The sequence below is a fragment of the Burkholderia sp. 9777_1386 genome (assembly GCF_015712265.1).
GTDB lineage: Bacteria > Pseudomonadota > Gammaproteobacteria > Burkholderiales > Burkholderiaceae > Burkholderia > Burkholderia cenocepacia.
Genome location: NZ_JACCQB010000008.1, coordinates 56917 through 171495 on the forward strand (window position 1 = coordinate 56917; position 114579 = coordinate 171495).

Consider the following 114579-nt stretch of genomic DNA (forward strand, 5'->3'; position numbering starts at 1 on the left):
TGGTCGACCTGCGCCCGAAGGGCCTGAAAGGTGCGCCGGTCGAGCAGGCGCTGGAACGCGCGGGCATCACCTGCAACAAGAACGGCATCCCGTTCGACACCGAGAAGCCGACCGTCACGTCGGGCATTCGCCTCGGCACGCCGGCGGGGACGACGCGCGGTTTCGGCGTCGCGGAGTTCCGCGAGATCGGCCGCCTGATCCTCGAAGTGTTCGACGCGCTGCGCGCGAACCCGGAAGGGGACCACGCAACCGAACAGCGCGTGCGCCGCGAGATCTTCGCGCTGTGCGAGCGCTTCCCGATCTACTGATCGACCCCCACAAGAACAGTCACACGAGCGAGAGCAGATATGAGCACGCTGCATCAGGACAGCATCATCATCGACGGACTGAACATCTCGAAGTTCGAGAAGCCGGTGTTCGAGGACATGCGCCGTGGCGGCATCACGGCCGCGAACTGCACGGTGTCGGTGTGGGAGAACTTCACCAAGACCGTCGACAACATCGGCGTGATGAAGAAGAAGATCCGCGACAACGGCGAGCTGCTGACGCTCGTGCGCACGACGGACGACATCTTCCGCGCGAAGAAGGAAGGCAAGACCGGGATCATCCTGGGCTTCCAGAACGCGCATGCGTTCGAGGACAACCTCGGCTACATCGAAGCGTTCGCCGACATGGGCGTGCGCGTCGTGCAGCTTTGCTACAACACGCAGAACCTGGTCGGCACCGGTTGCTACGAGCGCGACGGCGGCCTGTCGGACTTCGGGCGCGAAGTGATCACCGAGATGAACCGCGTCGGCATCATGGTCGACCTGTCGCACGTGGGCGGCAACACGTCGTCGGAAGCGATCGCGTTCTCGAAGAAGCCGGTGTGCTATTCGCACTGCCTGCCGTCGGGCCTGAAGGAGCATCCGCGCAACAAGAGCGACGCGCAGCTGAAGGAGATCGCCGATGCGGGCGGCTTCGTCGGCGTGACGATGTTCGCGCCGTTCCTGAAGCGCGGGATCGAAGCGAACATCGACGACTACATCGAGGCGATCGACTACGTCGTGAACCTGATCGGCGAGGACGCGGTCGGCATCGGCACGGACTTCACGCAGGATTTCGCGAAGGAATTCTTCGACATGCTGACGCATGACAAGGGCCGCTATCGCCAGCTGACGAACTTCGGCAAGGTGATCAACCCGGACGGCATCCGCACGATCGGCGAATTCCCGAACCTGACCGCGGCGATGGAACGCCACGGCTGGAAGGAGTCGCGTATCCGCAAGATCATGGGCGAGAACTGGGTGCGCGTGTTCAAGGACGTGTGGGGCGCGTAAGCGCCACCCCCGCCGAACCCGCTACTCGCGTTTCAACATAAAAAAATCGGGACGTGCCAACGCTTGCCGCGTTGGCGCGCGGACGATGTCGCGCCTGCGCACTGAACCGCGCGGCCACTTTCCTCACGGAGTCACCACGATGCAACCGCAACTGCCGATCAACGTCGATCCCGATACCGGCGTCTGGACCACCGACGCGCTGCCGATGCTGTACGTGCCGCGCCACTTCTTCACGAACAACCACGTCGCCGTCGAGGAAGCGCTCGGCGTCGAAGCGTATGCCGAAATCCTCTACAAGGCCGGCTACAAGTCCGCGTACCACTGGTGCGACAAGGAAGCGAAGCTGCACGGCCTGACCGGCATGGCCGTGTTCGAGCACTACCTGAAGCGCCTGTCGCAACGCGGCTGGGGCCTGTTCTCGATCATCGAGGCCGATCCGGCGAGCGCCCGCGCGAAGATCGAACTGCGCCACTCGTCGTTCGTGCTCCAGCAGCCGGGCAAGGAAGGCAAGCTCTGCTACATGTTCGCGGGCTGGTTCGCCGGTGCGATGGACTGGGTCAACGACACGACGCCGGAAGGCAAGGGCGCGCCGCGCGCGCAATCGAAGGAAGTGCAGTGTGCGGCCGAGCATCACGACCACTGCGTCTTCGAAGTGTCGCCGATCGCGCACTGACGCATTGATTCACTGAAACAGAACAACACCCGCAACACGAGACATTCGAACGCCAGAGGTCGCCAGCGATGCGTTATCCCCACCTGTTCAAACCCATGCAGCTGAACCAGCTGACGCTGCGCAACCGGATCGTCAGCACCGCGCACGCGGAGGTGTACGCCGAGCCGGGCGGCCTGCCGGGCGACCGCTATATCCGCTACTACGAAGAAAAGGCGAAGGGCGGCGTCGGCCTGGCCATCTGCGGCGGTTCGAGCCCGGTGTCGATCGACAGCCCGCAGGGCTGGTGGAAATCGGTGAACCTGTCGACCGACAAGATCATCGACCCGCTCACGCGCCTGGCCGACACGATGCACAAGCACGGCGCGAAGATCATGATCCAGGCGACGCACATGGGCCGCCGCTCGTCGTTCCACGGCGAGCACTGGCCGCACCTGATGTCGCCGTCGGGCGTGCGCGAACCCGTGCACCGCGGCAATGCGAAGATCATCGAGATCGAGGAAATCCGCCGCATCATCGGCGATTTCGCGGCGGCCGCGAAGCGCGTGAAGGCGGCCGGCATGGACGGCATCGAAATCTCCGCCGCGCACCAGCACCTGATCGACCAGTTCTGGAGCAAGCGTTCGAACCATCGCACCGACGAATGGGGCGGCAGCCTCGAAAACCGCCTGCGCTTCGGCATCGAAGTGCTGACGGCCGTGCGCGAGGCGGTCGGCAAGGATTTCTGCGTCGGCCTGCGCATGTGCGGCGACGAATTCCACGAGGACGGCCTCGATCACGAGGCGCTGAAGGAAATCGCGCAGGCGATGTCGGAGACGGGCCTGATCGACTACCTGAGCGTGGTCGGCTCGGGCGGCGATACGCACAACACGATCGCCAACTGCATGCCGCCGATGGCGCTGCCGCCGGAGCCGTTCGTGCACCTCGCGGCCGGCATCAAGTCGGTCGTGAAGATTCCGGTGATGCACGCGCAGAGCATCCGCGATGCGGGCCAGGCCGAGCGCCTGCTCGCAAACGGGATGATCGACCTGGTCGGCATGACGCGCGCGCAGATCGCCGATCCGCACATGGTGATCAAGATCCGCGATGGCCGAGAAGACGAAATCAAGCAGTGCGTCGGCGCGAACTACTGTATCGACCGTCAGTACAACGGCCTCGACGTGCTGTGCATCCAGAACGCGGCGACGTCGCGCGAAGCGACGATGCCGCACATCATCGAGAAGTCGCGTGGCCCGAAGCGCAAGGTCGTGGTGGTCGGCGCGGGTCCCGCGGGCCTGGAGGCGGCGCGTGTCGCGAAGCTGCGCGGCCACGACGTCGTGCTGTTCGAGAAGAACGCGGAAGTGGGCGGCCAGGTGATGATCGCCGCGAAGGCGCCGCAGCGCGAGCAGATGTCGGGGATCATCCGCTGGTTCGACATGGAAACGAAGCGTCTGGGCGTCGACCGGCGCCTCGGCGTGGCCGCCGACGAGAAGATGATCATGGCCGAGAAGCCGGACATCGTCGTGCTCGCGACGGGCGGATCGAGCTTCACGTGGCAGGTGCCGGCGTGGGGCGTGGCCGAAGGCCTCGCGGTCAGCTCATGGGACATCCTGACCGGCAAGGTCGAGCCGAAGCAGAACGTGCTGCTGTTCGACGGCGTGAGCACGCATGCCGGCGCGGGCGTGGCCGACTTCATGGCGAGCCGTGGCTCGAAGGTCGAGGTGGTGACGCCCGACGTGAAGGTGGCCGACGACTGCGGCGGCACGACGTTCCCGATTTTCTACCGTCGCCTGTACGCGTTCGGCGTGATTCCGACGCCGAACACGATGCTCGATCGCGTCTATGAAGAGAACGGCAAGATGATCGCCGTGCTGCGCAACGAATACACGGAAGAACTGGAAGAGCGCGCCGTTGACCAGGTGGTGATCGAGAACGGTTCGTCGCCGAACGACGAGCTGTACTGGAAGCTCAAGCCGGAATCGGTGAACCGCGGCCAGATCGATCCGCACACGCTGTTCGCGGCCGAGCCGCAACCGTGCCTGTCGGAAGAGCTCGGCAACGGCCGTTTCCTGCTGTTCCGTGTCGGCGACTGCATCTCGATGCACAACGTCCACGGTGCGATCTACGACTCGCTGCGTCTCGTGAAGGATTTCTAAAAGATGAACCCGTCCTTCCTCATTACCGCCCTGTTGTGGCTGTCGGTGGCGGGGCTCGCGTTCGCGGTCGCGAAGCGCTCGTCCTACTGGCGTCTGGGCCGCGCGACGGCGCCCGGCTCGTTCGGCGTCGCGAACCTGTTCGCGATTCCGAAGCGTTATTTCGTCGACCTGCACCACGTGGTCGCCCGCGATCCGTACATCGCGAAGACTCACGTCGCGACCGCCGGCGGCGCGATCGGCGCGCTCGCGCTGGTGTTCGTCAACTACGGCCTCGCGATCTACTCGCCGTGGCTCGACAAGCTGATCTTCGTCGCGGCGCTCGCGATGCTGGTCGGCGCGGTGTTCGTGTGGCGCCGCCGCGCGGCGAAGGACGTGCCGGCGCGCCTGTCGCGCGGCCCGTGGAACACGCTGCCCTGGCTGCTCGGTTCGTTCGCGCTCGGCCTCGTGCTGTTCATGCTGGTACCGACCGGCGCGATGTCGGGCGCGTTCGCGGTGCTCTGCGCGCTGCTGATCGGCATCGGCGCGTTCACGATGACGGTCGGCGCCGCGAAGGGCGGCCCGATGAAGCACGCGATCGCCGGCCTGCTGCATCTCGCGTTCCACCCGCGCCAGGAGCGTTTCGCGGCCACCCGTGAATCGTTCACCGGCAACGGCACGGCCACGCCGCCGACCGCACTGAAGCTGCCGGACATCGAGCATCAGGAGTACGGCGTCGCGAAGCCGGTCGAATTCCGCTGGAACCAGTTGCTGAGCTTCGACGCATGCGTGCAGTGCGGCAAGTGCGAAGCCGCGTGCCCCGCGTTCGCGTCGGGCCAGCCGCTGAATCCGAAGAAGCTGATCCAGGATCTCGTGGTCGGGATGGCCGGCGGCACCGATGCGGCGTACGCGGGCAGCCCGTCGCCGGGCCTCCCGGTCGGCCAGCATCGCGGCGAGCCGAACGGCCCGATCGTGTCGGGCCTGATCGAGGAACAGACGCTGTGGTCGTGCACGACCTGTCGCGCATGCGTGCAGGAATGCCCGATGCTGATCGAGCACGTCGACGCGATCGTCGACATGCGCCGCAACCGCACGCTCGTGCACGGCACGGTGCCGGGCAAGGGCCAGGAAGTGCTCGCGAACCTGCGCGAGACGGGCACGATGGGCGGCTACGACACGGCCGCGCGCTACGACTGGTCGGTCGACCTGAGCGCGCCGGTCGCGCAGCCGGGCAAGCCGGTCGACGTGCTGTTCGTCGCGGGCGAAGGCGCGTTCGACATGCGCTACCAGCGTACGCTGCGCGCGTTCGTCAAGGTGCTGAACAAGGCGGGCGTCGATTACGCGGTGCTTGGCCCGACCGAGACCGATACGGGCGACGTCGCCCGCCGGCTCGGCGACGAAGCGACGTTCCAGCAGATGGCGAAGCGCCTGATCGGCACGCTCGGCACGCTGTCGTACCAGCAGATCGTGACGGCCGACCCGCACGTGATGCACAGCCTGCGCAACGAATACCGTGCGCTCGGACTGCGCGTGACGGTCAAGCATCACACGACCTATCTGGCCGAACTCGCCGACAGCGGCAAGATCGCGCCGAAGGCGGTCGAGGCGCTGCAGGAGAAGCGCACCACGTATCACGATCCGTGCTACCTCGGCCGCTACAACGGCGAGATCGAAGCACCGCGCAAGCTGTTGAAGACGATCGGCATCCAGGTCGTCGAGATGGAGCGCAACGGCATGCGCGGCCGCTGCTGCGGCGGTGGCGGCGGTGCGCCGCTGACCGACATCCCCGGCAAGCAGCGCATTCCGGACATCCGCATCGCCGACGCGCGCACGATCGGCGCGGACGTGGTCGCGGTTGCGTGCCCGAACTGCACGGCCATGCTCGAAGGTGTCGTGGGCCCGCGCCCCGACGTGCTCGACGTCGCCGAACTCGTCGCTGCCTCGCTGGAGTGAATCGATGAATACGATCAAACGAATCGATCCGCGCCGGCCGTTCATCATCACGGCCGCCGGCCTGAAGCGCATCACGCTCGGCGAGGAAGGCAGCGCCGATGCGAACGCCGCGCAGTGGTCCGCGCACGGTCATGGCGGCGCGGCCGCGAAGCCGCGCCGCGCGCTGCAGGACCCGAAGCACGTGATGCTGGTGGTCGCGCACAGCGAACGCGGCGCGCTCGACGACCATTCGCGGCAGGCGATTGCCGCTGCCGCCGTGCTCGCCGATGCGCAGACGGAAGTCGCGCTGCTCGCGTTCGGCGAACTGAAGGATGACGTCGCCGAACTCGGCGTCGACAAGCTGATCGAGCTGGCCGGCTTCGAGCGCCGTGCGTTCGATCCCGAAAGCGAACTGAAAGCATTGCAGGCCTGCGTGGCCGCGCTCGCACCGAAGCACGTGTTCGTGCCCGACAACGCGACAGGCGATGGCGATCTCGGCCGGCGTTACGCGGCGGCCGCCGGCGCGAGCGTCGCGACCCACGTCGTCGAAATCGACGCGAAGCATGTGGGCGCGTATGCGCAGGCCGGGCGTGCGTTTGCCACCCGGGCGCTGCCCGACGTGATCCTGCTCGCGCAGAACGCGGTGGACGCGAAGCTGCCGTTCGTCGGTGCGGGTGAGCGCGTCGCCGCCGACTTCATCCGCCCGGCGCGGGATGCCGCGCAGCCGTACCGCGATCTCGGCCTCGACGAAATCGACGCAGCCCAGGTCGCGCTCGAGGAAGCCGATTTCATCGTGTCGGCCGGCAACGGCGTGTCCGACATCGGCGCGTTCGAGCGGCTGGCCGGTGTGTTCGGCGCGGCGATCGGCGCGAGCCGCGTCGCGGTCGACAACGGCCACTTCACGCGCGACAAGCAGGTCGGCGCGACCGGCAAGACGGTCGAGGCGAGCGTGTACATCGCGTTCGGCATCTCGGGCGCGGTGCAGCACCTGCAGGGGATCAAGGACTGCCGCCACGTGATCGCGGTCAACCTCGACGGCAGCGCGCCGATCGCGAAGCGCGCGAACCTGACGGTGGTCGGCGACGCGCAGGCGACGATCGCCGCGCTGATCGAACAGGTCCAGGCCGCGCGGGCCGCGCGCGGCGAATCGCCGGCCGCGGTCGGTACCCGTGAACCCGAAGGAGTCGCCGCATGAACGCCCCTCGTCCCTTGCAACGCATCGCGGTGCTCGTGTCCGTCGGCCGGCATCCGGTCAGCGGCGTCGCGCGCTACAGCCGCAACGATGCGGCCGCGCTCGAAACCGGCCGGCAGCTCGCCGACAAGCATCGCGCGACGCTCGATGTGATTCATGCCGGCGACCCCGCGAATGCGGCGCTCGCCGAGTATCTGGCGCTCGGTGCGCGAGAGGTCGAAGTGCTGGCCTGCCGCGACGGCGACGATGCCGTGCACGCACTCGCCGCGCGCCTCGACGGCTACGACCTCGTGCTGACCGGTACGCGCGCCGAGGGCGCGTACGACACCGGGATGCTGCCGTATCGCATCGCCGCGGCGCTCGGCTATCCGCTCGTGGGCTCGGCCGTCGACGTGACGGTCGACGGCGGCCGCGCGGCGGTTCGGCAATTTTTGCCGAAAGGGCTGCGGCGGCGTGTCGACGCGGCGCTGCCGGCCGTCGTCGCCGTGCATCCGCTTGCGAGCGTGGTGCCGCGCTATGCGTATGCACGGCTGCGCGCCGGCGCGATCCGGCCCGCGCTCGCGGCGCCCGGCGCGGACGCCGATGCGGCCGCGTGGACGGTCGGCCCGGTCGAGCGTAAACCCGTAAAGCTGGTCGCCGCCGAGAAGCGCTCCGGGCATGCGCGGATGCTGTCCGCGACGACGACCGAAAGCCGTGGCGGCAACGTCGTAAATGAAGGGAGTTCGGTCGAAAAAGCACAAGTGATCCTCGCGTATTTGCGCGAGCATCAGCTCATCGACTACTGATTTTGATGCCTGTCGGCAAGAACCCAGGGATGCAAGGAATCCGGAGCAAACGATGAAAGTATCGGCAGACATTCGTGCATTGATCGAGCGGCGCAAGGAAGGGCACAGCCTCGACGCACCGTTCTACACGAGCGAGGACATCTTCGCGCTCGACATGGAGGCGATTTTCCGCCAGCACTGGATCCAGGTGGCGATCGAACCGGACATTCCCGAGCCGGGCGACTACGTGACCGTGGAGCTGGGCAGCGATTCGATCCTGATCGTGCGCGACGACGACATGGCGATCCGCGCGTTCCACAACGTGTGCCGTCACCGCGGCGCGCGCCTGTGCAACGAAGATAAAGGCTCGGTCGGCAACATCGTGTGCCCGTACCACAGCTGGACCTACAACCTGACGGGCCAGCTGATGTTCGCCGAGCACATGGGCGAGAAGTTCGATCGCTGCAAGCACAGCCTGAAGTCGGTGCACGTCGAGAATCTCGCGGGCCTGATCTTCATCTGCCTCGCGGACGAGCCACCGGTCGATTTCGCGCAGATGCGCGCCGAGATGGAGCCGTACCTGCTGCCGCACGACCTGCCGAACACGAAGATCGCCGCGCAGATCGACATCATCGAGGAAGGCAACTGGAAGCTCACGATGGAGAACAACCGCGAGTGCTATCACTGCGTCGCGAACCATCCGGAGCTGACGATCTCGCTGTACGAATACGGCTTCGGCTACCAGCGTTCCGACGCGAACGCCGAAGGCATGGACGCATTCGCCGAAACGTGCGTGCGGCGCGGCAAGGAGTGGGCCGAGATGGGCCTGCCGTCCGCCGAAATCGAGAAGCTGCTCGACGTGACGGGTTTCCGCACGCAGCGCCTGCCGCTCGATCGTCATGGCGAATCGCAGACGCTCGATGCGAAGGTCGCGTCGAAGAAGCTGCTCGGCGGCTTCGACAAGGCCGATCTCGGCGGGCTGTCGTTCTGGACGCAGCCGAACTCGTGGCACCACTTCATGAGCGATCACATCGTGACGTTCTCGGTGATCCCGCTGTCGGCCGGCAAGACGCTCGTGCGCACGAAGTGGCTCGTGCACAAGGACGCGAAGGAAGGCATCGACTACGACGTGAAGAACCTCACGGCCGTGTGGAACGCGACCAACGACCAGGATCGCGCGCTCGTCGAATTCTCGCAGCGCGGCGCGACCAGCAGCGCGTACGAGCCGGGCCCGTATTCGCCGTACACGGAAGGTCTCGTCGAAAAATTCTCGGCCTGGTACATCGGCCGGCTCGCCGAAAAAACCGGCGCGTAGTACTTAGCAGCGTATATGCGGAGCAAGACATGATGCGAGATGCGGCCAATTTCGAGCCGGCGGACAGCCGGGTGACGCACCCGGCGTTCTGGAACGCGCTGCCCGAGCGCTGGACGAGCGACGTCGAGGAAACGCTGGTGTGCTGCCACGTGCGGCAGGAAACCCACGACGTGAAGAGCTTCTTCTTCCGTTCGCCGCAGGGCCGCACGTTTTCGTTCGAGCCCGGGCAGTTCATCACGCTCGAGCTCGACATCGACGGCGAGACGATCAATCGCTGCTACACGATCTCGTCGTCGCCGGCGCGGCCGCACACGATCTCGATCACGGTCAAGCGCGTGCCGGGCGGCAAGGTGTCGAACTGGCTGCACGACAACCTGCAGCCGGGCGCGGCGGTACGCGTGCTCGGCCCGGCCGGCGAATTCACGTGCGCACGGCATCCGGCGCGCAAGTACCTGTTCCTGTCGGCCGGCTCGGGCGTCACGCCGCTGATGTCGATGAGCCGCGCGCACCATGATCTCGCCGAGGATCGCGACATCCTGTTCGTGCACAGCGCACGTACGCCGGACGACATCATCTTCGCGCGCGAGCTCGACCTGATCGCGTCGAACCACACGAATTTCCGCACGTCGTTCGTCGTCGAGCGCGTCGGCGCACGTACCAACTGGCCGGGCGTCACGGGCTTCCTGACGCTGCCGCTGCTGAAGCTGATCGCACCGGATTTCATGGAGCGCGAGATCTTCACGTGCGGCCCCGCGCCGTACATGAAGGCGGTGCGCGACCTGCTCGACGAAGCCGGCTTCGATCGCAAGCAGTATCACGAGGAAAGCTTCTCGTTCGAGACGCTCGCGCAGACCGCGAGCGACGAAGTGCTCGCCGAACTCGTGCCGGCCGCCGACGGCGTCGACGCCGCGACGAAGCAGTACACGGTCAGCTTCGCGAAGAGCAACCGCGAGATCGCGTGCGGCTCGGAGCAGCACGTGCTCGACGCGGCGCGCCAGTCGGGCGTGCGGCTGCCGGCCTCGTGCACGCAGGGCATGTGCGGCACCTGCAAGGTGAAGCTGGTGTCGGGGCAGGTCGAGATGAAGCACAACGGCGGCATCCGCCAGCGCGAGATCGATCAGGGGATGGTGCTGCTGTGCTGCAGCAAGCCGCTGTCGGATCTCGTGATCGACAAGTAGTCGAAACAGGCCATCGGCTGTCCGGGCGCGTCGCGTCCGGACAAGCTTCCGTCGGAAAACAACGATACCGCGGATTTGTGGTTGAAGAACCTAGAGAGACAACGCGCACGGTGCGCAGACCAAGGAGATCGACCATGAAACTGTTCGGAAAGCTGTTGTGGACCGGCGCTCTGTCGGCGATGGTGGCATTGAGCGCATCGGCGCTCGCCGATACGAAGCCGACGCTGAAAATCGGCTACGTCGAAGGCTGGGACGACAGCGTCGCGACGTCGAACGTCGCGGCCCGCGTGATCGAGAAGAAGCTCGGCTACGAAGTGAAGCTCGTGCCGGTCGCGGCCGGCATCATGTGGCAGGGCGTTGCGCGCGGCGATCTCGATGCGACGCTGTCCGCGTGGCTGCCGGTCACGCACGGCTCGTACTGGGACGAGTACAAGGCCAAGGTCGTCGACCTCGGCGCGAATTTCCCCGATGCGAAGATCGGCCTGATCGTGCCCGCGTACGTGAAGGCGAAGAGCATCGACGACCTGAACGCCGAGAAGGGCAGCTTCGGCGGCCGGATCGTCGGCATCGATGCGGGCGCCGGCGTGATGCGCAAGACCGACGACGCGATCAAGAGCTACGGGCTGAACTACACGCTGATGCCGAGCTCGGGCAGCGCGATGACGGCCGAGTTGTCGCGTTCGGTGGGCGCGAACAAGCCGGTGATCGTGACGGGCTGGGCGCCGCACTGGATGTTCGCGAAATGGAAGCTGCGCTTCCTCGAGGATCCGAAGAAGGTGTTCGGCGGCGCCGAGCACGTCGACAGCGTCGTGAATCCGGGCCTCGAAACCAAGGCGAAGCCGGTCGTCGCATTCCTGAAGAAATTCCAGTGGAAGCCGGGTGAAATCGACAGCGTGATGCTGGCGATCCAGAACGGCTCGAAGCCGGAAGCAGCCGCCGACGCGTGGATCGCAGCCCATGCGGACCGCGTGAATTCGTGGACGGAAGGCGCGCAGTAAGCACCTCGACATACGTCGTACGAATCATCATAAAAACACGCCGGGAATGGCATGCAGGAATCCGAAACAATCAGGATGTAATGCGGCCATATCCCGGAATTCTTTTTCAGATTCTGCAAAAAAGCCCGTAAGTTGTTACACTACGGCGCTTGTGCAGAATCATCACAGGAGGAACTGGATGAGTCAGGCAGGACTGCGTGCGAACCGCACCAGTGATGTTGGAACACCCATCTCACATGATTCGACGGGCCACACGCTGCATCGTGGCCTGACCTGGAAAGACGCTTTTTGGGTGACGAGCGGCGTGCCGGCAGGCGTGCTGTTCACGATCGGCGGCGTATGCGCGACGATCGGCCAGCCCGCGTGGGCGATCTGGATCGCCGCGATCACGATGGGGCTGATTCAAAGCGCGACTTATGCGGAAATATCGGGGCTATTTCCCCATAAATCGGGCGGCGCGTCGGTGTACGGCGCGATTGGCTGGGTCCGTTACAGCAAGCTGATTGCCCCGGTGTCCGTGTGGTGCAACTGGCTCGCGTGGTCGCCGATGCTTGCGCTCGGTTGCGGCCTCGCGGCGAGCTATGCGCTCACGAGCCTCTTTCCCGCCGATGCGGCGGTGCTGCACTGGCAACTCAAGGTTGCGGATCTCGGTTTCATCAAGCCGGGTCTCTCTCTGCGAATCAACGCGACGTTCATCATCGCGACGATTCTGCTTCTCATCACGTTCAAGCTTCAGCATAGCGGCGCATCGAAGGCTGCGCGTACGCAGCGCATTCTCGGGATTGCATCGCTCACGCCGCTCCTGATCGTCGGCATCGTGCCGTTCGTCACCGGCGACGTGCCGATGTCGAACCTGCTCCCGTTGCTGCCGCTCGGTCACGACGCGCAGGGCAACCTCACGGCCGCGACCTTCGGCTCGTGGAACGGGCAGGGCGTGACGATGGCGCTCGGCGCGATGTTCATGGCCGGCTGGGCCTCGTACGGCTTCGAGACGGCCGTCTGCTATACGCGCGAATTCCGCGATCCGCGGCGCGATACCGCCAAGGCGATTTTCTGGTCGGGTGCGTTGTGTCTCGTCGTGATGACGCTCGTACCGATGGCGTTCCAGGGCGCGCTCGGCACGCAGGCGATGCTCGATCCGGCGATTGGCGACGGCACCGGCGTCGCGGCCGCGATGGCGAAGATCGTCGGCGGCGGCGCGTGGGTCGCGAACGCGGTCGTCGTGATGCTGATGCTGTCGATCCTGCTGATCGTGATGACGTCGATGATGGGCTCGTCGCGCACGCTGTACCAGGCATCGGTCGACGGCTGGCTGCCGAAGTACCTGTCGCACGTGAACGAGCACGGCTCACCCACGCGCGCGATGTGGACCGATCTCGGCTTCAACCTCGTGTTGCTGATGATGTCGGACTACATGACGGTGCTGTCGATCTCGAACGTCTGCTACATGCTGTTCGTATTCCTGAATCTCCAGTCCGGCTGGATCCACCGGATGGATCGCGGCAACTGGGACCGGCCGTTCCGCTGCCCGACCTGGCTGCTCGTCGCGGGCTCGATCTGCGGCTATGCGAACCTCGTCTACGTCGGCGCGGGCGCGAACCTGCAGGGTGAAGGCACGCTGCGCAACGGGCTGATCGCGATGCTGCTGATCGTGCCGGTGTTCCTGTTCCGCCACTACTGGCAGGATCGCGGCCGTTTCCCCGCGCAGATGCAGCGCGACATGGAGCTCGAAGTGCCGCAGCGCGCGATGTGGCTGAGCCTGATGCCGTATGCGGCGCTGATCGGTGCGGGGCTGACGATCTGGCTGTCGTATTACTTCGCGTGGGTGAAGTGACGCGGTAACGCATGCCGATGCGCGCGTGTGGCAGCACGCGATGGCCCCCGGAAACCGCACACGGGGCCATCGCGCGAAGCGCCGGCGCAACACGACGGCAAAAAAAGGCCCGAACGGAACACGCCGGTCGGGCCTTATTCGTTTCTGCCGCTTTCGAACGCGACGGCGGTCTGCTTACGGAAACACCACCGTCCGGTCGCCGTTCAAAAACACCCGCCGCTCGATGAACGCCTTCACCGCACGCGCGAGCGTGAGACTTTCGACGTCACGTCCCACCGCGAGCAGTTGCTCGGGACGCAATGCATGATCGACACGCTCGACGACCTGCTCGATGATCGGGCCTTCGTCGAGATCGTCGGTGACGAAGTGCGCGGTCGCGCCGATCAGCTTCACGCCGCGCGCATGCGCCTGGTGATACGGCTTCGCGCCCTTGAAGCCGGGCAGGAACGAGTGGTGGATGTTGATCGCGCGATTCGCGAGCTTCGCGCTCGTCTCCTGCGACAGCACCTGCATGTAGCGTGCGAGGATCACGAGCTCGGCGCCGCTCGATTCGAAGAAGTCGAGCCATTGCGCTTCCTGCTGCGCCTTGGTCTCGGCCGTGATCGGGAAGTGCCGGAACGGCAGTCCGTGCTGCGCGGCGAGCGGCTCGAAGTCGGGGTGGTTCGACACGATGCCGACGATGTCCATCTTCAGCTCGCCCATCCGCCAGCGGAACAGCAGGTCCGCGAGGCAGTGCTCGAGCTTCGACACCATGATCAGCACCTTCGGCCGCGCATTGACGTCATGGATCGCCCATTGCATGTCGCCCGCGTGGCCGCCGAGTCCGGCCGCGATCGGGGCGAATTCCTGGCGCAGCGCGTCGATCTGCAGCGTTTCATCCGTCGGATGAAAGACGCAGCGCACGAAGAAGCGGTTGCTGAGATCGTCGTCGAACACGTTCAGCGCATCGACATAGCAGCGATGGCGATCGAGAAAGCCGACGACGGCGGCGACCTGGCCGGCCGCGCTCGGGCACGACAGTGTCAGGACGAATTGATCGGGGCGGTGCTCGGCGGTCATGAGACTCCTCGGATGGCAGGGGCGCACGGCCGCGCGGCGGCGCACGACAGCGCCGCGCCGCGCGGGTAGCGGGAGACTCAAGTAAATCAGGACGATTTCGGGCGGGATAGAACCAACCCGCCGTGTGGCTGGTATCGGTGCGCCAGCGGGGCCAGCGGGGCCAGCGGGGCCAGCGGGGCCAGCGGGACGGGCGCTGCGTCAGGCCCCCGCGCACGCGTCGAGCAGCCAGCGCCGGAACACGTGCGTCGCGTCCGGCTCGGGCCGCTGCGGCGGCCGCACCAGGAAGTAGCCGCGCGACGTGACGACGGGCGCATCGACCAGTTTCACGAGCTGGCCGCACGCGACGAGTTCGTCGACGAGCGGCGACCAGCCGAGCGCCACGCCTTCGCCGAGCAGCGCCGCATGGATCACGAGCGCATAGCTGTTGAAGGTCACGCCGCGGGCGGCGGGTGGCGGTTCCAGGCCGTGCGCGTCGAACCAGCCCGACCACGACAGCCAGCGCTCGGGGCGCGTCGGCTGCACGTGCAGCAGCGGCAGCGCGAGCAGATGGTCGGGCCGCGTGACGCCCGGATGCGCGTCGCGGAACGCGGGCGCGCAGACGGGCGTCACGGATTCCGGAAACAGCCGCGCGGCCGTGCACGACGGCCAGTGGCCGTCGCCGAACAGGATCGCGATGTCGCCGTGGTCACGCTGCGCGTCGTAATCCTGTGACGTGACGACGCGCACGTCGACGTCCGGCATCACGCGCTTCAACCCGGCCAGACGCGGCATCAGCCAGTAGGTCGCGAAACCGAAGTCGGTGACGATCGTGAGCGCGCCGTGCTCGCGGCGCGCGCGCAGCGTCGCGGTCGCGCCGCGCAGCGTGTCGAGGCTCAGGCGCACGGCTTCGTACAGGCACTCGCCATCGGCGGTCAGCGTGACGCCGCGCGGGCTGCGTTCGAACAGCGGCACGCCGAGTTCGGCTTCGAGTTGATACACCTGCTGGCTCACGGCCGGTTGCGTCGAGCCGAGCTCGCGTGCGGCGGCCGTGAAGCTCGCGAGCCGGGCGGCCGATTCGAACGCGCGCAGCGCCTGCATCGACGGTAACGGTTCGGGTTTCGACATAAGTCCCTCTAATGGCCCCATAAGGGCCGGACGCCTACCCGCGCGAATTCGGGCGGGCGATAGTGCAGCGGACGGTGCGGCACATGCGCTCCGTGGCGGCCGACAGGCCTCCCGCGATTCTAGCCAGCGCGGCCCGCCCGTGCGGCAGTTTCTTCAGGCCGCCTCCGTCATGCCGGACGTCTCGCTGCCCGAACGGCGAGCCGTTCCATTCGAACACCGCTTTCCCCACGACCGCCGATGACGAACCCGACACCCAACATCCTGATCCTGATGGCCGACCAGCTCACGCCGTTCGCGCTGCCGGCCTACGGCAACCGCGTCGCCCGCACGCCGACGCTCGACCGGCTCGCCGCCGAAGGCGTGGTGTTCGACGCCGCTTACTGCGCGAGCCCGCTGTGCGCGCCGTCGCGCTTCTCGCTGCTGACCGGCAAGCTGCCGTCGGGGATCGGCGCCTACGATAACGCCGCCGAATTGCCGGCGCAAACGCTGACGTTCGCGCACTACCTGCGCGCGGGCGGCTACCGGACGATGCTGTCCGGCAAGATGCATTTCTGCGGACCCGACCAGTTGCACGGCTTCGAGGAACGCCTCACGACCGACATCTATCCGGCCGATTTCGGCTGGGTGCCCGACTGGGACAGCCCGACCGAGCGGCCGAGCTGGTATCACAACATGAGTTCGGTGCTCGACGCCGGCCCGTGCGTGCGCACGAACCAGCTCGACTTCGACGACGAGGTCACGTTCGCCGCGAAGCAGAAGCTGTACGACGTCGCGCGCGAGCGCGCGGCCGGGCACGATGCGCGGCCGTTCTGCATGGTCGTGTCGCTGACCCATCCGCACGACCCGTATGCGATCACGCGCGAATACTGGGATCGCTACGACGATGACGAGATCGACATGCCGGCCGTGCGGCTCGATGCGGCCGACAGCGATCCGCATTCGCAGCGGCTGCGCTTCGTCTGCGAGAACGACCGCACGCCGCCGACCGACGCGCAGATCCGCGCCGCACGCCGCGCGTATTACGGCGCGACGTCCTACGTCGATACGCAGTTCGGCAGCGTGCTGGCCGCGCTCGAGCAATGCGGGTTCGCCGACGACACGATCGTGATCGTCACGTCGGACCACGGCGACATGCTCGGCGAGCGCGGCCTCTGGTACAAGATGACGTTCTTCGAAGGCGGCTGCCGCGTGCCGCTGATCGTGCATGCGCCGGGCCGCTTCGACGCCGCGCGCGTGCGCGGCCCCGTGTCGCACGTCGACCTGCTGCCGACGCTCGTCGAGCTGGCCGGCGCCGCGCCCGCCGGCGGCTGGCCGGACCCGGTCGACGGCGCGAGCCTCGTGCCGCATCTGCACGGCACGCCCGCGCACGATGTCGCGCTCGGCGAATACCTCGCGGAAGGCGCGCTCGCGCCGGTCGTGATGATCCGCCGCGGCGACTGGAAATACGTGCATTGCCCGGCCGATCCCGATCAGCTCTACAACCTGTCCGACGACCCGCGCGAACTGACGAACCTGGCCGGCCGGCCGGAAGCCGCCGACGTGCTCGCCGCGTTCCGCGCGCACGCCGCGCAGCGCTGGAACCTGCCCGAGCTGGACCGGCAGGTGCGCGCGAGCCAGCGGCGCCGGCGTTTCCATTACGCGGCGACGACGCAGGGCCGCATCCAGGCGTGGGACTGGCAGCCGTTCACCGACGCGAGCCAGCGCTACATGCGCAATCACATCGAACTCGACACGCTCGAGGCGATGGCGCGTTTTCCGCGCGTCGGGCGCTGAGCGTACGGCATTGCGGTCATTGAAAAACGACGGAGGAAGCGAACCATGAAACGGCAAGGCAATGCAGCAATCCGAAGGCTCGGCGCGGCGTTCGCCGCCGCCGCGTGCGTGGTGGCGATGCAGCCTGCGTCTGCCGCCGATCCGCAGACGTGCAGCGACGTGAAGATGGCGGCGCCCGGCTGGACCGACATCGACGCGACGAACGCGATGGCGGGCGTCGTGCTGAAGGCGCTCGGCTATCGGCAGGACGTGGCGAACCTGTCGGTGCCGATCACGTACCAGGGGTTGAAGAAGGGGCAGGTGGACGTGTTCCTCGGCAACTGGATGCCCGCCCAGGCGCCGCTCGTGAAGCCGTTCGTCGACGAGAAATCGATCGACGTGCTGCATGCGAACCTGAGCGGCGCGAAGTTCACGCTCGCGGTGCCCGACTATGTGGCCGCCGCCGGCGTGCATACGTTCGCCGATCTCGCGCGCTACGCGGACCGCTTCGGCGGCAAGATCTACGGGATCGAGCCCGGCGCGCCCGCGAACCAGAACATCAAGCGGATGCTGTCCGACCACGCGCTCGGGTCCGCGAACTGGTCGCTCGTCGAATCGAGCGAGACCGGTATGCTCACGCAGGTCGAGCGCGCGGTGCGCGACAAGCGCTGGATCGTGTTTCTCGCGTGGGAGCCGCATCTGATGAACACGAAGTTCCATCTGACGTATCTGTCGGGCGGCGATGCGTATTTCGGCCCGAACTACGGCGGCGCGACGGTCAACACGGTCACGCGTTCCGGGTTCGCCGGCCAGTGCGCGAATCTCGCGCGGCTGTTCCGGCAGATGACGTTCTCGGTCGACGTCGAGAACCGCATGATCGCCGACATGCTCGACAACAAGACGTCGCCCGCGCTCGCGGCGCAGCATGCGCTGAAGGCCGAGCCCGCGCTGGTTGCCGCCTGGCTCGACGGCGTGACGACGGCGGCCGGCGCACCGGGCCTGCCGGCCGTGCGCGCGGCCCTCGACGCGCGCTGATTCCCTCCCATCGGGCGGCCGGTTTTCACCGTGCCGCCTGTCTACGTGTTTTCCCGATCCGTCGCATCGTGACCATTTAGTGTCGCCTTCAGACGGGTGACGCGAAATATGGGTTTGTATTTTTCGCCAATGGCTGCGTTATTGCGGAAAACGAAATGCCGAAGCCAGCGGGGCGGTCTGAATTCGAATCCACCGGCGCATCGCGGCACGCGTCGGGAAGCGATTCTATCCATCGAACGGTTCAGGGAGGGTGGTCGACAATGAAGCACACGAAAGTTGCCGTAGCCGCCGCGCTTGCATGCGCGGCCTGTATTCCCGCCATCGGGCATGCGCAAAGCAGCGTGACGCTGTACGGGATTCTCGACGCCGGGATCACCTACGTGAACAACACGGGCGGTTCGCACGTGGTCAAGTTCGACGACGGCGTCGCATACGGAAACCGCTTCGGCCTCAAGGGCACCGAAGACCTGGGCGGCGGCCTGAAGGCCGTGTTCGCGCTCGAGAGCGGCTTCCGTCTCGGCAACGGGCAACTCGGCTTCGGCGGCGCCGAATTCGGACGGCAGGCGTATGTCGGCCTGCAGAACGACTGGGGCACGCTGTCGTTCGGTAACCAGCTCGACATCACGAACGAACTGGTGTCGATCTACAACATCTCGGCGTGGGGCAGCGGCTATGCGATCCACCAGGGCGACTTCGACCGCTTCAACGGCGACCGCCTGCCGAACTCGGTGAAGTTCCTGTCGAACGACATGAGCGGCTTCAAGTTCGGTGCGATGTACTCGTTCGGCAACGTCGCGGGCAACTTCCATCGCAACAGCGCATGGAGCGCGGGCGCGAGCTTCACGAAGGGCGACTTCTCGATCGGCGCCGCGTACACGCGCCTGAACAACCCGAACGGCATCTACGCGTTCGATCCGTACGCGATGATCGGCACGCACACGTTCCTCGGCCAGCAGACCGTCACCGTCGATCCCGCGACCGGCGCGCGCACCGACCTGTTCGCGAACACGCCGATGGACGTCGACAGCCAGGGCACGTTCGGCATCGGCACGAGCTACACGATCGGCAAGCTGACGCTCGACGCCAACTACTCGTATACGACGATCAAGGGCTTCGGCCAGTCGTCGCACATGCAGGTGTACGAAGGCGGCGGCCTGTACCAGTTCACGCCGGCGCTGAGCTTCATCGCGGGCTACCAGCACACGCGCTTCGAAGGCCATCACTGGAACCAGGGCACGGCCGGCCTGCATTACCTGCTGTCGAAGCGCACCGACGTGTACATCTCCGGCGACTATCTGCGCGCGTCGCAGGGTGTCGATGCGGTGATCGGCTACAGCTTCACGCCGTCGACGACGCAAACGCAGGCCGACGTGCGGATCGGGATGCGGCATTCGTTCTAAGCGGGGTGGTGGGGTGGTGTGACGTCTTCAGCGAGGTCTCTCTTTGGCGCGAACCGCGGTTCGCGCTTTTTTTTTGTGCGGTGTGCCGGCTCGACGGCGCGCGTGCCGGCGGCCGGCCGGTTTTCAGCCGTTGGCATATCATCGCGATTTGGCCGCGTCCGCACCGTTACCGCACGCCCACTCGCGTGCGGCGTCGCTTTTCCCGAACGGTTGCAGTGCGCACCGCCAACCGCCGAGACCCCGATGACTACCCCCGTGCCCGATTCCAGTTCGTTGTCCCTGTTACCCGCCAACCTGTTCCGCCACGCGCCGTTCCAGCGTTTCTGGGGCACGCGCGTGATGTCGTCGCTGGCCTTCCAGATCCTGTCGGTGGCCATCGGCTGGTACGTGTATGCGCTCACGCACAGCGCATTCGCGCTCGGTCTCGTCGGCCTCGCACAGTTCGTGCCGATGTTCGCGCTGACGCTCGTCGTCGGGCAGGTGGCCGACCGCTACGACCGTCGGCGCATCGCGACGATCTGCCAGAGCGTCGAGGCGCTGGCCGCCGGCGTGTTCCTGCTCGGCGCGATGCAAGGGTGGCTCGCCGCGCCGGCCGTGTATGCGCTCGCGGCGATCGTCGGCACGGCCCGCGCGTTCGAGTCGCCGTCGGTGTCGTCGCTGTTGCCGGCCGTCGTGCCGCGCAGCGACCTGCCGCGCGCGACCGCATTGTCGACGTCCGCGAACCAGGCCGCGCAGATTCTCGGGCCCGCGTTCGGCGGGCTGCTCTACGGTGTCGGCGCGCCCGTCGCGTTCGGCACGAGCGTCGCGGCATTCGCGATCGCGGCGATGCTGAGCGGCACGATTCCGCTGCGCGGCGCGCCGCCCGCCCGCGAGCCGGTCACGCTGCGCTCGGTGTTTTCCGGCATCGCGTTCATCCGGCGCGAACCGGCGATTCTCGGCGCGCTGTCGCTCGACCTGTTCGCCGTGCTGTTCGGCGGCGCGACCGCGTTGTTGCCGATCTATGCGCGCGACATCCTGCAGGTCGGCCCGTGGGGGCTCGGTGCGTTGCGCGCGGCGCCGGCAGTCGGCGCGCTCGCGGGCACGCTGTGGCTCACGCGTTTTCCATTGAAGGGGCGGCCGGGCCGCGCGATGTTCGGCGGCGTGATCGCGTTCGGCGTCGCGACGATCGTGTTCGGGCTGTCGACGCATTTCGCGCTGTCGCTCGTCGCGCTGGCGGCGCTCGGCGCGTCGGATGTCGTGAGCGTCGTCGTGCGACTGTCGCTCGTGCAGCTGCGCACGCCCGACGACATGCTCGGTCGCGTGAGCGCGGTCAATTCGTTGTTCATCGGCACGTCGAATCAACTCGGCGAATTCGAATCGGGCGTGACGGCTGCGTGGTGGGGCGCGCCCGCGGCGATCGTCGTCGGCGGCGCGGCGACGATCGCCGTCGCGCTGACGTGGATGCGGCTGTTCCCGAGCTTGCGGAACATGGCGTCGCTGGAGCGCGATCATTGAGCCGACGCGAGAGGCCGATGCTTTCAGGTGAAGCCGGCTTCTCGTTCACTGCAGTTCATTTCAAATTGCTTTCTCGTTTCAGTCACATGCCAAACGACGGCCGTGCCCGATAATCATCCGACAAAACGGTTTTTCCGCACCCGGTTCGGTCGAATGGCAGTGTGTGCGGCCAGCGCGTCGCGGCGGATGGTCAGGCGCCGGCGGCGCGTGCGACCTGCACGGCCGTGCCGTAGCAGATGACTTCGGTTACGCCCGAGCCGATCTCGGTCGAGTCGTAGCGCATCGCGACGATCGCATTCGCGCCGAGCTTGCGCGCCTCGGCGAGCATCTTGTCGAACGCCTGCTCGCGCGCCTTCTCGCACAGCGACGTATAGAGCGTGATGTTGCCGCCGAAGATCGTTTGCAGCGACGCGCCGAACGAACCGACGATCGAGCGCGAGCGCACGACGATGCCCTGGGCGACGCCGAGCGAGCGGACGGTCGTATGGCCGGGCAAGTCGAATGCGGTCGTGACGCGGGCGGGCGACAGGTCGTCGAGGGAGCGGTTGGATTCGGTCATGGTGCGAAAGCGTGTAGCGAGTGGTCGAACGACGATTCTAGCCGGCCGGAGACAACGTATTCGAACGGGCGCACCCGTGCGGGTGAACGCCCGTTTCGTCGCCGAACGCGACAACCGCTCGATGAAGGGCGCTCAGCGCTTGACCGTCGCGCCGGCAAGGCCGCCGAGATCGACCGCGTAGGCGAGCGCCAGCTTGCCGAACTTCAGCGCATGGTTGGCCTGGCGATCCGAGTTCTCCAGCGTGTCGTTCACCGTGTGAATGTACGGGCTGTCGTTCTGGTCGGCCTCGAACGGGAATGACGCCGGATACCCCTGCGCATTCCACGACGCGTGATCCGAGCACGCATAGCCGCATTGCGACGTGCCGACCGCGAGCTCCGGCAGGTAGGTCGCCGCGAGGTTCTTCACGTAGGTGTTCTGCGCCGCGTTCGTGTAGTCGGTGATCAGGTAGATATCCTTCGGATCGCCCTTGTAGTTCGTCATGTCGAGCTGCAGCACGCCGACCACGTTCGCATTCTGCGTGCGGAACTGCTTCGCGATCGCCTTCGAACCGAGCAACCCGGCTTCCTCGGCCGCATACCCGACGAACTTGATCGTCCGTTTCGGCCGGTAATTGTTCGCGAGCAGCACGCGCAGCGCCTCGGTCAGGCTGGCGATGCCCGACGCATCGTCGTCCGCGCCGGGCGAGCGCGTGTTCTCCGTCGTGCGGCCCACGGTCGAATCGAGGTGGCCGCCGAGCACGACGGTGCCCGCGGCCGGGTCGCTGCCGCGGATCGTCAGGATCACGGATTTCTGCGGAAAGCCCGTGTGCGCGACCTGTTCGACGGTGATGTCGGCGCGCGCCCCCGCCAGCTGCTTCCACTGCAGCGCGAGCCAGTCGGACGCGGCGACGCCGTGCGACGTCGTGTAGTAGCGGTTCGTGAAGCCGGACAGCGACGTGATCGTGCCGACGATGTTGCTGGCCTGCAGTTGCTGGACCCACGTACCGATCTGCGGCACGTTCGACACCGTGTACGCGGCGGCGGCCTGTTTCGCGAGCGTCGCCGGCAACGGTTGCAGCGCCTGGCGTGCGTCGTCGAACGAATCGTGCACGACGTAGCCGGGCCCGTGGCCGCGCGTGCGCTGGACGGCGCGGGCCAGTTCGCCGAGGCGGGAATCGTCGATCTCGACGACGTGAACGGTCTCGCGACGCGCGGCGCCGTCGGCCGCCTTGCCGGCGTCGACGGTCGTGCTGTATTGCGCGGTTGCGCTTGCATCGATGCGTTGAAGCTGGCGGAACGCGGTGTCGCCGAGCGTGATCCAGACGGGTGTCGCGTGCGCGGCGGCGGTCAGCAGCATGCCGCCCAGCGCGGCGCTCAGGCGGGTCGGTTTCAGAGTGGGCATGGTCGATCTCGTGAGGATGGCGATGTCGATGAAGGGAGCGCGCCGCAGATCGTGCGAGGCGCTCCCGCCTGCTGCGGTATTACGACTTCTGCGGGACGGTCACGCCGTACGTGCAGCTCTTGTTGTACGCGTTGCCGATCGCGGTGAGCTGCGCGCTGCTGTAGCCGAGCGCGGACGCGGCCGTCAGCACGGCCTGCGCGGCGGCCTTCTGGTTGGTCGAGCCGTTGGTCATCGACAGCCCCTTCAGGAACGCCTTGTCCATCGCCTGCGCGCCGATCGCGTCGCGCGCGACGAGGTTGCACGACGCCCAGTACTGGCCGGCCGTGTGGATCTCCGCGCCGCGCGCCTGCGCATAGGTGCGCCCGACGTTCCAGTTGGTCACGCGGCCGCCCCAGAACTCGTTGTGGCCGTCCCAGTTGTAGACCCATTGATACTGCGCATCCGACGGGCTCCACTGGTTGAAGTCGCGGCTGTACGCGGCGGCGAGATAGTCGCCGGTGCCTTCCGACAAGCCTTCCTGTTGCGACAGGCCGCCGTTGGTGATCCAGTCGTGGATACCGTGGCCGAGCTCGTGGATCACGACGTCCGCGTCTTCCGCGTCGTCGACGCCGCCTTGCCCGAAGGTCAGCCGGCCGCTGCTCGACGAATACGACGAGTTGTCGTCGCCCGATTCGCCGTGCGGGTCGTACTGCACGCCGCCCGTGTACTGGTACGGCAACGCCTTGATGCCGAGGGTCTGGTTCACGTAGCGCAGGAACGTGTCGATGTGGTAGTACACGTTCACGGCCTCGAAATACAGGTTGCCGCGCGTGAATTCGAACGCGGGCGTCGACTGCGACGGGCACGCCTTGTCGAGCGGCGCATCGAAATCGACGCACGCCGCGTACGGGCCCGTCAGCGTGTAGCGGGTGCCCGACTGCGCGAGATCCTTCAGCGTCACGCGCACGCGTGCGGCCGTGAGCTGCGTCGAGTCGGCGTCGTTGCCGTCCTTGTAGCCCGTGCTGCCGTAGCTGCTTTTCGTCGGCGACAGCGGATCGGGGCGGAACACGAAGCCGGTGCCGTCGGTCGCGTAGAACGCCTTGTCCTCGGCGCGCAGCACTTCGCCGCTGCCCGAATCGATCAGCAGTTCCCAATCGCCCTTCGGGCCGTCCTGCGGGCGGCCGCGCACCTTCCACGCGGTATGCGTGCCGGCCTTGTCGACGAACGCGACGAGTTGCGCATCGAGATGCGTGAAGCCGCTCACGCCGAGATACGCACGGGCGCGGTCGAGCGCCTGCTGCTGGTCGACGGCCTGCGACTTGCGCGTCGTCGCGACCACGCCGTTGATCGTGTTGCTCGCGACGTACAGGATGCGGCCGTCCTTCGCGACGGTCACCGCGATCTCGCTGCCGTACACGGGCAATCCGGCGGCTTGCTGCTGCAGGCGCACGACGGTGAAGTCGGCGTCGTTGCGTTCCGACGTGACGACGAGGCTCGCGAGCGCGGCCGCGTCGAGCCCGAGTTGCGCCGCCTGCGACGCGACGAAGTCGCGTGCGGTGGCGGCAGGCGTCGCGGCGGCCTTCCTGGCGCGGTAGGCCGGGTTGTACAGCGTGACGGCGACGCCGTCCGCGCGGAATTGCCCGGCGGCCGTGTCGGCCTTCGCGGCCGGCGGCGCGACGCCGCGCGTCAGGCTTTCGCGCAGGCTCGCGGCCTGCGGGTTCGATACTTTCGTATCGGCCACGGTGCCGCCGACGATGCCGAAACCGAGCGCGAGACCCAGGGCGAACGGCAATGCTTTGCGTGATGTCTGCATACGTGATCCTCATCTCAACGGTTGGACACGCCCGCACGCTCGTGGCGAACAGGCACGACACGGCCCGCGCGCCGGTTCGATGGAACCGGTGCGGCGAAGCGGTGTGGAGAGTCTCGACTGACTAAGGAAACCTAAATGTCAGGTCGAAAAGAAGCGGGCAGGCGAAGCGGGGGACGCGCGTGAAGCGATGCGAACGGCAGGCAGGTGCGGCGACGGCGAAGCGAGCATCGTCATGTCATACCCCTCGGATCGGATCGATATCGGTTGGCAGCCTGCGTGGCGCGATGCGCGTCGAGACGCGGCGTGCCGGTCCGTTAGGCTGCCTATCTAACTTTTTTTGGTATGTTACAGAATATTTTCAGCGACATTCCAAATTATTTTCGACGATCGCTTCGGTCGGTCGATCAATCGCCGGCATTGTTCAGCGGGCGGCGGGAAACGCTGCCGGAACGCGCAATACCGCGCCGGATTGTGATTAAAAGCTGCGACGATCAGCGTGTCGCCCGCCGGTCGCTGCGCGGGCTCATCCCGAATCGCGCGCGATAGGTACGCGAAAAATGCGACGGCGATTCGAAGCCGCACGCGACGCACACCGACGTGATGCTCATGTCGGTCTGCTGCAGCAGTTCGCGGGCGCGATCGAGACGCAGGTTCAGGTAGAAGTGCGTCGGCGTGTCGTTCAGCGTCGCGCTGAACAGCCGCTCGAGCTGGCGCCGCGTGATCGAGACTTCCCGCGCGAGCGCGTCGGAGCCGAGCGGGTTGTCCATGTGCCGCTGCATCGTGCCGATCACCTGGATCAGTTTGCGGTTGTGCACGCCGTAGCGCGCGGCGATCTCGAGCCGCTGGCTGTCCGAGCGCTGCCGGATGCGGCTCACGACGAACTGCTCGGAGATCGCCGCCGCGAGGTCGGCGCCGTGCCGGCGACCGATCAGGTCGAGCATCATGTCGATCGACGCGGTGCCGCCCGCACAGGTGATGCGCCGGTCGTCGATCTCGAACAGCTCCTGCGTCGCATTCAGGCCGGGATAGCGCTCGCGGAATGCGGCCAGCGCTTCCCAGTGCAGCGTGAGCGGCTGCGACGCGTCGAACAGCCCGGCTTCCGCGAGCACGAAGCTGCCCGTATCGATGCCGCCGAGCGTTGCACCATGCCGGTGCTGGCGGCGCAGCCAGTCGCCGAGCGTGCGCGTGTAGCACACGAGCGGATCGAAGCCCGCGACGACGAATACCGTATCGACCTGCGGGACGTCCGCGCACGCCGCCTCGGCGGCGACCGGAATGCCGTTGCTCGCGGTGACGGGCGCGCCGTCCGCGCTGATCACGTGCCAGCGATACAGTTCGGTGCGAAAGCGGTTCGCGACGCGCAGCGGCTCGACCGCGGACATGAAGCCGAGCGCGGAAAAGCCGGGCAGCAGCAGGAAATGGAAATCCTCGGGCATCGGGGCAGGGGATTGAATCCGGTGGTCGTCGCGTATCGCGCGACGCGCCGAGCGAGCCGGCGCGGGCCGCGCCCGGTTCGCAGGCGCAGAACGGTCAAGCCGGGATTATCGCGGGTTTTGCCGGTGCTCAGCGCGTTTTTGCGTCGCGCATCGTGCGGCGCGCCGTTGCCGACGGCAGTTCGCCGAACTGGGCCTTGTACGCTTTCGCGAAATGCCCGAGATGAATGAAGCCCCAGCGTGCGGCCGCCTCGCTGATCGGCAGGTCGGATTGCCGCGTGTCGAGCAGCAGGCGTCGGACTTGCGCGAGGCGCAGCGAGCGTGTGTAGTTGAGCGGGCCCGTCTGCACGACCGACTGGAAGCTGTTCTGCATCGTGCGCCGGCTGACGCGCAGTTGCGTGCACAGGCTCAGGATGTCGACGGGCGCTTCCGGGTGCTCGATCACGTAGTCATGCACGCGGCGCACGATGTCGGCGTGGCATGCGTGCGTGAGCCGGTTCGGCGGCTCGGGCATCCGGTACGTGAGGAGATCGACCAGCACATTGCCGACCTCGGCGCGGATCGCGCACTGCGCGCGTGCCGCGTCGAACGTATCGGGCGCCGACAGCACGCGCTCGAGCAGCGTCGCGAGTTGCATGCTCGCACGTTCGCGCGCGGCGACCGGCACCTCCACGACGCCGTGCCGCAGCGTGCGTGCGTCCAGCCGGACGTCGGCGGCATCTTCGATCTGCTGCATCAGTTCGGGGTGGACGACCACCCCGATCAGCGACATCTCGTCCGGTGAATGGAGTTCGAACGGTGTGCCGCCACGCGCCATCACGATCGTGCCGCGCTCGACGCGCGCGCCGCCGAACGCGAAGGCGCCCGAGCCGGTGAGCGGCATCCCGAACACCGTATGGCCGTGTGGCAGACATCCGCGCTGGATGATGCGCACGTTTGCCGTTTCCTGGAACAGCTGCACGCCGTCGAGCACCGCGTGTTTGACCGCGCTGCGATACGCGCCGGAACCGATCTGGTCGTAACGCTGGTTCCAGCCGCGCAGCGCCTCGGCATGCCGGTCTGCGTCGTCGAACCTCTGATGTAACACGAGCACGGTGCCTCCGGCGATCGTTCGGACCGCGCAAGATTAAACCGACCGAGCGGTCGGCGCAATCAGGGCGAGCGCTATTCCGCGCGGGTGTTTCAGAGGGTCGGAAGGCACGCGGCCGCGCGGCTTTCACACGCATTTCCAATATCCCGAATCGGCACGCACACGTTGCCGGTCCGGGTGCTGACGGCATTTATTGTCGAACTACAGTCGCCCCACATAACGTGAATTCCCACTGGAGGCGGCATGAGGACAAGGCGACGAACCGCGGCGCTCGCGGCGACGCTGGCGTTGGCGGCGGCATGGGCCGGCAGCGCGAACGCGACGGAAAAACCCGAGGAACTGGTCGTGCAGAAGATGCCGCCGTGGCATCCGCACGAGATCTATATCGTCGACATCTCGATGCCGTCGATGACGGACGGGCGCATCTATGTCTACGACGCCGACGCGAAGAAGCTGCTCGGCCAGATCGACGGCGGCTTCGGTCCCGGCTTCGCGATCGCGCCCGACCGCAAAGCGAGTGTCGTCGCGACGACCTACTTCTCGCGCGGCTCGCACGGCACGCGCACCGACGTCGTCGAGATGATCGACAACACGACGCTCGATCATGCGGGCGAGATCGTGATTCCGGCGAAGCATGCTCAGCACGTGCCGTCGCCGTACAACACCGCGTTCAGCGCCGACGGCAAGCGGTTGTACGTCGCGAACATCACGCCGGCCGCCTCGGTGACCGTGATCGACGCCGTATCGAAGAAGGTGCTGTCGGAGATCGACACGGCCGCATGCGTGCTCGCGTATCCGGGCGATAACGACCGCTTCACCGCGCTGTGCGAAAGCGGCAAGGCGCTGACCGTCACGCTCGACGCGAACGGCAAGGAGGCGAAGCGCACGATGTCGGACGCGTTCATCGACGTCGACAAGGATCCGGCGTTCGTGAACGCGTCGCGGTACAAGGGCGACTACCTGTTCACCACCTACGGCGGCAACGTGCGCAGCGCCGATTTCAGCGGCGACAAGCCGGCATTCGGCAAGCCGTGGTCGCTGCTGACGGACGCCGAGCGCGCCGAAGGCTGGCGGCCGGGCGGCATGCAGCAGACGGCCGTGCAGGCGAAGCAGAACCGTTACTACGTGCTGATGCACAAGGGCGCCGACGGGTCGCACAAGGATCCCGGCACGCAGGTGTGGGTGTACGACCTGAAGTCGAAGCAGCGCGTCGCGCGCTGGGATCTCGCGCAGCAGAAGGTCGAGCCGCTCGTGTCGATCCAGGTCAGCGAGGACGACAAGCCGCTGTTCTACGGGCTGACGGCGACCTCCGATCTCGTCGTGATGGATGCGCGTACCGGCGCGCTGCAGCACGTCGAGAAGCAGATCGGCAACACGTCGTCGCTGCTCGTCAACCCGTGAGGCCGCGATGACCCTCGATCCCGTACTCGCTACCAGCGCGCAGGCCGGCGCGGCCGTCGTGGTGCTGCTCGGCGCCTTCGCGAAGATGCGCCGGCCCGCCGAATTTCGCCAGGCACTCGCCGGCTACCGGCTGCTGCCCGACGCGCTGACCGCGCCCGTCGCGTTCGCGCTTCCGCTCGCGGAAGCGCTCGGCGCCGCGGCGCTGCTGTTTCCCGACACGCGCACGGCCGGCGCGATCGGCCTGATCGCGCTGCTCCTGGCGTTCGCGGCCGGGCTCGCGATCAACCTGCTGCGCGGCCACACCGACATCGACTGCGGCTGTTCCGGCTTCACCGCCGCCCGTGCGGACGCACCGCGCGGCATCGGCTGGCTGCATGTCGGCCGCGTGCTGCTGCTCGTCGCGCTGGCCGCGACCGCGTTCGTCGAGCCGGGCACGCGCGCCGTCGTGTGGTTCGACTACCTGACGCTGTTCTTCTCCGTGCTGCTGATCGTCTGCGCGCTGCTCACCGTCGACGTGCTGCTCGCCAACGTCCCGCGCCTTTCCCACCTGAGGAATTCATGATGCAAACCGCTCTCACCGTTTCCACCGCCCTGCTGTGGGTGGCCGTCCTCGCGCTCGGCGCGATCTGCCTCGCGCTGGTGCGCCAGATCGGCATCCTGTACGAACGCATCATGCCGGCCGGCGCGCTGATGATCGACAAGGGGCCGGCCGTCGGCGCGATCGCGCCGACGTTCGAACTGACCGACATTCGCGGCGCGCACGTGAAGGTCGGCGGCATCGACGCCTCGGGCAAGGCCACGCTGCTGTTCTTCCTGTCGCCGACGTGCCCCGTCTGCAAGAAGCTGCTGCCGCTGCTGCCGTCGCTGCAGGCCAGCGAAGCGACGCCCGTGAACATCGTGCTCGCGAGCGACGGCGATGCCGACGAACACACGCGCTTCGCGCGAAAGCACGACCTCGGGCGCTTCCCGTACGTGCTGTCGCAGGAGCTCGGCCTCGCGTACCAGATCGGCAAGCTGCCGTATGCGGTGCTGCTCGACGAAACCGGCACCGTGCGCGCGAAGGGGCTCGTCAACACGCGCGAGCACCTGGAGAGCCTGTTCGAGGCGAAGGAGCGCGGCGTCGCGTCGCTGCAGCAGTTCGTGCACGGCGATCACAGCCACGATGCGCACGACGCGCACGCGCAGCACGCATGACCGGCCGAACCTTTTTCAACGTCATTGGAGAACGACGACATGGGCGTGTTTGATTCATGGTTCGAGCGGTCGGCGCGCGGCGTCGCGCAGCACAGTTCGCGGCGCAGCGCGATGGCAAGGCTCGGCAAGGTGCTGGTCGGTTCGGCGCTGCTGCCGTTGCTGCCCGTCGATCGCACCGCGTATGCGGCCGATGCGGCGTCGGGTCCGTCGGGCGCATCCGGCGCCGCCGCCGCGGGTGCGAGCGACGATCCGATGAGCTGCGACTACTGGAAATACTGCGCGATCGACGGCTGGCTCTGCAGCTGCTGCGGCGGCACGTCGAGCAGTTGCCCGCCGGGCACGACGCCTTCGCCGATCACGTGGATCGGCACCTGCCGCAACCCGCACGACGGGTCGGACTACATCGTGTCGTACAACGACTGCTGCGGCAAGACCTCGTGCGGCAAGTGCTTCTGCAACCGCAACGAGCGCGAGAAGCCGCTGTACAAGCTGTCGCTGAACAACGACATCAACTGGTGCATGGCGAACGGTAACTCGAATTACCACTGTTCGGTTTCGGTTCTGCTGGGAGCGGCGAAGCAATGAAAGTGAAGCAAGCAGGAAAGCGCATCGTTGCATGCATGACGGTCGCGACGGCCTTCGCGTTGCCCGGCGCGGGCAACGCACAGGAAACCGTGCGTTATCCGGCCGGGAAAGGCCTGTTCGACGCCCAGTGCGCGGTGTGCCACCAGGCGGGCGGGAAAGGGCAGGACGGCCTCGCACCGCCGCTGACCGAGTATCCGGGCAAGTACGCGACGGTGGAAGCCGGGCGTGCCCAACTGATCGCGACGCTGCTGCACGGGATGTTCGGCGAGATCGAGGTGCACGACAAGCACTACAACTTCAAGATGCCGTCGTTCGCGAGCGCGAGCGACGACGACATCGCGCACTTGCTCAATTACGTCGTGTTCGACCTCGATGCGCAGCACGGCGACGCGAAACCGTTCACCGCGGCCGATATCCGGGCGGCGCGCGCGAAGCCGATGGACGGCGCGGCCGTGCATGCGCAGCGCGCGGTGGTGATCAAGGGGCTCGGCCTGTGAGCGGCGCGTGCTCGCCGGCGCGGCGCACGCGCTGCGCGGCGGCGTCGCGGCTGGGCAGCGTGGCGCGTCGCGTGTCGGGCTGGCTGCTGCTGGCGGGCGCGTCGGCGTGCGCGTTTGCTACGCCCGCACAGGCCGACGGCGCGGCCGACGCCGCGCTCGCCCGGCAACACTGGGTGCTCAACTGCATGGGCTGCCACACGGCGACGGGCGGCGGCATTCCCGGCAAGGTGCCGCCGCTCGCGAATTCGCTCGGCTATTTCACGCATGTGCCGGCCGGGCGCGAGTACGTGATGCGCGTGCCCGGCGCGTCGAACTCGGCGCTGTCGGATCGGGAACTGGCCGACGTGCTGAACTGGGTGCTCACGACGATGAACCGCGATGCATTGCCGCGCGACTTCAAGCCTTATACGGCCGCGGAAGTCGCCGCGCACCGCCGCCCCGCGCTGTCCGACGTCGCGACCGAGCGCGCTGGTCTCGTCCGCGCGTTGCAGGCGCGCGGCATCGACGGCGTTACGGATCGCTACTGACCGACTCACTCAACGAATCAAGGAAACGTGAACATGGAGACGAACGAAACCTTTGCGCTGCTCGACGCGACGCGCGCGTTTCTCGCGAAGCCGAAGCAGATGCTGATCGGCGCCGAATGGAGCGATGCCGCGTCGGGCCGCCAGCTCGATGTGGTGAACCCGGCCGACGGCACCGTGATTGCGCGCGTGCCCGAAGCGGACGAGCGCGACGTGCAGCAGGCGGTCGCCGCCGCGCGCCGCGCCTTCGATGCGGGCCCGTGGCGCACCGCGAAGACCACCGACCGCGAGCGCCTGATGCTCGTGCTGGCCGACCTGATCGAAGCCAACGCGCGCGAGCTGGCCGAGATCGAATCGCTCGACAACGGCAAGCCGGTGATGGTCGCGCAGGGGCTCGACGTCGCGATGGCCGCGCAGTGCTTCCGCTATATGGCCGGCTGGGCGACGAAGATCGAAGGCAGCGTGATCGATGCCGGCATGCCGTACCTGCCGGACAGCGAGATCTTCGCCTATACGAGAAAGGAACCCGTGGGCGTGGTCGGCGCGATCATCCCGTGGAATTTCCCGCTGCTGATGGCCGCGTGGAAAATCGCGCCGGCGCTCGCGACCGGCTGCACCGTCGTGCTGAAGCCTGCCGAGGATACGCCGTTGAGCGCGCTGCGGCTGGGCGAGCTGATCCAGGCGGCCGGGTTTCCGGACGGTGTCGTCAATATCGTCACCGGCTACGGTCACACGGCGGGCGCCGCGTTGTCGCGCGATCCGCGCATCGACAAGATCGCGTTCACCGGATCGACGCAGACGGGCAAGACGATCGGCCACGCGGCGCTCGACAACATGACGCGGATGTCGCTGGAACTCGGCGGCAAGTCACCGGTGATCGTGCTGCCCGACGTCGATCTCGACAAGGCCGCCCGGGGCGTCGCGAACGCGATCTTCTTCAACCAGGGGCAGGTGTGCACGGCCGGCTCGCGCGCCTACATCCATTCGAAGGTGTTCGACGGCGTGATCGAGCGCGTCGCGAAGATCGCCGCGAGCCTGAAGATCGGCCCGGGGATGGACCCGGCAACGCAGATCGGCCCGCTCGTCTCGGCGAAGCAGCGCGAGCGCGTGTGCGGTTACATCGACTCGGGGTTCGGCGAGGGCGCGCGTGCCGCCGCAGGCGGCCGCGCGATCGACGGCCCCGGCTTCTTCGTCGAACCGACGGTGCTGGTGGATACGACGCAGGCGATGCGCGTGGTGCGCGAGGAGATCTTCGGGCCGGTGCTCGTCGCGATGCCGTTCGACGACGTCGATACGGCCGTGCAGCTCGCGAACGACACGCCGTACGGCCTCGGCGCGAGCATCTGGTCGAACGATCTGTCCGCGATCCACAAGCTGGTCCCGCGTATTGCCGCGGGGACCGTGTGGGTCAACTGCCACTCGCTGCTCGACAACGCGCTGCCGTTCGGCGGGATGAAGCAGTCGGGCTTCGGCCGCGAACTCGGTCGCGCGGTGATCGACCAGTACACGGAAAGCAAGTCGGTGATGATGAACTACGCGTGAGCGTCGCGGCGAGCGCGTGCGTGGCCGGCGGATCGGGAACGCACGCACGCGCTGTCAAGCGCGGATCAGCACGACCCCGAGGATGAGGCACGCCGCGCCCGCGACGCGGATCGGGCTCGCCGAATGCTGCTGGATGCCCAGTACGCCGAAGTGGTCGAACACGAGCGCGCCGGTCATCTGGCCGACGACGATCAGCGCGAGCGTCGTCGCCGCGCCCAGGCGCGGCACCATCAGGATCGCGACGCCGACGAATACCGCGCCGAACACTCCCCCCGTCCAGCTGAACCACGACCCCGCCCCGGAAAACGTGCCGCTCAGGCGCGGATGAGGCGACAGCAACGCGACCGCCAGCATCGCGGCGAGGCCGACGAGATAGCTGACCGAGCCGGCCCACCACGGTGAACCGATCTGCGCACGCAGGTTCGCGTTGAGCACCTGCTGCAACGCCACGCTGATGCCGGCCGCCACGACCAGCAGGTAAGACAGGAGGGTAGCCACGACGATGAACGCTCCGCAAGGATGGCCGCAACGGTGATTCCGGCACGGAAGGCTTTCATTCTGCGGAGCACGCCGGTATAACGCAAATATCGAATCTGGCGCTCATCCATCTCGTTTCGGCATGCCATCACTCCGGCAAATCCAGTATTTCCTGACCGTGGCGGACCTCGGCGGCTTCACGCCGGCCGCGGGCGCGCTTCATGTCGCGCAGTCGGCGCTCAGCCGGCAGATCGGCCAGCTCGAGGACGAACTCGGTTTCGTGCTGTTCGACCGCGAGCCAAGGGGCGTGCGGCTCACGCCGGCCGGCGCGATCTACCGCGAGCGCGTGGCGTCGATCCCCGCCACGCTGACGGCGGCTGCCGACGAAGGCTCGCAATTGTCGCGCGGGGAAGCCGGCGTGCTGCGGCTGCTGCATTCCAGTACCGTGCCCGTCAGCAGCCTGATGCCGGATCTCGACCGCTTCATGCGGGATTGTCCGGGCGCGCGGATCGATCTCGACCGCGCGTCGTCCGAGGATCAGGTGACCGAAATCGCGAACGGCCATGCCGATATCGGGATCGTTCGGCTGCCGGTGCTGCGGCGCGATGCACGCGTGCGCTTCGTCGAACTGGCGGCCGAGCGCCTGTGCGTGGCGGTGCCTGCCGATCACGCGCTCGCGGGCCGCAAGCGCATCGCGATCGCGCGGTTGCGGCGGGAGCCGTTCGTGTCGGCCGTGTATCGCGAGCGGGGCGGCCTCGCGCGCGTCGTCATCGATCTGTGCCTGAAGCGGGGCTTCGTGCCGGTGGCCGCGCGGATCGTGTCGCCGAAGACGTCGATGCTGAATCTCGTCGCGGCCGGCCGGGGCGTGGCGATCGTGCCGGCGCGGATGGCGAGCGTCGGGATCGACGGCGTCGTGTTCGTGCCGATTTCCGATGAAGACGCGAAGTCGGTATGCGCGCTGGTGCTGCCGGCGCAGCCGACGGTGCTGGCGCAGGCGTTCGCACGGATGGTGACGGCGGGCTGAACGGCGCGCTTCCTGATCGACACGCGGGTTCGATCGAACCGACGTCATGACTCAGACGCGGTACCCCGCGTCGCGCATCAACCGCCGCGATAGCTCGCCGCGCGGGCCTTCCGCGTCGAATCGCGCGCCAAGTTTCGCATTCGCACCGCGCGTCACGCCGCGATGCATGGCCACGATGATGGCAAAAAGGGCGACGACGAAGAAAGCGACAAGCATCGTATTGCTCCTGGCCGAAGAAACCGGAGACGGACATCGCGACGGCCGGTCATGTTCGTCTCCGTCCATTTCAGTGATACGCAGTACCCGGGCCCGGGGCGGCGCGGCAACTGGCGGGCCGCGCGCGATCGCCCGGCGGCTTCCAGCATAGGGCCCGCCCGCGGCATCCGGCGACGTGTCGGAAGTCTGTCAGCAAGGCCGTGGCAGAATCGAAAGGCGTGCGCCGCTTCCGGGCAATCCCGCCGATCCCCCAAAAAACCCCAAACCCCCGTCAGGAAAGCCTCAAGCGCAAGCTAGTGGTTTCCACTCATAGTCGCAAACAGGCAAGAACAGGTCGCCGCCGGTCTTCTCGCGGCGAATATGGCTCGTTACTTTTACTCCCACGATGCAGGCCGGCGCACACTCCGCGCACCGGCTGCCGCGAGACCAACCGGGAGGAATCGAACCATGAAGTCGACGAAGATCGCCGCGCTCGCCGCGGCCGTGCTGGCGACCGGCGCGTTCACGAACGCCGCGCTTGCCGAGACGGAGGCCGCGACCTGCCGCACCGTGCGTTTCGCGGATATCGGCTGGACCGACATCACGTCGACCACCGCGCTCGCGTCGACCGTGTTCGAGGCGCTCGGCTACAAGCCGACCACGACGATCGCGTCGGTGCCGATCTCGTTTGCCGGCCTCAAGAGCAAGCAGCTCGACGTGTCGCTCGGCTACTGGTGGCCCGTGCAGCAGAAGCAGCTGCAACCGTTCCTCGACAGCAAGTCGATCAACGTCGTCGAACCGCCGAACCTGTCCGGCGCGAAGGCGACGCTCGCGGTCCCGAGCTATGAATACCAGGCCGGCCTGAAGACCTTCGACGACATCGCGAAGCATCGTGCGGAGCTCGACGGCAAGATCTACGGGATCGAGCCGGGCAGCAGCGCGAACGCGACGATCCAGAAGATGATCGACACGAACCAGTACGGGCTCGGCGGCTTCAAGCTCGTCGAATCGAGCGAGGCCGGGATGCTGGTGACGGTCGAGCGCGCGATCCGCGACAAGAAGTGGGTCGTGTTCCTCGGGTGGGAGCCGCATCCGATGAACATCCAGCTCAGCATGAACTACCTGTCCGGCGGCGACGCGGCGTTCGGCCCGAACTACGGCGAAGCGCGCGTGTACACGCTGACCGCGCCCGACTTCATCGCGCGTTGTCCGAACGCGGGCAAGCTCGTGACGAACCTGCGCTTCTCGACGCAGCTCGAGAACCAGCTGATGCAGTCGGTGATGAACAAGACCAAGCCGGCCGAGGCCGCGAAGGCATACCTGAAGAAGAACCCGCAGGTGCTCGATCCGTGGCTCGCGGGCGTCAAGACGTTCGACGGCAAGGACGGCCTGCCTGCCGTGAAGGCGTATCTCGGCCTGTAACGGCCGGCGCCCACGCGCTATCTGCAATGCGACACAACCCGAATCAAGCGAGGCATCCAGCATGAACCACGAAGTCATCATCACCTGCGCCGTCACGGGCGCGGGCGATACGGTCGGCAAGCATCCGGCGATTCCGGTCACGCCGAAGGAGATCGCGGCCGCCGCGATCGAAGCCGCGAAGGCCGGCGCGACGGTCGCCCACTGCCACGTGCGCGATCCGCAGACGGGGCGCGGCAGCCGCGACCCGAACCTGTATCGCGAGGTGGTCGACCGCATCCGCTCGGCCGACGTCGACGTGATCATCAACCTGACGGCCGGGATGGGCGGCGATCTCGAGATCGGCCCGGGCGAGGACCCGATGCGCTTCGGCAAGGGGACCGACCTGGTCGGCGGCCTCACGCGCCTGGCGCACGTCGAGGAGCTGCTGCCCGAGATCTGCACGCTCGACTGCGGCACGCTGAATTTCGGCGACGGCGACTACATCTACGTGTCGACGCCCGCGCAGTTGCGCGCCGGCGCGAAACGCATCCAGGAGCTCGGCGTGAAGCCGGAACTGGAGATCTTCGATACGGGCCATCTGTGGTTCGCGAAGCAGCTGCTGAAGGAAGGGCTGCTCGACGATCCGCCGCTGTTCCAGCTGTGCCTCGGCATTCCGTGGGGCGCGCCGGCCGACACGGGCACGATGAAGGCGATGGTCGACAACCTGCCGCCGGGCGCGCACTGGGCCGGCTTCGGGATCGGCCGCATGCAGATGCCGATGGTCGCGCAGGCGATGCTGCTCGGCGGCCACGTGCGCGTGGGCCTCGAAGACAACATCTGGCTCGACCGCGGCGTGCATGCGACCAACGGCACGCTCGTCGAACGCGCCCGCGAGATCGTCGAACGCCTCGGCGGCCGCGTGCTGACGCCGGCCGAGGGCCGCCGCAAGCTCGGCCTGCCGGCGCGCGGCGAGCGACTGCTCGAACGCCGTGCGGTTGCCGAATTCGCGTGAGCCGTTTCACCGTCTCGCCGACTGACATGACATGGCGGCGTGCGTCCCCGCGCGGCCGCCCCGATTTCCCCTGATTTGAAGGATGCGTTGACATGGCTGTGAAGACCGACATCAAGACGTTTGCCGCCATCGGCACCGGCGTGATCGGCAGCGGATGGATTTCCCGCGCGCTCGCGCACGGTCTCGACGTGGTCGTGTGGGACCCGGCGCCGGGCGCCGAAGCGCGGCTGCGCGCGAACGTCGCGAACGCGTGGCCCGCGCTCGAACGCGTCGGCCTCGCACCGGGCGCCGATCCCGCGCGATTGCGGTTCGTGTCGACGATCGAGGCGTGCGTCGCCGATGCGGATTTCATCCAGGAAAGCGCGCCCGAGCGCGAAGCGCTGAAGCTCGAACTGCACGAGCAGATCAGCCGCGCGGCGAAGCCCGACGCGATCATCGCGTCGTCGACGTCGGGGCTGCTGCCGACCGATTTCTACGCGCGGGCGACGCATCCGGAGCGCTGCGTGGTCGGCCACCCGTTCAACCCCGTGTACCTGCTGCCGCTCGTCGAGGTGCTCGGCGGCGCGCGCACGTCGCCGGAAGCGGTCGAAGGCGCGATGGAGATCTATCGCAAGCTCGGCATGCGGCCGCTGCACGTGCGCAAGGAAGTGCCGGGCTTCATCGCGGATCGTTTGCTCGAAGCGTTGTGGCGCGAGGCGCTGCATCTCGTCAACGAAGGCGTCGCGACCACCGGCGAGATCGACGATGCGATCCGCTTCGGCGCGGGCATCCGCTGGTCGTTCATGGGCACGTTCCTCACCTACACGCTGGCCGGCGGCGACGCGGGCATGCGACACTTCATGCAGCAATTCGGCCCCGCGCTCGAACTGCCGTGGACGAAGCTGGTCGCGCCGACGTTGACCGACGCGCTGATCGACAGTGTCGTCGAAGGCACGACCGAACAGCAGGGCACGCGCAGCATCAAGGAGCTCGAACGCTATCGCGACGAGTGCATCACCGAGGTGCTGAAATCGATCGCCGCGGTGAAGGCGCGGCACGGGATGCGATTCGAGGACTAGACGATGACGGGCGATACCCCGCTGACGATTTACCGCGACGTGGTGCGGCCCGAATGGGTCGACTACAACGGCCACCTGCGCGATGCGTTCTATCTGCTGATCTTCAGCTTCGCGACCGATGCGCTGCTGGATCGCATCGGCCTCGACGACGCCGCGCGTCGCGAGCGGGGCCGCTCGGTCTATACGCTCGAAGCGCACGTGAACTACCTGCACGAGATCAAGGAAGGCGCGCCGGTGCGCGTCGATGCGCGCGTGCTGGCGCACGACGCGAAGCGGCTGCATCTGTATCTCGAACTGTTCGCCGACGGGCATGACGACGCGGTATCGGCGAGCGAGCAGATGCTGCTGCACGTCGATACGCGCGGCGGTGCGAAGTCGGCGCCGTTCGACGACGACGTGGCCGCGCGCGTGGCCGAACTGCACGCTTTGCAGCGCGATTGCGCGGCGCCTGCTTATGCGGGCCGCGTGATCGGGTTGCCGCCGCGGCGCTAGCAACGCGCGTCATCTTTTCCATCGTCGTCCTCGATCGCGGAGCGCACACGATGCTCGAACCGGAAATCGCGGCGTTCGTCGCGGCCGTCGACGCGTGGTATCCGGCCGATGCGGCGGCGCGCTCGCCCGACGAGCAGCGCCGCCTCTACGACCGCTTCGCGGCCGAATGGACGCCGGCCGCGCTGCCGGCCGGCATCGTGCGGCAGGACGCCGTGTGGCACGCGCCGGACGGCCGCCCGATCGCGCTGCGGCGCTATACGTCCGCGCACGGCACGCCACGCGGCACGGTGTTGTTTTTTCATGGCGGCGGTTTCGTCGTCGGCTCGCTCGACAGTCATGCGCTGATCACCGCGCAACTGGCGGCCGATACCGGCCTCGACGTGATCGCGGTCGACTATCGGCTGGCGCCCGAATACCGCGCGCCGGCCGCGCTCGACGATTGCGTGGAAGTCACGCGCGCCGCACGCGATGCGCGCTGGCCGTTCGGGCCGTGCGCGCATCCGCTGACGCTCGCGGGCGACAGCGCGGGCGGGATGCTCGCGGCGGCGGCGGCGACCGCGCTGCGCGATGCGGGCGAACGCAACGTGGACGGCATCGCGCTCGTCTATCCGATGCTCGGTTTCGAACCGCAATCGCCCGCGCGCGAAACGGAAGCGCACGCGCCGATGCTGACGCTCGACGACGTGCATCGCTACCGCGCGCTGTACTGGAACGGCGACCTGTCGGCCGTGCTGCTGAACGATGACCCGCTGCTGCGCGCGTCGGTGCCGCTCGAAGCCACACGCTTCGACGGCTTGCCGCCGGTGCTCGCGATCGGCGCCGAGCACGATCCGCTGCGCGACGATGCGCGCGTGTACGTCGAACGGATTCGCGCGGCCGGCGGGGTCGCGCACGGCTGGATGGGAGAGGGGCTGGTGCATGGCTGCTGGCGCGCGCTCGGAACGAGCCCGCAGGCCGCACGGATGCACCGGATGGTCGGCGGGTTCTTGCTCGCACCACACGCGTAGCGGGCGTTTTCGGGGAGGCAACGATGCAGGCAGCGGCGCAACACCGTATCGAGGACTGGCGGACGTTTTCGGCCGACGCGGCCATCGCGGCGGCGACGATCGGCGATGGCGCGGTGGACGTCGAGTGGAGCGACGCGCGACGCTCGCCGTTCCATTTCGACTGGCTGCGCGACAACTGCGCGTGTTCCGCGTGCGTGCACGCGATCACGCGCGAACAGGTGTTCGAGATCGCCGATGCGCGCGATGATCTGTCCGCGCTCACCGTGCACGTCGAAACCGATGGCGCGCTGCATGTGGAATGGAACGACGGGCACCGCAGTGCGTGGTCGCCGGGCTGGTTGCGTGCGCACGCGTACGACGACGCATCGCGCGCGGAGCGTCTGGCCGTGCATCGGCGGCACGTATGGACCGGCGACGATGCGACGGCGATCGGCGTGTTCGCGTGGCGCGACGTGATGGAGGACGACCGCGCGTTGCTGGCATGGCTCGGCGCGTTGCAGCGCACGGGGTTGACGCTCGTCGAAGGCGTGCCGGCCGAGCGCGGCCGTGTCGACGAGATCGCGCGCCGCGTCGGCCTGATCCGCGAAAGCAATTTCGGCGTGCTGTTCGACGTCGAATCGAAGCCGCGCCCGGACAGCAATGCGTATACGTCGCTGAATCTTCCGCCGCACACCGATCTGCCGACGCGCGAATTGCAGCCGGGCGTGCAGTTCCTGCACTGTCTCGCGAACGACGCGACGGGCGGCGACAGCATTTTCCTCGATGGCTTCGCGCTCGCGGATGCGTTGCGGCGCGAACATCCGGACGATTTCGAGCGACTCGCATCGACGCCGTTCGAGTTCTGGAACAAGAGCGCGAACAGCGACTACCGCTGTTCGGCGCCGGTGATCGGGCTCGATGCGCGCGGCCATGTGACGGAGGTGCGTGTCGCGAATTTCCTGCGCGGCCCGCTCGATGCGCCGGCCGGCGCGGTGACGGCCGTCTATCGTGCGTATCGGCGGTTCCTCGCGCTGGCGCGCGAGCCGCGTTTTCGCGTGCAGCGCCGGTTGCGGGCCGGCGACATGTGGGCGTTCGACAACCGGCGCGTGCTGCACGCGCGCACCGAGTTCGACCCGTCGACGGGCCGCCGGCACTTGCAGGGCTGTTACGTCGATCGCGACGAGTTGCTGTCGCGGTGGCGCGTGCTGTCGCGATCGGCGCCGGCCGGGGCTGCGGCCGCGGCGCGCTGACCGACACGCACGGCGCCTTCTCGCACACCTGTTCGGGAAAAAGCACCCGGACGCCAGGCGTCCGGGCGAAGCCACCCGCTGCCGGGCGGCGGAGGTATGCGTTTCACAAAAAAGACGAGCCCCGCGAAGGGGGCTCGTCCGGACTGCTTGACTTCAGCGCGCGACGCGCGGCGCCCGCCGGGGGCGCGTCGGCTTACTGGCCGAAGAAGATCGAGTCGCGTGCGTTCGACGACGCGGCAGCCGGTGCGCCCGAGTGGACGAGCGGAGCCGGTTGCGCGCCGTAGCCGCTGGTGTCGGCGCCATGAACGCGCGCTTCGGCGCTCTGGATGTCGTTCGGGTAGTACGGGCTCGACAGACCCGGCTTGTAGCCGGCCTTTTCGAGCTGGACCAGTTCGTTGCGCACTTGAGCGCGCGTCACGGTGCTTTGGGCGAATGCGCCGAACGAAGCGGACAGGGCGGCAGCGGCAACGACTGCGGAAACGAGCGATTTCATGGTGACCTCCGGTGTTTTATTGAGTTCGCTCTCGACACCATGTCTTGAGCGGTTGATCAAATCTTAGTCACCGGGCGGTTCAGGGTAAACGCTGATTTTGACGATAGATTGTTTCCTGTCTGGTAACAGTGGAGCGTCGAATCAGTCTTTCAACGGGCTTTCTTTCCGGTTGCCGTAATAAGTATGAAGAATATCGAGATCGCGCGCGGGCGGTTCAGCGTGCTTCGGCCGCCGCATCGAACGGCCGGCCCGGCGCGCGTGCGGCGGGCGCCCCGGCGCTGAGGAAGCGCACGCCCGTGGCGGCTTCCGAGGCCTCCCACAGCAATGCCGCCGACGCCACGTTGCGTGCCGCGCGCGGTACGCTCGCCGGCGCCGGCAGCCCGCGCGACTCGAACCAGCCGGACGGGCCGATGTACGCGCCGCCCGCCAGATCGGGCGACGTTGCCGCATGGATCGCGGGCAGCGCGCCCTGGTCGGCCGGCTGCGCGAGATAACGGTTCGCGGCACGCATCAGCGCGGCGCGGGCCGGGGAACTGTCCATCGCCGGGCCCGCGAACTGCAGGTTGGTCGCCGCGTAGCCGGGGTGTGCGGCGACGCTGATGCCGGCGAACGCCGCGCGCTCGAAACGGCGCTGCAACTCGATCGCGAACACGAGGTTCGCGAGCTTGCTGTCGCAGTAGGCGAGATAACGGTTGTAGCGCTGCGTGGCGCGCAGGTCGTCGACACGAATCCGGCCGCCGCGGTTGAAGCCGCTCGACATCGTGACGACGCGCGCCCGGCGCGCGGCGCGTAGCGCCGGCAGCAACTGGCCGGTCAGCGCGAAATGGCCGAGGTGGTTGGTGCCGAATTGCATCTCGAAGCCGTCGCGCGTGTGCCGCAGCGGCAGGAACATCACACCGGCGTTGTTGCAGAGGATGTCGACGCGGCCGTGGCGTTCGCCGACGTCGGCGGCGAAGCGGGCGATCGACGCGAGATCGGCGAGATCGAGCGGATCGACTTCGACGCGGGCATGAGGATGAAGCCGGCGGATCGCGTCGGCCGCCTGCGCACCGCGTGCGGCGTCGCGGCAGCCCATCACGACCGTCGCGCCTTTCGCGGCCAGCGTTTCCGCGAGCTGCCAGCCGAGACCGCTGTTGGCGCCGGTCACGACCGCGATCTTGCCGCCTTGCGCCGGGACGTGGCGCGCGCTCCATGCATGCATGTCTGCCTCCATTGGCGCAGCCGGTCGGCCGCGGCACGTAATCGTTACATTGAGTGGTGTAACGATAGTGCGGGCGGACGGAGCAGACAAGCGGGGGAACTAGACCGGCGCTTCTAGGGCTGGCGCGTGGCGCCGCGAGCCCGGCGCGCGGCCGGCAGGTGTTACCTGCTGCCGGCCAGCGCGAGCACTTCGGCGGCAGAGATCATGGCGGCGGCGTTCGCGGGGGCCGGGCGCTCGGCCGGGCGGAACACTTCGTCGCCGCGATGGATGACCTGGCGCGACAGCGCGCAGGTGCCGGTGCGCTGCGCGAAGCGGCGGCGCCAGCGCTGTTCGCCGTAGTGACAGCGGCCGGGTTCGACCCAGCGGACGACGAGCAGCGTATCGGAACGTTCGAGGATTTCGACGTGGACGTCGGCGGGATCGAGCGCAGGCAGGGATTTGGAGGCCTTCATTTTGCCGTTTCCTAAAGCCCGTGCGGGTTCGGCCATGGCAGTGGGGTGTCACTACCCAAGGGGGAATCCGTAGGGGTTTCCATGAGTGGTGCGCTAAATGTAAGCGTCTGTGACCGGAAAAAACATCCTGTCTGGCTCAAATTACCTTTTGCCGATTTAGAAACAATCCACGCTTATTTTCTTGAAAAACCAAGGACAAAAAGCCCCGGACGGGGACGTCCGGGGCGGAAAATCGGCCCGCGCGCCGTGTCTGCTCGCCCAGTCACGGGATACATCGCCGGAGGACGGAGGTGCCCGCAGGGATCCTGCGCGGGCGGGGAGGCGATGTACCGGAAGCGCGGTCCGGCAACGCCATGATGGCGTGCGCCACCCGTTGACACCCTGACGCGAACATGACTTTTTTGTCAGGTTGCGCCGCTCGCCGTGCCGAACGACGCCGAACAATTGGCGCAAAGGCCCGCCCGTATTGGCTTTGCGCGGATCGCCCAAGCGAGGCCTCGACGCCGCTCTCACGCCGAATCCTTATCCGCGGGACGGGTTCGCCAGCCCCGGGTAAATACTGAATTCCGATTTCGTGACAAACGCGGGATCCGTTCCTATGATTGGTTGGACCTTTAGTCCTTTGTGCCAATCGGCCGACTGGCGGCCGGCTTTTTCGGAGAGTGCTCATGAGATTGCAGGGCAAACGCGCGCTGGTGACGGCGGCCGGGCAGGGCATCGGCCGTGCGACCGCGCTGCGGTTCGCGCGCGAGGGCGCCGACGTGCTGGCGACCGACATCAACGAAGCCGCGCTGGTGCGGCTCGAAGCCGACGCCGAGCGCGCGGGCGGCCGGCTGGTCACGCGGCGGCTCGACGTCACCGACGCGAACGAGGTGGCCGCGCTCGCCGCGAGCGAACGCGCATTCGACGTGCTGTTCAACTGCGCGGGCTACGTGCACCACGGCTCGATCCTCGACTGCGACGACGACGCGTGGGCGTTCTCGCTGAACCTGAACGTCACGTCGATGTACCGGCTGATCCGCGCGCTGCTGCCCGCGATGCTCGAAGCCGGCGGCGCGTCGATCGTCAACATGGCGTCGGCCGCGTCGAGCGTGAAGGGCGTGCCGAACCGCTTCGTGTACGGCACCACTAAGGCGGCCGTGATCGGGCTGACCAAGGCGGTGGCCGCCGATTTCGTCGAGCGGGGCATCCGCTGCAACGCGATCTGCCCGGGCACGATCGAATCGCCGTCGCTCGAGCAGCGGATCGCCGACCAGGCGCGCACGCGTCACGTGTCGACCGACGAGGTGCGCCAGGCGTTCGTCGCGCGCCAGCCGATCGGCCGCATCGGCACCGCGGACGAAGTGGCCGCGCTCGCGCTGTACCTGGCGTCCGACGAAGCGTCGTTCACCACCGGCACGATTCACCTGATCGACGGCGGCTGGTCAAACTGACCGCGTCAAACTGACCGCCCCTTTCCATCCACTTTCGTTTCCGTTCGGACGACGATATGAAACTGCTGAGATTTGGCGACAAACACCATGAAAAACCGGGCCTGCTGGATGCGCAGGGCCACATTCGCGATCTGTCCGGCGTGATCGACGACATCGCCGGCGACGCGCTGACGCCCGCGTCGCTCGCGCGGCTGCGCGACATCCCGCCGTCGTCGCTGCCGCTCGTCGAAGGCACGCCGCGGCTCGGCGCGTGCGTCGGCCGCGTCGGCAAGTTCATCTGCATCGGGCTCAACTACTCGGATCACGCGGCCGAATCGGGGATGGAGGTGCCGAAGGAGCCCGTCGTGTTCGGCAAGTGGACGAGCGCGATCTCCGGCCCGAACGACGACGTCGAAATCCCGCGCGGCTCCGAGAAGACCGACTGGGAAGTCGAGCTCGGCGTGGTGATCGGCCAGGGCGGCCGCTATATCGACGAAGCCGATGCGCTGTCGCACGTCGCCGGTTACTGCGTCGTGAACGACGTGTCGGAGCGCGAATATCAGCTCGAACGCGGCGGCACGTGGGACAAGGGCAAGGGCAACGACACGTTCGGCCCGCTCGGGCCCTGGCTCGTGACGGCCGACGAAGTGCCCGAACCGCACGCGCTGCGGCTGTGGCTGGACGTGGACGGCCACCGCTACCAGAACGGCTCGACCGCGACGATGGTGTTCCGCGTGCCGCACCTGATCAGCTACCTGAGCCGCTTCATGAGCTTGCAGCCGGGCGACGTGATCTCGACCGGCACGCCGCCGGGCGTCGGCCTCGGGCAGAAGCCGCCCGTCTACCTGCGCGCCGGACAAGTGATCACGCTCGGCATCGACGGGCTCGGCGAGCAACGCCAGCGCACCGTGCAGGCCTGATTCCCTTTAACGGACGGTTCGTCATGCCTATCATTCGATCGATGCGCGTCCTCGACGTGCGCTTTCCGACCTCGCGCCAGCTCGACGGCTCCGACGCGATGAATCCGGACCCCGATTATTCGGCGGCCTACGTCGTGCTCGAAACCGACCACGACGGGCTCGAAGGTCACGGGCTCACGTTCACCATCGGGCGCGGCAACGAAATCTGCTGTGCGGCGATCGACGCGATGCGTCACCTCGTCGTCGGCCTGGACCTCGACTGGATCCGCGAGGACATGGGCCGTTTCTGGCGGCACGTCACGTCGGACAGCCAGTTGCGCTGGATCGGCCCCGACAAGGGCGCGATCCACCTGGCGACGGGCGCCGTCGTCAATGCGGTGTGGGATTTGTGGGCGAAGGCCGTCGGCAAGCCGCTGTGGCGGCTCGTCGCCGACATGAGTCCGGAGGAGCTGGTGCGGGCGATCGACTTCCGCTACCTGACCGACTGCCTGAGCCCGGACGAAGCGCTCGAGCTGCTGCGCCGGCAGGCGCCCGGCAAGGCCGCGCGGATCGCCGCGCTCGAGCGCGACGGCTACCCGTGCTACACGACGTCGGCCGGCTGGCTCGGCTACAGCGACGACAAGCTGCGCCGGCTGTGCCGCGAGGCGGTGGAAGAAGGCTTCGACCACGTGAAGCTGAAAGTCGGCGGGAACCTCGAGGACGACATCCGCCGCGTGACGATCGCGCGCGAGGTGATCGGCCCCGACCGCAAGCTGATGATCGACGCGAACCAGGTGTGGGAAGTCGACGAGGCGATCGACTGGGTGCGCGAGCTCGCGTTCGCGCGGCCGTGGTTCATCGAGGAGCCGACGAGCCCCGACGACGTCGAAGGGCATCGCAAGATCCGCAAGGCGATCGCGCCGGTGCAGGTCGCGACCGGCGAGATGTGCCAGAACCGCGTGCTGTTCAAGCAGTTCATCGCGCGCGGCGCGATCGACGTCGTGCAGATCGACGCGTGCCGGCTCGGCGGTGTGAACGAGATTCTCGCGGTGATGCTGATGGCCGCGAAGTACGGGCTGCCGGTGTGTCCGCATGCGGGCGGCGTCGGGCTGTGCGAGTACGTGCAGCACCTGTCGATGATCGATTACGTGTGCATTTCCGGCACGAAGGAAGGGCGCGTGACCGAGTACGTCGACCACCTGCACGAGCATTTCGTCGAACCGTGCGTGGTGCGCGGCGCGGCGTACATGCCGCCGACGGCGCCCGGTTTCTCGATCGAGATGAAGCCCGAATCGCTGGAGCAATACCGGTTCCGCGGCTGACGCGGGGCGACGCGCGACGGCGCGCCGCGCGCGCCGTGCGCGGCGACAACATGAACGACGGAGACGCGAAGTGGATTTGAATCTGCAAGACAAGGTCGTGATCGTGACCGGCGGCGCGTCGGGCATCGGCGCCGCGATCTCGATGCGGCTGGCCGGCGAGGGCGCGATACCGGTGGTGTTCGCGCGCCACGCGCCCGACGACGCCTTCTGGCGCGAACTCGCGCAGCATCAGCCGCGCGCTGCGTGCGTGAGCGTCGAGCTGCAGGACGACGCGCAGTGTCGCGACGCCGTCGCGCAGACCGTCGCGCGCTTCGGCCGCCTCGACGGCCTCGTCAACAACGCGGGCGTCAACGACAGCATCGGGCTCGACGCCGGACGCGATGCGTTCGTCGCGTCGCTCGAACGCAACCTGATCCATTACTACGTGATGGCGCACTACTGCGTGCCGCACCTGAAGGCGGCGCGCGGCGCGATCGTCAACATTTCGTCGAAGACGGCCGTGACCGGGCAGGGCAACACGAGCGGCTATTGCGCGTCGAAGGGCGCGCAGCTCGCGCTGACACGTGAATGGGCGGTCGCGTTGCGCGACGACGGCGTGCGCGTGAACGCGGTGATTCCCGCCGAGGTGATGACGCCGCTCTACCAGAACTGGATCGCCGGTTTCGACGATCCGGAGGCGAAAGTCGCGGAAATTGCCGGCAAGGTGCCGCTCGGCCGGCGCTTCACGACGGCCGACGAGATCGCCGATACGGCCGTGTTCCTGCTGTCGGATCGCGCATCGCACACGACGGGCCAGTGGCTGTTCGTCGATGGCGGCTACACGCATCTCGATCGTGCGATCGGTTGAGGGCCGCGTTCCATGCAACCCGACCCGACCCCGAACACCCCGCCGCCGCTGATCGCGCTGACCGGCATCGGCAAGCGCTTTCCGGGCGTGCAGGCGCTCGACGATTGCCGTTTCGACCTGCATGCGGGTGAAGTGCATGCGCTGATGGGCGAGAACGGCGCCGGCAAGTCGACGCTGATGAAGATACTCGCGGGCGTCTACCAGCGCGACGCGGGCGAGATCCGGATGGACGGCCGCCCGGTGGAGATCGCCGACCCGCGTGCCGCGCAGGCGCTCGGCATCGGCATCATCCATCAGGAACTGAACCTGATGAATCACCTGAGCGTCGCACAGAACATCTTCATCGGCCGCGAGCCGCGCGGCCGCTTCGGCGTGTTCGTCGACGAAGACAGGCTGAACCGGGACGCTGCCGCGATCTTCCGGCGGATGCGGCTCGATCTCGATCCGCGCACGCCGGTCGGCCGGCTGACGGTCGCGAAGCAGCAGATGGTCGAGATCGCGAAGGCGCTGTCGTTCGACTCGCGCGTGCTGATCATGGACGAGCCGACCGCCGCGCTGAACAACGCGGAGATCGCCGAGCTGTTCCGCATCATCCGCGACCTGCGCGCGAACGGCGTCGGCATCATCTACATCTCGCACAAGATGGACGAGCTGCGCCAGATCGCCGATCGCGTGACCGTGATGCGCGACGGCAAGTACGTCGCGACCGTGCCGATGGCGGACACGTCGATGGACACGATCATCTCGATGATGGTCGGCCGCCAGCTCGATGCGCAAACCCGCACGCCGCCCGATACGTCCGCGAACGAGATCGCGCTCGAAGTGCGCGGGCTGTCGCGCGGCCGCGCGATCCGCGACGTCGGCTTCACGCTGCGGCGCGGCGAGATCCTCGGCTTCGCCGGGCTGATGGGCGCGGGCCGCACCGAGGTCGCGCGCGCGGTGTTCGGCGCGGATCCGGTCGACGCGGGCGAGATCCGCGTGCACGGCAGGGCCGTGACGATCCGCACGCCGGCCGACGCGGTGAAGTTCGGCATCGGCTACCTGTCCGAGGATCGCAAGCACTTCGGGCTCGCGGTCGGGATGGACGTGCAGAACAACATCGCGCTGTCGAGCATGCGCCGCTTCGTGCGCCGCGGCATGTTCCTCGATGCGCGCGGGATGCGCGAGGCCGCGCAGTCGTACGTGCGCCAGCTCGCGATCCGCACGCCGTCGGTCGCGCAGCCCGCGCGGCTCTTGTCGGGCGGCAACCAGCAGAAGATCGTGATCGCGAAGTGGCTGCTGCGCGACTGCGACATCCTGTTCTTCGACGAACCGACGCGCGGCATCGACGTCGGCGCGAAAAGCGAGATCTACAAGCTGCTCGACGCGCTGGCCGCCGACGGCAAGGCGATCGTGATGATCTCGTCGGAGCTGCCCGAGGTGCTGCGCATGAGCCACCGGATCCTCGTGATGTGCGAAGGCCGCGTGACCGGCGAATTGCGCGCGGCCGACGCCACGCAGGAAAAGATCATGCAGCTCGCGACGCAGCGCGAGTCGACCGTATTGTCCTGAATCAGACGCTCAGACGCCTACCCGATCATGTCCAACGATACGCATCCCGTTCCGTCCCTGGCCACCGGCGACACGCCGGCCGCCGCAGCGAGCCTGAAATCGCGCTTCTTCAACCCGGCCGCGCGGCAGAAGCTGCTCGCGTTCGCGAGCCTCGTGCTGCTGATCGTGTTCTTCAGCTTCGCGTCGTCGAACTTCCTCGAAGTCGACAACCTCGTGTCGATCCTGCAGGCCACCGCCGTGAACGGCGTGCTGGCCGTCGCCTGTACGTACGTGATCATCACGTCCGGCATCGACCTGTCGGTCGGCACGCTGATGACGTTCTGCGCGGTGATGGCCGGCGTCGTGCTGACGAAATGGGGCATGCCGCTGCCGCTCGGGATTCTGGCGGCGCTGGGCTTCGGCGCGCTGTCGGGCTGCGTGTCGGGCATCGTGATCGCGAAGATGAAGGTGCCGCCGTTCATCGCGACGCTCGGCATGATGATGTTGCTCAAGGGGTTGTCGCTCGTGATCTCCGGCACGCGGCCGATCTACTTCAACGACACGCCGGGCTTCACGTCGATCGCGCAGGATTCGCTGATCGGCAACCTGATTCCCGCGCTGCCGATCCCGAACGCGGTGCTGATCCTGTTCCTCGTCGCGATCGGCGCGTCGATCGTGCTGAACCGCACCATCTTCGGCCGCTACACGTTCGCGCTCGGCAGCAACGAGGAGGCGCTCAGGCTGTCCGGCGTGAACGTCGACGCGTGGAAGATCGCCGTCTACACGTTCAGCGGCGCGGTGTGCGGGATCGCCGGCCTGCTGATCGCGTCGCGGCTGAACTCCGCGCAGCCGGCGCTCGGGCAGGGCTACGAGCTCGATGCGATCGCGGCCGTCGTGATCGGCGGCACGTCGCTGTCGGGCGGCGCGGGCAGCATCGTCGGCACCATCATCGGCGCGTTCATCATGAGCGTGCTGACCAACGGCCTGCGCATCATGTCGGTCGCGCAGGAATGGCAGACGGTCGTGACGGGCGTGATCATCATCCTCGCCGTCTACGTGGACATCCTGCGCCGGCGGCGCCGCTGACGCAGGTACGGGCGCAAGCACGCATGGGCTTCACCGCCGGCCGGGCCGGCATTTCAGTCGATACCAACCAAGGAGACGCGAAGTGATCAGGAGCAAGGTGTTGAACGCGATCGTCGGGCTGACGTTTGCCGTCGGCGTCACGGCCGGCGCGCAGGCGCAGGAAACCTACATCCCGCTGATCTCGAAAGGCTTCCAGCATCAGTTCTGGCAGGCCGTGAAATCGGGCGCGATGCAGGCGGCGAAGGACTACAAGGTGAAGGTGACGTTCGAAGGGCCGGAAACCGAGGCGATGGTCGACAAGCAGATCGACATGCTGTCGGCCGCGATCGCGAAGAAACCGGCCGCGCTCGGCTTCGCGGCGCTCGACAGCAAGGCCGCGCTGCCGCTCCTGAAGAAGGCGCAGGCCGAGAAGATTCCGGTGATCGCGTTCGACTCGGGCGTGGACAGCGACATTCCGGTGACGACGGCCGCGACCAACAACAAGGCGGCCGCCGCGCTCGCCGCCGACAAGCTCGCCGCGCTGATCGGCGACGAAGGCGAGGTGGCCGTGGTCGCGCACGACCAGACGAGCCGCACCGGCATCGACCGCCGCGACGGCTTCCTCGAACGGATGAAGTCCGCGCATCCGAAGGTACAGGTCGTGACCGTGCAGTACGGCGAGGGCGACCAGCTGAAGTCGACCGAGGTGACGAAGTCGATCCTGCAGGCGTATCCGAAGCTCAAGGGGCTGTTCGGCACCAACGAAGGCTCGGCGATCGGCGTGGTCAACGGCGTGCGCGAGATGAAGCGCAAGGTCGTGATCATCGGCTACGATTCCGGCAAGCAGCAGAAGGACGCGATCCGCAGCGGGCTGATGGCCGGCGCGATCACGCAGAACCCGATCGGGATCGGCTACAAGACCGTCGAGGCGGCCGTGAAGGCGATCAAGGGCGAGAAGCTGCCGAAGGTCATCGATACCGGGTTCTACTGGTACGACAAGACCAATATCGACGATCCGAAGATCACGGCGGTGTTGTACGACTGAACGTGGCGAATGGTGGCGACGATGCGGGCCGTCGCCGCCGCGGCGATTGAACACGAGGGCATCATGGGCGCAGTGCGTATCGATTCGCATCAGCACTTCTGGCGTTATCGCGCGGCCGACTATCCGTGGATCGGCCCCGGCATGGGCGTGCTCGCGCGCGACTACCTGCCCGACGCGCTGTGGCCGCAGATGCATGCGCAGGCGCTCGGCGCGTCGATCGCGGTGCAGGCGCGCGCCGGGCGCGACGAGACGGCATTCCTGCTCGACCTCGCGCGCGACGACGCACGCATCGCGGCGGTGGTCGGCTGGGAGGATCTCGGCGCGCCGGCGCTGGCCGACCGTGTCGCCGAGTGGCGCAGCCCGAAGCTGCGCGGCTTTCGTCACCAGGTGCAGGACGAAGCCGACGTCGGCGCGTTCGTCGCCGATCCCGGCTTCAATCGCGGTGTCGCGTGGCTGCAGGCGAACGGTTACGTGTACGACGTGCTCGTGTTCGAGCGCCAGTTGCCGGACGTGCGTGCGTTCTGCGCGCGGCACGACGCGCACTGGCTCGTGCTCGATCACTGCGGCAAGCCGGCGCTCGCCGCGTTCGAGCGCGACGACACGGCATTTCCGCGCTGGCGTGCGGCGCTGCGCGAGCTGGGCGCGCTGCCGCACGTCGTGTGCAAGCTGTCGGGGCTCGTGACCGAGGCCGACTGGCGGCGCGGCCTGCGCGGGCAGGATATCCGGCATGTCGAACAGTGCCTCGACGCGGCGCTCGACGCGTTCGGCCCGCAGCGGCTGATGTTCGGCTCGGACTGGCCCGTGTGCCTGCTCGCGGCGTCGTATGACGAAGTGGCGTCGCTCGTCGAGCGCTGGGCCGAATCGCGGCTGTCGGCGGCCGAGCGCGACGCGTTGTGGGGCGGCACGGCCGCGCGTTGCTACGCGGTGCCGGGCGACATGAAGCGCGGCATATAAAATAGGCGCGAGCGGTCTGCCGATTCGTCAGACCGTCCGGAACGAAACCGATTACCAGCGTCAACGTATGTCCATCCAGCCGATTCAGAACCGCCGCCTCTACCAGCAGATCGCCGACAAGCTCAGCGCGATGATCGAGTCCGGCGATTTCCCGCCAGGCAGCTATCTGCCGCCCGAGCGCGAACTGGCCGAACGCTTCGGCGTGTCGCGCACGTCGGTGCGCGAGGCGCTGATCGCGCTCGAAGTGAACGGGCTCGTCAGCGTGCGCGTCGGCGACGGCGTGAAGGTGCGCCACCCGGAAGCGGCTGCCGTGCCCGAACCCGCGCCGGCGCCCGACGCGAAGGTCGCGCCGTTCTCGATCGTCGAAATCGATCCCGAACTCGGCATCGCGCTCGACCTCGATACCGAAATCCCGCCGTTCGCGCTGCTGCAGGCGCGCCGGCTGATCGAGCCGGAAGCCGCGTCGCTGGCCGCGAAGCATGGCTCGGACGCGCAGATCGAAGGGATTCACGAAGCGTTCCTGCGCAACCAGGACGACAACCGCAGCGGCTCGCTCACGCACCCGGGCGACCGGCTGTTCCACATCCGCATCGCGGAAGCGAGCGACAACCCCGCGTATGCGCTGATGATCAAGCAGTTGCTCGCGCACAAGTACGATCTGATGTTCCAGCGGCTGCAGTCGCTGTACATGCCGAACGACATGCCGCACCGGTCCGAACTCGAGCATCGCGCGATCCTCGACGCGATCCGCGCGCGCGACCCGGACGCCGCGCGCCGCGCGATGGCCGAGCATCTCGACGAAGTGATCCGCATCTTCGGCCGCGCGCTCGACTGAGCGCACGAATCGATTTCCTGCATGTCGGGAAGCGGCGCACGCGACGCGGACCCTTCCGGGTGTCGATGCGGCGTCCGCACCGTGCGAGCGCACCGGCCGTCGGGACAGAACGAACGCTGCGCTGCGAGCGACGCGCGCCGGTCGACCGGCACGCCGCTCGCGCGCCGAATGGAGTGTGACGAATGCGCGTGAACGATTGCCACAATTTCCACGACTTCCGCGAACTCGCCAGGCGGCGGTTGCCGGGACCGATCTTCAACTACATCGACGGTGCGGCCGACGATGAAGCCACGTATCGACGCAACACGCGTGCGTTCGAACGCTGCGATCTGGTGCCGAACGTGTTGCGCGGCGTGCGTGATGTCGACCTGTCGGTGACGGTCATGGGGCAGAAGCTCGGCATGCCGGTCTATTGTTCGCCGACGGCGCTGCAACGCCTGTTTCATCATGACGGCGAGCGCGCGGTCGCCGCCGCGGCTGCGAAATTCGACACGATGTTCGGCGTGTCGTCGCTCGGCACCGTGAGCCTGGAAGAAGCGCGTGCGATCAGCCAGGGCCCGCAGGTCTACCAGTTCTACTTTCACAAGGATCGCGGCCTCAATCGCGAGATGATGAACCGCTCGAGGGACGCCGGCGTGAACGTGATGATGCTGACGGTGGACAGCATTACCGGCGGCAATCGCGAGCGCGACAAGCGCACCGGTTTTTCGATTCCATTCCGGCTGACTCTCGCGGGGCTGACCGAGTTCGCGTTGAAGCCGGCCTGGGCCATCAACTATCTGACCCACGAGCGGTTCCGTTTGCCGCAACTCGACCGGCATGTCGACATGGGCGGCGGCGCGATGTCGATCAGCCGCTACTTCACGGACATGCTGGATCCGTCGATGTCATGGGACGACGTCGCCGCGATGGTGCGGGAGTGGAACGGGCAGTTTTGCCTGAAAGGCGTGATGTCGGTCGACGATGCCCGCCGGGCGGTGGACATCGGCTGTACCGGCATCGTGTTGTCGAACCACGGCGGACGGCAACTGGACGGTTCGCGCGCGGCGTTCGATCAGCTTGCCGAGATCGTCGACGCGGTGGGCGACCGGATCGACGTGATGATGGATGGCGGCGTGCAGCGCGGTTCGCACGTACTGAAGGCGCTGGCGTTGGGGGCGAAGGCCGTCGGGCTGGGACGCTATTACCTGTTCCCGCTCGCCGCCGCCGGGCAGCCCGGCGTCGAGCGCGCGTTGCAACTGATGCGGGCAGAGATCGAACGGGACATGCGGCTGATGGGCTGCGCGTCCGTTGCGCAGCTCGGGCGAGATCAGCTGCGCTTTCGCTGACGACGCCGGATTCGACGCCATTCGGGGCGGCGCGTCGGGGGATCGCCTGCTCAGAAGCGATCCGCGCGATACGGCGCCGGGTCGGTGAACGGCGCTTCGCCGGTCATCATCTCGGCGAGCAGGCGGCCGGTGACGGGGCCGAGCGTCAGGCCGTGATGGTTGTGGCCGAACGCGAACCACAGCCCGCGATGCGCGGGCGCGGGGCCGATCACCGGGCGCATGTCGGGCGTGCACGGCCGGAAGCCGAGCCACGGATGCGGGTCGAGCCGCTCGCCGAACCCGAACACCGGCCGCGCGACGCGTTCCGCGCGTTCGAGCTGCACGCCCGTTGGCGGAAGCCCGCGCCGCGCGATCTCGACGCCGGTCGTCAGCCGCAATCCGCGCCGCATCGGCGCGATCACGTAACCGTATTCGCGATCGACGATCGGCGCCGACGGCACGCCGCGCGCGGACGGCGCGTAGTGCATGTGATAGCCGCGCTTCTCGCGCAGCGGAATCTTGTAGCCGAACTTGCCGAACACCGTGTCGGACCACGGGCCGAGCGCGACGACGACGGCCGGCGCGGCCGCCGGGCCGTCGCCGGTCTTCACCTGCCAGCCGGGTGACAGCGCGTCGAGGCTCGCGGCGTCGCCCGTCAGCAGCGTGCCGCCGCCCCGCGCGAACAGCTGCGCATACGCTTTGACGAGCGCGGCCGGATCGACGACGCTTTTCGGGTCGAGCCAGTGCAGCGCGCCGCAGAAGCCCGCCGCGAGGCTCGGTTCATGCGCGAGCAGCGCGGCCGCGTCGAGCGGCGTGATGCCGAGCCCGTGGCGGCGCGCGGTGAGGCCGGCCTCGGCCACGCCGCGTTCGAATGCGGCCGGCGTGCGGAACGCTTCCAGCCAGCCGTTCGCGCGAATCAGTTCGCCGGCGCCGGCCCGGGCGATCAGCGCGTCGTGTTCGACGATGCAGCGTTCGATCAGCGGCAGCATGTCGCGCGAGGCCGCCGCGTGACGCAGCGGCGCCGATTCCCACCAGAACCGCGCGAGCCACGGCGCGAACGCGGGCAGCGACGCGCTGTGCCAGTAGAGGTCGGTCGAGCGATTCAGCGCATAGCGCATCAGCGTGAACGGACTGCGCGGGAACGGGTACGGTTCGACCGACGAGCGCTCGATCAGCCCGGCATTGCCGAAGCTCGTGCCTTCGCCGGGTGCGCCGCGATCGACGAGCGCAACCTTGCGCCCGCGATCCTGCAGGTGCAGCGCGGCGGAGACGCCGACGATGCCGGCGCCGAGAACGATGACGTCGAAATCCATCGATGACGGGAGAGAGGTTGATATAGGTTGCGAGCCGACATCGTGGTCGGAGCGAATACCGCGGGCTGCCCCCGTACGGCTTGTTATTAGGATACTCGCGATGTCATTCGATTCGCAAAATCACTGGGGGTCTGCTGGGCTGCACTTCACGATTTGCGACAATCTGAATTATGCTCGGACGCAAAGTCCAAGGTCAGAGGCCGTCCGTCGGCATTGGACGACTGCGCTCCATTCATGTAACTCCATGATTTAGAATGGAATCGTGAACGGGCCTATGGCGGCGCTCCGGATTGCCGCTGGCCCCTGCGTTTCGCCGACGTTGAGCGCATCGGCCGTGGGCGGGACACCCATCTATCATGCTGGTGGTTGGGGCCTCTTGAGTCGATAGAGATACAAGGATGAAACGGGAACCGGTTGAAGGCGTGCAGCCTGAGGTGTTGCGTTGGGCGAGGGAAACGGTCGGACTGTCGATCGACGAGGTCGCGACCATGCTTCGCGCAGCGCCGAGCGAAGTGGCTGACTGGGAAACGGGCGCCGGGGCGCCGACATACGCTCAACTCGAGAAGCTCGCGTATCAGGTATTCAAGAGACCGCTTGCAGTTTTTTTTCTTCCGGCGCCGCCCGAGGAAAAGGTTCCGCAGCGGGAGTTTCGCACGCTTCCGGAAACGGACATGCGCTCGCTTGCTCGCGACACCTATCTGCAGATCCGGCAAGCGCATGCATTCCAGCTATCGCTCAAAGAGGTGTTTAACGGACGTAATCCTGCGGATAAGTTGATCTGGAAATCCCTGGCGCTTTCGTTGTCGGAGCCTGTATCGGCGCAAGCTCACAAGGTTCGTCGCTTGCTGGGTATCACGCTCGATGAGCAGACCTCGTGGCGTAACGATGATCTCGCGCTCAAACAGTGGCGGAAGGCTATCGAAGACGCTGGTGTCTTTGTCTTCAAGTCGTCGTTCAAGCAGCGCGAGATTTCGGGATTTTGCCTGATGGACGAGGCATTCCCGATCATTTATCTCAACAACAGTACGACGAAGACGCGTCAGATATTCAGTCTTTTGCACGAACTGGCGCATTTGCTCCTGAGCATGAATGGGTTGAGCAAGCTCGATTCCGGCTATATTGATGCGCTTCCGAAAGCGGAGCGGGAAATTGAGCGATTCTGCAACGCCATAGCAGCGGAAGTACTGATTCCACCATCGGCTTTCGACCGCCTCGTGGCAGGACATCCCTCCGACGTTGAATCCGCGCCCGACGAGATGTTCGCCGAACTGGCCAGCTATTTTGGTGTGAGTCGTGAGGCGGTGCTGCGGCGATTGCTGGACCAGGGACGAGTGAGTCAGGCGTTCTACAAACGTAAGGCAACGATCTGGTCAGCGCAGCAGAGAGAGGCGAAGGGAGGAAGCTACTATGCGAATCAAGGCGCATATCTGAGTGACCGCTTTGCTCGGGAGGTCGTCGGACGCCACTATCGGCATCAAATCACGCTTGAGCAGGCCGCGGACTTTCTCGGCATCAAACCCAAAAGCTTTGCCGGATTCGAAGAGCATGTTCTTCATGGGGCCGGTGCATGATTTATGTGTTTGACACCAGTTCCATTCGATCGTTGCAACATTTCTATCCGCGTGTGTTCCGAAGTATCTGGCAGGGCATCGAAAAGCTCGTGGGTCAGAGGCGATTGATTTCGACTAGAGAAGTGTTGAACGAGATCGAGCGCCAGGCTGTCAGTGCAGATGTATTGACGTGGGTGAAAGGCAACCGATCACTGTTCACGACGCCGAGCGCGGACGAATTGCGGTTTGTCGCTTCGATTTTGCAGATCAAACATTTTCAGGCACTTATCGGTCAACAGCAGCGACTCAAAGGGACGCCAGTCGCTGATCCGTTCGTTATAGCGTGCGCCAAGGTCTGTCTGGGGACGGTTGTGACGGAAGAGGGATGGTTGCATGCGGGCGACGGACTTGTGCCTAAACCGCATGCAGCGAAGATACCCAATGTATGCGCGCATTTCGAAATCCCATGCATTGATCTCGAAGAATTCATGCATCAGCAGGATTGGCAGTTCTGACCGACAAGCATCAACTCATCGAGAACAGCTTTCCCCACCGCGCCAGCACGCCCGTATCGACGCCGGCCATCCGCAACGCCTTCCACACGACCGTCGACACCGTGTCGTAAGCCGCGATGCCCGTCGCCTGTTCGAACGGCCCGGCCAGATGCGCGGCATGCAGGTTCGTGCAGAACGTCGCCACCGCATCCGGCCACGCCTGTGCCGTCTTGCGCATCAACGCCGCGAGCTGCGTATCGGGCACGTCCGCGAAGCTGGCGTTGTCGCGCAGCCCGAGATGCCGTTCGGCCACGCAGTCGATGCCGAGCTGCGCATACTGACGCACGATCCGTTGCTGCACGTCGTCGAGATACGGCGTGACGAGGCCGAGCCGCCGCACGCCGGTGCGCTCGAGCAACTCGTTCAGCGCGAGCACCGACGTCGTCGCCGGGATGCCGGTCGCTTTTTCGATGCCGCGGCAAAGCGCGGCATCGCGCTCGAAGCCGAGCCAGCCGGCCGACGTGCCGCTCCAGCCGATCACGTCGACGCGCGCGTCGGCGAGCTGCCGCGCCGCGACGAGGATGTGCGCCGCGTCGAACTGGTCGAGCGCGGCCGCGCTGAGCGCGATCTCGGTCACGGTGAAGCGCGCGAAATGCACGCTGACGTGTGGCAGGCCGGCGACGATCGCGCTCGTCAGCGGCTCGAGCGCGGTGTTCGACGACGGCGTCAGGATGCCGATGCGGATGCGCGGATTCATCGGATGGCCTCCGCTCAGTCGAGCAACTGCCGCACCGCGGCGACGGCCGCACGGCGCAACGCGGCAAGGTCGAGCCCCGGGATCTCGCCGTTGTCCACCACGATCCGACCGTTCACGATGTTGTACTTCACCGGCGCGGGCTCGCCGGCCGCCACCGGCGCGATCGCATGGTCGTGGAAACCGTTGAAGCGCGGTCCGCTCACGTCGTACAGCACGAGATCGGCGGCTTGTCCGACCCCGAGCGTGCCGACCGCATCCAGCCCGAGCACGCGGGCGCCGCCTTGCGTGCCCCAATGCAGCACGTCCTCGATCGTGGTGGCCGACGCGCCGTGCGCCGCGCGATGCACGAGCCACGCGAAATTCGCCTCGTGCGTCATGCTGCCCGATTCGTTCGACGCGACGCCGTCGACGCCCAGCGACACCGGCACGCCGGTCGCCGCCATGCGCGGCGCGGGCGCGATGCCGCTGCCGAGCCGTGCATTGCTGACGGGGCAGTGCGAGCAGCCGGTGCCGGTGTCCGCGAGCATCGCGATCTCGCTCGCCTCGAGATGAACGAGGTGCGCGAACCACACGTCCGGGCCGAGCCATTCGCGCTCGGCGACGAATTCGACGGGCAGCTTGCCGTAGCGCTCGCGGCAGAAATCGACGTAGCGGGTCGTCTCGGACAGGTGCGAATGCAGCCGCAGACCCATGCCGCGCGCCGCCCGCGCGACTTCCGGCAGCAGGTCCGGCGGCAGCGAGAAGGTCGGCGTCGTCGGCGCGACGACCACGCGGCGCATCGATGCCGCGCCCGCGTCGTGATAGCGCGCCTTCAGCCGTTCGATATCCGCGAGCATCTGATCGAGCGTCTCGGGCTGCAGCGCGGTGCCGGCGAACCCCGGATGATCGCCGGCCGCCTGCAATGCGCCGCCGCGGCACAGCACGAAGCGCATGCCGAAGGCGGCGGCTTCGTCGAACAGCAGGTCGCCGGTCTCGGTCGTGCCGCCCGCGTGGTACAGGTAATGATGATCGGCGCAGGTCGTCACGCCGGACAGCAGCAGTTCCGCGAAGCCGAGCCGCGCGGCGATGCGCGCGAGTTCCGGCGTGAAGCGGGCGACGCGCGGATACGGGACGGCGGCAAGCCATGCCTGCAGGTCGGCGTTGATGCCGGCCGGCACGCCTTTCAGCAGGTTCTGGAACAGATGATGGTGCGTGTTGATCCAGCCCGGATAGACGACGCAATGGCTCGCATCGATCACGCGCTCGCCGGGTAGCGGCGCGAGATCGGGTGCGATCGTCTCGATCCGGCCGTCGCGGATGCGCAGGTCGGGCCGGCCGAGCCGCGCGGCGTCGCCGGGGTGGCCGCTCATGACCGCGAGCGGGTGGCGGATCAGCAGCGAAGAACAAGGAACGCTCATGGTCGGGTCTCCTCGGATTCGGATAGTCGGGTCACGGGTTGTCGTGCGCCGCGCGCCGCCGTGAGGCCGCGCGCGGCATGAAGCCGGTCAGTCGCACTCGCGCGCCATCGGGCTGCGGGGCGCGGCATCGGCACGGGCATGCGTTTCAACGGGGGCGCCCGCCGGCACGCCGTTGAGCAACGCATTGAGCAGCACCGACACGAGGCAGGCGATCACGACGCCGCTGTGCAGGAACGGCTGCGTCCAGTCGGGCATGTGCGCGAACACCTTCGGCGCCATCACCGGAATCAGCGCGGTCGCGATCGTGAAGCCGACGATCAGCACGTTGTAGCGGTTGTTCTCGAAATCGACCTTCGCGAGCGTCTGCACGCCGGCCGCGACGACCACGCCGAACATCGCGATACCCGCGCCGCCGAGCGCGGCCGACGGCGTCGACGCGACGATCGCGCCGATCTTCGGCACCAGCGCGACGACGCACATCAGCACGCCGCTGACCGCGACGATCCAGCGGCTGCGCACGCCGGTCAGGATCACGAGCCCGACGTTCTCCATGAACGCGATGAACGGAAACGCGGCGAACGTGCCGGCGATCGCGCTCGCGATGCCGTTCGCACGCAGCCCGCACACGACGTCCTCCTCGCTCACCTGTTTCTCGACGATGTCGCCGATCGCGACGAACAGGCCCATCGATTCGACCATCTGCACGATCATCACGACGACCATCGTCAGCACCGGCACGATCGCGAACACGGGCGTGCCGAAATGGAACGGGTAGGGCACGGTGAACCACGGCGCGGCCGCGACGTTCGTGAAGTTGCCCATCCCGAGCGCGATCGCGAGCAGGCTGCCGGCCACCAGCCCGATCAGCACCGACAGGTTGCGCAGGAACGCGTTCGCGAAGCGGTTGACCGCGAGGATCACGACCGCGACGACGAGCGCGACCGCGAGGAACGACAGCTCGCCGAACTGCAGCTTCGCCGCGTCGCCGCCGCCGGCCCACTGATATGCGACCGGAAACAGCTGCAGCCCGATCACGGTGACGATGCAGCCCGTCACGACCGGCGGGAACAGGCGGCGCAGCCGGCCGACCAGCGGCGCCGCGAAGGTCGTGATGATGCCCGCGCCGATCACCGCGCCGCACACGCCGGCGAACCCGACGCCCGGCGTCAGGCCGATCGCGATCACCGGGCCGACGCTGCTGAACGCGACGCCCTGCAGGATCGGCAAGCGCACGCCGAGCTTCCACACGCCGACCGTTTGCAGGATCGTCGAGATGCCGGAACAGAACAGCGCGGTGCTGATCAGCACGGTCGTATCGGCGGGCGACATCTTCAAGGCCGATGCGACGATCAGCGGCACCGCGATCGCGCCGATATACGCGACGAGCATGTGCTGCAGGCCGAGCGTCAGCATCTGGCGGCGCGGCAGGACCCGATCGACGGGATGTGAAGCAGAGTTCATGGGCGTGTCTCCTGAGGTTCGTTATCGGGCGGGCGCATGGCGCACCCGCCTGGCGTGCCCGTCAGGCCGCGACCGGCGCGGCGAGACAGGCATGGAAACGGTCGGTCAGCGCGGCGCGATCGAGATCGCGGCCGATGAAAACGATGCGCGACGAGCGCGGCTCGCAGCCCCACGCCTGCGCGGCGCGCAGTTCGATCACGCCGTGCACGCCCTGCAGCACGTAGCGCTGCGCGCGACCCTGCACGGCGAGGATGCCCTTCATCCGGAACAGGTTCGCGGTGTCGGCGCGGCGCAGCTCGCCGAGCCAGGCTTCGAGCGCGTCGAGATCGACGTCCGCGTCGACTTCGATGCCGACCGACGATACGCTTGCGTCGTGTTCGTGGTGATCGTCGTGGTCGTCGTGCGGATGATCGCCGTGTGCGTCGTGGCCGTGCGCATGCGTGTGTTCGTGTTCGTCCGCATGCGGCGCCTCGACCGCCAGCCCGTCGCTCTCGACGAGAATCTGCGCGAATTCGTTCGCGCCGATCCCGAGGATGCGATCGAGATCGACCTGCGCGTAGCTCGACGTCACGATCTCGGCGGTGCTGTTCAACTCGCGCAGCCGCGCGGTCAGCGCGCCGACGTCCGTCGCGTCGACGAGATCGACCTTGTTGATGACGATGCGGTCCGCGCAGACGATCTGGTCGACCGCCTGGTTGTCGCGGCCGTCGAGCACGAGATCGTCGAGGTGCGCGCGAATATGCTTCGCATCGACCATCGTGACGACCGCATCGAGCGCGACTTCCTTCGCGATCGGATCGTCGAGAAAGAAGGTTTGCGCGACCGGATACGGATCGGCGAGCCCGCTCGTCTCGACGATGATGTGATCGAGCCGGTCGGGCCGGGCGACCAGCATCCGCACGATCCGCACGAGATCCTCGCGCACCGCGCCCACGCAGCACACGCAGCCGTTCGTCATCTCGTAGATTTCCTCGGTCGATTCGAGCACGAGGCCGCCGTCGATGCCGATTTCGCCGAACTCGTTCTCGATCACCGCGATCTTGCGGCCGTGTTTCTCGCGCAGGATATGGTTCAGCAGCGTGGTCTTGCCCGCGCCGAGGAAGCCGGTCAGCACGGTGACCGGAATCTTCTGGACGTCGCTGTGGGTGGTGTGGATGTGGGTCATGACGCGTCTCCGTTGAGTCGGTTGGGCTGCGGATGGGGCCGTGATTCGCTGTCTTTCCAGCGATGGACGGTGCGGGAATCGAGGTCGAACAGGTCGAGCACGCGGCCGAGCGTGTGGTCGATCATCTGCTCGAGGGACGCGGGGCGCGCATAGAACGCCGGCACGGGCGGCGCGACGATCGCCCCCATCTCGGTCGCGGCGGCCATGTTGCGCAGGTGCGTGAGCGTGTACGGCGTTTCGCGTGCGAGCAGCACGAGCCGGCGGCGTTCCTTGAGCGCGACGTCGGCGGCGCGCGCGATCAGGCCCGCCGACAGCCCGCTCGCGATCTCGGCGAGCGTCTTCATCGAGCACGGCGCGACGATCATCCCGAGCGTGCGGAACGAGCCGCTCGCGATCGGCGCGGCGATGTCGTCGCTGCGGTACAGCACGCTCGCGCGCGCGGCGACGTCGGACAGCTTGAAATCGGTCTCGTGCGCCATCGTCAGCGCGGCGGCGCGGGACACCACCACGTGCGTCTCGATGTCGAGTTCGCGCAGCAGCGCCAGCAGCCGTATCCCGTACACGAAGCCGGACGCGCCGCTGATGCCGACCACGAGCCGCCGCGCGCTCATCGCGGCGCTCCGGCGAGTTGCGCGACGAGATGCGCGGCACGCTGCATTGCAGCGTCGCCGACCCGGGCGCGCACGCCGTCGAAGCGCGCGCCGCGGGTCGCGTCGACGCCCATTCGCGACGTCGTGCCGTCGGCCGACGACGATGGGTCGAGCGGGCTGCCGGGCAGCCCGTCGACGACGAACAGGTCGCGATGCGGCTGGAAGTGCGTCGCGATCGCCCACAGCACCTGCGCGTCGTCGGTGATGTCGATGTCGCTGTCGACCGCGACGACGTTCTTCAGGTACGGGTCCCAGCCGAGCAGCGCGAGCATGATCTGGCGCGCCTCGCCGTCGCGCGACTGCTTCAGCGCGACGTAGCAGTGAAAATGCGTGCCGGAATTCGGATAGTGGATCGTGGTGACGGCCGGAAAGCGCGCCTTGAGCTTCTCGCTCATCTCGGCTTCGCGCGGCAGCCGCGCGAGTGTCAGGTGTTCCGCGTACGGGCCGCCGACGACGTCGACGAGCCATGCGTCGTCGCGCCGCATCATCGTGTCGACGCGCAGCACGTTGTTGGTCGAGCGATCCGACGAATAGCCGGTGAATTCGCCGAACGGGCCTTCTTCGGCGTGCGCATCGGGATCGATCGTGCCCTCGAGCACGAACTCGGCGGCGGCGGGTACGCCGATGCCGTGGCGCGGTGTGCGCACGAGCTGCAACGGCGCGCCGAACAGCCCGCCCGCGATCGCGCGTTCGTCCGCGCCGAACGGCACGCGCGCGGCGGCCGCGAGCATGACGAGCGGATGTGCGCCGATCACCATCGCGACTTTCAGCGTGTCGCCGCGGGCTTTCGCGGTTTGCAGCATCCGCCACAGATGGCCGCGCGAATGCAGGCTCGTCGCCAGCGCGTTGCGCGCGTGCGGCATCGAGCGGTGATAGCTCAGGTTCGCGATGCCCGTCACCGGATCTTCGGCGACGATCACCGCGTTGGTCACGTATGGCCCGCGATCGGTTTCGAAGTGGCGGATCATCGGCAGGTGCGCGAGATCGACCGCGTCGCCTTCGACCACATGATCGAGCACGGGGCCGTGCGGCACGACGACCGGCGCGACGGGCGCGTTCGCGCGCTGCTGCCACGCGTCGAACAGCCCGTTCGCGTCGACGCCGAACAGCCGGCCGATACGCGTGCGGGACGCGAAGACGTTGGTGACGAGCGGCGTCGACAGGCCGTCGATGCGCTCGCAGACGAGCATCTCGTGCCGGCCGCGCGCGGCGAGCGACGCGACGACGGCGGTGACGTCCTGGTCGGCGGACAGCGGCTGCGCGATCGTCAGCACGTCGTCCGGAAAGCGTTCGCGATAGGCGGTCGCGAAGTGATGAAAATCCTGCTGCTCGGCGAAAAGGCTCGACGCCATGATGCACTCCGTCGGATGCGGAAGGGAAAAGGCCGGACCGCGTGCACGGCGGCACGCGGTCCGGGCGCCGGCGCGTTACACGTAGGTCGCCGTCAGGCGCTTCCGTGCTTCGTCGAGATCCTTCGGCGGCCTGGTCGGCTCGATGCCGACGAGGCGGGCGATGTTGTTGCCCATGTAGTCCTCGAGGCCGTCCTCGTCGAGATCCATCCCCTGCGGCGCGGGCCCGCACAGCATTTCCAGCTCGCGCAGCCACATGCCGGGCTCGTTCGGCGGCGAATCGGTGCCGAACACGATCTTGTTGCGCGGCAGCTCGCGCGCGAATTCGACGATCCGCGACTGGTAGCACCAGCCCGATTCGCAATACACGTTCGGCGTGTCCATCGCCATCCAGAACGCTTCGAACGAATAGTTGCCGCCCGTCTGGATGCCGAAGTGACCGATGATGAAGTTCACCATCGGAAACTCGCGGATGATCGGGTAGAACTGCGTCGGAATCGTGTACGGCCCGTCGCCCGTATGGATCAGCACGACGGTGTTGTACTTCGCGCACACCTTCATCGCGGGGCGCAGCCAGTCGAGCGCGCGGTCCGGCCGGTAGCCGTGCATGTTCGCGTGCAGCTTCACCATCTTGAAGCCGTACTCCCTGATGTGGAATTCCAGCTCCGCCGCACCGTTTTCCGGGCCCCAGCGCGGGTTGTACGTGAAGTTGCCGATGAAGCGGTCGGGGTACTTCTGCGTGAGTTCGGCGATGTACGCCATGTAGTCGCGAATGCCGTCGCGGCCGCGGCGATTGCCGTCGCGATAGCCGGTGTTGCCGGGCGGCGGCTGGATGAACCCCATGTCGATGCGGCGCGGCTTGCCGTTGATGATGTACGGGCCGTCCATCATCTTCAGCAGGCGTTCGCCGGTGAACGGTTCGCCGGTATGGCGCCACGCCTCGTCGACGAGGTTGGTGGGGTGCAGGTGCGTATCGATGATCATGCAATGCTCCGGAATCGGGAGAGAGGGGCGCGCGTCAGGCGGCGAGCAACGCTTTCGCTTCGTCGACGGTGCGCGGCGCGGGCGTCGGTTCGAGGCCGATCATGCGCGCCGTGTTGTTGCCGAGGTAATCCTCGAGCGTGTCCTCGTCGAGATTCATCCCTTGCGGCGGGTCGAAGCACAGCACTTCGAGCAGGCGCAGCCACATGCCCGGTTCGTTCGGCGGCGTGTCGGAGCCGAACAGGATCTTGTGCTTCGGCAGCACCTTCGCGAATTCGACGATGCGCGATTGCAGGCACCAGCCCGATTCGCAATACACGTTCGGCAGATCCATCGCGAGCTGGAACGGCTCGAAGCAGTAGACGCCGCCCGTCTGCACACCGAAGTGCGCCATGATGAAATTGACCGTCGGGAATTCCTTGATCATCGGCACCCACTCGGTCGGGATGCTGTACGGGCCGTCGCCGGTATGCAGCTTCACGAGCACGCCGAGTTCCGCGCATTTCTTCAGCGCGGGACGCAGCCAGTCGAGCGCGCGGTCGGGCCGATACGCATGCATGTTGGCCTGGAATTGCACCATCTTGAAGCCGAGCTTGCGCACGTAGTGATCGATCGCGTTCACGCCGTTCTCCACGCCGCAGCGCGGGTTGTAGACGAAGCAGCCGATGAAGCGGTCGGGATGCCGGCGCACCATCTCGACCGTGTACGCCATGTACGCGTCGATCGATTCGGTGCCCGATTTTTCGCCGTCGGTATACGTATAGATGGTGTTGCCTTGCGGCGGCTGGATGAACGCCTTGTCCACGCGGCGCGGCTTGCCGTTGATGAGGAACGGGCCGTTCATCGTCTCGATCAGGCGTTCGCCGGTGAACGGCGGGCCGTCGTGGCGCCACGCGAGGTCGACGAGATTCGTCGGGTAACAGCTGGTGTCGATGATCATCTACTCGATCTCCTTGAGAGGAACCGGAAAAGCCGGTTGCCGGGTCGCGGGCAGGCACGTCGATGAAGCGACCTGTCGGTCGGATTCATGCGGCCCTTTGCAAGGCGCTTTTTTTTCGCGCCTTCCCCTCGCCGGCATCGAGTGACACACTGCGGCGTGCACTGCTGCTTGAGACCGAGTGTCACAAGCCGAATGTGCTCTGTACAATATTTTTTACTGACGCTCTTGATACGTTTGCGATATGGACATGCGTGTGTTGCGTTACTTCGCGGTGCTGGCCGACGAACTGCATTTCGGGCGCGCCGCCGCGCGGCTCCATATCTCCCAGCCGCCGCTGAGCCAGCAGATCCGGCTGCTGGAAGAGCAGCTCGGCACCGCGCTGTTCGTGCGCTCGCAGCATCGCGTCGCACTCACGGAGGCAGGGAAAACACTGAAGGAACAGGTGCCGCTGATCGTCGCGCAGTTCGATCGCGCGATCGATCTGACGCGGTGCGCGGGGCGTGGCGAAGTCGGGCGCCTCGCGGTCGGCATCATCAGCTCGGCGATGGTCGCGCCGATCCCACACGCGTTGCGCGTGTTCGCCGAACGCCATCCGCACGTGCACTGGTCGCTGCACGAGATGACGCCGGCCGCGCAGATCGATGCGCTGAAGGAGAAGCGGCTCGACGTGTGCTTCTTCCGGCTGTTCCAGGACGATCCGTCGATCCGCAGCGAGATCGTCGTGCGCGAGACGGCCGTGGCCGTGCTGCCGCCAGGCCATCCGCTCGCATCACGCGCTGCGATCGCGCTCGGCGAGCTGGCCGGCGAGCAGTTCGTGTCGTTCGGCCTGCGGCATTCGCAACTGGCGCGCTTCCTGCAGCAGAGTTGCGTCGATGCGCGCTTCACGCCGCGGATCGCGCACGAGGTCGTCGAGGTGCACACGCTGCTGTCGCTGGTGCGCGAAGGGCTGGGCGTCGCGCTGCTGCCGGCGTCGTCGCGGCAGATCTCGACGGGCGGCGTCGCGTTCGTGCCGCTGTTGCCGCCGGCGCTCGAGGTATCGCTGCAGGCGCGTTACCGCGCGGACGATACGTCGGCGGTGCTCGGCGCATTTCTCGATACCGTGCGCGAGGTCGCGGCGGAATTCACCGCCTGAAGCGCGCGGGTCAGCGCGCGAGCGATTGCATGACCAGCGCGCCGATCGCGTCGATCAGCGGTTTCACGCGTGCGTGCCGCTCGCGCGGCCAGATCGCATGGAGGTTGTAGTGGGTCGGAATCGCGATCGTGCAGAGCTCGACGAGCCGGCCGTCGCGCAACGCATCGGCGGCGAGCAGCCCGCGCACCAGTCCCGCGCCGCACCCTGACGCCAGCGTCGCGACGAGCCCGGCCGCGTTGTCGAACACGGCGATCGTCTCCGGTTCGACGGGCGCCAGCCCGGCCGCTTCGAGCCACGGAATCCACGAACGCTTCGTATAGCCGAGCAGCGGCAGCTCCAGCACCTGCTCGGGCGCGAGCGGCGCGGCGAGCCCGTAGCGGGCGAGCAGTGCCGGTGCGGCCATCGCGGTCAGCCGGTCGGGGCAGACCAATGCGCTGTCCACGCCTTCCCATTCCCCGTAGCCATAGCGCAGCGCAATATCGACACGATCGAACGCATCGCGGTCGTGGCGCGGCGCGGACAGCACCGTCAGCGTCGTGCCGCCGAGCGTGCGCATCAGTTCCGGCAGCCGTGCGGGCAGCCAACCCTGCATCAGTTCGGGATCGACGTCGAGCCGGAGCGACGGCGCGGTCGTGCGCCCCTTGACCGACGACAGCGCGCGATCGATCTGTTCGAGCCCGTCCGACAACTGGTTCGCGAACAGCGTCCCCGCGTCGGTCAGGATCACGCGGCCGCCGGCCCGCGCGAACAGCGGCTGGCCGATGAATTCCTCGAGCGAGCGGATCTGCTGGCTGATCGCGCTGTGCGTGAGCGCCAGCTGACGCGCCGCGCTCGAAAAACTGCCGACCCGCGCGGCCTGCAGGAACGCCTGCATCGACTGGATCGAAGGGTATCGCTTGAGCATCTGTTAGTCCGACTGACAGGGATTCGACGAAATGATCGCTGGCGTGGCCGCCCATCGCGTTTCGATAATGCTCCGAAACCGCGCACCGCCCCATGAATGCGAATCAGGAGACTGCACATGATCGACATCGTCGTGAACGATACACGCCATTCGCTCGAGAATGTACCGGACGACATGCCGTTGCTGTGGGTGCTGCGCGACCGGCTCAGGCTCACCGGCACGAAGTTCGGCTGCGGCAAGGGCCTGTGCGGCGCGTGCACCGTGCATCTCGAAGGGCAGGCCGTGCGGTCGTGCCTGATCCCCGCTGTCGCCGCGAACGGGCGGCACGTGACGACGATCGAAGGGCTGTCGCCGGACGGGCGCCATCCGCTGCAGCTTGCATGGGTGGCGGAGGACGTGCCGCAATGCGGCTATTGCCAGCCAGGGCAGCTGATGCAGGCCGCCGCGCTGCTGAACGGCGGGCAGCCGGTGGATGACGCGGCGATCGTGTCCGCGATGTCGGGCAACATCTGCCGCTGCGGCACCTATGCACGGATTCACCGTGCGATCAGGCGTGCGGCCGCCGGCGATCCGGCGTTGAAGGCTGCCGCCGAACCCGTGAAGGAGGCGTGACATGCGCGACGATCACGCAACGGATGCACCGAGCACCGACGACACGCCGCGTCGTCGCTTTCTCAGACAGACTTCCGCGCTGTTCGCCGCCGGCATCGCGATCGGTTTCCGGATGCCCGATGCGGCCGCCGCGGGCAAGCGTGCGAGCGGCGATCCGCATCCGTCCGCGGGCGAATTCGAACCGAACGCATGGGTGCGCGTGCTGCCCGACGACACGATCAAGCTGGTCGTGCACAAGCACGATTCGGGCACCGGCACGCGTACCGCGCTCGCGGCGGTGGTGGCGGAGGAACTCGACGTCGATCCGTTTCGCGTCGACGTGATCACGCCGGAAGATCCGTTCTTCGCCGACTACATCCATCCGCTGTGGAAGGTGTTCTCGACCGGCGGCAGCACGAGCGTCGCGATGGAATACGAGCGGTTGCGTCGCGCGGGTGCGACTGCGCGGGCGATGCTGGTGGCCGCGGCGGCGCGGCAATGGAGCGTGCCCGCCTCGACGTGCACGACGGCCGATGGCGCCGTGCTGCATGCGGCGAGCGGGCGCCGTGCGACATACGGGTCGCTTGCGCAGGCCGCCGCGCAACTGCCCGCACCGACGCAGGTCGCGCTGAAGGACCCCGCGCAGTTCCGCTACATCGGCAAGCTGCGCAGCAAGCGCGGCGCCGCGCAGAAGGCCGATGGTTCGTTTCCGTACAGCATCGACGTGTCGCTGCCCGGGATGCGGGTGGCCGTCGTCACGCGCGCGCCGGTGATCGACGGCCGCGTGCGCCGCGTCGACGCGAAGGCCGCGCTGGCGATTCCCGGCGTGCGCGAGGTATTGCAGATTCCGCCGCGCCCCGACGTGCTCGGCGGCAACCAGGCCGGCGTCGCGGTGCTCGCGGACGATTACTGGTCGGCCCACAAGGGACAGGCCGCGTTGACGATCGAATGGGAGGACAGCCTGTTCGAGACGTTCGACAGCGGCACGCTCGCCGCGCGTCAGGCAGCGTGGATCGACGATCCGACCGCGCGCGTCGTACCGACGATCGCCGACGGCGATCCCGCGCATGCGAAAGCGCCCGACGCACGCATGATCGAAGCGTCGTATTCGATGCCGCACAAGGCCGCGAATCCGCTGGAACCGATCAACCTCACCGTGTGGGCGCGCGACGGCGGCATCGAATACTGGGGCGGGCTGCAGGTGCCGTCCACCGCGATGGAAGCGGCCGACGTGATCGGCGGCATTCCCGCACATCGCGTGACGTTGCACGAGCTCGTGTCGGGCGGCAGTTTCGGCGCGCGCGAAGCGAAGTACTGGCTGTTCGAGGCGACGTGGCTCGCGGTGAAGACGGGCAAGCCCGTGAAGCTGATGAACAGCCGCGAGGACGAGATGCGCGCGTTGTTCTATCACGCGGCGAGCCACCACCGTGCGCGTGCGGTGCTCGATGCGCAGGGCAATCTCGCGTCGCTGTGGCTGCGTGGCGTGATGCCCGCGTCGCCGCAGCAGTGGGAGCCCGGTTATCTCGAGCGCACCGACCGGATGGATTTCAGCACGACCGAAGCGCTCACCAAATGGGAGTTCGCGTACCGTGCGCCGCATCGCGATATCGGCTGGATCCGCATGGAGACGGGCGTGCCGACCGGCTGGTTTCGCGCGGTGAGCTACATCCCCAACGTATTCGCCGTCGAATCGGTGATGGACGAAGCCGCGCATGCGGCGAAGCGCGACCCGGTCGAATTCCGGCTCGCGCACATGCATGACCGGCCACGTCATGCGGCCGTGCTGCGGGAGGCCGCGCGGCGTGCCGGCTGGGGGCAGCCGCTGCCGGACGGCGTCGCGCTCGGCGTGGCGACGAACCAGGCGTACGACAGCTATGTCGCGGTGGTCGCGCGGGTCGTGCGCCAGGACGGCGCGGTGAAGGTGGAGAAGCTCACGTGCGTGGCCGATTGCGGGATCGCGGTGTCGCCGTCGGGCGTCGACGAGCAACTGTACGGCGGGCTGATGTGGGGGCTCGGCCATGCAACCGCCGATCGCATCGATTTCAAGCACGGCCGCGTGCAGCAGTCGAATTTCGATACGTATCGCGTGATGCGGATGCGCGACATGCCCGACACCGACATCCATGTCGTGCAGGGCGATCCGGTGAAGCCGGGCGGGGTGGGGGAACTGTCGAGCCCCGCGGTGACGCCTGCGATCGCGAATGCGGTGTTCAGGCTGACGGGCACGCGGTTGCGGGAGACGCCGTTCGATTTGTCGGCGTTGACATAGCACGCGAAAGACAGTCGCGGCGACGCGCAGCATGCGCGGCGGGGATTGTTTCGCACGATCAGGCGCTTCGCACGGGGCATGCCGTACCGGGGCCCGGCTAACGAATCATCGCGCGCCATGCGGCCGAGAATTGCCGCGCGGCGACGAAGCACGCGGCGTCGTCGCTGGGCGAGCCGATCAACTGCACGCCGACCGGCAGTTCACCCGACGCGAAGCACGGTGCGCTGACGACCGGCAGCCCCGCGAATGAAATCGGTTGCGTGAGCAGGCCGAGCGCCTTCGCGGGGGCGAGCGCGACGCCGTTGATATCGACGGTTGCGTCGGCGAAGTGCGGCGCCGCGCACGGCGTCGCAGCGGCCAGCAGGACGTCGTAGCACGCGAACAGCGCTTCGAGGCGCGTGCGCCACGCGGCACGGCAGGCGAGCGCCTCGCGATACACGGCGCCGGGAACGGCGAGGCCGATTCCGATGCGCGAGCGCAGGTGTTCGGATACGAGTGCCGCCGGCCCGTCGAGCAACCCGCTATGGGCGCGTGCCAGCTCCACATTCGAGATCACGAGCGCCGCTTCGCGCACGTTCGCAACTTCGTCGCTGCCGACAGACACCGATTCGCGCGCCCGCAGGCAGGCGGCCACGCGCCGGACGGCGCGTTGCGCATCCGCATCGGCATGTGTTTCGAAATCGCCAGTCAGCACGGCGACGCGTAGCGGCACGCCCGGATCGCGCACCGGCTTCGAGCGCGGCGCATGGGCTTCGCACAGCGTGTCGTACAGCACCGCGAGATCGTCGATATCGTTCGCGAACCCGCCGACGGTATCGAGCGATGCGGCATACGGCAGGCAGCCGGTCCGCGACAGCCGCCCGTCGCCGGGGCGGAATCCCCATACGCCGCACAGCGCCGCCGGCGCGCGAATCGATCCGTTCGTATCGCTGCCTAGCGCGAGCGGCACGTATCCGGCGGCAACCGCGGCGGCGGAGCCGCTCGACGAGCCGCCCGTCATGCGCGTCGGGTCGGCCGGCAGGTGCACCGCGCCGTAGTGCGGATTCACGCCGGTGGCGCCGCATGCGAGTTCGTCCATGTGGGTTGCGCCGATCGGGACCGCGCCGGCCGCACGCAATCGTGCGACCGTTGCCGCGTCGGCGCTGGCGGGTGGCAACGCGGCGCGCGCGGGCGATCCCGCGACCGTCGGGTAGCCCGCCACGTCGACATTCCACTTCACGAGGAACGGCACGCCTGCCAAGGGGCCCGGGTCGTCCCCGTCCCGCACGAGGCGGTCGACGCGCAGCGCGTCGCGCCGTGCCCGTTCGTCGAAAGTGCGTGCGCAGGCATTGATCGCGTCATCGCGCGCGGCGATGTCGGCGAGCACGGTTTGCACGAGCGACTCCGCGCTCACCCGCCCGCTGCGCACGCCCGCCGCCAATGCCAGCGCACTGCGCATCGAAGGCGCCGCGCTCATGAGCGCACCATGAGCCGACGCGGAATCGCCAGGATCAGCGCGGCGGCGGCGAACAGCGTGAAGGCGAGCAGCGCGACACCGAGTTCGGTGCTGCCGGTCAATCCCGTTGCATAGCCCATCAGCGTCGGCCCGACGAATCCCGCGACGGCCGCGCCGATATTGACGAGCCCGGCGCCGCCCGCGGCCGCTTCGCCCGCGAGAATCCGCGACGGCAGACTCCAGAACATCGCGAGCGTGCTCATGATGCCGGCCACACCCGCGGTCAGGCACGCGACCGCAAGCACGGGATGCGCGCGCATTCCGAGGCTCGCGAGCAACGCAACGCCGCCGAGCGCGACCGGCAGCGCCGTATGCCAGCGGCGCTCGCCGGTTCGCACCGAATGCTGCGCGTTCGCGACCATGGCGACCGACGCGACCAGATACGGGAAGGCGCTGATCAGCCCGATTTCGAGGTTGTTCAGCGATCCGAGCGCCTTGACCATCGTCGGCATCCAGAACACGAGCCCGTAGTTGCCGACGTTGTAGAGGAACGACGTCGCGAACAGCAGCCACAGGGTCGGCTCGCGCAGCGCAGCGCCGAGCCGGGTACGCTTGCCGGCCGCTTCCTGAGCCATTTCCGCGTGGATCATCCGTTTTTCCGTATCGGTCAGCCAGGCTGCATCGTCGATCCGTTCCGTCACGCGGGCGAGCAGATAGCCGCCAAGCACGATGGCGGGCAGGCCTTCGATCAGGAACATCCACTGCCAGCCGCGCAACCCGAAGCCGCCGTGCGTGGCGTCCATGATCCAGCCGGACAGCGGGCCGCCGACGATCACGCCGAGCGGCATCGCGAGAAACAGGAACGCCATGACCTTCGCGAGCCGGTGCGACGGAAACCACACGCTGAAGTACGCGATCACGGCCGGAAAGAAGCTTGCTTCGGTCACGCCGAGCAGGAAGCGCAACGCATAGAAGCTCGCGGTGTCGCGGGTCGCGAGCGTGGCGACCGACACGACGCCCCACGTCAGCATCGATCCGGCGAGACAGCGCTTCACGCCGATCCGCCGCACGAGCCAGCCGGCCGGCACCTGCAGCAGCAGGTAGCCGACGAAGAACAGGCCCGCGCCGACGCCGTAGGCCGCGTCGGTGAGATGCAGGTCGGTCACCATCTGAAGCTTCGCGAAGCCGACGTTGACACGGTCGAGATAGCCGAAGAAATAGCAGACCAGGATCAGCGGAATGATGCGTCGGCTCAGGCGCGCATAAAGTGCGTCGAGCCCGGGCGTGGCGGATTCGGCGTGCGGCCTCGAGCCGCGGTGCAAGCCGCGCGGCGTGGCGGCGCCGTTGGGATTCGTCATGGTGACTCCGTGCAGGTTGACTCGGGGCCGGTTGTCGCGATCGCGCGAGCGCGCGTCGCCGCCAGGCGATCCTGGACGTCGCGGCGCAGCGCCCGGCCGGGACGCGCGCCGGTGTGACGGCCATGTTCGAGCACGGCCCGTCCGTTGACGAAGACGTGTTCGATGCCTTCGGGGCGTAGCGTCGGGCTCGCGAACGTCGCGCGATCGATCACGCGTGCCGGATCGAACACGACGAGATCGGCGTAGTGACCGACCGCGAGCCGTCCGCGCCGTGCGATGCCGAACTGCTCGGCTGTGAGGCCCGTCATCTTGCGCACGGCGGTTTCCAGCGGGAACAGGCCGCGCTCGCGGGAGAATTCGCCGAGCACTCGCGGGAACGTGCCCCACAACCGCGGATGGGGGCGCTTGTCGTTGGGCAGTCCATCCGAGCCGACCATCGTCAGCTCGTGCCGAATGATGCGCTCGACATCCGCCTCGTCCATGACGAAGTAAATCGCGCCGGCGGGGCGTAGCGCGTCGATTGTGGCGTCCACCGAATTGCCGAACAGCGGCAGCAGTTCGTGGAAATCGCGGCCCGCGAGTTCGGGATGCGGCTTCGACCAGCCGAGAATCACGCGGGACGACTGACGGACGCGATCCGCGCGCAGCATCGTCGACGTGGCCGGATACGGATGACAGTCGAGACACAGCGGTTGCAGCTTGCGCCGCGCGTCGATATGCGCGAGCGTTTCGACCGAGCGGCCGTGGTTGGCCTTGCCGGCCACCTTGTGATGCGACAGCACGACGCGCACGTCGAGCGCGCGGCCGATCGAGAACGCTTCGTCGAGCGATGCGATGATCGCATCGGTTTCGTCGCGCAGGTGCGTCGCGAATACGCCGCCCGTCTCGCGCAGCGGCGCGCACACGTCGATCAGTTCTTCCGTCGGCGCGCCTGCCGCGGGCGGATAGAAGGTGCCCGACGAGACGCCGAACGCACCGGCCGCCATCGCTTCGCGTACGTCGGCCGCCATCGCCGCGATTTCGGCTGCGCTGGCCGCGCGGTCGAGATCGGCCATGTGCCGCACGCGCAGCGTCGAGTGGCCGATCAGGGCCGCCGTATTGACGGCGGCGGGCGTCGCGTCGAGTGCGTCGAGATAGGCGCGAAAGGACGGGAAGCGGAACGCCTGCCACGCGCCCAGCAGGTCGAGCGGCTGCGGCACCTCGCGGTTGGCGAGCAGCGGGGCGAGACTGATTCCGCAATTGCCGGCGATCACCGTGGTGACACCCTGCGCAACTTTCGGCTCGACGTCGGGATCGGTCAGCACGAATGCGTCATCGTGCGTGTGACTGTCGATGAAACCCGGCGCGACGACGAGGCCGCCCGCATCGAGCGTGTGCGAGGCCGTCGCGCCGCCCAGATCGCCGATCGCGGCGATGCGCTCGCCCGTTACGCCGAGATCGGCCTCGAAGCGTGCGGCCCCGGTGCCGTCGATCAGCTCGCCGCGACGCAGGATCACGTCGAAATGCATGGTGGTTCCTCCAGAATCCGCGCGGAGCCGGGCCGCGCCCGTTTCCGTCGTTCATGTTCGCCACCATCGTCTCCAGCCATTTTTCGCGAGTCCAATGCCGTTCGGCTCGCGATTCATGCGAAACCGGCATCAATGCGGGCGCTGTCGCGCCGCCGTGTGGCCCGCGGCGTTATGCGAACGACGCCTGCACCAGCACAAGGAGGTCGCTCGCGAAGCTGGACATCGAGATGGCGCGATGCCGCACGATGCCGACCCGGCGCTCGATCGTCGGGCTCGCGATCGGCACCGTGCGTACCGCGGGCGAACCGTAAGCACGCAGCGCACTCTCCGGCAGGATCGCGCAACCGACCCCGGCCGCTACCAGTGCGGCAACGCACGAGATGTGCTCGACCTCATAGAACCAGCGGGTTCGCACCGCTTCCTGGCCCATCAGCATTTCGAGCAGCAGACGATTGCCGCTGTCGCGACCGCCGATGATCAGCTTGGCGTGCCGCAGTTCACCGAGCGTGACGGCGTCGGCGTGCGCCAGCGGATCGGCGTCGTGGGCCGCGAGCACGTAGCGGTCGGTGAAGAGCGGTTCGAACACGAGATCGTCGTCGTCGCCGGGATGCAGGCTCACGCCGAATTCGGCGATGCCCGCGCGCACTTGCGACAGCACGAAGTCGTGATTGCCGTCGAGGATCTGCACGGCGACGTGCGGATACTTGGCGGCGTAGCGACGCAGCACGTCGGGCAACGCCTGAGCGACGACCGTCGGGATCGACGCGAGCCGTACCTTGCCGTATCGCTTTTGCGCGATGTCCTGGATCGACGACAACATCATCCCGAGCTGCGCGATCTGCTCGCGCGCCATCGGCAGGAACTGGCGGCCGACACCCGTCAGCGTCACGCTGCGGGTGGTGCGCTGGAACAACTCGACACCGAGCGTCTGTTCGAGTTTCTGGATGCGGCGCGACAGTCCCGGCTGGGTCAGGTTCAGCTTTTCCGCCGCGCGATGGAACGTGCCGAGTTCCGCAACGGCGACGAAGGCTTCGAGTTCCGAGTTTTCGACTTTCATGGCGTTCCAGTAGTTGACCGACTCCGGCATGCCGACGTATCGCGGCAGGCCCCGCGGATATTCTCGCCGGTCTCGCTTGATGATCGTCGCAAGCGTACATGCATTGCCGGCCGGGTCGGCGACGAGTGGCCCGCGTACTGACGCACGAGCCGTCGCAGCGTTGACGAACGTCTGACGTTTGCCGCGCACCGGCATCCAATCCGCTGATCAATCCGTCGACGTCGATGATGAATCGACGTCGGCCCGCGCGTTCGGCCGCCTCCCCGGGCGGTGGCATCGAATCCGCATACTTTCCGACGTTTTCTCGGGTGTTTCCCACTGCTTGGTCATCCGAATTTTTACCTAAGATGAAGAAATCGTGCGCGTCATTCGGTGCTTGCATGCGCATGGAGGGAGGCAGGAGGCAGCGCCGGAGCGATGCCAGCGGATGTTGCCATCATGGAAGCGAAAGTGTGCGCGGCGGCTGCCTGTCTTGCGACGGCGGCGACGCCAACGGGCGCGGCGGAGATCGCCGCACGGACCACGAGCCGGCCCGGCCGGATCACTTCGCTGCGCCACGCGTTGCTCGCAATCGTTTGCGTTCTGGGGGCCGCGCCGGCCGTACTTGCCGGGGCACCGACCGATGCCGACGGCCCGCCCGACAACGCGCACATCGTCCCCGCCGCGAACCCCGTCGATTCGGGCATGTCGTCACACGACACGGCCGTGCGTCAGGTCGTGCTCGGCATCATCAGCTTCACGCGCTGGCCGACGACGCCCGTTCGTCTGCATCTGTGCGTCACCGGGCGGCCCGACTACGCGCGTGGCCTGACCGACACGCTGCAGGCCGGCTCGACGTTGCTCGACGTGCAACGCGTCCGCTTCGACGATCCGTCGCTCGGCATCGCGTGCGACGTCGTCTATCTCGGCACGTTGAGCAACGACGAGCGCGCGCGGGTGAGAGCCGCATTGGCCGGCCATCCGGTGCTGACGATCGCGGAACACGATCCGTCCTGCACCGCGGGCGGCATGTTCTGTCTCAACGTCGACGGCGACCGCGTGTCGTTCGACATCAATCTCGATGCCGTCGCGCGCAGCGGCGTGCGCGTGCATCCGAATGTTCTCAATCTCGCACGACGGCCGGTGACGCCATGACACGCTCCGCGCTCCCCGTTCCCGCTTCGCGCCTGCCGCGCCCGACGCTGCAAAGCGTGTTGCGTCGTGCGCACCTGCGCCTCGCGTTCGTCGCCGTGACGATGGCCGCCGTGTCGTTGATCGTCGTCGCCGTGATCGCGCTGCGCGCGTATGCCGGCAACAACCTGAACCTGCTGGCGCGCTCGCTCGGTTACACGGTCGAGGCGGCCCTCGTGTTCGGCGATCGCGTCGCGGCGAACGAGGCGATCGGCATGATCGCCGGCGACGAGGACGTCGCGCAGGTGGTCGTCACCGACAGCAACGGGCAACTGTTCGCCACGTGGCAGTTACCGGCCCGAAACGGGGTCGCGCGGCTCGAGCGCGCCGTCGCCGATGTGGCGCTGCCGGGGCCGGTGACCGTCCCGGTGATGCATGACGGCATCATCGTCGGCCACGTCGTCGTGCGTGGCCGCGGGCATCAGTTCTTCGGATTCCTGCTCGGGGGCGTCGGCGGCATTCTCGGCTGCCTGGCCGTCAGCGTATTCGGTGCGTATGTCAGCTCGAAGCGCCTGCTGCGCAACATCGTGTCGCCGCTGCGCGCGCTGGCGGGCGTCGCGCATGCGGTGCGACGCGAGCGTGCGTTCGCGCGGCGTGTCGAGCCGGCGGCGATCGCCGAACTGAACCAGCTCGGCGACGACTTCAACGCGCTGCTCGACGAATTCGAAGACTGGCAGAACACGCTGCGCGACGAGAACGCATCGCTCGAACACAAGGCCACGCATGATGCGCTCACCGGGTTGCCCAACCGCGTGCAGTTCGAATCGCGCCTCGCGCTTGCGCTTTGCGACGCCACGTTGACCGGGCAGCGGGTCGCCGTGCTGTATCTCGACTGCGACCGCTTCAAGGAGATCAACGATTGTCTCGGCCACGACGCCGGGGATGCGGTGCTGATCGGCATCGCGTCGCGGTTGCGCACGCGGGTGCGCGAGACCGATCTCGTCGCGCGCCTGGGCGGCGACGAATTTGCGGTGATGCTGGCGGCGGTGCCTGAAGCGGGCAGCGTGTGCCGGATCGCCGACGAGATTTTGTCCGGCATGGCGCCGTCGATCGAGTTGTCCGACGGCCGCGTGGTGGCCACCATGATGAGTGCCGGCGTTGCGCTGTATCCCGATCACGCGTCGGACGCGAGCGGCTTGCTGCGCGCGGCGGATATCGCGATGTACCGCGCCAAGCGCGCGCGGCCGGGATCGTGGCAACTGGCGGAGAGCGTTGCAGGGCCGGTGTGAGGTCGATCGACTCGCGCTGCGGGCGAGGCCGCGGCGGCGGTTAAAAGAAGCGCTTGCCGGGCGGGCGCAACGGAAGGGGATGCGAAATGAACCACTCGTTTCCTGTGAGCATGGGGCGGATGTGCGTCGGGAGCGCACTGCTGCTGTGCATGCTGCTGGGGGGCTGCAAGACGCCGCCGCTTCATCGCGGGCTGACGCAGACGCAGGTCACGGCGCTGAAGTCGGCCGGATTCCAGGAGACCGGACAGGGATTCGAGTTCGGATCGACCGGGCCGATTCTGTTCGATTTCGACCGGTACAACCTCAAGCCGGACGTGCGGCGGATCGTCGAAAGGATCGGGCGGACGTTGCGGTCGGCGGGGATCAACGGGGTGCGGGTGTACGGGTACTCGGATGACGAGGGGACGGCGGCTTACGATCTCGAGTTGTCGAGACGGCGGGCTGAAGTCGTTGCCGTCGAACTGGCCGACGTCGGGCTGGATGCGAAGCGGATCGCGGTCGTGGGGCGAGGGAAGAGCGATCCGGTGGGGGACAACAAGACGCCGGTGGGGAGGGCGCAGAATCGGCGGGCCGCGATCGTGGTTTCGCCGCGGTGAGGGAAGTGCGCCGTGATGGCGATTGCACGCCTGCCGACCAGCAGGTTGCCTAGTATGTTTGTTCAAACACCGACCCGGGAATGCCTTGGTGCGGTCGGTCTGGACGGTTTCTTACCATTGTCACGCAGACACCCGAGCATCCGTTGATCGTCACGGTGTTCCGGGCGGTCCAGGTTATCGACACGCGCGCTGACACGGTTTTCATTGCAGACCGTCGTACTGCGCAGCCGTGGGCGATAGCCTTCAGTCAGCTTCACTGCTGGCTCAGTTCTTTCGGTTTTAGGGTCGGAAAGCAAACGTTTGCGCGAGACTTTCGCGCAGTCGGGTTTTACCCTACATTATCGGGGCTTCGGGCCGGCGAGCCGGCTCATGGAACCTGAGATCACACGCAAGGAACAAGAATGAGTTTCGCTCCGAACGGGGGTATTCCCAGTGGATTGGGTGGTGGTGCGCTCGGCTCGTTGAGCGCACTCGGGGGCCTCGCCGGCCCGGTGGCGTCGAGCGTGGCCGGCAGCCTCGGGCCGCTCGCCGGGCTGGCCGGGCACGTCGACACCGTCCAGCGCGCGATGCAGCTCGCGCAGACCGGCTTCTCGCTGATGGACAAGACGCCCGGCGCGATCGCCGAAGCGATCAACGGCGCCGCCAACCCGGCACGCCTGACCCAGCTCAACCGTTACGTGACGCTCGATACGCCGCTCGGCCCGGATGTGCTGCTGGTCAGCGCGGCCGTCGTCGACGAGCACGTGAACCGGTTGCCGGAAATCCACCTCGACCTGCTGTCGCATCGCCACGACCTGCGCCCGGAGGACCTGATCGGCCAGCAGGTCAAGATCCGCTTCGATCAGCAGGCGCGCCTGTCGACGCTCGAACGCGTCGTCGCGTCGGGGGCAGTCGAGGGCGACCGCTACTTCGACGGCTACGTCGCGTCGTTCGACCGGGCCGGCAATCCCGGGAACGTCACGCAATACCACCTGACGGCCGTGCCGTGGTTCTGGTTCCTCACGCGCTCGACCGACTGCCGGATCTTCCAGAACAAGACCGCGCAGGACATCCTCACCGAGATCTTCCACGAACACGGTTTTTCCGATTTCACGTTCGACATCCGGACCAGCCAGAAGCCGCTCGAGTACGTCGTGATGTACCAGGAGAGCTACTACAACTTCAGCGCGCGGCTGATGGAGCAGGAAGGGCTCGTGTGGACGCACCGCTACGAGAAGGACAAGCACTTTCTCGTGATCGGCGACACGAACCTGCTGTTCCGCCCGATCGACGGGCTCGCCACCGTGCCGTTCGCTGCGACCGAGGCCAGCGAGGACAGCGGCATCGACCAGTTGCACGAAGGTCGGCGCTTCGGCGTCGGCAAGGTCACGTTCCGCGACTTCAATCACCAGAATCCGTCGTCGCCGCTGATGCTGGTCGAGGCCGGGCCGCAAAACCTCAAGCATGCGCGGCTCGATGCGACCGAGCGCTTCGAGCACCAGTCGCTGTACGACCACGGCGACGACGGCCACCGCTACGCCCGTTTCGCGATGGAGGCCGAGGAGGCGCAAGCCCATCGCTATACCGGCGGCGGCTACGCGTGGCGTATGACGACGGCCGGCGCCGTGACCTTCGCGAATCACCCCGTCCTCGAGAACAACCAGGAGTACGTGATCCTGCACGTGCGTCACGAGGCGGTGAACGACTATACGCAGCACAGCGCGAAGCTGCCGTACCGCAACAGCTTCGCGCTGCTGCCGAAGAAGATTCCGTACCGTGCGCCGCGCGCGACGCCGAAGCCGGTGATTCACGGCACGCAATCGGCGATCGTCGTCGGGCCGAAGGGCGAGGAAATCTATACGAACGGCAGCGCGGTGAAAGTGCATTTTCCGTGGGACCGGCGCGGCAAGAAGGACGGCTCCGATTCGATGTGGGTGCGCGTGTCGCAGCCGTGGGCGGGCGACGGCTGGGGCGCGGCCGCGATTCCGCGGATCAAGCAGGAAGTGCTGGTGGCGTTCAATCAGGGCGATCCGGATAACCCCGTGATCGTCGGCCGCGTGTTCAACGGCGAGCAGGGCAACCCGTATCACGGCGCGGCCGGCCAGACGATGGGGATCAAGAGCCAGACGCACAAGGGGCAGGGGTCGAACGAGTTGCTGATGAGCGACGTCAATGGCGCACAGATGCTCTACATGCATGCGCAGAAGGACATGCATACCGTTGTCGAGGACGCGCAGTGGACTCAAGTTCTCAAAGGCGACCGGACCGTCGAGGTTGGCAAGGGCAACCATACGACGGCCGTCGCAGTTGGCAACCTGTCGGACGTTGTCGTGCAGGGCAATACGCTGCACCAGACTCCGCAGGGTGTGCACACACTGGAAGCCAAGGAACTCTGGATCAAGATCGGCGGCGATGGCGGCACGCGGATCCATATGACAGCCGACTCGATCGACATCTATAAGGGCGATTCGGTGATCCACCTGGATGACAGCAACATCAATATTCAGGCGGCTCGGACCGACATCAATCCGAAGAACGGCTAACACCGATAAGGATAACAAAGCATGTACCAGATGCAGGAAGGCACGTTGGCGCTGCCCGTGGAGTGGCAGGACAAAACGATGAACGTATTTGTGTCGGCAGCGACTGGCACGGAGGGTGTGAGTTTCGTGATCACGCGCGAGCGGCTGCCGTGGGGCATGAAGTTCGCCGAATATGTGTCAAGCGAAATCAGGAAGGTGGCGAAGCAGGTTCCGGATTATGCCGAGGTGGCAAATGAAGACGCCACGGTTTCCGGGCGCGCCGCGCATGTGCACGAGTTTACCTGGACGAACAACCAGGCGCCCATTCACCAGCGGCTGACGATGGTGGAATACGGGCAGGTTGTCCTGATGCTCACCTTCACTGCGCCCGGTACGCTGAGTGACACACAGCGCGAACAAATCCGGGCGGTGATTCAGAGCCTTCAGTTGCGCGATCCGATCTGAGGCTGCAATGTCGGACACGCCGAGTTACGACGAACCGAGCGGCAGCGCACAGGAACGTCTCGATCAGATCGCCAAGCTGGAGGACGGTGAAGCCGCGAAAGCGGCCGAGCAGCCGTTTTACGAGCACCTCAACTATGGGATGCTTGGCGCCGATGCGGGCCTGACCGCCGTTGAGGGGACGGCCGCCGGGCTGAGTGCGGCCGGTACAGCGCTGGCGGGTGGCGCGACCGGCGGGGCGGCACTGGGTGCGGGCGCGGTTGCGGCGGGCACCGTCATGCTTCCGCTCGCGATTGCAGTCGGGGGAGCTTGGGCGCTCGACAAGGTTGGCGTGACCGGCTGGCTGTCGAAGGAGTTCACACAGGTTGGCGACGCACTGGGCCTCACCATCGGCCGAGGCGATCCACACCCCGCATGCATTGGCGATCGGATCGCGCACTCGTCAGGTTTTATGGGGATTCTCGCCGGCATTGCCGTGGGGGTTGCGATTGGCGTGGCAGTGGCGGCGACTGTGGCAACAGGTGGACTCGCCGGGGCGCTGATCGTTGGCGCTTGCATGGCCGGCGGCCTGACGCTTGGTGGTGCGCTCGCGTCGGCCAGCCAAAGTATGGGCAGCAACTGTGGCGAGATCGTCACCGGTTCGAGCAACGTATATTTTGAAGGCAAACAGGTGGCGCGTGTCACGGACCTGGTGAAATGCGATCACCATTCCGGCGCGCCGCAGGCGCTCGTCGACGGCAGCAAAACCGTGTTCGTCAACGGGCTGCCGCTGGTGCGGATCGGCCACGAGACCCACTGCAGCGGCAAAGTCAATTCGGGGCGCAACAGTATCTGGATCGACAAGACGACCGGAAATTATGGCCCGAAGAACCCGGAGCTGTCCGCGACGCAGGAATTCCTGGCGGGCTTGATCGGCGGGATTGTAGGCGGCGGAGTTGGAAAAGTTGGCGGCAAGGGGCTGCGGGCGGTGCGCGAAAAATTCCGGCCCGAACCCACCCGATCGGCGGAGCAGAGGGGTATCAAGGACGAGAATCGACCGAAGTGCAAGGACCCGGTTGATCCGGTATCCGGAGAAATGCTGGAGATCCGTACGGATCTGGCCATTCCCGGAATCTTGCCCCTTGAGTTCAAACGACGCTATCGGACTCGATCGGACGATCATGGATTGCTCGGTCACCGCTGGTCGGACAACTGGTCGCAGCGATTGACGTTCGATGGTGACCGCTTCGTGAGATTTCACGACGGCGCTGGCCTGGTGATCGGCTTTGACGCGCCGGATATGGCGCTCAACGGCATCAACCTGCGTGAGCCGCGTTATCGGCTGGTCGGAAGCCGACTCGAACCGCGCATCTTCGATCGTGACGCGCGGCAACTGCGTATTTTCGCGCCGCTCGTCGACGGGCGCTCGTCTCGCCTCGAACGGATCGAGGACCTCGACGGCAACGCGATCGTTCTTTCCTACGATACTGCTGGCCGTTTGAGCGGCATGGTCCATAGCGATGGCTATCGGCTCGAGATTGCCTATCCTGGCCGCGACCGTCAGCTGCAACGGATCGTTCTCCATGATGCGGACGGTGGTTCCAGAACGCTTGTGGGCTACGACTACCAGAACGGCATGCTTACCCATGTGGCGAGCTTCCAGTTTGGGCAGTTCTATTACGCGTACGACGAACACGGCTGGATGACCCAATGGCGGGATACAGACCAGACCGATGTTCGATATCGGTACGACACCGCTGGTCGTGTAGTCGAAACAGGTACACGGCAGGGCTATCACACGGGCCGATTCATCTACGAAGCCGGCTGCACACGCGTGATTGACGTCGATGGCGAATGGACCTACGCCTATAACGACGAAGGCCTTGTAACGGCCGAAACTGATCCGCTCGGTCATTGCACTTACTCCGAATGGGAGCTTGGTCGTTTGATGGCCCGGATTGATCCGCTTGGCCGACGGACGGACTATCGATACGACGAGCGAGGCCAACTGACTTCGGTCGTCGAAAGCTCGGGGAGGACGGTTGACTTTGACTATGACGACGAGCAGCGCCTAACCGGGGCGCGCTTGCCGAACGGCGGCACGATCAAGCTCGAGTACGACCATCTGTCTCGGTTGATTGCACGGACCGAGCCGGACGGCAACAAAACGACCTATCGCTATGGGCCCCGTGGTGAACTGCTGCGAGTGGTTCAAGGTGATCGCGAGACACGCCTGGACTACGATGACCGGCTGCGGCTGACCGACATCGAATTGCCAACGGGTGCGCGCTTTAGGCGCAAGATAGACGCGCTGGGCCGGCTGCTGGAGGAAACGTCGCCCGACGGGCATGTGACGCGTTACGACTATGCTGACGGCCCGGCAAATCCGCGCGGTCTGCTGAGTGCGGTTACGCGCCCTGATGGCTCGGTATCGAGGGCACGCTATAACAGCGAGAGCCTGCCCGTCGAGTGGATCGATCCGCTAGGACGTACGATCCAGCGAACCTACGGTCCATTCGACCTGCTTACTGCGTCGATCGACGCGGCCGGACATGCAACGCGTTTTGAGTACGACCATGCGACCCGGCTGACGAAGGTTATCAATGCGCTGGGAGAGACTTACACATACCGCTACGACGCGGCCGGACGTCTCGCGGCCGAAATTGACTGGGGAGGCCGCGCGACCGAATACGAGCGCGATGCCGTCGGTCGCCTGCTGACGAAGACACTGCCCGACGGTGGCCAGTGGCGCTATACGTACGATGCATCCGACCGACTCATCGAGATCGATGCCGGCGACGTGAAGCTTGCCTACCGCTACGATGCGAGCAGCCGATTGGCGTCGGCGGAGGTCCAGGGTGAGCACGGTCATGTGACGCGCTTTGCCTACGACAGGAATGGCCGCTTGATAGGCGAAGATCAGCATGGCGAACTGTTGCGGCACGTCTACGACGCCGATGGACAACGCCGTCTGCGGATGACACCTAGGCGCGAGACCACCTATGCGTACGATGTATCCGGGGCTTTGACGCAAGTCGGGCAACTGACGATCCGGCGTGATGGGTTAGGGCGCGAGATTGGCCGCGAGGCGGGAGATTTTGTCGCGCAGCAACAGTACGATGCGCTCGGCCGGATACGCCGGCAGATTGCGGGGCCTGCCGTAGCCTTCGATGCCTTGCAAGCCGATCCGGCCCGGGCGCTGGAGCAATTGACGCGGCAGGTCTATCACTACGACGCAGCCGGGCAACTGGAGCGAGTCGACACCGACATAGATACGCTTACGTATCGGCGCGATGCACGTGGCCAGATCGTGACCGCAGAAAGTCTGTTGCAGCCGACTGAGCACTTCCGCTACGACGCGGCAATGAACATTGCCGCGCACGGGCGTCAGGCTCCCGTGGACGCTCACCATTACCATCGAGGCGGCCTGCCGGAACGGATCGGCCATGCGCGCTATCGGTATGACGCACGTGGCCGCACGATCGAGAAGACGGTCGAACAGCCCGGGTTCAGGCCAAAGACGTGGCAATACGCGTGGGATGGGCTCAATCGGCTCGTGAAGGTTACGACGCCCGAACGCGGCGTGTGGCTGTACCGCTACGATGCTTTCAACCGCCGAGTCGAGAAGCAGCAACTCGGCAGCCGCGAAGCCGTGAAGTTCCTGTGGGACGGTCCGACGCTGGCCGAGCGCTGGATCGAGCAGCGAGACGGTACGACTGGTCAGGTCGTGACCTGGCATATTGAGCCGAGCAGTTTTTCGCCGCTCGCGCAAGAGACCGATGACGGGCTGTATCCGGTTCTAACAGACCAGGTAGGTTTGCCGAAGGCGGTGTTCGACAAAACGGGAAAACCCGTGTGGAAGGCCGCGCACTCGTTGTGGGGAAAATTGCTGCCGACTAAGCGAGCGGCCAACGATGCACACAGCAGTTCGATCGATACGACGCTGCGATTTCCGGGCCAGTGGTCAGACGAAGAGACAGGACTTAGCTATAACCTGAATCGTTACTACGATCCAGATTCGGGGCAGTACTTGAGTCCAGATCCGCTTGGGCTGAAGGGCGGCTCCCGTACACAATCGTATGTGCACGATCCATTAGCGTGGTGTGACCCAGATGGACTGCAGGAATGCGAAAAGAAGAGGATGGGCGTTAACGAATCAGGGCACCATGTACCAGCTGTCCGGAAGTCAGTCGGGCGCCCGTTTGAAGTTGCACGCTCGGACAAAACACGGCCGACGCTCTTCCCGAGAGGGGCCGATCCGGAGCATGATCATTGGCGCCTACATGATGCCGAACGGGAAACTATCGGGCCCCGGCAAGGGAGTTTCCCGGGAACAGACGACCAGCTCTTTGACGCGTATCGAAAGGCCTATTCCGGCTTGGATGATATCAAGGTTGACGTAAAATCACCCAACGGGACGTACACTCTTGCCGAAGGTGTGACACCTCGCCAAGCAGTCGACGTGATCCAGAATTGGTTTAAGGAACAGGGGTTGTGGAATGGTAAATAAGATTTTGACTGATATCGATTCGGAGATATCTAAGCCAGGATTTTTCGATTTTTTTACTGGTCTAGACTCCGATGATGTGCTTGATAAAAGGGACGCCGCATCGTTCGATGATCTTTGGATGCAGTCGTTTAACGATGTCGACGGGCTCGCTCTTTCAGCCGACGATAAGAATTTTCTGGATTATATTAGAGAGAAGGTGTTCAAGCTCTCATTTCGGGCATCAGGAAATTCCGATATCGCGGGAAGAGTTTCTGACGATATCGAATTAATCTCAAAAAGTATTTTGGCTGGCAAATCGGATAGTTGGCCGATTAAGGTTCTATGGGACGTCTATAAAAAGGGGGGCTTTCCCTGCTGAACGAGGGTGATGGATAGCTCTCGCTTCACGTGTTTTTAAAACTCGGAGCACTGGGCGAGTCGAGGTGTTTAAGTGCGGCAGCCCTCTTCGCAGTCGTGGCAATACTTCGCTGACTGTGCAATAGTGCAGTTCGGTAGTCTATCGACGCGATTTGTACAAGTGCTTGAAAATGGCGTGGTCGGGTAGCGCCGCTTTGGGTCAGAATTGCCGAAGCAGTTCGTGTCGCGCATGGAGTACCAGCAATATTCACAACGCTGTGATGCTGCTATTGCGAGCGGGATTCTCGTGTAAATCGTTCCTTCGCTTCTTGATTTCGAGGGAACATGCCCGGCAGGCATCTGCAATGCACTATCGTTGCTCTCAGTGGCTTCGATTTTGGCATTCATGGAACCTGAGAGGGCGTAAAATGGCTTATGGAATAGAATCATTTAAATTGAATTCGATATAGTCCCGTATGAAAGAAGGGCGTGGTGACCAAAGACAGTCATGCCTCCGTGGTGTTGGATGTGCAAGACTGTAGTGAGCGTCATTGCCGCTGCGACTGCTTGCTGCAACGAATTCTGTTGCGTTGTCTGACATGAAGTACATGGTTGTCCAACCGAGAAGATATGAGCACGGGAATCGCAATTTATGGGATAGACCCGACTCGGGTCGCGGCCATTCTGGAAATAGCTGAAAGCCTCTTCCGTCGACTTGGGGAGGAGGTGTCTGAGGTGATCTTTATTGAATTCGGTGCTCGAGATGGCGCAAAGATCATTGAGGATCATAAAATTTCCATCAGTGATTTAAGGAAAGGTGTTTCCGATGGTGGGATCGTTGCATTTCAGATATGCAGTAATGGGAAAGATGGTGGGGTTCCCGTAATTTCATTGGGGTGCAATAATCAGAAGTTCGGCGGGATATCATTTGTGGATGTCCAGATCGAAGAGCCGATTTATAAAATAAGGGCCGAGATAGAGCGTTTTTTTGAAAATTTTGTGGCGCGTTTGGGTTGTAAATATGCAATTGCTTACGATGCGAAAGATTCTTCAACGGCCTACAAATATTCGACTGGCGTCAATCTGATCAGAATTTTTCCATTCGAGAACACATCGCTCTTTACAAGGGAACTCCCGGGCCGAGCGCCAGGAGCGGCGAGCTATGAAAGAGTGATGCTCAGGATGATTTATCCCCTGAATGTACTCAACGAGGAACACCTGGAAATTCGTGTCGGCGATCTTTCGTTGAGGGAGTGGATTACGGCAGATTCATGTCGGGGATATCTAAAGAGCATTTCAAACGGGATGTGGCTCTGGTCCCTCAAGGAGACGGACTTGGCCGAAATAAACAATGCTTGTGGAGAGGCGGGAATATTGATTGCCTGGAAAAAGGCGTCTACGGATAGGGCGGTGCGTAAATTACCGTGAGCTTATTTCCCGAACGGTGCGGATTTTAAGTAGGTCGACTGCTTTCACCTTCGCTCGCGAAAGAGGGTATATTTTCTTTTTCCGAGAATGCTGAAGGGATTAAAATATATATGATGCCGATCAAAGGGGTCGTCGAAATCATAAGGGCTGATAGCGGATGTCAAGTACTTGCCGGTGAGCGGGAGATGACGCTTACGCATGACGTCAGATCGAAGCCCCGATACTCGGTGAAGTGCTCGTCGGAGTTGAGGGAAGCATATCTCGAACGTAACGCAGCGCGGTGAGAGCTTCGCGCTGTCCCCCTGACCCTAAGCGTCGAGAGAATGTGGCCATTTGAGAGGCCTGCAGTAAAACCACAGGTCCAATATCGACAGATGATCGACCGAACGGTATGACGTTGCTGGATTCGCACGCTCATCACAAGTGGCATCCACTGCGTGCGCGCTCAAAAGACCTTGCATCGGCTACACGAGTATCGAGACCGGCGCACATCGTTGAGTCAGAACTCGTAGAACTGTTTCAAATCGTCACGTTCGGATGCTATCGTGTTCCGAATAGATGGCGCAGGCGTCGATGTGTTCGCCATTACCGTCAACGCGCACAATAACCAGAAAACTGACCAAGCCGTGTACCTATACCCAATGGCTAACGTACGCTCAAATGCGCACCAACGATGGTTTAATAGGCAATGTTCAATTGACGGCGATCCTGTTGCCGGCAATGCACGTGAACTGACGTGCCAAACGCGCTGATCCTCTACCGACGCATCGCTCCCATCGATTCATCAACAAAGGAGGAATCCAAACCATAAATCCCAAGCCTGAGACGTTTTATCCGGACATGAAGATTGGTGGAATGCGGCTGATCAACGATGCGTGTTTTGTCCCGGGCGCGCAAGGCGCGGATTGATATTGAGCCGGGTAGACGTGATCATCACACAGATGTAAAAGGCAACGCCGCGAAATGCGACCGCGCTGCGCAACGTCGCGCAGCGCGCCGGGCAGGGTAGACCAGCCGTAAGCGGCCGCTACCCCAAAACCCCACCTCACCAAGCAATATCGCAAGACGACCGCGACGTCCTCGCACCACCGGTAGCCGTGCACTTCGTCCCCGATCCATTGTCATAAAACGTCCGCGTCTCTGGCTGCGGCACCGACGGATCGAACGGATTCGGCGCCCCGTGAGGACCACGCGGCGCATCGTACGGCCGCTGCGGCGCATACGAGCCGCCACGACCAGCAGGCCGAGAACCATTCGCGCGCAGGTATTCATTCCAGTTTTGCTCGCGCTGCTCGTACCCGGGCACTGCGCGACCTAGACTATCGTTCCCGCCCGCGCCGAGCGCGACGCGGTTCGGCGGCAAGACGAAATCGGGTTCACGCCCGGAAGACGCGGGCAGCGGCGCCACCAGCGCATCACTCGTTACCCGCAATGGCCGCGTATCCGGCGTATCGAACGGGCTACGTTCGGCAGGCGCGGCGAACTGTACGCGTGGGCGGCTCATCCTCACCGCGCGCCCGTCATCCCGAGCAGCCGCACGCCGCTCCGAGCGAAACACATTGGCACCGGCCGACCGATCGGTCAGCGTATCGCGTCCCGAAGCATGGGCAGCAGAAACAGAAAGCGCGCACGCGATCGCGGCGGCGGAAGAGAGGCGGACTGGGCAATTCATGGGCGATCCGAAGCAGGTGATGTGCATTGAACAAAAACGGCAGATCACTGGCTGGCGGCTGAGCGACGAGGGGGCGTCGAAGCGGCCCTGAAGCGACTGCGAGGCGCGGCGAACGCGACTTGCAGGGAGGCTGGCTGGATTGCAGAAGCGAGCTCGTATTATTTCATGAAAATATCAAAAAGCTTTCAGATTGTTTAGTTTCGCAGATAAACAGTAATATTTGCCGCCTCACTGGGCGCCCCGTCCTGGTGCGTGCCAACACAATCATCAGTCGATTGATCCCCAGCGACCAGGGCTCTTGGCAACCCAAAAAATGCATCACCGGGAAATCCCCGTCGCCGAACGCCAAGCCCAGCAAGGAACCCGCTCCCACCTTCTTGCCAAAATAGCAACCCGATTGCACCCGAAGCAAACGTTGTCGCCGCGTCGCGGTTGCGCCCCCATCGCCACCCACCCATCTCAAAAACGTACGTGTTTTCCCTCAATCGACAGGCATTTTTGACAGACGATTGAAAAACGCCCATATAATTTCGACTGCCTTGCCAATGGCTGTCGGACCATCCCTCCGAACGAGCGATTTGGCAAGCGGGGCAGGCGAAACGCTTGCGCAATGCAAGACGCATCACGATGTCTTTCCGAACCAGACGTCCCCTTCGGGGACTGCAAGAGCCGGGCCCCGCTACGCAACATTCCGCCGGAGTTCCGTCTTCTATGTGTCTCGGGCGTGTCCCATGTCCTCGCCCCGGGTGCTGTTCGATTGCGCAAGTCATGCCGCCTTTGCCCGTATGACTAAACAACATCGAGGAGCTCCCAGATGACGCTGTCCCGTCTTACGTCCATTTCCGTCGCCGCCGTGCTGTTCGCCGCCGGCGCCGCCGCCGCGCAAGCGGAAACCGTGAAGATCGCCATCGCTGGTCCGATGAGCGGCTCGGTCGCCCAGTACGGCGACATGGTGAAGGCCGGCGCGCTGACCGCGATCGAACAGATCAACGCGGCAGGCGGTGCGGGCGGCAACAAGTTCGAAGTGGTGATGATGGACGACGCGTGCGAACCGAAGCAGGCCGTCGCCGTCGCCAACAAGATCGTCAGCCAGAAGATCAAGTACGTGATCGGTCACGTGTGCTCGGGTTCGACGATTCCCGCGTCGGACATCTACGAGAACGAAGGCATCGTGATGGTCACGCCGTCGGCCACCGCGCCGCAACTGACGGAAGGCAAGAAGCGCCACTTCATTTTCCGCACGATCGGCCGTGACGACCAGCAAGGCCCGGCCGCCGCGCACTACATCATCAACAACGTGAAGCCGAAGAAGGTCGCGGTCCTGCACGACAAGCAGTCGTACGGCCAGGGCATCGCGTCGTCGGTGAAGAAGGACCTCGAAGCCGCGAAGATCCCGGTCGTGCTGTTCGAAGGCATCAACGCCGGCGATTCGGACTACTCGGCGATCATCACGAAGCTGAAGTCGCAAGGCGTCGATTTCGTCTACTTCGGCGGCTACCACCCGGAAATGGGCCTGCTGATGCGCCAGGCGCGCGAGCAGGGCGTGAAGGCGACGTTCATGGGGCCTGAGGGCGTGGGCAACAAGGACGTGACGGCGATCGCCGGCCCGGCTTCGGAAGGCATGCTCGTGACGCTGCCGGCCGACTTCTCGGCCGATCCGGCCAACGCGGCGCTCGTAAAGGCGTTCGCGGACAAGAAGCGCGACCCGAACGGTCCGTTCCAGATGCCGTCGTACGCCGCGGTGAAGATCATCGCCGACTCGATCGCGGGCGCGAAGACGACCGACCCGACGAAGGTGGCCGCGTACATGCACAAGACGACGTTCGACACGCCGATCGGCAAGGTCGCGTATGACGCACAGGGCGACCTGAAGGCGTTCAAGTTCGTCGTGTACACGTGGCACAAGGACGCGACGAAGACCGCCGCCAAGTAACAACGGAGTACCCGCCCGCGCACCCGCCCTGTCCGAAACCCGGACGGGGCGGGTGCGTATTGGCCGCGCATCTGCCCCATGCGCGCCAGCGGGCGGCCCGAGACGACACCGTGCGTTGCGCGCGGCCGAGCGCCGTGATCCGGCGACGGCATGCGACCCAGCGCCAACGGGAGCTTCCCGCACATGACTGACTTCTTTCCTCAATTCGCCCAGCAGCTGGTCAACGGCCTGACGCTGGGTGCGATCTATGCGTTGATCGCCATCGGCTATTCGATGGTCTACGGCATCATCGGCATGATCAACTTCGCCCACGGCGAGATCTACATGATCGGCGCGTACGTGGGCCTCGTGACCCTGACGGCCATCGGCATCTCCGCCGGCTATCCGCTGCCGCTCGTGCTCGGCGCCGCGCTGATCGTGTCGGTGATCGTCACCGGCCTGTACGGCTTCGCGGTCGAGCGCGTCGCGTATCGTCCGCTGCGCGGCGGCCCGCGCCTCGTGCCGCTGATCTCCGCGATCGGCATGTCGATCTTCCTGCAGAACTACGTGCAGATCGGCCAGGGCGCGCGCGACGTGTCGGTGCCCGTGCTGATCTCCGGCGCATTCGACATCCATCTCGGCGGCGACTACGACGTGACGATTCCGTATGCGCGTCTGCTGATCGTCTGCGTGACGATCGTGCTGATGATCGCGCTCACGCTGTTCATCTCGCATTCGCGGATGGGGCGTGCGTGCCGTGCGTGCGCGGAAGACATGAAGATGGCGAACCTGCTCGGCATCGACACGAACCGCGTGATCTCGTTCACGTTCGTGCTCGGCGCGATGCTGGCGGCCGTCGGCGGCGTGCTGATCGGGCTGACGATCGGCAAGCTGAATCCGTATATCGGCTTCGTCGCGGGCATCAAGGCGTTCACCGCCGCGGTGCTCGGCGGGATCGGCAGCATTCCGGGCGCGATGCTCGGCGGCGTGCTGCTGGGCCTCGCCGAAACCTTCGCCGCGGGCTACATGCCGGCCGAGTACAAGGACGTGGTCGCGTTCGGCCTGCTCGTGCTGATCCTGCTCTTCCGCCCGACCGGCCTGCTCGGCAAGTCGGACATCGAAAAGGTTTGAGGGAGACGCAGATGAGTCAAGTCATTTCCGTTCGCCGCCCGGCCGCCGACGCGTCGTTCGGCCAGGCGCTGAAGAACGCCGTGGCCGCCGCGATCCTGACGGCGATCCTCACGATTCCGGTGCTCGGGCTGCAACTGAAGCTCGACGGCTATCAGGTGGTGCTGACGCCGCACTGGCGCCCGGTGTGGATCGCGGTCGCGGCCGTGTTCCTGTTCCAGTTGTTCAAGCCGTGGCTGATGCGCGCGAAAGCGGCCGTGAAGCTGCCGGCGGCGCCGACGATGGGCGCGCGGCAGCAGCGCGTGATCATCTGGGTGCTGCTCGCGGTCGGCCTCGTGTGGCCGTTCTTCGGTTCGCGCGGCGCGGTGGACGTCGCCACGCTCGCGCTGATCTACGTGATCCTCGGCCTCGGGCTGAACATCGTGGTCGGTTTCGCGGGGCTGCTGGATCTCGGCTACGTCGGGTTCTACGCGGTCGGCGGCTATACGTACGCGATGCTCAACCAGTATTTCGGGCTGTCGTTCTGGGAATGCCTGCCGATCGCGGCGATCGCCGCGGCGACGTTCGGCTTCCTGCTCGGCTTCCCGGTGCTGCGGTTGCGCGGCGACTATCTGGCGATCGTCACGCTCGGCTTCGGCGAAATCATCCGCCTGCTCGCGAACAACCTGACGAGCCTCACCGGCGGCCCGGACGGCATCTCGAGCATTCCGAAGCCGACGGTGTTCGGCTTCGAGATGGCGCGCTCGGCGAGCGTCGAAGGTGCGAAGACCTTCCATGAACTGATCGGGCTGGAATACAGCGGCGAGCACATGGTGATCTTCCTGTACCTGATCGCGCTGCTGCTGGTGGGCTTCACGCTGTTCGTGACGAGCCGCCTGATCCGCATGCCGATGGGCCGCGCGTGGGAAGCGCTGCGCGACGACGAGATCGCATGCCGTTCGCTGGGTCTCAACCCGACGCGCATCAAGCTGTCGGCGTTCACGCTCGGCGCGGCGTTCGCGGGGATCGGCGGCGCGTTCTTCGCGGCGCGTCAGGGCCTCGTGAATCCCGAATCGTTCACCTTCATCGAATCGGCGCTGATCCTCGCGATCGTCGTGCTCGGCGGGATGGGCTCGCAGCTCGGCGTGATTCTCGCGGCGATCCTGCTGACCGTGCTGCCGGAAGTCGCGCGCGGCTTCGCCGAATACCGGATGCTGATCTTCGGTCTCGTGATGGTGTTGATGATGATGTGGCGTCCGCAGGGCCTGCTGCCCGCGAGCCGTCCCCACGTGGAGCTGCCGCAATGAGCGCGAATGCAGAACTGTTGAAGGTCGCCGGGCTGCAGATGCGCTTCGGCGGGTTGCTCGCGGTGGACGGCATCGATTTCGACGTGCGCCGCGACGAGGTATTCGCGATCATCGGGCCGAACGGCGCGGGCAAGACCACGGTGTTCAACTGCGTCGGCGGCTTCTACAAGCCGACCGGCGGCGACGTGGTGCTCGACGGCCACGCGATTGGCGGGCTGCCGAGCCACAAGATCGCGTTGAAGGGTTTGGTGCGGACGTTCCAGAACATCCGGCTGTTCAAGTCGCTGACCGTCGTCGAGAACCTGCTCGTCGCGCAGCATCGCAAGGTGAAGGCCGGGCTGCTGCACGGCCTGTTCGCGACGCCCGCGTATCGTCATGCCGAGCAGGCAGCGCTCGAACGCGCGGCCGTGTGGCTCGACCGGATGGGGCTGACGTCGGTCGCCAACCGGCCGGCCGGCACGCTGTCGTACGGGCACCAGCGGCGTCTGGAGATCGCGCGCTGCATGATCACCGAGCCGCGCCTGCTGATGCTCGACGAGCCGGCGGCGGGCCTCAACCCGCAGGAAAAGATCGAGCTGCAGCACCTGATCGACAAGCTGCGCCGTGAATTCGGCGTGTCGGTGCTGCTGATCGAACACGACATGAGCCTCGTGATGGGCGTGTCCGACCGCATCCTCGTGATGGAGCACGGCCGGCCGATCGTGATCGGCACGCCGGAAGCGGTCCGCAACGACCCGCGCGTGATCAAGGCGTATCTGGGGGAAGAGTGATGCTGAAGCTGGAACAGGTCCATACGCACTACGGCGCGGTCGAAGCGCTCGCGGGCGTGTCGATCGAAGTGAACAAGGGCGAGATCGTCACGCTGATCGGCAGCAACGGCGCCGGCAAGACGACGCTGATGATGACCGTGTGCGGCACGCCGCGCGCGTCGTCGGGCCGCGTGCTGTTCGAGGGCAACGACATCACCCCGATGTCGACGCACCAGATCATGCGGCAGGGAATGGCGATTTCGCCGGAAGGGCGGCGCGTGTTCCCGAGCCTGACGGTGCTCGAGAACCTGAAGATGGGCGGCTTCTTCGCGAGCCGTCACGAGATCGACGACGGCATCGAGCACGTGTTCAAGCTGTTTCCGCGCCTGAAGGAACGCGCGGCGCAGCGGGCCGGCACGATGTCGGGCGGCGAGCAGCAGATGCTCGCGATCGGCCGCGCGCTGATGAGCAAGCCGCGTTTGCTGCTGCTCGACGAGCCGACGCTCGGCCTCGCGCCGCTCGTGATCGCGCAGATCTTCGACATCATCCGCACGATCCGCGACGAAGGCGTCACGGTGTTCCTCGTCGAGCAGAATGCGAACAAGGCGCTCGGTGTGGCCGACCGCGGCTACGTGCTCGAAACGGGGCGCGTGGTGCTGGCCGACACGGGCGCGAACCTGCTCGCGAACGACCGCATCAAGCAGGCGTATCTCGGCGGTTGACGAGAGAAAGCCCGCCGGCCTGCAACGGGCCGGCGGCAGTTTTTCCGGCGGTTCACTTCTGCTTGCAAGGCCGGGTTCCCGGCCTTGTCTTCGTTATCCGATCCTGAACGTGCTTTTCAATACGTCGCGCAGATGCAGCGCGGCGCGATTGCTGTCGTCCGTCAGCACCGTGATCAGGTGCGGCGGCAGATCGGGCAGCACGATGCCGGCGACGTGGCTCGTCAGGTTGCCCGACACGCGATCGTGCTCGATCAGGCCGACCGCCAGCCCGTTCGCGATACACGCTTCCACGGCGGGAGAGCTGGCGCTTTCGAGCAGCATCCGGTGCGCGATCTTCGCCTTCTTCAGCGCATTCAGCGCGGTGTCGCGGTACGGGCAGCCCTGCAGTTGCACCGCGATCGGTAGCGGCGCATCGGGATTGAACTTGAAGGTGCGCGCGGCGACCCACACCGGATGCGTCTTGCTGAGCAGTTCGGCGTGCGGCAGCGCTTTCGGCACCACGGCGATCGTGATGTCCAGCTGGCCACGCGAGAACAGCAGTTGCAACTCTTCGCTGGAGCGCGCTTCGACCGTCAGTTCCAGCAGCGGCCGGTCGGCGGCGAAGCGCGGCAGGAATTCGGCCATGAAGTGCGCGGCGTAGGAATCGGGGATGCCGAGCCGCAGCTTGCCGGTCAGCATCTGCGGCGACAGCGATTCGACGAGCCGGTCGTGGCTCAGCAGGAACTCGGTGGTGTCGCTCAGCAGCTTGTGGCCGAACTGCGTGAGTTCGACCGCCTGGTTGTTTCGCGTGAACAGCCGCTGCGCGACCATCTCTTCCAGCTTCTGAATCTGCGCGGTGACCGACGACGGGCTGCGGTTCACATGAACGGCCGCATCCTTGAAGCGGCCGAGCTTCGCGACGGCGTGGAAGGTACGCAGCAGGTCGACGTCCAGGGTACGCGGCATGATTTGGTTTTTCCGAATCAGTGATTCAGGTAATGTCGATTGACGGAATTATTGAGCATCCCATATTCTCGGGTCAACAGGCAGACAACGGCAGGCAGCCGGTCGGGCGTTGCACGCATCCGGGGAACGATTCATGTCGATCAATGATTTTGTCGTAGATGCATTGGTGCGGGACAGGAAGCTGAAGGCGGAGTCGGTATGGACGGTCGAGAATCACGAAAAATATTCGACGTTGCATCGCACGGACGATGATGCGCGGCGGCGGGAAGCGGGGCGCGAAGTCTTTGCGCTGATGCGCAACCTGAACGAGCTGGGCGTGCGAAGCCCGGCGTTGTGCGCGGATCGCGACGGTAACGGGTCGTTACGCGAAGCGATCGGCGCATTGAGCGAGCGGCTCGCGACGTTGTCGCGCGGCCGCCATGTGCATTACATCGAGCTCGGGCCCGAGCCCGTCAAGACGACCGAGCTGATGAAGGCGGTCAGCGGCGGCGGCCCGAACCATCTGCGTTACACGGCCGTCGACATCAACGAGTCGTCGGAAGACGCGATGCGGCACGCGATCATGCCGTTCCTGAAAACGCCGGGCTGTTTCAACTACATCGCCGACGATTACCGGAACGTGCAGTGGAACCATATCGACCTGGGCCAGGACGTGACGTTCATCACGATGCTCGGATTCCAGGAAGGCAACGAGCTGCCGGTGACGATCGGCCGGCTGATTCGCAATCTCGGCGGCAAGTCGACTTACGTCGTGTCGGAGATGCAGTTGCTCGTGGAAGGGCGCGAAGAGCCCATCTACAACTTCTACCAGAACGAGAACATGGTGCGGTTCTCCGAAATCGTCAGCCGGCAGCAGGGTTTCGAGCCGCTCGGCAAGCATCACGTATCGATCGTGCGGCTCAATCTGCTGGGCGACCAGTTCCATGTGGCGGTCACGCTGCAGCCGGTGTCGAAAGCGGGGGCCGACGGGCATCTGATCACCAACGTCTGCCTGAAATACACGCCGGAGCAATTCCGCCACGTTCGCCTGAGCCACGGCAATTGCCGCGTGATCGACGAGCTGCGCAGCGGGGATGGCAGCGTCGTGTACCAGATTGCGCAGTTCAAGGGCTGAATGGCGAAACGTCGACAGCGAGGCACGCGATGAACAAGGGAAATGCATTGCCGGTGTTTGCGCGCGGGTTCGGCCGGGTGAGGCTGGCGCTGCGGACGTCGCTGTCCGTCGGCGCGAACGTCGGCGGCAGGCTCGACGCATCGACGGAACCGATGCGCTGGTCCAGCGCGTGCCTGCGCGACGGCTACGAGGTGCGCTACCGCCGCAACCTCGACGATCTCGGCTATCGCGACGTGCCGATGCGCGGTACGCGCTCGGATGCGCTGAACGCGGTGTGTCACCTGCGCGGCTTGTTTTCCGACGAAGCGGTCGACGCGTTGCGCGAGATCGGCCGCGCGCTGGAGCGCAGTGCGTCGAGCAGCAACTGGATCATCTCGAAGCGCGTGCGTGCGGTGACGAACCGCTCGCGGTTCATTGACGACATGATGCACGATCGCGTGTTCCTGCTGCGGGTGTCGCGCCTCGCCGGCGTGCCGTTGATTCCGTACCCGATGGCCAATGCGCGCTCGCAGTTCAATTACTACTATCCGACGGACCAGCGCGACGGCAAGGAACAACTGGGCATGTGGCATACCGACGGCACCAGTTTCGTGCTGAACATCGTGTTGTCGGATCGCGCCGAGTACGAAGGCGGCAACTTTCTGTTCTACGAATCGATGGCGGAGACGTTCGATCGCTACGATCGCGAACGCCGGCACGTCAAGACCGCGAATCTGGACAACGCGGGTGATGCGCTGCTGATCTACGGCAGCAAGCTGTTTCATGGCGTCGAACCGGTTCAGGGCGGGCGTCGCATGTCGCTGGTGCTGTCGTTTCATTGCCCGACCACGCGCGAGGACGACAACGGGTTCTGGCATCTCGCGTCGGACGACGGTATTCCGCGCACCGTCGTCAACTGGCTGGCGCTGCAGCGTGCCCTTCGGGACGACGCCGAATTGCAGTACCTGCGCCTGGGGCTCGAACCGATCCGGCCGGAAGACCTGGGCGACCAGCGTCTGGCTCCGGCCACTTTCTGAGAACCGTCGCGCCATGCAGCTTTTCCTGCTCCAACTCGTTTTCGTCCTGTCGTGGAGTTCCGGGTTCATCGGCGCCAAGCTCGGCGCGGAGACGGCCGGCGCGTTCAATCTGCTGTTCTGGCGGTTCCTGCTCGTCACGCTGTGCCTTGCGATCGTCCTCAATCGCCAGCTCGCGCGTCTGACGCTCGAAAAAATCCGCTATCACGCGGTGATCGGCTTCCTGTCGCAGTTCCTCTATCTGGCCTGTGTGTACGTCGCGATCCAGCATGGCCTGCCGCCGGGCATCGCCGCGATCGTCGCGGCGTTGCAGCCGCTCATCACGGCGGCGATGACGTCGTTCGGCGGCAGCGAGCGCAGCGGGGCGCGCCAGTGGGCCGGGCTCGTCGTCGGGTTCGTCGGCGTAGGCATCGTGATCGGCGGGCAATATGCGCTGCCGGCCGGGTCGGTCGGGATCGTGATGTACCTGCTGCCGCTGGTGTCCGCGTTCGGACTGTCGATCGCGACGATCTATCAGCGCCGCCGCGCGCTGACGGCCGCGCGCAGCAACGAGGACGGGCTGTTCCTGCCGCTGTTCGTGCAGGGTTGCGTGAGCCTCGTGCTGTTCGCGGCGTGCGGGCTCGTCACCGGCGACCTGCATGTGCCGACGCAGCCGAACGTGTGGGTGTCGGTCGTGTGGCTGACGGTGTTCTCGACTTTCATCGCTTACCTGTCGCTGTGGGCGCTCCTCAAGCGCATGCCCGCGACGCGCGTGGCGACGCTCGTCTATCTCGAACCGCCGGTGACGCTGCTGTGGGCCGCATGGATGTTCGGCGACCGGATCGAGGTGACGACCTACGTCGGCATCGTCGTCGTCGCGATCGGCGTCTGGCTGGCCGGCAAGCACGGCGCGCGGCCCGCGCGGCCGCGCTGCGCGGACATGGAGACGGCCGGCCGCTGACGCACTGGTTGCGCGCGCGATTCCGGTGTAGCTTCGCGAGACTGCCCGACTCGTGAAGGAACCCGATGAAAGTCAAACGGATCGTCGCCAACGTCGATACACGCTCGATCGACGACGCCAGGCGCTTCTACCAACGGATCTTCGGTCTCGACCTGCTGATGGACCACGGCTGGATCGCGACCTACGGCAACGCCGAGCAGATGGACGTGCAGATCAGCTTCGCGTCGCACGGCGGATCGGGCACGCCGACGCCCGATCTGTCGATCGAGGTCGACGATGTCGATGAAGCGCTCGCGCGGGTTCGGGCGGCCGGCATGTCCGTCGAATACGGGCCGGCCGACGAACCGTGGGGCGTACGGCGGTTTTACGTGCGCGACCCGTTCGGCAAGCTCGTCAACGTGCTTGCGCATCGCTGAGCCGGCGACGGGAGTCGGGTACGCCGGCGTTCACGCATGCAGCGCCAGCCCCTTCACCGCCTTGTCGACGGCCTTCTTCGGCCCGTGCAGCGCCAGGCCGACCAGATCGGGATTGTCCGCATCCTCGGCGCGGAACGCCGCGCGGTTGGCCGCGTCGTGCCCGGTCGAAAACATCGCGCGCACGTAGGGCACGATCGTCAGTTCGCGCGACAGCGCCTGCCGGTGCGCGGCCTGCAAGCCGTTCAGGTCGGCCGCGAACACCAGCATCGGCTGGCCCAGCATCCGGCTGTAACGGCGCCCGGCCGCATCCTCGTAAGGCTCGCCGAGGGCGTCCGGCGCACCGGCCGCGACACCCGTCGCGAGAAACGCGACCACGTTGAGTTTCTGCCACGCCGCTAGATCGTCGCGCACGATCAGCGCTACTTTGGTATCGAACATGCTTGCTCCTGGTTGGAGCGCTCATGATCGGACGGCGCGCGCGATCAGTCTGGAACGTTTGTGCAAAGTTGCCGGTACGCGGCCGGCGTGATCCGGTACGCGCGGCGGAACCAGCGGCCGAGGTGGCTCTGGTCGGCGAAGCCGACGTCGGCGGCCGCCTGCGCGGGCGTGCGGCCGGCGGCGAGCAGCTTGCGCGCGGCACGCAGCCGCAGGCGCACGAGATACGCGTGCGGCGACGTGCCGAACGCACGCTGGAACATCCGCGTCAGCCGGAACCGGTCGATGCCGGCGACGCTCGCGAGTTCGTCGAGGCCGAGGTTGCCGTCCATGTGTGCGTGCAGCAGGTCGCGCACGCGCGCGATCGCGGGCGGCACGACGGCGCTTTCCAGCGCGAGCGGGCCGCCCAGCTGGCTGCCGAGCCGCATCAGCAAGCGGTCGAGCGTCTGGTCGCGTGCGAGCCGGCCTTCGTTGTCGTGGATCGCGAAGAACGCGTTCCGGATCGCGTCGACGAGGCCGCGATCGTCGACGAGCGTATGGCCGAACGTCGTTTCGACGCTGCCGAGGCCCGGCAGGTCGAGCCGGCGCGCGGCGCGCTCGACCCATGCCTGCGGCAGGTACAGCATCCCGTACGTGAAGCCGCCGGCTTCGGGCGCGTGGCCATCGTGCATCGCGCCCGGCTCGATCAGGATCGCGCGGCCCGGCACGCTGGTATGCAGCGAGCGGTGGCACTGGAAGCGCTGCACGCCCTGTTCGGTGAAGCCCACCAGCATGTCGTCGTGGTCGTGCGCATCGTACGCATGGCCGGTGAAATGCGCGTGCAGGCTTTCGATGCCGGTGTCCGCATCGCGGCGTGCGACGAGCCAGTGGTCGGTCGTGCCGGTTCGGTTCGTCGCGGTCGTCATCGGGTTCCTCGCACGTCGTCATCGCGTGACGGGATGAGTCCGCAGCCGGCGAGGCGACGGGGGCGGGCGGTGCGGTTCATGGTTCGATCGCTATCTGTTCGTCGCGCGCGTATTGCGCGGGCGGGCGGCCGACATGCCGCGTGAACGCGACGCTGAAGGTGCTCGCGGAGCGGTAGCCGACGCGCGCCGCGATTTCCGCGATGCGGCCTTCGTTGCGGCGGAGCAGATCCTTCGCGAGCGCCATGCGCCACGTCAGCAGGTACTCCATCGGCGCGACGCCGACCGCGCGGCTGAAGCGCTCGAAGAACGTCGAGCGCGACAACGCGGCCTCCTTCGCGAGCTCGACGATCGTCCACGGGTGCGCGGGGCGTTCGTGCATCCGGCGGAGCGCGGCCGCGAGGCGGCTGTCGGCGAGCCCGCGCACGAGGCCGGGAGATGCGTGGGTGCCGGTCGTGAACCGCAGCGCCTCGATCAGCAGCACTTCCAGCAGGCGCGCGAGCACGATCTCGCGGGCCGGCCGCTGTGCGTGCGACTCGTCGCGCACCAGTTGCACGAGCGTGGTCAGCCGCGGCTCGCCGCGTACGTGCACGAAGCGGGGCAGCAACGACACCAGCAGCGATGCATCGGGCGAACCGAAACTGCAGTTGCCGACCATCATCCGCGTATCGATCGGGTTGGTCGGGTCGCCGATCCGGTACTCGCCAGGGGCGAGCGGGACGGGCGGCGCGGTTTCGACGCCCGGCGCCGGCGCGTCGAGGCTCGACAGCGCCACGCCGTAGGCCGCCGGAATCAGCACGAAATCGCCGGGCAGCAGCTCGATCGGCGCGTGCCCGTCGATCGCGATCCGGCACCCGCCGTCGAGGACCGCACAGTAGAACGGCTCGCCGGCGACCACGCGATTGATCGCCCACGGGCTCGCGCCGCGCACGTACTTGGCGTGCCGCGCGCCGGGTTGCAGCAGCGTCACGACTTCGGTCAGCGGGTCGCTCATTGCCGGACTCTCGCAAAAGAAAAGCGGATTTTCGATTGTAGCGAATACGGTTCCGGCCATCTATCGTACGGACACATGCTCAACACACCCCAGGAGTTCGCATGAAGACCGTACTGATTACCGGCTGTTCTTCCGGCTTCGGCCTCGAAATCGCGCGCCATTTCCTGGCCCGCGACTGGCGGGTCGTCGCGACGATGCGCAAGCCGGGCGACGACGTGCTGCCGCCGTCGGAGCGCTTGCGCGTGCTGCCGCTCGACGTGACGAACGCGGACAGCATTCGCACCGCGATCGAGGCCGCCGGCCCGATCGACGTGCTCGTCAACAACGCGGGCTTCGGCGCGGCCGCCCCGGCCGAGCTCACGCCGCTCGACACGGTGCGCGCGCTGTTCGACACCAACACGATCGGCACGATCGCGATGACGCAGGCGGTGCTGCCGCAGTTTCGCGCGCGCGGCGCCGGCGTGGTCGTGAACGTCACGTCGAGCGTCACGCTGAAGGCATTGCCGCTCGTCAGCGCGTACCGCGCGAGCAAGGCGGCGGTGAATGCGTTCACCGAATCGATGGCGGTCGAACTCGAGCCGTTCGGCGTGCGCGCGCATCTGGTGCTGCCGGGCCGCGCGCCCGACACGCGTTTCGCGGACAACGCGCGGGCCAACATGCACGGCTTCGACCACGAAGCGTATGCGGAATTCGTCGGCCAGGCCGTCGCGCGGATGCTCGATGCATCGGGGCCGATCACCCATGCGCAGGATGTTGCCGAAGCCGTGTGGCGCGCGGCGACCGATCCGTCGAGCCCGCTGCGGCTGCCGGCCGGCGCCGACGCCGAAGCATGGGCGGCGCAAGCGGCGTGATCGATCGGGAGTCCGTCGCACCGGCCGGTCGAGCCGGTGCGACGGCGCGTGTGAGGCTGGGGGGCGGCGGGCGTTACAGCGCGCGCGTGATCGCCTGCTCCAGCAGCGACAGCCCGAGGTCGATCTCTTCGTCGCTGACGGTCAGCGGCGGCGCGATCCGGAACACGCCGCCCATGCCGGGCAACTGCACGATGTTCATGCTGAGCCCGAGGTTCATGCACTCGCGCGTGATCTTCGCGCCGAGCCCGTCCGCCGGCTCCCTGGTGCGGCGATCCTTGACGATCTCGACGCCGAGCAGCAGCCCGCGCCCGCGTACGTCGCCGATGCAGTCGAAGCGCTCCATCAGGTCGAGCAGGCCGCGCCGCAGCCGCTCGCCCATCGTGTTGGCGCGCGCGACGAGACCGTCGCGCTGCACGACGTCGAGCACGCGCAGGCCGACCGCCGCCGGCAGCGGGTCGGACACGTGCGTCGTGTAGAACAGGTAACCGAGCGCGTGCGCGCGCTCCTCGATGGCCGCGGACGTGACCATCGCCGCGAGCGGCAGCCCCGCGCCGAGCGTCTTCGACAGCGTCAGGATGTCGGGCGTCACGCCGTCGCGCTGGCACGCGAACATCGTGCCGGTGCGGCCGACGCCCGTCTGCGCCTCGTCGAGGATCAGCAGCATCCCGCGTTCCTCGCACTTGCGCTTGAGCGCGGCCATATAGCCTTCCGGCAATTCGATGATCCCGCCCGAACTGAGGATCGGCTCCGCGATGAACGCGGCGAGGTTGCCGCTCGACTGGCGGTCGATCAGGTCGAACGCGTAGTCGAGTTCGGCGAGCGGATCGTACGCACCGTTGCGCTCGAAGCGCGGCCGGTACGCGAACGGCGCCGGAATCGCGAACGAGCCGACCGACGCGGGGCCGACGCCCTTGCGGCCGGCGCTGTACGTGGCCGACGCGGCGGCGCCCGTCATCCCGTGCCACGACTGCGCGAAGCCGACGATCTCGTACTTGCCGGTGACGAGCTTCGCCATCCGGATCGCCGCCTCGTTCGATTCCGCGCCGGTGCTGAGCAGCAGCGCGCGGTCGAGGCCGGCGGGCGTGAGGTCGGCGAGGCGCGTCGCGAGGTCGACGACCGGCCGCGACAGCATCCCGCTGAACAGATGGTCGAGCTTGCCCGCGTATTCGCCGATCACGGAGACGATCTCCGGATGGCTGTGGCCGAGCACCGCGCTCATCTGGCCCGACGTGAAATCGAGGATCGCGCGGCCGTCGGCGTCGTAGACGAAGCTGCCTTTCGCGCGCTCGATGATCACCGGTTCGAACGTGCCGCCGTAGCGGACCAGGTGCTGCCTGGCGCTGCGCCAGAAGGTTGCATCGTCGTTCAGGGACATCGGGCGGCTCCGGCAAAAGGGCAGGGATCGCTTGCAGTCTAGGCGCGGGTCTGGTTTGATGGAAACGAATAGTCCTAATGCAAGGTAGAAAAGGAGCTAATACCTTGGCGCTTTCGCTCGACATCGACCTGCTGCGCTCGTTCGTCGTGATCGCCGAGGTGCGCGCGCTGAGCCGCGCGGCCGCGCGCGTCGGCCGCACGCAATCCGCGCTCAGCCAGCAGATGAAGCGGCTCGAGGAAGCGGTCGACCAGCCGTTGTTCCAGCGCACCGGCCGTGGCGTCGTGCTGACGCATCCGGGCGAGCGGCTGCTCGTGCACGCGCAGCGCATCCTGCGGCTGCACGACGAGGCGATGGCCGACCTGTGCGGCACGGGGCTGTCGGGGACGATCCGGTTCGGGTGCCCCGATGATTACGCCGAAGTGTGGCTGCCGTCGCTGCTGCGGCAGTTTTCGAGCCAGCATCCGCAGGCGATCGTCGAAGTCGTCTGCGGGCCGACGCCGCGGCTCGTCGAACACCTGGAGAAGCGCGCGGTCGATCTGGCGATGATTTCCGTGCCGGACGACGGCGCGACCGACGACGTCATTCGCCGCGAGCCGCTGGTCTGGATCGGTTATCCGGGGCTCGAACCCGCGCATTTCGATCCGTTGCCGCTCGCGCTGTCCGATCGCGACACGCTCGATCACCTCGCGGCCTGCGACGCGTTGAATCGCGCCGGCCGCGACTACCGCGTCGCGTATGCGAGCAGCAGTCTCGCCGGGCTGATCGCGCTGGTGCGCTCGGGGCAGGCGTTCGCGGTGATGACGCAGACGGCCGTGCCGGCCGACCTCGCGATCGTCCACGGCGATCCGCGCTTGCCGCCGTTGCCGGCGGTGGGCATTACGCTGAGGTTCGACCGGAAGCGGCCGTCGCATCTGACGGCAGCATTCGCCGAGCATATCCGGCAAACGCTGCCGTTGCTTTGATCGTCGACGCGATCAGTCGACCATCGACGAAGCCGACGCCTGCGTGCGGCCCGGACGCTCCGCCGCCGCCTCGCGCACGCGGATCGCCGCCCGCATGCCGGACAGCTTCAGTTCGGTTTCCTGATATTCGTTGACCGGCTCGGAATCGGCGACGATGCCGCAGCCCGCGAACAGCCGGCACGCGCCGCCCGCGATCAACGCCGAACGCAGCGCGACGATGAAATCGCCGTTGCCGTGCGCGTCGATCCAGCCGATCGGCGCCGCATACCAGCCGCGATCGAAGCCTTCGTGCGCACGGATATGGTCGAGCGCCGGCGCGCGCGGATGGCCGGCGACCGCCGGCGTCGGGTGCAGCGCCGCGACGACCTGCAACAGCGTCGCCTCGGCATTCAGCGTCGCGCGAATCGGCGTGCTCAGGTGCTGAAGCTTCGGCAAGCGGTGCAGCGACGGTTGATCGGGCACGTCGAGCTCACGCGACAGCGGCGCGAGCGCGGCACGGATGGCGTCGACGACGAGCGCATGCTCGAGCCGTTCCTTCGCGGACGCCATGAGCGCGGCGCCGAGTGCGCGATCGTCGTCGGGCGTGGCGCCGCGCCGGATCGTACCGGCCAGCGCATGCGTGCGCACGTCGCCGGCCGCGACACGCGCGAGCCGTTCCGGCGTCGCGCCGACGAAGCACGCCCCGTCGCGACGGACCGCGAACAGGTGCGCATGCGCGTCGCGCCGTCGCAACCGGCGCAGCAGCGGCGCGACCGCGACGGGCCGCGCGTACTGTTCGAGCACGTCGCGGGCGAGCACGACCTTGCCGAACGCGCCGTCGTGGATCGCATCCACCGCACGGCGGACTTCGTGCTGCCATTCGCTGGCCTGCAGCGCCTGCGTGTGCAGCAGTTGCGGCGCGTCGTCTTCCGCGGCCGGCGCAAGCGTGCCGAGCGACTCGATCCGCGCGAGGCACGCATGCGTGAGCGCGGCCGGATCGTCGTGAGCGGCGACGACCTGCTGGCAGACGGCCCAGTGCGCATCGCCTTCGCGCACGATCAGCAGCTTCGCCAGCATCATGCTCGCATCGGGAAACGATGCCCAGTGCGCGCTGCGCGGGCCTTGCGCATCGAACCGGAAGCCGCCGACCAGCCGCGGCGGCTGCGGGCCCGCCGTGACCGCGTCGCGCACGAGGGCGCGCCAGCGCGCATCGATCTGCGCGAAGCGCGTGTCGCCGGTGGCGCTCAGTTCGGCCGCGCAGTCCCAGCCGTAGAGCGTGACGGACGCATCGCCGGCTTCGTGGAAGCACCATGGCGTCGCGCCGTCGTCCCACGCGGCGATCAGGTCGCAGAAGTCGAGCGGGCGCAGCGGCACCGAGACCGACGCGAGCGTCGGCGTGCCGGTGGCGGCGGCGCGGCGGGCCGCACGCGCGAACGTGTCGTGCAGCAGCGGAAGGCCGGCGTTCATGCGAGCCCCCGCTGTTGTCGCCAGTATTGCGTTTGCTGCGCGATGTACCACGCGATGAGCTGGGCGAACAGCGTCTCGACGTAGTCGGCGTCGAGGCCGGCCTGCTCGGCCCAGCGGCGCCGGTCGGGCAGCATCGCGGCCACCCGTTCCGGCGCGGCGATGCTCGCTTCGTCCGGCTTGAAGCGCGACGCGGCTTTCACGTACTGCATGCGCCGGCCGAGCGCGTCGATGATGTCGGCGTCCAGACGATCGATGGCTTCGCGAATGTCGGGAAGCCCCGTGCAGGCGTCCGGTGTTTTCATGTGTACTCCTTTCCGTAACGAAGGGATTGGTCGATCCGTTCGACCAGATGTGCGATCACCGCCGGGTATTGGTGCCGCAGGTAGAAGTGGTCGCCGTTGAACGTCTCGACGCGGATCGGGCGCGCCGCGACGTCCTGCCACGCATGCGCCTCATCGCTGTCGAGCTCGGTATCGGCGAGCGGCAGCATCACGCCGAGCGGCGCATCGATGCGCGGCGGCCGCTCGCGCCGATACGTTTCGATCGCGCGGTAGTCGTGGCGGATCATCGGCAGGTAGATCGCGCGCATTTCCGGATCGGCGAGCAGCGCGGCGTGATCGCCGGACAGCCGGGCGACGTCGCCGACGAGCGCGTCGTCGGATTGCAGGTGCAGATCCGATGCGCGCTGGCGATGCGGCGGCGGCAGTGCGGACACCGCCACGTAAAGCGGCGCGGCGCCGCGCGCCTCGAGCCGTACCGCGACCTCGTACGCGAGCGCCGCGCCGAGGCTGTGCCCGAACAGCACGAGCGGCGCGTGCGCATAGCGTTGCAGCGCGTCGGCGGCGGGGCCGGCGAGCGCTTCGATCGAGGGCAGGCACGGCTCGCCGAAGCGTTCCTCGCGGCCCGGATACTGCAGCGCGAGCAGATCGACGTCCCACGGCAGCGCATGGCTCCAGCCGCGAAAGAAATTCGCGGTGCCGCCCGCGTGCGGGAAGCAGACGAGCTGCGCACGCGGGCACGGCGACAGCCGCAACTCGCGAATCCAGTTCGAATCGGTCGGGTGCGCGCTCATGCGGCCGCCTGCAACTGGCGGCGCAACAGGTCGCGCAGCGATTTCTTGCTGGTCTTGCCGATGCCGGTTTCGGGAAAGCGCGGCATGAATTCGATGCGGTCGGGGATCTTGAACGCCGCGAGCCCGCAGTCGCGCAGGTAGCGTTTCAGCACGAGTCGGGACGGGGCAGGCGCGCGCGCGACGACGAACGCGCAGGTCCGTTCGCCGAGCATCGGATCGGGCATCGCGACGACCGCCGCGTCGTGCACCTGCGGATGCGCGAGCAGCAGGTTTTCCACTTCCTCGGCCGAGACTTTCTCGCCGCCGCGGTTGATCTGGTCCTTGTCGCGGCCTTCGACGACCAGGTCGCCGTCCGCGGTGCGCCGCACGCGGTCGCCGCTGCGATAGAAGCCATCGGCCGTGAATGCCGTCGCGTCGTGCGCCGCGAGCCGGTAGTAGCCGCGGATCGTGTACGGGCCGCGTACCTGCAGTTCGCCGATCTCGCCGGGCGCGACCGGTGCGCCGGTTGCGTCGACGATGCGCACTTCGTCGCCGTCCGAGACCGGGCGGCCCTGCGTGTGCGCGATCCGTTCGGGCGCGTCGTCGAGCCGCGTGCAGCAGATCAGCCCTTCGGCCATGCCGAACACCTGCTGCAACCGGCAGCCGAGCACGGGCGTCACGCGTTCGGCCGCGTGGTCCATCAGCCGCGCGCCGCCGACCTGCAGCACGCGCAGGCTCGACAGGTCGGCCTGCCGTTGCGGCTGCTCGTCGAGCCACAGCAGCGCGAGCGGCGGCACGAGCGCGGTATGCGTGACACGTTCCTGCGCAATCAGCGCGAAGCTCTGGTCGGGCTCGGGCCGCGCGGTCGTCACCACCCGGCCGCCCGCGAGCAATGCGCCGATCGTGCCGGGGCAGCACAGCGTGAAGTTGTGCGCCATCGGCAGCGCGGCCAGATAGACGGTGTCGGCATCGAACCCGCTCGCGGCGCTGCACGCGCGCACGTTGTGCAGGTATTCGCGATGGCGGCGCGGAATCAGCTTCGGCGTGCCGGTCGTGCCGCCTGACAACTGGAAGCACGCGATATCGTCGGCGCGCGCCGCGCAGTCGAGCATGGGCGCCGCGTCGTACAGCGCGTCGAACGACGTGAATGCGTGGTCGTCGCCGGCCATCACGATGTGCTCGAGCGTCGGGCACTCGGCCTGCAAGGCGGCCGCGAGCGGCCGGCAGTCGAAATCGCCGAGCTGCGACGCGCCGAGATAAGCACGCGCGCCGGCGAAGCGGCAGAACGCGCCGATCTCGTAGTGACGGTGCGCGGGCAGCGCGAGCACCGGCCGCACGCCGAGCTGGAACAGCGCGAAGCACGTCTCGATGAAGCGCGCGCCGTTCGGCAACTGGACGACGACCGCGTCGCCGCGTACCAGGCCGAGGCGCGCGAGGCCGCCCGCGAGGCGGCGAATGCGCGCGAGCAGATCGCGATAGCACAGCCGCAGCGCGCCGTCGACGACGGCGAGCGCGTCGGGATGGCGCTGCGCGCAGGCATCGAGCGCGTCGAAGAACGTCGTGTCCTGCCAGTAGCCGGCGTCGCGGTAGCGGCGCGCGAAGTCGTCGGGCCAGTCGGGCGCGTCGGCCGGCACGGCCGCCGCCAGGGAGGAAGGGGAGGATTGCATGCGCTGACCTTGGGTTCCGGCAAGTTGTCAGAAAATGTAAATGAGAGGTATTATCATTTGTAACAGGTGCTGCGATAGCGCCGTTTCTTTCGATATCGCGGCAATTTCGTTCGATCGGGCGCTGGTCGCGCGGCACCCGCCCGGTCCGGCCGGACAATCGGCCGGTTGCCGCCGGCGCGCGCCGGTCCGCGCGTGCCGCCTAACCAACGGACCTCCGATGAGATCGACCTCCTTCGCTTCGTCACGACGTCACCCGCCGGTGCTCGTGCCCGGCAATCATCCGGGTGTGGTGCACATCGACACGGGCATGAAACTCATGAGCGGCACGCTGTGCTCGGATAGCCGCGACTGGTACGAGGAGCCGCTCGAAAAAGGGCTGAAGCTCGTCCTCGTGCAGAGCGGGCAGTTGCGCTGCCGCGTGCCGGGCCAGCCCGAGCAATGCATCAAGGGGCCGGGCCTGTGCGTGATCGCCAACGACGGCGAATTCACGACCCACCAGATCTACGACCGCGACGTGCCGCTGCGCTACACGATCGTGCAACTCGGCCTCGATGCGCTCGACCGCAACCTGAGCCTGCTGCCGGAGAAGATGCTCGCGCCGACGGGCGGCGATCCGCGCATCGTCAGTTGCCCGGCGTCGAAGGCGCTGCAGGCGCTCGCCGTGCAGATCGCCACCTGCCCGTTCGAGGGCGCGGTGCGCGAGTACTACCTGAAGGCGAAGGCGTTCGAGCTGACCGCGCTGAGCGCGCAGTTGCTGGCCACGCAGCGGCAGTCCGCGCCGGCCGACGTGCGGGTCACGTCGTCGGATGTCGAGCGCGTGTATGCGGCGAGCGACATCCTGACGCGCGAGCTCCAGCACCCGCCGACGCTCGACGCGCTCGCGGGCCGCGTCGGGATGAATTCGCGCAAGCTGACGGCCGGCTTCCGCAAGGTGTTCGGCACGAGCGTGTACGCGTATCTGCAGGAATACCGGCTGCGGACCGCGCACGCGATGCTGTGCGCGGAGGATGCGAACGTGTCGACCGTCGCGTACCGCGTCGGCTACAGCCCCGCGCATTTTTCGATCGCGTTCCGCAAGCGCTACGGCATTTCGCCGAGCGATATTCGCGTGTCGCCCAACGCAATGGATCATGAGGAATTGACGGGCGCGGCGATCTAAAACAACTGACCGGCCGCCTAAAGGAATCGACCGGGCTCATGGGTGTTAATGAGATAGATTCTCATTCACAGGTGGCCGCCGCCGCGCGGACCCGCCGTCGAACGACCCATACAAGGCGTGCCCATGAGCCAGACCGTTGTCGATTCCACTACCGACCATTCCGATCCTTCCTGTTGTTCTCCCACTGACTGTCGCGCGCGGCTCGTTGCGCTGATCGCCGAGCTGCTCGACGAAGCCGTCGACGAGATCGCGTCGCTCGACGATGACGAGGACCTGCTGAGCTGCGGCCTCGATTCGATCCGGTTGATGTATCTGCAGACGCGCTTGAACCGGCTCGGTCATGCGCTGACCTTCGACGCGCTCGCGCGTACGCCGACGCTCGGCGCGTGGACCGCGTTGCTCGCGACTGCGCCGCGCATCGCGCGGGCGGAAGCCGTCGTCGCGGCCGAAGCCGTCGACGTGCACGCGCCGTTCGAGTTGTCCGCGGTGCAGCAGGCGTACTGGCTCGGCCGCGGCGACGGCGAGGTGCTCGGCAACGTAAGTTGCCACGCGTTTCTCGAATTCCGCAGCCGCGCGATCGATCCGGTTCGGCTGGACACCGCGTGCCGGCGCGTGCGCGAGCGTCATCCGATGCTGCGCGCGCGCTTCGACGGCGGCCGCCAGCAGATCGTCGCGGCGCCGGACGCGCCGGTGTTCGCGCACGCGGACTGGCGCGACCGGACGGCGGCCGAAGCGGAAGCCGAATGGGCGTCGCTGCGCGCATTCCGCTCGCACGAATGTCTCGACGTCGAGCACGCGCAAGTGTTCATGATGGGGCTCGCGCAGATGCCCGGCGGCGAGGATCGCGTGTGGCTGAGCGTCGACCTGCTCGCGGCCGACGTGGACAGCGTGCGGCTGCTGATGCAGGAGATCGGCGTCGCCTATGCCGAGCCGTCGGCGCTGCCGGCTGCGCCGTCGACGTGGTTCCCGGCCTGGCTCGCGCGTCGCGCGGCCGATGCGCGCGATGCGCGGGCCGCGGCGCGCGACGCATGGCAGGCGCGGCTCGCGACGCTGCCGGAAGGGCCGGCGCTGCCGCTCGCCCGTGCGCCGGAAACGATCCGTGCGCCGCGTTTCAGCCGCGTCGCGCATACGCTGAGCACGGACGAGTTGACGCGCCTGCAGGCGCGGGCCGCGCAGCATGGCGTCACGTTGTCGTCGGTGTTCGGTGCGGCATTCGCGGCGGTGCTCGCGCGCTGGAGCGGCCGGCAGGCGTTCCTGCTCAACGTGCCGCTGTTCGACCGGCACGGCGATGCGCCCGATCTGGGCCGCGTGATCGCCGATTTCACGACGCTGTTGCTCGTCGAATGCGACGTGCACGCCGATGCGAGCGCGGCCGACACGGTGCGCGCGTTCCAGCAGCGGCTGCACGGTGCGATCGCGCAGGCCGCGTATCCGGCGCTCGACGTGCTGCGCGATGCGCGTCGGCAGGGCACGCCGCGCGCGGCGCCGGTCGTGTTCTCGTGCAATCTCGGCGACGAGCCGTTCGTGCCCGCTGCGTTCGCGCAGGTGTTCGGCGATCTGCACGACATGATTTCGCAGACGCCGCAGGTATGGCTCGATCATCAGCTCTATCGCGTGCCGGGCGGCGCGCTGCTTGCGTGGGACAGCGTCGACGGCCTGTTCCCGGACGGGATGATCGACGCGATGTTCGGCGCGTATGTCGCGTTCGTGCAGGCGCTGTGCGATCGCGACTGGCGGCTGCCGATCGCGGTCGAGTTGCCGTCCGCGCAGCGGCGCGTGCGCGATGCGCTCAACGCGTTGCCGGCCCCCGGCCGTGCGCGCACGCTGCATCACGATTTCTTCGCGCTGGCCGCACGCGAGCCGGCCGCCGTCGCCGTGCGGTGCGGCGATCGCGCGGTGACGCGCGGCGAACTGGCCGCGCAGGCGCTCGCGATCGCGGGCGGGTTGCGCGCGGCCGGGATCGGGCACGGCGATGCCGTCGAGATCAGCTTGCCGCGCGGGCCCGAGCAGGTCGCGGCCGTATTCGGCGTGCTGGCGGCCGGCGCGTGCTACGTGCCGCTCGACATCGCGCAGCCGGTCGCGCGCAAGGCGCTGATCGAGCGCGCGGCGGGCGTGAAGGCTGCGATCGTCGACACCGCCTGCGCGGACGGGCCGCTGCCACATGTCGGCATCGCCGCGCTGCTGCGGCATGCGCCGCTGGCCGCGCCGCTCGAGGTCGCGCCGCGGGCGACGGCTTACGTGATCTACACGTCCGGTTCGACGGGCGTGCCGAAGGGCGTCGAGATGACGCACGCGGCGGCCGTCAACACGATCGATGCGATCGATGCGCTGCTCGGCGTGCGCGCGCACGACCGGCTGCTGGCGGTGTCGGCGCTCGATTTCGATCTGTCGGTGTACGACCTGTTCGGCGCGCTGGGCGCCGGTGCGCAGCTCGTGCTGCCGACGCAGGACGAAGCGCGCGATGCGGCACGCTGGATCGAACTGATCGCGCAGCACCGCGTGACGCTGTGGAACTCGGCGCCCGCGCTGCTGGAAATGGCGCTGGCCGTGCCGGCGGCGCGCGACGCGTGCCGCAGCGTGCGCGCGGCGCTGCTGTCCGGCGACTGGATCGCGCTCGACCTGCCGGCGCGCCTGCGCGAGCGCTGCGGCGACGCCTGTGCGTTCCACGCGCTCGGCGGCGCGACCGAGGCCGGCATCTGGTCGAACGTGCAGACGGTGCGCGACGTGCCGCCGCACTGGCGTTCGATTCCGTACGGCCGGCCGTTGCCGGGGCAGGCGTATCGCGTCGTCGATGGCGACGGACGCGATGTGCCCGATTACGTGCCGGGCGAATTGCTGATCGGTGGCGACAGTCTCGCGCGCGGCTACCGGAACGATCCCGAGCTGACCGCGCAGCGTTTCGTG

At 66.7% G+C, this 114579-nt stretch carries 101 protein-coding genes (2 of these 101 cut by a window edge); 65 read left to right on the top strand and 36 right to left on the bottom strand.

Annotation, left to right across the window (positions count from 1 at the left end; genetic code table 11):
- From H0X91_RS09060 to H0X91_RS09110, 11 genes are all read left to right on the top strand, one after another.
- Positions 1-308 carry the end of a serine hydroxymethyltransferase gene (locus H0X91_RS09060; protein WP_006488995.1) on the top strand. The gene continues 967 nt to the left of window position 1, outside the view, so only the last 308 of its 1275 coding nucleotides appear in the window; its start codon lies off the left edge, out of view; it ends in the stop codon at positions 306-308.
- 39 nt (positions 309-347) lie between these two features.
- Entirely contained in the window at positions 348-1319 is a 972-nt protein-coding gene (locus H0X91_RS09065) for a dipeptidase (protein ID WP_006488981.1), read from the top strand.
- Between the two features lie 139 nt (positions 1320-1458).
- Entirely contained in the window at positions 1459-1992 is a 534-nt protein-coding gene (locus tag H0X91_RS09070) for a DUF5943 domain-containing protein (RefSeq protein WP_006488993.1), read from the top strand.
- Between the two features lie 68 nt (positions 1993-2060).
- Positions 2061-4124, top strand: a complete 2064-nt coding sequence (locus H0X91_RS09075; protein ID WP_006488987.1) for an NADH:flavin oxidoreductase — start codon at positions 2061-2063, stop codon at positions 4122-4124.
- A 3-nt stretch (positions 4125-4127) separates the two neighbouring features.
- The gene (locus H0X91_RS09080; RefSeq protein WP_034201981.1) at positions 4128-6053 is read left to right on the top strand and encodes a (Fe-S)-binding protein; all 1926 of its coding nucleotides are present in this window, start codon (positions 4128-4130) and stop codon (positions 6051-6053) included.
- A 4-nt stretch (positions 6054-6057) separates the two neighbouring features.
- Positions 6058-7227, top strand: a complete 1170-nt coding sequence (locus tag H0X91_RS09085) for an electron transfer flavoprotein subunit alpha/FixB family protein (protein WP_194131811.1) — start codon at positions 6058-6060, stop codon at positions 7225-7227.
- On the top strand, positions 7224-8009 hold the full coding sequence (locus tag H0X91_RS09090; protein WP_196432963.1) for an electron transfer flavoprotein subunit beta/FixA family protein: 786 nt from the start codon (positions 7224-7226) through the stop codon (positions 8007-8009). Before H0X91_RS09085 ends, H0X91_RS09090 begins: the two co-directional genes overlap by 4 nt.
- 52 nt (positions 8010-8061) lie before the next feature.
- Positions 8062-9303, top strand: a complete 1242-nt coding sequence (locus H0X91_RS09095; RefSeq protein WP_006486272.1) for an aromatic ring-hydroxylating oxygenase subunit alpha — start codon at positions 8062-8064, stop codon at positions 9301-9303.
- A gap of 29 nt (positions 9304-9332) precedes the next feature.
- The gene (locus H0X91_RS09100; RefSeq protein WP_006498749.1) at positions 9333-10481 is read left to right on the top strand and encodes a hybrid-cluster NAD(P)-dependent oxidoreductase; all 1149 of its coding nucleotides are present in this window, start codon (positions 9333-9335) and stop codon (positions 10479-10481) included.
- Between the two features lie 134 nt (positions 10482-10615).
- A complete protein-coding gene (locus tag H0X91_RS09105) occupies positions 10616-11479 on the top strand; it encodes a glycine betaine ABC transporter substrate-binding protein (RefSeq protein ID WP_006486270.1) in 864 nt (287 codons plus the stop codon).
- 178 nt (positions 11480-11657) lie between these two features.
- Positions 11658-13313, top strand: a complete 1656-nt coding sequence (locus H0X91_RS09110; RefSeq protein ID WP_006486278.1) for an APC family permease — start codon at positions 11658-11660, stop codon at positions 13311-13313.
- Between the two features lie 174 nt (positions 13314-13487).
- On the opposite strand, the gene purU is transcribed toward H0X91_RS09110, so the two are convergent.
- Positions 13488-14372, bottom strand: a complete 885-nt coding sequence (purU, locus tag H0X91_RS09115; RefSeq protein WP_006486276.1) for a formyltetrahydrofolate deformylase — start codon at positions 14370-14372, stop codon at positions 13488-13490.
- Positions 14373-14570: 198 nt separating this feature from the next.
- Entirely contained in the window at positions 14571-15476 is a 906-nt protein-coding gene (locus H0X91_RS09120; protein ID WP_006486273.1) for a choline sulfate utilization transcriptional regulator, read from the bottom strand.
- A gap of 237 nt (positions 15477-15713) precedes the next feature.
- Here H0X91_RS09120 and betC point away from each other — a divergent pair, with 237 nt between their 5' ends.
- The 4 genes from betC (at position 15714) to H0X91_RS09140 (ending at position 21157) form a co-directional block, all read left to right on the top strand.
- Entirely contained in the window at positions 15714-17249 is a 1536-nt protein-coding gene (gene betC / locus H0X91_RS09125) for a choline-sulfatase (protein WP_006491381.1), read from the top strand.
- Positions 17250-17294: 45 nt separating this feature from the next.
- Positions 17295-18263, top strand: coding sequence for a choline ABC transporter substrate-binding protein (choX, locus tag H0X91_RS09130; RefSeq protein WP_059721832.1), 969 nt, complete (start codon positions 17295-17297; stop codon positions 18261-18263).
- A gap of 260 nt (positions 18264-18523) precedes the next feature.
- Positions 18524-19663 (top strand): porin, encoded by a 1140-nt coding sequence (locus H0X91_RS09135; RefSeq protein WP_048985105.1) that lies wholly within the window; start codon positions 18524-18526, stop codon positions 19661-19663.
- A gap of 243 nt (positions 19664-19906) precedes the next feature.
- Entirely contained in the window at positions 19907-21157 is a 1251-nt protein-coding gene (locus H0X91_RS09140; protein WP_058903456.1) for an MFS transporter, read from the top strand.
- 190 nt (positions 21158-21347) lie between these two features.
- Here H0X91_RS09140 and H0X91_RS09145 read toward each other — a convergent pair whose 3' ends face one another.
- From H0X91_RS09145 to H0X91_RS09165, 5 genes are all read right to left on the bottom strand, one after another.
- Positions 21348-21716 (bottom strand): YbjQ family protein, encoded by a 369-nt coding sequence (locus H0X91_RS09145; protein ID WP_048985103.1) that lies wholly within the window; start codon positions 21714-21716, stop codon positions 21348-21350.
- A gap of 132 nt (positions 21717-21848) precedes the next feature.
- On the bottom strand, positions 21849-23099 hold the full coding sequence (locus H0X91_RS09150; RefSeq protein WP_060263701.1) for a M20/M25/M40 family metallo-hydrolase: 1251 nt from the start codon (positions 23097-23099) through the stop codon (positions 21849-21851).
- Positions 23100-23178: 79 nt separating this feature from the next.
- Positions 23179-24891 carry a M36 family metallopeptidase gene (locus H0X91_RS09155; protein WP_196432964.1) on the bottom strand — a complete coding sequence of 571 codons (1713 nt, stop codon included), beginning with the start codon at positions 24889-24891 and terminating at the stop codon, positions 23179-23181.
- 491 nt (positions 24892-25382) lie between these two features.
- Positions 25383-26327: a GlxA family transcriptional regulator gene (locus tag H0X91_RS09160; protein WP_006483802.1), complete on the bottom strand. Its 945-nt coding sequence runs from the start codon at positions 26325-26327 to the stop codon at positions 25383-25385.
- A 127-nt stretch (positions 26328-26454) separates the two neighbouring features.
- A complete protein-coding gene (locus H0X91_RS09165) occupies positions 26455-27417 on the bottom strand; it encodes a helix-turn-helix domain-containing protein (protein ID WP_006483804.1) in 963 nt (320 codons plus the stop codon).
- Between the two features lie 240 nt (positions 27418-27657).
- On the opposite strand from H0X91_RS09165, the gene H0X91_RS09170 reads away from it, so the two are divergent.
- The 7 genes from H0X91_RS09170 to H0X91_RS09200 are packed head-to-tail and all read left to right on the top strand — an operon-like array spanning position 27658 to position 33157.
- A complete protein-coding gene (locus H0X91_RS09170; RefSeq protein WP_196432965.1) occupies positions 27658-28815 on the top strand; it encodes an amine dehydrogenase large subunit in 1158 nt (385 codons plus the stop codon).
- 7 nt (positions 28816-28822) lie between these two features.
- Entirely contained in the window at positions 28823-29377 is a 555-nt protein-coding gene (locus H0X91_RS09175) for a MauE/DoxX family redox-associated membrane protein (RefSeq protein WP_034201986.1), read from the top strand.
- Positions 29374-30009, top strand: coding sequence for a methylamine dehydrogenase accessory protein MauD (mauD, locus tag H0X91_RS09180; RefSeq protein ID WP_043206082.1), 636 nt, complete (start codon positions 29374-29376; stop codon positions 30007-30009). Before H0X91_RS09175 ends, mauD begins: the two co-directional genes overlap by 4 nt.
- 39 nt (positions 30010-30048) lie before the next feature.
- Complete coding sequence (locus H0X91_RS09185) at positions 30049-30594, top strand: methylamine dehydrogenase light chain (RefSeq protein ID WP_006483798.1); 546 nt, start codon at positions 30049-30051, stop codon at positions 30592-30594.
- Entirely contained in the window at positions 30591-31091 is a 501-nt protein-coding gene (locus H0X91_RS09190) for a c-type cytochrome (RefSeq protein WP_059721840.1), read from the top strand. The genes H0X91_RS09185 and H0X91_RS09190 overlap by 4 nt, the downstream gene beginning before the upstream one ends.
- Entirely contained in the window at positions 31088-31618 is a 531-nt protein-coding gene (locus H0X91_RS09195) for a c-type cytochrome (RefSeq protein WP_058903449.1), read from the top strand. The genes H0X91_RS09190 and H0X91_RS09195 overlap by 4 nt, the downstream gene beginning before the upstream one ends.
- A gap of 33 nt (positions 31619-31651) precedes the next feature.
- Positions 31652-33157, top strand: a complete 1506-nt coding sequence (locus tag H0X91_RS09200; protein ID WP_062884929.1) for an aldehyde dehydrogenase family protein — start codon at positions 31652-31654, stop codon at positions 33155-33157.
- Between the two features lie 54 nt (positions 33158-33211).
- Here the strand turns inward: H0X91_RS09200 and H0X91_RS09205 are convergent, their stop codons facing one another.
- Positions 33212-33655, bottom strand: coding sequence for a DMT family transporter (locus H0X91_RS09205; protein ID WP_006498764.1), 444 nt, complete (start codon positions 33653-33655; stop codon positions 33212-33214).
- A 121-nt stretch (positions 33656-33776) separates the two neighbouring features.
- On the opposite strand from H0X91_RS09205, the gene H0X91_RS09210 reads away from it, so the two are divergent.
- Complete coding sequence (locus H0X91_RS09210; protein WP_196432966.1) at positions 33777-34658, top strand: LysR family transcriptional regulator; 882 nt, start codon at positions 33777-33779, stop codon at positions 34656-34658.
- A gap of 51 nt (positions 34659-34709) precedes the next feature.
- Here H0X91_RS09210 and H0X91_RS09215 read toward each other — a convergent pair whose 3' ends face one another.
- Positions 34710-34943 carry a hypothetical protein gene (locus tag H0X91_RS09215; RefSeq protein ID WP_124550714.1) on the bottom strand — a complete coding sequence of 78 codons (234 nt, stop codon included), beginning with the start codon at positions 34941-34943 and terminating at the stop codon, positions 34710-34712.
- Positions 34944-35321: 378 nt separating this feature from the next.
- Between H0X91_RS09215 and H0X91_RS09220 the strand changes: the two genes are divergently transcribed.
- The 6 genes from H0X91_RS09220 to H0X91_RS09245 all read left to right on the top strand — a co-directional run bounded on the left by H0X91_RS09220 (position 35322) and on the right by H0X91_RS09245 (position 41052).
- Entirely contained in the window at positions 35322-36275 is a 954-nt protein-coding gene (locus H0X91_RS09220; protein ID WP_062884928.1) for a choline ABC transporter substrate-binding protein, read from the top strand.
- 61 nt (positions 36276-36336) lie between these two features.
- On the top strand, positions 36337-37266 hold the full coding sequence (locus H0X91_RS09225) for a 3-keto-5-aminohexanoate cleavage protein (protein WP_006484708.1): 930 nt from the start codon (positions 36337-36339) through the stop codon (positions 37264-37266).
- A 92-nt stretch (positions 37267-37358) separates the two neighbouring features.
- Positions 37359-38324, top strand: a complete 966-nt coding sequence (locus tag H0X91_RS09230) for an L-carnitine dehydrogenase (RefSeq protein WP_006484739.1) — start codon at positions 37359-37361, stop codon at positions 38322-38324.
- A gap of 3 nt (positions 38325-38327) precedes the next feature.
- On the top strand, positions 38328-38816 hold the full coding sequence (locus H0X91_RS09235) for a thioesterase family protein (protein WP_006498767.1): 489 nt from the start codon (positions 38328-38330) through the stop codon (positions 38814-38816).
- Positions 38817-38866: 50 nt separating this feature from the next.
- Entirely contained in the window at positions 38867-39823 is a 957-nt protein-coding gene (locus H0X91_RS09240) for an alpha/beta hydrolase (protein WP_062884927.1), read from the top strand.
- 23 nt (positions 39824-39846) lie between these two features.
- Positions 39847-41052 carry a TauD/TfdA family dioxygenase gene (locus H0X91_RS09245; RefSeq protein WP_196432967.1) on the top strand — a complete coding sequence of 402 codons (1206 nt, stop codon included), beginning with the start codon at positions 39847-39849 and terminating at the stop codon, positions 41050-41052.
- 193 nt (positions 41053-41245) lie between these two features.
- Here H0X91_RS09245 and H0X91_RS09250 read toward each other — a convergent pair whose 3' ends face one another.
- The 3 genes from H0X91_RS09250 to H0X91_RS09260 all read right to left on the bottom strand — a co-directional run bounded on the left by H0X91_RS09250 (position 41246) and on the right by H0X91_RS09260 (position 43198).
- On the bottom strand, positions 41246-41545 hold the full coding sequence (locus H0X91_RS09250; protein WP_006484704.1) for a DUF4148 domain-containing protein: 300 nt from the start codon (positions 41543-41545) through the stop codon (positions 41246-41248).
- A 214-nt stretch (positions 41546-41759) separates the two neighbouring features.
- A complete protein-coding gene (locus H0X91_RS09255; protein ID WP_006484712.1) occupies positions 41760-42746 on the bottom strand; it encodes an oxidoreductase in 987 nt (328 codons plus the stop codon).
- Positions 42747-42907: 161 nt separating this feature from the next.
- Entirely contained in the window at positions 42908-43198 is a 291-nt protein-coding gene (locus H0X91_RS09260) for a DUF3331 domain-containing protein (RefSeq protein ID WP_006484717.1), read from the bottom strand.
- A gap of 668 nt (positions 43199-43866) precedes the next feature.
- Here H0X91_RS09260 and H0X91_RS09265 point away from each other — a divergent pair.
- The 10 genes from H0X91_RS09265 to H0X91_RS09310 all read left to right on the top strand — a co-directional run bounded on the left by H0X91_RS09265 (position 43867) and on the right by H0X91_RS09310 (position 54435).
- On the top strand, positions 43867-44631 hold the full coding sequence (locus tag H0X91_RS09265) for an SDR family oxidoreductase (protein ID WP_006484753.1): 765 nt from the start codon (positions 43867-43869) through the stop codon (positions 44629-44631).
- Between the two features lie 56 nt (positions 44632-44687).
- Entirely contained in the window at positions 44688-45530 is an 843-nt protein-coding gene (locus H0X91_RS09270; RefSeq protein WP_196432968.1) for an ureidoglycolate lyase, read from the top strand.
- 23 nt (positions 45531-45553) lie between these two features.
- Positions 45554-46831: an L-fuconate dehydratase gene (locus H0X91_RS09275; RefSeq protein ID WP_006484705.1), complete on the top strand. Its 1278-nt coding sequence runs from the start codon at positions 45554-45556 to the stop codon at positions 46829-46831.
- 70 nt (positions 46832-46901) lie between these two features.
- The gene (locus H0X91_RS09280; RefSeq protein ID WP_124633254.1) at positions 46902-47678 is read left to right on the top strand and encodes an SDR family oxidoreductase; all 777 of its coding nucleotides are present in this window, start codon (positions 46902-46904) and stop codon (positions 47676-47678) included.
- 12 nt (positions 47679-47690) lie between these two features.
- A complete protein-coding gene (locus H0X91_RS09285) occupies positions 47691-49229 on the top strand; it encodes a sugar ABC transporter ATP-binding protein (RefSeq protein ID WP_059721854.1) in 1539 nt (512 codons plus the stop codon).
- A gap of 27 nt (positions 49230-49256) precedes the next feature.
- Positions 49257-50294, top strand: coding sequence for an ABC transporter permease (locus tag H0X91_RS09290; RefSeq protein ID WP_006484738.1), 1038 nt, complete (start codon positions 49257-49259; stop codon positions 50292-50294).
- Positions 50295-50376: 82 nt separating this feature from the next.
- Positions 50377-51318: an ABC transporter substrate-binding protein gene (locus H0X91_RS09295; protein WP_006484743.1), complete on the top strand. Its 942-nt coding sequence runs from the start codon at positions 50377-50379 to the stop codon at positions 51316-51318.
- 63 nt (positions 51319-51381) lie between these two features.
- The gene (locus H0X91_RS09300) at positions 51382-52272 is read left to right on the top strand and encodes an amidohydrolase family protein (protein ID WP_012493519.1); all 891 of its coding nucleotides are present in this window, start codon (positions 51382-51384) and stop codon (positions 52270-52272) included.
- 67 nt (positions 52273-52339) lie between these two features.
- Complete coding sequence (locus H0X91_RS09305) at positions 52340-53107, top strand: FadR/GntR family transcriptional regulator (protein WP_006484716.1); 768 nt, start codon at positions 52340-52342, stop codon at positions 53105-53107.
- 182 nt (positions 53108-53289) lie between these two features.
- Positions 53290-54435 carry an alpha-hydroxy acid oxidase gene (locus H0X91_RS09310; protein ID WP_006484756.1) on the top strand — a complete coding sequence of 382 codons (1146 nt, stop codon included), beginning with the start codon at positions 53290-53292 and terminating at the stop codon, positions 54433-54435.
- Between the two features lie 50 nt (positions 54436-54485).
- Here H0X91_RS09310 and H0X91_RS09315 read toward each other — a convergent pair whose 3' ends face one another.
- Positions 54486-55727: an NAD(P)/FAD-dependent oxidoreductase gene (locus H0X91_RS09315; protein WP_006498776.1), complete on the bottom strand. Its 1242-nt coding sequence runs from the start codon at positions 55725-55727 to the stop codon at positions 54486-54488.
- 398 nt (positions 55728-56125) lie between these two features.
- Here H0X91_RS09315 and H0X91_RS09320 point away from each other — a divergent pair, with 398 nt between their 5' ends.
- Both H0X91_RS09320 and H0X91_RS09325 read left to right on the top strand, forming a co-directional pair.
- Entirely contained in the window at positions 56126-57298 is a 1173-nt protein-coding gene (locus H0X91_RS09320) for an XRE family transcriptional regulator (protein WP_196432969.1), read from the top strand.
- Complete coding sequence (locus H0X91_RS09325) at positions 57295-57792, top strand: PIN domain-containing protein (RefSeq protein ID WP_012493518.1); 498 nt, start codon at positions 57295-57297, stop codon at positions 57790-57792. Before H0X91_RS09320 ends, H0X91_RS09325 begins: the two co-directional genes overlap by 4 nt.
- A 10-nt stretch (positions 57793-57802) precedes the next feature.
- Here H0X91_RS09325 and H0X91_RS09330 read toward each other — a convergent pair whose 3' ends face one another.
- The 8 genes from H0X91_RS09330 to H0X91_RS09365 form a co-directional block, all read right to left on the bottom strand.
- Positions 57803-58528 carry a maleate cis-trans isomerase family protein gene (locus H0X91_RS09330; protein WP_062884921.1) on the bottom strand — a complete coding sequence of 242 codons (726 nt, stop codon included), beginning with the start codon at positions 58526-58528 and terminating at the stop codon, positions 57803-57805.
- Positions 58529-58542: 14 nt separating this feature from the next.
- A complete protein-coding gene (locus tag H0X91_RS09335; RefSeq protein WP_006484764.1) occupies positions 58543-59925 on the bottom strand; it encodes an amidohydrolase family protein in 1383 nt (460 codons plus the stop codon).
- Between the two features lie 87 nt (positions 59926-60012).
- Complete coding sequence (locus tag H0X91_RS09340; RefSeq protein ID WP_196432970.1) at positions 60013-61386, bottom strand: nucleobase:cation symporter-2 family protein; 1374 nt, start codon at positions 61384-61386, stop codon at positions 60013-60015.
- Positions 61387-61447: 61 nt separating this feature from the next.
- On the bottom strand, positions 61448-62551 hold the full coding sequence (locus tag H0X91_RS09345) for a CobW family GTP-binding protein (RefSeq protein ID WP_048985080.1): 1104 nt from the start codon (positions 62549-62551) through the stop codon (positions 61448-61450).
- Positions 62548-63162: a UbiX family flavin prenyltransferase gene (locus H0X91_RS09350; protein WP_006484736.1), complete on the bottom strand. Its 615-nt coding sequence runs from the start codon at positions 63160-63162 to the stop codon at positions 62548-62550. The genes H0X91_RS09345 and H0X91_RS09350 overlap by 4 nt, the downstream gene beginning before the upstream one ends.
- On the bottom strand, positions 63159-64553 hold the full coding sequence (locus tag H0X91_RS09355) for a UbiD family decarboxylase (protein ID WP_196432971.1): 1395 nt from the start codon (positions 64551-64553) through the stop codon (positions 63159-63161). Before H0X91_RS09355 ends, H0X91_RS09350 begins: the two co-directional genes overlap by 4 nt.
- 75 nt (positions 64554-64628) lie before the next feature.
- Entirely contained in the window at positions 64629-65534 is a 906-nt protein-coding gene (locus H0X91_RS09360; protein ID WP_034202000.1) for an amidohydrolase family protein, read from the bottom strand.
- A 34-nt stretch (positions 65535-65568) separates the two neighbouring features.
- Positions 65569-66471, bottom strand: a complete 903-nt coding sequence (locus H0X91_RS09365) for an amidohydrolase family protein (RefSeq protein ID WP_006498781.1) — start codon at positions 66469-66471, stop codon at positions 65569-65571.
- Positions 66472-66712: 241 nt separating this feature from the next.
- Between H0X91_RS09365 and H0X91_RS09370 the strand changes: the two genes are divergently transcribed.
- On the top strand, positions 66713-67603 hold the full coding sequence (locus tag H0X91_RS09370) for a LysR substrate-binding domain-containing protein (RefSeq protein WP_006484720.1): 891 nt from the start codon (positions 66713-66715) through the stop codon (positions 67601-67603).
- A 10-nt stretch (positions 67604-67613) separates the two neighbouring features.
- On the opposite strand, the gene H0X91_RS09375 is transcribed toward H0X91_RS09370, so the two are convergent.
- The gene (locus H0X91_RS09375; protein ID WP_006498783.1) at positions 67614-68507 is read right to left on the bottom strand and encodes a LysR substrate-binding domain-containing protein; all 894 of its coding nucleotides are present in this window, start codon (positions 68505-68507) and stop codon (positions 67614-67616) included.
- A gap of 117 nt (positions 68508-68624) precedes the next feature.
- On the opposite strand from H0X91_RS09375, the gene H0X91_RS09380 reads away from it, so the two are divergent.
- A complete protein-coding gene (locus tag H0X91_RS09380) occupies positions 68625-69119 on the top strand; it encodes a (2Fe-2S)-binding protein (RefSeq protein WP_006484745.1) in 495 nt (164 codons plus the stop codon).
- 1 nt (position 69120) lies between these two features.
- Positions 69121-71367 (top strand): xanthine dehydrogenase family protein molybdopterin-binding subunit, encoded by a 2247-nt coding sequence (locus tag H0X91_RS09385; protein WP_196432972.1) that lies wholly within the window; start codon positions 69121-69123, stop codon positions 71365-71367.
- A 97-nt stretch (positions 71368-71464) separates the two neighbouring features.
- On the opposite strand, the gene H0X91_RS09390 is transcribed toward H0X91_RS09385, so the two are convergent.
- The 4 genes from H0X91_RS09390 to H0X91_RS09405 all read right to left on the bottom strand — a co-directional run bounded on the left by H0X91_RS09390 (position 71465) and on the right by H0X91_RS09405 (position 76725).
- Entirely contained in the window at positions 71465-72805 is a 1341-nt protein-coding gene (locus H0X91_RS09390) for an amidase family protein (RefSeq protein WP_196432981.1), read from the bottom strand.
- Positions 72806-72819: 14 nt separating this feature from the next.
- Positions 72820-74160, bottom strand: a complete 1341-nt coding sequence (locus tag H0X91_RS09395) for an MFS transporter (RefSeq protein WP_048985074.1) — start codon at positions 74158-74160, stop codon at positions 72820-72822.
- Positions 74157-75668 carry an N-acyl-D-amino-acid deacylase family protein gene (locus H0X91_RS09400; protein WP_006498787.1) on the bottom strand — a complete coding sequence of 504 codons (1512 nt, stop codon included), beginning with the start codon at positions 75666-75668 and terminating at the stop codon, positions 74157-74159. The genes H0X91_RS09395 and H0X91_RS09400 overlap by 4 nt, the downstream gene beginning before the upstream one ends.
- A gap of 169 nt (positions 75669-75837) precedes the next feature.
- Positions 75838-76725, bottom strand: a complete 888-nt coding sequence (locus H0X91_RS09405; protein WP_058903614.1) for a LysR family transcriptional regulator — start codon at positions 76723-76725, stop codon at positions 75838-75840.
- 438 nt (positions 76726-77163) lie between these two features.
- On the opposite strand from H0X91_RS09405, the gene H0X91_RS09410 reads away from it, so the two are divergent.
- The 8 genes from H0X91_RS09410 (at position 77164) to H0X91_RS09445 (ending at position 88936) form a co-directional block, all read left to right on the top strand.
- Positions 77164-77859 carry a YfiR family protein gene (locus H0X91_RS09410; protein ID WP_058903426.1) on the top strand — a complete coding sequence of 232 codons (696 nt, stop codon included), beginning with the start codon at positions 77164-77166 and terminating at the stop codon, positions 77857-77859.
- On the top strand, positions 77856-79124 hold the full coding sequence (locus tag H0X91_RS09415) for a diguanylate cyclase domain-containing protein (RefSeq protein ID WP_034202007.1): 1269 nt from the start codon (positions 77856-77858) through the stop codon (positions 79122-79124). The genes H0X91_RS09410 and H0X91_RS09415 overlap by 4 nt, the downstream gene beginning before the upstream one ends.
- An 86-nt stretch (positions 79125-79210) precedes the next feature.
- The gene (locus H0X91_RS09420; protein WP_012493515.1) at positions 79211-79720 is read left to right on the top strand and encodes an OmpA family protein; all 510 of its coding nucleotides are present in this window, start codon (positions 79211-79213) and stop codon (positions 79718-79720) included.
- Between the two features lie 401 nt (positions 79721-80121).
- Positions 80122-82242, top strand: coding sequence for a type VI secretion system Vgr family protein (locus tag H0X91_RS09425; RefSeq protein WP_196432973.1), 2121 nt, complete (start codon positions 80122-80124; stop codon positions 82240-82242).
- 21 nt (positions 82243-82263) lie between these two features.
- Positions 82264-82686: a DcrB-related protein gene (locus tag H0X91_RS09430; RefSeq protein WP_006484761.1), complete on the top strand. Its 423-nt coding sequence runs from the start codon at positions 82264-82266 to the stop codon at positions 82684-82686.
- Positions 82687-82693: 7 nt separating this feature from the next.
- Entirely contained in the window at positions 82694-87172 is a 4479-nt protein-coding gene (locus tag H0X91_RS09435; protein ID WP_230877911.1) for a DUF6531 domain-containing protein, read from the top strand.
- Entirely contained in the window at positions 87162-87530 is a 369-nt protein-coding gene (locus tag H0X91_RS09440) for a hypothetical protein (RefSeq protein WP_077021823.1), read from the top strand. Before H0X91_RS09435 ends, H0X91_RS09440 begins: the two co-directional genes overlap by 11 nt.
- Positions 87531-88138: 608 nt before the next feature.
- Positions 88139-88936: a hypothetical protein gene (locus tag H0X91_RS09445; protein WP_139349448.1), complete on the top strand. Its 798-nt coding sequence runs from the start codon at positions 88139-88141 to the stop codon at positions 88934-88936.
- 1045 nt (positions 88937-89981) lie between these two features.
- Here H0X91_RS09445 and H0X91_RS34950 read toward each other — a convergent pair.
- Positions 89982-90635, bottom strand: coding sequence for a hypothetical protein (locus tag H0X91_RS34950; protein WP_077189085.1), 654 nt, complete (start codon positions 90633-90635; stop codon positions 89982-89984).
- A gap of 787 nt (positions 90636-91422) precedes the next feature.
- Between H0X91_RS34950 and H0X91_RS09450 the strand changes: the two genes are divergently transcribed.
- The 5 genes from H0X91_RS09450 to H0X91_RS09470 all read left to right on the top strand — a co-directional run bounded on the left by H0X91_RS09450 (position 91423) and on the right by H0X91_RS09470 (position 96405).
- On the top strand, positions 91423-92541 hold the full coding sequence (locus tag H0X91_RS09450; RefSeq protein ID WP_006484706.1) for a branched-chain amino acid ABC transporter substrate-binding protein: 1119 nt from the start codon (positions 91423-91425) through the stop codon (positions 92539-92541).
- Positions 92542-92724: 183 nt separating this feature from the next.
- Complete coding sequence (gene livH / locus H0X91_RS09455; RefSeq protein WP_006484734.1) at positions 92725-93651, top strand: high-affinity branched-chain amino acid ABC transporter permease LivH; 927 nt, start codon at positions 92725-92727, stop codon at positions 93649-93651.
- A gap of 11 nt (positions 93652-93662) precedes the next feature.
- On the top strand, positions 93663-94934 hold the full coding sequence (locus tag H0X91_RS09460; protein WP_006498797.1) for a high-affinity branched-chain amino acid ABC transporter permease LivM: 1272 nt from the start codon (positions 93663-93665) through the stop codon (positions 94932-94934).
- Positions 94931-95704 (top strand): high-affinity branched-chain amino acid ABC transporter ATP-binding protein LivG, encoded by a 774-nt coding sequence (gene livG / locus H0X91_RS09465; RefSeq protein WP_006484760.1) that lies wholly within the window; start codon positions 94931-94933, stop codon positions 95702-95704. The genes H0X91_RS09460 and livG overlap by 4 nt, the downstream gene beginning before the upstream one ends.
- Positions 95704-96405, top strand: a complete 702-nt coding sequence (locus H0X91_RS09470; protein WP_196432974.1) for an ABC transporter ATP-binding protein — start codon at positions 95704-95706, stop codon at positions 96403-96405. Before livG ends, H0X91_RS09470 begins: the two co-directional genes overlap by 1 nt.
- Before the next feature lie 93 nt (positions 96406-96498).
- On the opposite strand, the gene H0X91_RS09475 is transcribed toward H0X91_RS09470, so the two are convergent.
- On the bottom strand, positions 96499-97350 hold the full coding sequence (locus tag H0X91_RS09475) for a LysR substrate-binding domain-containing protein (protein WP_006498800.1): 852 nt from the start codon (positions 97348-97350) through the stop codon (positions 96499-96501).
- Between the two features lie 133 nt (positions 97351-97483).
- On the opposite strand from H0X91_RS09475, the gene H0X91_RS09480 reads away from it, so the two are divergent.
- From H0X91_RS09480 to H0X91_RS09495, 4 genes are all read left to right on the top strand, one after another.
- Positions 97484-98464, top strand: coding sequence for a hypothetical protein (locus tag H0X91_RS09480; protein ID WP_006484709.1), 981 nt, complete (start codon positions 97484-97486; stop codon positions 98462-98464).
- A gap of 29 nt (positions 98465-98493) precedes the next feature.
- Positions 98494-99480 (top strand): 2OG-Fe(II) oxygenase, encoded by a 987-nt coding sequence (locus H0X91_RS09485; protein ID WP_125331625.1) that lies wholly within the window; start codon positions 98494-98496, stop codon positions 99478-99480.
- A 13-nt stretch (positions 99481-99493) separates the two neighbouring features.
- A complete protein-coding gene (locus tag H0X91_RS09490; RefSeq protein WP_006484773.1) occupies positions 99494-100417 on the top strand; it encodes a DMT family transporter in 924 nt (307 codons plus the stop codon).
- Between the two features lie 65 nt (positions 100418-100482).
- Positions 100483-100833: a VOC family protein gene (locus H0X91_RS09495; RefSeq protein WP_006484732.1), complete on the top strand. Its 351-nt coding sequence runs from the start codon at positions 100483-100485 to the stop codon at positions 100831-100833.
- Between the two features lie 30 nt (positions 100834-100863).
- On the opposite strand, the gene H0X91_RS09500 is transcribed toward H0X91_RS09495, so the two are convergent.
- From H0X91_RS09500 to H0X91_RS09510, 3 genes are all read right to left on the bottom strand, one after another.
- Positions 100864-101271 (bottom strand): DUF2000 domain-containing protein, encoded by a 408-nt coding sequence (locus H0X91_RS09500; RefSeq protein ID WP_006484757.1) that lies wholly within the window; start codon positions 101269-101271, stop codon positions 100864-100866.
- A 44-nt stretch (positions 101272-101315) separates the two neighbouring features.
- Positions 101316-102173, bottom strand: a complete 858-nt coding sequence (locus tag H0X91_RS09505; protein WP_196432975.1) for an AraC family transcriptional regulator — start codon at positions 102171-102173, stop codon at positions 101316-101318.
- Between the two features lie 76 nt (positions 102174-102249).
- Positions 102250-103224, bottom strand: coding sequence for an AraC family transcriptional regulator (locus tag H0X91_RS09510; protein ID WP_006493043.1), 975 nt, complete (start codon positions 103222-103224; stop codon positions 102250-102252).
- A gap of 41 nt (positions 103225-103265) precedes the next feature.
- Here H0X91_RS09510 and H0X91_RS09515 point away from each other — a divergent pair, with 41 nt between their 5' ends.
- Positions 103266-104015, top strand: coding sequence for an SDR family oxidoreductase (locus H0X91_RS09515; RefSeq protein ID WP_006484718.1), 750 nt, complete (start codon positions 103266-103268; stop codon positions 104013-104015).
- 73 nt (positions 104016-104088) lie between these two features.
- Here the strand turns inward: H0X91_RS09515 and H0X91_RS09520 are convergent, their stop codons facing one another.
- On the bottom strand, positions 104089-105390 hold the full coding sequence (locus H0X91_RS09520; protein ID WP_006498804.1) for an aspartate aminotransferase family protein: 1302 nt from the start codon (positions 105388-105390) through the stop codon (positions 104089-104091).
- Positions 105391-105467: 77 nt separating this feature from the next.
- Here H0X91_RS09520 and H0X91_RS09525 point away from each other — a divergent pair, with 77 nt between their 5' ends.
- Positions 105468-106352 (top strand): LysR family transcriptional regulator, encoded by an 885-nt coding sequence (locus H0X91_RS09525; protein ID WP_012493511.1) that lies wholly within the window; start codon positions 105468-105470, stop codon positions 106350-106352.
- 12 nt (positions 106353-106364) lie between these two features.
- Here H0X91_RS09525 and H0X91_RS09530 read toward each other — a convergent pair whose 3' ends face one another.
- Genes H0X91_RS09530 through H0X91_RS09545 form a run of 4 tightly spaced genes read right to left on the bottom strand, consistent with a single transcriptional unit; the run spans position 106365 to position 110516 of the window.
- Positions 106365-107798, bottom strand: a complete 1434-nt coding sequence (locus H0X91_RS09530; RefSeq protein ID WP_196432976.1) for an isochorismate synthase — start codon at positions 107796-107798, stop codon at positions 106365-106367.
- Positions 107795-108100, bottom strand: a complete 306-nt coding sequence (locus tag H0X91_RS09535) for an isochorismate lyase (protein ID WP_006484772.1) — start codon at positions 108098-108100, stop codon at positions 107795-107797. Before H0X91_RS09535 ends, H0X91_RS09530 begins: the two co-directional genes overlap by 4 nt.
- Positions 108097-108870 carry a thioesterase II family protein gene (locus H0X91_RS09540; RefSeq protein WP_196432977.1) on the bottom strand — a complete coding sequence of 258 codons (774 nt, stop codon included), beginning with the start codon at positions 108868-108870 and terminating at the stop codon, positions 108097-108099. The genes H0X91_RS09535 and H0X91_RS09540 overlap by 4 nt, the downstream gene beginning before the upstream one ends.
- Positions 108867-110516 (bottom strand): (2,3-dihydroxybenzoyl)adenylate synthase, encoded by a 1650-nt coding sequence (locus H0X91_RS09545; RefSeq protein ID WP_059721897.1) that lies wholly within the window; start codon positions 110514-110516, stop codon positions 108867-108869. Before H0X91_RS09545 ends, H0X91_RS09540 begins: the two co-directional genes overlap by 4 nt.
- Before the next feature lie 217 nt (positions 110517-110733).
- On the opposite strand from H0X91_RS09545, the gene H0X91_RS09550 reads away from it, so the two are divergent.
- On the top strand, positions 110734-111675 hold the full coding sequence (locus H0X91_RS09550; protein ID WP_046338026.1) for a helix-turn-helix transcriptional regulator: 942 nt from the start codon (positions 110734-110736) through the stop codon (positions 111673-111675).
- A 123-nt stretch (positions 111676-111798) separates the two neighbouring features.
- Positions 111799-114579, top strand: partial view of a non-ribosomal peptide synthetase gene (locus H0X91_RS09555; protein ID WP_196432978.1) — the 5' portion only. Its footprint extends 1590 nt past the window's final position; the window shows 2781 of its 4371 coding nt (coding positions 1-2781); its start codon is at positions 111799-111801; its stop codon lies off the right edge, out of view.

What these genes read in the sequence shown, in the direction of transcription:
- H0X91_RS09065 (WP_006488981.1), top strand. Translation starts at nt 348, where the DNA reads ATGAGCACGCTGCATCAGGACAGCATCATCATCGACGGACTGAACATC.
- H0X91_RS09070 (WP_006488993.1), top strand. Translation starts at nt 1,459, where the DNA reads ATGCAACCGCAACTGCCGATCAACGTCGATCCCGATACCGGCGTCTGG.
- H0X91_RS09075 (WP_006488987.1), top strand. Translation starts at nt 2,061, where the DNA reads ATGCGTTATCCCCACCTGTTCAAACCCATGCAGCTGAACCAGCTGACG.
- H0X91_RS09080 (WP_034201981.1), top strand. Translation starts at nt 4,128, where the DNA reads ATGAACCCGTCCTTCCTCATTACCGCCCTGTTGTGGCTGTCGGTGGCG.
- H0X91_RS09085 (WP_194131811.1), top strand. Translation starts at nt 6,058, where the DNA reads ATGAATACGATCAAACGAATCGATCCGCGCCGGCCGTTCATCATCACG.
- H0X91_RS09090 (WP_196432963.1), top strand. Translation starts at nt 7,224, where the DNA reads ATGAACGCCCCTCGTCCCTTGCAACGCATCGCGGTGCTCGTGTCCGTC.
- H0X91_RS09095 (WP_006486272.1), top strand. Translation starts at nt 8,062, where the DNA reads ATGAAAGTATCGGCAGACATTCGTGCATTGATCGAGCGGCGCAAGGAA.
- H0X91_RS09100 (WP_006498749.1), top strand. Translation starts at nt 9,333, where the DNA reads ATGATGCGAGATGCGGCCAATTTCGAGCCGGCGGACAGCCGGGTGACG.
- H0X91_RS09105 (WP_006486270.1), top strand. Translation starts at nt 10,616, where the DNA reads ATGAAACTGTTCGGAAAGCTGTTGTGGACCGGCGCTCTGTCGGCGATG.
- H0X91_RS09110 (WP_006486278.1), top strand. Translation starts at nt 11,658, where the DNA reads ATGAGTCAGGCAGGACTGCGTGCGAACCGCACCAGTGATGTTGGAACA.
- purU (WP_006486276.1), bottom strand. Translation starts at nt 14,372, where the DNA reads ATGACCGCCGAGCACCGCCCCGATCAATTCGTCCTGACACTGTCGTGC.
- H0X91_RS09120 (WP_006486273.1), bottom strand. Translation starts at nt 15,476, where the DNA reads ATGTCGAAACCCGAACCGTTACCGTCGATGCAGGCGCTGCGCGCGTTC.
- betC (WP_006491381.1), top strand. Translation starts at nt 15,714, where the DNA reads ATGACGAACCCGACACCCAACATCCTGATCCTGATGGCCGACCAGCTC.
- choX (WP_059721832.1), top strand. Translation starts at nt 17,295, where the DNA reads ATGAAACGGCAAGGCAATGCAGCAATCCGAAGGCTCGGCGCGGCGTTC.
- H0X91_RS09135 (WP_048985105.1), top strand. Translation starts at nt 18,524, where the DNA reads ATGAAGCACACGAAAGTTGCCGTAGCCGCCGCGCTTGCATGCGCGGCC.
- H0X91_RS09140 (WP_058903456.1), top strand. Translation starts at nt 19,907, where the DNA reads ATGACTACCCCCGTGCCCGATTCCAGTTCGTTGTCCCTGTTACCCGCC.
- H0X91_RS09145 (WP_048985103.1), bottom strand. Translation starts at nt 21,716, where the DNA reads ATGACCGAATCCAACCGCTCCCTCGACGACCTGTCGCCCGCCCGCGTC.
- H0X91_RS09150 (WP_060263701.1), bottom strand. Translation starts at nt 23,099, where the DNA reads ATGCCCACTCTGAAACCGACCCGCCTGAGCGCCGCGCTGGGCGGCATG.
- H0X91_RS09155 (WP_196432964.1), bottom strand. Translation starts at nt 24,891, where the DNA reads ATGCAGACATCACGCAAAGCATTGCCGTTCGCCCTGGGTCTCGCGCTC.
- H0X91_RS09160 (WP_006483802.1), bottom strand. Translation starts at nt 26,327, where the DNA reads ATGCCCGAGGATTTCCATTTCCTGCTGCTGCCCGGCTTTTCCGCGCTC.
- H0X91_RS09170 (WP_196432965.1), top strand. Translation starts at nt 27,658, where the DNA reads ATGAGGACAAGGCGACGAACCGCGGCGCTCGCGGCGACGCTGGCGTTG.
- H0X91_RS09175 (WP_034201986.1), top strand. Translation starts at nt 28,823, where the DNA reads ATGACCCTCGATCCCGTACTCGCTACCAGCGCGCAGGCCGGCGCGGCC.
- mauD (WP_043206082.1), top strand. Translation starts at nt 29,374, where the DNA reads ATGATGCAAACCGCTCTCACCGTTTCCACCGCCCTGCTGTGGGTGGCC.
- H0X91_RS09185 (WP_006483798.1), top strand. Translation starts at nt 30,049, where the DNA reads ATGGGCGTGTTTGATTCATGGTTCGAGCGGTCGGCGCGCGGCGTCGCG.
- H0X91_RS09190 (WP_059721840.1), top strand. Translation starts at nt 30,591, where the DNA reads ATGAAAGTGAAGCAAGCAGGAAAGCGCATCGTTGCATGCATGACGGTC.
- H0X91_RS09200 (WP_062884929.1), top strand. Translation starts at nt 31,652, where the DNA reads ATGGAGACGAACGAAACCTTTGCGCTGCTCGACGCGACGCGCGCGTTT.
- H0X91_RS09210 (WP_196432966.1), top strand. Translation starts at nt 33,777, where the DNA reads ATGCCATCACTCCGGCAAATCCAGTATTTCCTGACCGTGGCGGACCTC.
- H0X91_RS09215 (WP_124550714.1), bottom strand. Translation starts at nt 34,943, where the DNA reads ATGGACGGAGACGAACATGACCGGCCGTCGCGATGTCCGTCTCCGGTT.
- H0X91_RS09220 (WP_062884928.1), top strand. Translation starts at nt 35,322, where the DNA reads ATGAAGTCGACGAAGATCGCCGCGCTCGCCGCGGCCGTGCTGGCGACC.
- H0X91_RS09225 (WP_006484708.1), top strand. Translation starts at nt 36,337, where the DNA reads ATGAACCACGAAGTCATCATCACCTGCGCCGTCACGGGCGCGGGCGAT.
- H0X91_RS09230 (WP_006484739.1), top strand. Translation starts at nt 37,359, where the DNA reads ATGGCTGTGAAGACCGACATCAAGACGTTTGCCGCCATCGGCACCGGC.
- H0X91_RS09235 (WP_006498767.1), top strand. Translation starts at nt 38,328, where the DNA reads ATGACGGGCGATACCCCGCTGACGATTTACCGCGACGTGGTGCGGCCC.
- H0X91_RS09240 (WP_062884927.1), top strand. Translation starts at nt 38,867, where the DNA reads ATGCTCGAACCGGAAATCGCGGCGTTCGTCGCGGCCGTCGACGCGTGG.
- H0X91_RS09245 (WP_196432967.1), top strand. Translation starts at nt 39,847, where the DNA reads ATGCAGGCAGCGGCGCAACACCGTATCGAGGACTGGCGGACGTTTTCG.
- H0X91_RS09250 (WP_006484704.1), bottom strand. Translation starts at nt 41,545, where the DNA reads ATGAAATCGCTCGTTTCCGCAGTCGTTGCCGCTGCCGCCCTGTCCGCT.
- H0X91_RS09255 (WP_006484712.1), bottom strand. Translation starts at nt 42,746, where the DNA reads ATGCATGCATGGAGCGCGCGCCACGTCCCGGCGCAAGGCGGCAAGATC.
- H0X91_RS09260 (WP_006484717.1), bottom strand. Translation starts at nt 43,198, where the DNA reads ATGAAGGCCTCCAAATCCCTGCCTGCGCTCGATCCCGCCGACGTCCAC.
- H0X91_RS09265 (WP_006484753.1), top strand. Translation starts at nt 43,867, where the DNA reads ATGAGATTGCAGGGCAAACGCGCGCTGGTGACGGCGGCCGGGCAGGGC.
- H0X91_RS09270 (WP_196432968.1), top strand. Translation starts at nt 44,688, where the DNA reads ATGAAACTGCTGAGATTTGGCGACAAACACCATGAAAAACCGGGCCTG.
- H0X91_RS09275 (WP_006484705.1), top strand. Translation starts at nt 45,554, where the DNA reads ATGCCTATCATTCGATCGATGCGCGTCCTCGACGTGCGCTTTCCGACC.
- H0X91_RS09285 (WP_059721854.1), top strand. Translation starts at nt 47,691, where the DNA reads ATGCAACCCGACCCGACCCCGAACACCCCGCCGCCGCTGATCGCGCTG.
- H0X91_RS09290 (WP_006484738.1), top strand. Translation starts at nt 49,257, where the DNA reads ATGTCCAACGATACGCATCCCGTTCCGTCCCTGGCCACCGGCGACACG.
- H0X91_RS09300 (WP_012493519.1), top strand. Translation starts at nt 51,382, where the DNA reads ATGGGCGCAGTGCGTATCGATTCGCATCAGCACTTCTGGCGTTATCGC.
- H0X91_RS09305 (WP_006484716.1), top strand. Translation starts at nt 52,340, where the DNA reads ATGTCCATCCAGCCGATTCAGAACCGCCGCCTCTACCAGCAGATCGCC.
- H0X91_RS09310 (WP_006484756.1), top strand. Translation starts at nt 53,290, where the DNA reads ATGCGCGTGAACGATTGCCACAATTTCCACGACTTCCGCGAACTCGCC.
- H0X91_RS09315 (WP_006498776.1), bottom strand. Translation starts at nt 55,727, where the DNA reads ATGGATTTCGACGTCATCGTTCTCGGCGCCGGCATCGTCGGCGTCTCC.
- H0X91_RS09320 (WP_196432969.1), top strand. Translation starts at nt 56,126, where the DNA reads ATGAAACGGGAACCGGTTGAAGGCGTGCAGCCTGAGGTGTTGCGTTGG.
- H0X91_RS09325 (WP_012493518.1), top strand. Translation starts at nt 57,295, where the DNA reads ATGATTTATGTGTTTGACACCAGTTCCATTCGATCGTTGCAACATTTC.
- H0X91_RS09330 (WP_062884921.1), bottom strand. Translation starts at nt 58,528, where the DNA reads ATGAATCCGCGCATCCGCATCGGCATCCTGACGCCGTCGTCGAACACC.
- H0X91_RS09335 (WP_006484764.1), bottom strand. Translation starts at nt 59,925, where the DNA reads ATGAGCGTTCCTTGTTCTTCGCTGCTGATCCGCCACCCGCTCGCGGTC.
- H0X91_RS09340 (WP_196432970.1), bottom strand. Translation starts at nt 61,386, where the DNA reads ATGAACTCTGCTTCACATCCCGTCGATCGGGTCCTGCCGCGCCGCCAG.
- H0X91_RS09345 (WP_048985080.1), bottom strand. Translation starts at nt 62,551, where the DNA reads ATGACCCACATCCACACCACCCACAGCGACGTCCAGAAGATTCCGGTC.
- H0X91_RS09350 (WP_006484736.1), bottom strand. Translation starts at nt 63,162, where the DNA reads ATGAGCGCGCGGCGGCTCGTGGTCGGCATCAGCGGCGCGTCCGGCTTC.
- H0X91_RS09355 (WP_196432971.1), bottom strand. Translation starts at nt 64,553, where the DNA reads ATGGCGTCGAGCCTTTTCGCCGAGCAGCAGGATTTTCATCACTTCGCG.
- H0X91_RS09360 (WP_034202000.1), bottom strand. Translation starts at nt 65,534, where the DNA reads ATGATCATCGATACGCACCTGCACCCCACCAACCTCGTCGACGAGGCG.
- H0X91_RS09365 (WP_006498781.1), bottom strand. Translation starts at nt 66,471, where the DNA reads ATGATCATCGACACCAGCTGTTACCCGACGAATCTCGTCGACCTCGCG.
- H0X91_RS09370 (WP_006484720.1), top strand. Translation starts at nt 66,713, where the DNA reads ATGGACATGCGTGTGTTGCGTTACTTCGCGGTGCTGGCCGACGAACTG.
- H0X91_RS09375 (WP_006498783.1), bottom strand. Translation starts at nt 68,507, where the DNA reads ATGCTCAAGCGATACCCTTCGATCCAGTCGATGCAGGCGTTCCTGCAG.
- H0X91_RS09380 (WP_006484745.1), top strand. Translation starts at nt 68,625, where the DNA reads ATGATCGACATCGTCGTGAACGATACACGCCATTCGCTCGAGAATGTA.
- H0X91_RS09385 (WP_196432972.1), top strand. Translation starts at nt 69,121, where the DNA reads ATGCGCGACGATCACGCAACGGATGCACCGAGCACCGACGACACGCCG.
- H0X91_RS09390 (WP_196432981.1), bottom strand. Translation starts at nt 72,805, where the DNA reads ATGCGCAGTGCGCTGGCATTGGCGGCGGGCGTGCGCAGCGGGCGGGTG.
- H0X91_RS09395 (WP_048985074.1), bottom strand. Translation starts at nt 74,160, where the DNA reads ATGACGAATCCCAACGGCGCCGCCACGCCGCGCGGCTTGCACCGCGGC.
- H0X91_RS09400 (WP_006498787.1), bottom strand. Translation starts at nt 75,668, where the DNA reads ATGCATTTCGACGTGATCCTGCGTCGCGGCGAGCTGATCGACGGCACC.
- H0X91_RS09405 (WP_058903614.1), bottom strand. Translation starts at nt 76,725, where the DNA reads ATGAAAGTCGAAAACTCGGAACTCGAAGCCTTCGTCGCCGTTGCGGAA.
- H0X91_RS09410 (WP_058903426.1), top strand. Translation starts at nt 77,164, where the DNA reads ATGGAAGCGAAAGTGTGCGCGGCGGCTGCCTGTCTTGCGACGGCGGCG.
- H0X91_RS09415 (WP_034202007.1), top strand. Translation starts at nt 77,856, where the DNA reads ATGACACGCTCCGCGCTCCCCGTTCCCGCTTCGCGCCTGCCGCGCCCG.
- H0X91_RS09420 (WP_012493515.1), top strand. Translation starts at nt 79,211, where the DNA reads ATGAACCACTCGTTTCCTGTGAGCATGGGGCGGATGTGCGTCGGGAGC.
- H0X91_RS09425 (WP_196432973.1), top strand. Translation starts at nt 80,122, where the DNA reads ATGAGTTTCGCTCCGAACGGGGGTATTCCCAGTGGATTGGGTGGTGGT.
- H0X91_RS09430 (WP_006484761.1), top strand. Translation starts at nt 82,264, where the DNA reads ATGTACCAGATGCAGGAAGGCACGTTGGCGCTGCCCGTGGAGTGGCAG.
- H0X91_RS09435 (WP_230877911.1), top strand. Translation starts at nt 82,694, where the DNA reads ATGTCGGACACGCCGAGTTACGACGAACCGAGCGGCAGCGCACAGGAA.
- H0X91_RS09440 (WP_077021823.1), top strand. Translation starts at nt 87,162, where the DNA reads ATGGTAAATAAGATTTTGACTGATATCGATTCGGAGATATCTAAGCCA.
- H0X91_RS09445 (WP_139349448.1), top strand. Translation starts at nt 88,139, where the DNA reads ATGAGCACGGGAATCGCAATTTATGGGATAGACCCGACTCGGGTCGCG.
- H0X91_RS34950 (WP_077189085.1), bottom strand. Translation starts at nt 90,635, where the DNA reads ATGCACATCACCTGCTTCGGATCGCCCATGAATTGCCCAGTCCGCCTC.
- H0X91_RS09450 (WP_006484706.1), top strand. Translation starts at nt 91,423, where the DNA reads ATGACGCTGTCCCGTCTTACGTCCATTTCCGTCGCCGCCGTGCTGTTC.
- livH (WP_006484734.1), top strand. Translation starts at nt 92,725, where the DNA reads ATGACTGACTTCTTTCCTCAATTCGCCCAGCAGCTGGTCAACGGCCTG.
- H0X91_RS09460 (WP_006498797.1), top strand. Translation starts at nt 93,663, where the DNA reads ATGAGTCAAGTCATTTCCGTTCGCCGCCCGGCCGCCGACGCGTCGTTC.
- livG (WP_006484760.1), top strand. Translation starts at nt 94,931, where the DNA reads ATGAGCGCGAATGCAGAACTGTTGAAGGTCGCCGGGCTGCAGATGCGC.
- H0X91_RS09470 (WP_196432974.1), top strand. Translation starts at nt 95,704, where the DNA reads ATGCTGAAGCTGGAACAGGTCCATACGCACTACGGCGCGGTCGAAGCG.
- H0X91_RS09475 (WP_006498800.1), bottom strand. Translation starts at nt 97,350, where the DNA reads ATGCCGCGTACCCTGGACGTCGACCTGCTGCGTACCTTCCACGCCGTC.
- H0X91_RS09480 (WP_006484709.1), top strand. Translation starts at nt 97,484, where the DNA reads ATGTCGATCAATGATTTTGTCGTAGATGCATTGGTGCGGGACAGGAAG.
- H0X91_RS09485 (WP_125331625.1), top strand. Translation starts at nt 98,494, where the DNA reads ATGAACAAGGGAAATGCATTGCCGGTGTTTGCGCGCGGGTTCGGCCGG.
- H0X91_RS09490 (WP_006484773.1), top strand. Translation starts at nt 99,494, where the DNA reads ATGCAGCTTTTCCTGCTCCAACTCGTTTTCGTCCTGTCGTGGAGTTCC.
- H0X91_RS09495 (WP_006484732.1), top strand. Translation starts at nt 100,483, where the DNA reads ATGAAAGTCAAACGGATCGTCGCCAACGTCGATACACGCTCGATCGAC.
- H0X91_RS09500 (WP_006484757.1), bottom strand. Translation starts at nt 101,271, where the DNA reads ATGTTCGATACCAAAGTAGCGCTGATCGTGCGCGACGATCTAGCGGCG.
- H0X91_RS09505 (WP_196432975.1), bottom strand. Translation starts at nt 102,173, where the DNA reads ATGACGACCGCGACGAACCGAACCGGCACGACCGACCACTGGCTCGTC.
- H0X91_RS09510 (WP_006493043.1), bottom strand. Translation starts at nt 103,224, where the DNA reads ATGGCCGGAACCGTATTCGCTACAATCGAAAATCCGCTTTTCTTTTGC.
- H0X91_RS09515 (WP_006484718.1), top strand. Translation starts at nt 103,266, where the DNA reads ATGAAGACCGTACTGATTACCGGCTGTTCTTCCGGCTTCGGCCTCGAA.
- H0X91_RS09520 (WP_006498804.1), bottom strand. Translation starts at nt 105,390, where the DNA reads ATGTCCCTGAACGACGATGCAACCTTCTGGCGCAGCGCCAGGCAGCAC.
- H0X91_RS09525 (WP_012493511.1), top strand. Translation starts at nt 105,468, where the DNA reads ATGCAAGGTAGAAAAGGAGCTAATACCTTGGCGCTTTCGCTCGACATC.
- H0X91_RS09530 (WP_196432976.1), bottom strand. Translation starts at nt 107,798, where the DNA reads ATGAACGCCGGCCTTCCGCTGCTGCACGACACGTTCGCGCGTGCGGCC.
- H0X91_RS09535 (WP_006484772.1), bottom strand. Translation starts at nt 108,100, where the DNA reads ATGAAAACACCGGACGCCTGCACGGGGCTTCCCGACATTCGCGAAGCC.
- H0X91_RS09540 (WP_196432977.1), bottom strand. Translation starts at nt 108,870, where the DNA reads ATGAGCGCGCACCCGACCGATTCGAACTGGATTCGCGAGTTGCGGCTG.
- H0X91_RS09545 (WP_059721897.1), bottom strand. Translation starts at nt 110,516, where the DNA reads ATGCAATCCTCCCCTTCCTCCCTGGCGGCGGCCGTGCCGGCCGACGCG.
- H0X91_RS09550 (WP_046338026.1), top strand. Translation starts at nt 110,734, where the DNA reads ATGAGATCGACCTCCTTCGCTTCGTCACGACGTCACCCGCCGGTGCTC.